Here is a 97,504-nt window from a genome sequence, read left to right as displayed (position 1 = left end):
ATTATACAGTTACTTTCGCAACAACACCGGCACCTACAGTACGACCACCTTCACGGATTGCAAAACGTAGACCTGGATCCATTGCGATCGGGTGGATTAATTCTACTGACATCTCAACGTTGTCACCTGGCATTACCATTTCTACGCCGTCTTGTAATTGGATTGCGCCAGTTACGTCAGTTGTACGGAAGTAGAACTGTGGACGGTAACCGTTAAGGAATGGAGTATGACGACCACCTTCTTCTTTAGAAAGTACATATACTTCTGCATCGAATTTAGTGTGCGGCTTGATTGTACCTGGTTTAGCAAGTACTTGACCACGTTGTACGTCTTCACGCTTAGTACCACGAAGAAGAACACCACAGTTCTCGCCCGCACGACCTTCGTCAAGAAGTTTACGGAACATTTCTACGCCAGTTACAGTCGTTACAACTGTATCGCGGATACCAACGATTTCAACTGATTCGCCAACTTTAACGATACCAGATTCAACACGACCTGTTACTACAGTACCACGACCAGAGATAGAGAATACATCTTCGATTGGCATTAAGAATGCTTTGTCGATTGCACGTTCTGGTTCTGGAATATAAGTATCAAGCGCTTCAACAAGTGCAAGAACTGATGCTTCACCGTAAGGACCGTCATTACCGTTTAATGCTTGAAGCGCTGAACCACGGATGATTGGAGTGTCATCACCAGGGAAGTCATAAGTAGAAAGAAGTTCACGAACTTCCATTTCTACTAATTCAAGTAATTCTTCATCATCAACAAGGTCACACTTGTTAAGGAATACAAGAATAAATGGTACACCAACCTGACGTGAAAGAAGGATGTGTTCACGAGTTTGTGGCATTGGACCATCAGTCGCAGCACATACAAGGATCGCGCCATCCATCTGAGCAGCACCAGTAATCATGTTTTTAACATAATCGGCGTGACCAGGACAGTCTACGTGAGCGTAGTGACGGATTGGAGAATCGTATTCTACGTGTGAAGTATTAATTGTAATACCACGTGCTTTTTCTTCAGGAGCTGAGTCGATTTGTGAGTAATCTTTCGCTTCACCGCCGTAAGTTTTTGCACAAATAGTTGCAATCGCAGCAGTTAAAGTTGTTTTACCATGGTCAACGTGACCAATTGTACCCACGTTTACGTGTGGTTTATTACGTTCAAACTTAGCCTTAGCCATTTGATTTTCCTCATTTACGTCGACACCAGTTTAGAGAAAAACAACCCTGAAAAACTTTCTTTATCGACATTCGCCTAAAAAAACTAAACACCCAATACTTGAAAAGCAGACTATAATAGCCTGCTTCTTTAAAAATTTTGTAGAAATTCTACCAAGTTTTATATCTGGAGCTCTTATCGAGACTTGAACTCGAGACCTCTCCCTTACCAAGGGAGTGCTCTACCACTGAGCTATAAGAGCGACATCTTCGATTTGGAGCGGGAGACGAGGGTCGAACTCGCGACATGCAGCTTGGAAGGCTGCCACTCTACCAACTGAGTTACTCCCGCATATTGGTATTTACCACTTCAATCGAAGTTAGATGGTGGTGAGAGAAGGATTCGAACCTTCGAAACTTTCGTAGCAGAGTTACAGTCTGCCCCCTTTGGCCGCTCGGGAATCTCACCATATCACACTTACACAGTGCTGTTCTTTACTTCACTTATTACCACACTTAAGATGGTGCCGACACACGGATTCGAACTGTGGACCTACTGATTACAAGTCAGTTGCTCTACCAACTGAGCTATGCCGGCGTTTCTTAGTGTTTCGTACGTTTCGTATCGGAACGGTGTGCAGTTTAGCAAAACTCTGAATTGATGCAAGTGCTTTTTTCAAAAAAACTGTTAAAAACTCATAAAATCAATCCGTTTGATGATAATTCAACCGCTTTGATCACTGCGCGAGCTTTTATTTGGGTTTCATTCCACTCAGATTCAGGATTTGAGTCCGCAACTAGCCCTGCTCCAGCCTGAACATAAACCTTTTTATCGCGAATCACGCAAGTACGAATCGCTATCGACATATCCATTTCGCCATGCCAGCCTAAATATCCAACCGCACCACCAAAAACTCCGCGTTTTACGGGTTCAACCTCATCAATAATTTCCATCGCACGAATTTTTGGCGCACCTGAAAGCGTTCCTGCTGGAAATGTCGCTTTAAAAACATCTAATGCATCCACATCATCACGCACCTCACCCTGCACATTCGACACAATATGCATAACATGTGAATAGCGCTCGATCACCATACGATCTGTAACTTGTACTTTGCCAATTTTAGAAACTCGCCCAACATCATTACGCCCTAGATCAATCAGCATTAAATGTTCAGCAATTTCCTTTTCATCTGACAACAGGTCTTGCTCTAAAGCTAAATCTTCTTCTTTGGTTTTTCCACGTGGTCGTGTACCCGCCAAAGGACGCACAGTTGCAATACCATTTTCCAAACGCGATAAAATCTCTGGTGAAGAGCCAACGATATGAAAGGGTTTCTGATCTGTCAGTGTTTGCCCTTGCACCAAAAATAAGTAAGGTGATGGATTTAAATGGCGTAGAGCACGGTAGACTTGCAAAGCCTCACCATCAAAATCAGACACCATACGCTGACCTGGCACAACCTGCATCACGTCACCCGCACGAATGTACTCTTTCACTTTCTCGACGGTCTCAAGAAACTTTTCTTTTCCTGTAATCGACTCAAAATGTGGTGCAGTATGTGGCTTTGCCTGCAAACTGACTGATACCGCTAGCAACTGTTCAAGCTGATCAAGCTTACGCTGTGCTATGTTATAAGCATCAGACTGACTCGTATCTGCATGATGGATCAAAAAGAGCGTGTCTTTTAAATTATCAAATACAATGACGGTTTGTGACAGCATCAACCAAAGATCAGGTAGGCTCACAGGATCGGCTGTTGGAACGTTTTTGAGTTTTGGTTCAATATAACGAACTGCGTCATAACCCAAATAACCTACCAATCCGCCTGTAAAATTTGGTAAATCAGGCAATTCCGCTTGTGTTGGAACTTTAAATTGGCTTTGGAATTCTCTAATGTATTGGAATGGGTCAGCACAATCTTGCTGTGTCAGCATTCCATCTGCCTGCTGAATGGTCAGTACACCAGCATTACATGAAAAAACGATCGACTCACCCAACCCAATCATAGAGTAGCGTGCCCAATTCTCTCCACCCTCAACGGATTCAAAGAGATAAGCTTGTTTTTGTTCTTTAAAACGTGCAAAAACAGATAACGGCGTTTCAGTATCCGCTAAACGTTGGCGGTACACAGGAATCGTGTTATAGCCTGCTGATTTCAACTGTTCAAATTGTACTAAGGTCGTCATGAATCTTCTCTATGGTTTTTAATTTCTGTGCGTTTTTTCTTTAGTGCTGTCTCAAGCTCGCCATCGAAAAACCATAACCATCTTCATGCTTGTCTCCTTACCAAATCATCTTCTATCAATTCTTCTAGACTATCCACCACTTGTTGCGGCTGACAGTCATAGATACTTTCTCCATGATTATAGCCATAGCTGACCACAATACAATCAATACCTGCACGTCTTGCGGCTTCCACATCATTACTTGAATCACCAATCATCAAGGTTTGTGATGCTGTAGTATTTTGCTGTTGCACACAATGTAGTAAAGGTAATGGATGCGGCTTGCGTTCCGCCAAGCTATCACCACCAATCACCATTTTAAAATATGGACTCAGTTGTAAAATATCGAGAATGCCTTGTGCTAAATGCTCAGGCTTATTGGTGACACAGGCCATTGTAATATGATGGGTTTGGCAATAGTCCAAAAAGGATAAAACCCCCTCATAAACTTGGGTATTTACACAGAGTTCCTGAGCGTAGACTTCAACAAATGTATTGAGGAGTTGCTCTTGCTGCTGAGCATTCACCTGCCCAAACAAATGTTCCAATACCGTTTCACATAGTTTTGCTGCAGCCTTACCCACCCAAGCCCTAATTTGAACTTCAGTTACCAATGGCAGTGCTAGTTTTTCCAAACTTAGATTCATCGCTCGATATAAATCAGCCGCTGAGTCCACAAGTGTTCCATCTAGATCAAATAAAATCAGGTTACGATTTTGCAAATGTGCAACAGACATATCTTTACTCAAAAAATAAAAAAAGCACGCCCAAGCAAAACCTAAACACTGCTTTCATTACAGTGAGAAGTAAAGCTCAAGGCATGCCTCGATTGTAAAAGCTTAAAGCGATTATTTAAAGAATAACCAAGCAATCACAGCTAAAATGATCAGCACAACAATTGAAATCAATCCAACCGAAGCATTTTTCTGTTGTTCAATTTCTTGCTGTACACGCGAAACAGGTTCTTCAATTGCGGTCGGCTGTTGTTGTTCAGCCTGAACATCCACACCTTCAGGAATGGGTGCTGGTTTAGGAATACCGACTTGCTGTGGCATCCCATCTCGATTAATCGGAGTTTCCATTGATCGATCAGCAAGACTAGGCATACCGATGTCATGGGTATTTGAGCTTACAGGCTCGAGCTCAATTTCTGGTAATTCTTTTTCAATTGGAGCGGCAAGTACCGAAAACATAAAACTTGCAAATTGCAAGATATCACCATCATGCAATGCTGTTTCTTGCTCAACTCGCATATCATTGATAAATGTACCATTTGACGAGTTTAAATCCTGCACCCATAGCTGCTGCTCTTTCAGCAACAGAGCTGCATGACGACGTGAAATATCCGCAGATTGTAATAAAATATCTGCATCTTGATGCCGCCCCACCAACATATCATGCGCAATACTAATCTCTTGCCCCGTAAATTCACCTGTAATGGCTTGCAATTTCCAAGTCATAGATGCCTATCCTTATCATAATTTCTTTCAATCATAGCATTGTGACATAAGCGTTTCTGTGCATCTACTGTGAAGACGCAGGACGTATCGTTGTTGTTGTCACCGTGCTCTTACTGCGTTCGGTTGCTTTTGCTGGAAGCTGTACCGTTTTTCTCTGCACTTGCGGCTCAATCACAGCAACAGGTGTTGTCACAACAATGGCTTCATTCTGCGTTGTCGTTGGAACTTTCTGATATGGTGAGGTGCTTAGCACAGGTTGTTGATTGTAAATATCTGCAACATTTTCTGGCAGCCTTGCGAAATTACCATTTTTATCCATCGATAATTGCAAGCTATACAATTGGTTATAGCGTTGCTGAGATAGACGCTGTACATCCTCAGCATCACCAACAATGGTTGGATGAATAAATACAAGTAAGTTGCGTTTTTCATTACCACGACTATCTGAACGGAATAAACGCCCTAGATAAGGGATATCTCCCAGAATAGGTAAACTTTGACGACTAACATCCGTTTGATCAGTAACCAAACCACCTAATACGACTGTTTGACCGTGATCAGCTAAGACCGAGGTTTTAATGGCACGTTTACTCGTGACTAAGTCTGCTGCCTGACCTTTGCTATTTTCAACATTCGAGACTTCCTGTTCCACTTCTAAACGAACAGAACCGCCTTCGCCAATATGCGGAATGACCTTCAGGGTAACACCCACATCTTTACGCTCAACCGTGGTGTAAGGGTTCACCGTACTATTTCCGGTGGTTGCAACTGAACCTGTTACGAATGGAACATTTTGACCCACCACAATATAAGCTTCTTCATTGTCCATCGTCACAATAGACGGCGTAGACAATAGATTGGATTTTTTATTTTCTTTTAATGCTTGAATCAATGCGCCATAGAGTTTACGAGAGCCATTTGCCCCTTCTTTATACTCACCCAGAATAATAGATGAACCTGTTCCAAGTGCAGAACCCACACCAGCAGCCCCACCAGTTAAATAACCTGCTGCGAGCTTAGATATACTCGAACCAACATTCGAAAAGTTAATTAAACCAACCCCACTATTTAGATCACCTAATGCCCATTGCACACCAAGTTGATCAGCATCACTGCCCACAATCTCAATAATTGCCGCTTCAATCAAGACTTGCTGACGACGCGTATCTAATTGTTTAATTGCTGCTTCAATTTCACGCATTAATTGAGGTTCAGCTTTAACCACTAAAGCATTCTGAGTGCTGTCCGCAATAATGCTGACACCCGCGCTGTTGAAGCTCGTCACACCACTATTTTGGCTATTACTGCTGTTATTATTGAGATTAATTGACGATGTAGAAATTGAGGATGACCCTGTCGATGAACCTGAATTTTGGTTATTCGAAACCAGATTATTGACTGAATTTGATTTACTAGCACTATTATTATTTGATGATGAGGAAACTGATTGCCCTGTCACCAAGCCTTGTAAAATTTCAGCTAAATTCTTTGCACTCGCATATTTCAAACGAAATACTTTTAACCCTCCCAAACGGTCTGCTGACGGAACATCCAGCATCTCAATCATCTGACGCAGGCGTTTACGTGAATCAGGATCACCCTTAATCAAAATACGATTGGTACGATTATCTGCAATAATTCGAACTCGCGAACCAATAAAATCTTTGGATGCGCCTGTCGCACTCATGGTCTCAAGCAAGCCAATCACTTCCTCAGCTTGGCTCGATTGCAGACTAACCGCTTCAATATCATTTTGTCCCGTACCATCCAAATTACGAATAATACTTTCAAGCTGATAAATATTGGTCGCACGATCTGAGACAATTAAAGCATTGGTTCCAGCGACTGCCGCCAAATGTGCAAATTGCGGCATCAATGGACGTAATGCGGGAATCAAGTCATTTGGATTGGTATTTTGCAACCAAATCACACGGGTCACAATTTGATCCCCACCCGCACGACTACGTGCATCGTAAGGAATCCCTGCATTTTTCGCATTGCTATCAGGAACTAACTTGACCGTATTACCTGATGGAAGTGCAACCACACCATTCACATTCAACACGCCTAAAAATAGGTCATAAACCTCATCTTTATTTAATGGCTTATTGGAAATAACCGTAACATTACCACGTACACGAGGATCAACCGCAAAGTTCTTCCCCGTAATATCAGCAACTTCATTAATAAATGCCGTTAAATCCGCATCACGTAGATTAATCTTCCATGTTTGTGCTTGCACATTGGTACTGATGCTCGCAACTAAAGGTGCGGCAGCAAGTAGTGCCCAAAGTGGACGTTGATGATTCAAAAAAGCCATAACCTGCACTTATTCCTAACTAATGTGATGACGTGTTATCACTAAAAACTTTGTTGTATGGTCATCACTTGATCACCACGTTTTATTTCTATTTTGGCATGTCCTTCACGTCGTACTTGCTCTAATAATTGCACTTCGCTCAGTCCTTGCCCAACTGTCTGACCGTTGATCGATAGGATACGATCACCAGACCGCAAACCCAAGGTATTTTTTAGATTCGTTGGCGTTCGATCTGAGATCTCATAACCATCTGAACCACCACCACTCACACCCATATTTTTTAAATACTGTTCACGGTTATCCTGCATTTGCTGGATCGCTTGCCCTAACGCAGATTGTGATGAATTCTGAGCCGGTGCCGCGGCTGGAGGGGGGGTATTATTACTATTCAGTACAGGTGCAATCGGTTGATACAAACCATTATCCAAGCCCTTAAATTTGACTTCTTTGGTCGCACCATTGCCCTGCTTCAAGATCACATGATCCCAATATACTTCAGCCAATTGGTAAGAAGTTGAACCGACTGTTTCACCAACACGATAGCGTTCTGCCGTATCATTCAGTTTAATCACAGCAGAAGATAAATAACTTGGATAACCTAACAGCACACCTTGTAACTCTAAGTTGATGTTATCTTGTGCTGTTGTTGCAGCAGGCTCATTGAACAATGCAAAAGCACTAATATTAGGAACTTGTGCTTGCTGTGAGCCCAACTCAACACGATCAAATTGCATCGGTTGTGGTGGTGCAATTACCCACCAAAATAATGAAGCCAGTTTCCAACATAACCATAAAATCAATAATGCGAGAATGAGCGCACTCGACTTATCTAATTGCTGCCAACGAAACTGTTGTACTTTTTGCGCAATTGTTTTCATTAAAAACCACCTTGCAACAACGGTTGACGTGAACTAATTACATACGTATCTAGCCCCGCTTTCCCTTGATAAGATGGAACATTGAGTAACATTCGTTGTGTCAATTGAACATCAAGCATTAGATTTGCATCTAAACTGAGATTTGCCATTTTTTGGCTACGTTGATCACGAACATCTATTTGTAATTGCCCATTCTCATCTTTCATTTCTGCAATTAAAGAAGGCATATTCATACGATCTTGACGTTGACCAAAAGTATAATTCAACTCGCCTCCACCCCAATGCAATTGCCCTTCTGCGGCAGTAAATCCTTTTTCTTTTTGATAGTTGAATTGCACATTTTTGAGTTGAATAGCATTTTCAGGCCACTGCCAATTGGCAAAATATTTTAAGGTCTCAGGAGAAATTTCACCTTGTAGATCTTTGATCAGAATTTTTTGCCCTAAACCATAGCCCATTACACCACTAAATTGTGTATTACCACTATGAATCTCAAGGTTTGCACCCAGTCTCAACAAGAGCAAATCTAAAGGACGAGTTTTCCAATGCACGGAACCACGTAATTGACCCTTTTGCCAATCCGCTTGCCCTTGCCAAATGTTGCCGCTGACATTATGTAATATTTGATTATCTTTTGAAAATTTCGCAATTAACCATGTTGCTGGAATTTGTAAAATAATAAAAATTAAAAATGCAAAAATGGCGAAAACCCACCATTTCCATTGCTTGGTTTTTTTCTTCATCCCACCCTTACCAACATGCAAAATATCATCCTTTTCGAGACACTCGCCCCTCAATGACATTATGCATACTTTTTCAACATCGCCAATTCTCTCATATAAAAAAACCAAGCTTTTTAAGCTTGGCTTTTGATTAAGCATAAAATCATCGTATGACAAAACGATGACTGCTAAAACTTGTTTAGATTAAGAAATCTTCAAGTTTTGCGCCTTTCTCTAATTCAGCAACTAACCAACGTGGTTGCTTACCACGACCAGTCCAAGTTTCTTCAGTGTTGTTTTTATTACGATAGCGTGGCTCGACTGCTTTGCGTGTAGTTTTCTTACGCTTTTGTTCGCCCAACTCTAATAATTCTTCAACGCTAAAACCAACGGCTTCAGCAATCGCAATAATTTGATTATAAGCATCTTCAATTGCTTGATCTTTTTTACTTAAAATTAAAGCTTCTGCTTCTACCTGTAAACGTTTTAAATCTTCTACAGATAAATCACTAATATCTGGTTTCATGAGAACCACTCCAACTCAAAAAGAAATATATCACTCAAAATAAAAAATGAATTCAAAAATTCAATTCCATATTAATTTATATACAATTAAATAATCAATATTAAATTAGTCAACTTAATCACAATATAACCATAAATCATCTTATATTTACAATAAAACAAAAAACATCAGCATTATTTGACCAATCAAGCTCTATTTAATTTCAATTCGATTATAAAAAACAGTTCTTACCAAATCTTATCAATATTAATTTTTTCTTAATTTTTGATGGTTTTATGACAATAAGTTTCATATAAAAAGCTTATCTTATTTTGGAATTAATCCTTAAATAAGAAAGCCAATTATATAAAACCAAGCCTTTAATGAATTAAAATAGACATAATAGTCTTTATAATAAATTATTATTTAAATATTGGATTATGCCCAACACTTTGTTCAAGTTGAATAATATTCAGTCGAACTAATTCTGGAATCATCTGCTTTTTTGATGTCACTTTATCAACACAAACCATCACCGCCTCACCTACAGCAACCATCTGGTTTTGTGCCTCACTCCATAAAACATAATGCATACGAAAAGCGCTATTTCGCAACTCTTCAATCCGCGCACCAACATGCAACACATCAGGATAGAATACGGGACTTAAATATTTACATTGGCTAGAAGCAACTACAGTCAGTATATCTTGATCAAATATATTTAACGCCATTAAATAAGCAATTCGTGCGCTTTCAATATATCGATAATACTGCACATTATTTACATGCCCAAAAGCATCCATATCTCCCCAAGCAACAGTTTGCTGATGAATAACAGGATAGACAGACAGTTCTTTCATATTTCACTCATATCTTAAAGTTAAGAAAATTAACATCATTTTCAAATATTAAATTCAACTGTCTGATTAAATCAGGATTATCTCCAAGCGTCGATTTAATCCGCAAATAACTCATCAAAATATTATCTGGATATAGAGTTAATAGCTGCCTAGCCTCATCTGAACGTAAAGTAGCTACATAAACATGCCACTTCGCAAAAGTCAGCATCGGAACACTGGTATAGCGTTGCTCAAGTTGCATAATTCGCTGTTCAACATAGGCATAATCTGGAATTTGCTTTAACAATTGCTGCTGAAACCACAAATAAAACACTTCTGGATCAAAATGTTCTTGAAGCAAATGTAGTGCTAAATCTTCGTGTTGCAGACTCATTTCAGGCATACGGGCCAATAGTTTCAGCCACAGTACCTTACTACTATAAGGGCGTGTTTGTATTTCACTTTGCAATGCGATATAGCGTTGCTGTAGAGCAGCCAAATCATCGACCGAAGCTTGGTCAAAATGTATTAATAACTGCTGTAACCAGAGATCCCGATGCTCTGCACTCAGCAAACCATGCTGAATGGATTGTAGAAATAACCACGGTTTCTGTAGCGCAAGCTTTCCCCACAGAACCGTAATACGCTGTTGATAGGCGGTTTCAATCTCGCTCAACCAAGGGGAAAGCTGGTGTTGTGCCAAGAATTCTAGATGTGTTAAGGCTTTTTCTGCCTCATGTTGTTCCAAAAAGATATTAATGCGTTGTAGCTCTGCAAGTTCAAATGCCATTGGAGCTGATTTTTCGAGTGTCTGCAAGGCAACATCATAATCACCATTTTTATAGTCAAATTGCGCAGCAACAATATGACTTAATAAACCCGATTGAGTAAAAACTCGCTCAATAAATACTTGTTGTTCTTTTGCAGCATCAAGCAACCAAACAATACCGAGTTGCTCATAAGGATGTAGGTCTTGGAATTGAAAAACCGTTTCTTTTTTACGTTGCTCACGCGCAAAATAGCGTCGACTAGAGAACCATAACAGTTGTGCAAATAAACTAATCACAATAAAGAGTGCGATTAACCCCCACAAACTACTTTGAAACTGCCAGTCTCTCCAATAGATGTAAACATAACCATTGCCATAGCCATAGCTCAACATGGCAAACAATGCGAAAAATAATAAACTGAGTAACAAATAAACCAATACGAGTTGTTTCATAACTTCATTATCCCAACAGACCCAGTGTGGTTAATTTCGGTGTTGGTACAACAGGAAGATTTAAAATCTTTTCTAGACGCTGCTTGATCGCCTGACTATTTTGATCAGGTAACTGTGTCAATAACTGCATCACCTCTTGAATCGATTTTCGATATTCCGAAACCTGACCTTGATGCAGTGCTTGTGAGGCAAGGAGCAATCGTAATTGCGCTTCTTTTAAAATAAGGTGACGATTGATTAAATCTGGCTGCATCGGCTGAATTTTTTCCAGTCTAAACCAATGCCACCATGCATTACTTTCTGCTTTTTGAGTTTTAAGATTTGGGGTTTTAATTTCCTGTATAAGCTTCTGATCAAGCTGCTGCAATAAAGTATCGAGTTGTTGCTGTTGCTGTGTTTGCACAAGCACATAATGCTGAATCGCATGCTTATCTTGTTCAATTGCTTTCATCAAACTACGCTCTAGCGCAGGCGATACTGTATATTGAGCAAGCTGCTGCTGTACTTGATTCAAATGATCAAGTGCATAAATAAATTGCTGTTGATCCAATGAAAACTGAACCAGCTGTAATTGCTGTTTAATTAAAATAACAGGTGCTATACCTGTAACAATTGTTGGTGGACTTGTTTTCGATTCTGAAGCATCAGCAATAGTGCCATCCTTTAATTGGCGCTGTACTGCGACAAATTGATCATTCAATAAGGTATAACGTTGCTCTGTTTTGGCAAGCTGTTGCTGAAGTTGAGGAACGATTTGAGAATATTGTGCAACATCATAACTGAGTTTGGCTAACCACAATAAACTCAGCAATAAGATCAAATAAACAATTTTTCTCATACCTTTCCTTGCCAAGCATCCACACGTTGAATAATCTCTGATACAGATAAATTATCAAGCTGAATAATGTTAATTACTTTACTTGTTTGCATCTGTGCATTTTTTAATATTTGCGCCAACCGCCCACCCAAAACGAGATATACACATTCAGAATCCACCTCACTTTGAGCACAAAGTTGCTGCCAATGATTCCAGCTCGCTTCACTACTGATCAACACTGCGGCTGGATGGTTTAAGCTTATTTTTTTTAATATTTCAGGAAATATGATCGCACTCTGTTTTGGGCACTGGCGAGAATAGAGCACAAAATTCAAGATTTCGACACCCTGATGCTGCAATTGCTGCATCATGAATTGTCGCCCCCCAAAACCACGCCAAAATGCGATTTTCTTTAAGTGTTGCTGCTGTTTTAAAATCGGAAGATCCAACATCCCTTCCGAACTTTCAACTTCAGGCACATGGCTTACAACATTCAACTTTGCTAAGGCTTGAGCGGTTGCCTGCCCCACAGCAATCCATTGAACATGTTTAAGCTGATCCAATGAAATACCCGCTTGTTGTAGATAATTCATACCCACCTCAACAGCAGTCGGACTGACAACAACGATGACTTGAACCTGCTCAAGCTGTTGATATAACTGCTGTAAAGATTCCAAAAAAGGTTCAGCGACCAATTCCAACAATGGCAAAGTCTCAACCTGATAACCCACTTCTTGTAACGCTTGCGTTAAGGTAGAAGCACGATCTTCAGGGCGGGTATTAATAAAAAGCATCAATGCAACGCTTTTAAAAGTTCACCAGCGCCTTGCGCCAATAAACGTTGCGCAAGTTGTTCACCCAATTGCTCAGCATGTGCGATCTCACCGACAAGCTGTTCTTTAAGCAACGTCTGACCATCTACACTCCCTACTCGCCCTTCAATCTGTAGTTGATCATCATTCAGCAACGTTGCATATCCAGCAATAGGAACTTGGCAGCCACCTTCCAAATAGGCATTAAATGCGCGTTCAGCACGAACACAAATTGATGTTTCTTCATGTTGAAGTGGGGCAATTAACTTTAATAGTTCAGCATCATCTGAACGACACTCCAACCCTAACGCCCCTTGCCCTACCGCAGGCAAACTCATGATTGGTGCTAAACAATGACGAATACGATCCGCTAGACCTAAACGTTTTAAACCTGCACTTGCCAAAATAATGGCATCATATAAACCATCATCCAATTTAGATAAGCGCGTTCCAACATTACCGCGTAAATCTACAATTTCTAAATCTGGACGTAATTGTAAAATCTGACATTTACGACGCAAACTTGATGTCCCCACTTTTGCACCGAGAGGTAGCTCATCAAAATGCAGGTAATGATTCGAAACAAATGCATCTAAAGGATCTTCACGCTCACAAATCACCGCGAGTGTTAAACCTTCAGGTAAGTGCATAGGTACATCTTTCATAGAATGCACCGCCAGATCAGCACGACCATCTAACAAGGCTGCTTCTAATTCTTTTACAAATAAGCCTTTGCCACCAATTTTTGCTAATGGCGTATCGAGAATTTTGTCACCTTGGGTCACAAACTTCACCAATTCAACCGTTAAATCTGGATAAAGCGCGTTTAAGCGAGCGCGAATATGCTCCGCTTGCCAAAGGGCCAAAGGGCTTTGTCGAGTCGCAATTTTTAAGGTTTTCATAAATTCAAGTTAAGTATTGATCAAAGCAATTGTTCCAAACTTAACTTGATCGCCTAAAATTGCAAGTAAAAAATCATAAAGTGAGCATTCATCTCACTAAAATACGGCATTTATAATTGATGCATACATTCTCTTAAACTTGGCAAATGACGGCGACTCACAGATAAACGTTCATCAAGTTCACGTAATCGCACTTGATACTGTCCCGCCGCAATTAATTCTAGCCCTTCCAAATAATCAAGAGAAACTAATGCATTACGATGGATTCGAATAAAGCGATCCGAGAATTCAAACTCCAAATCTTTCAATGTTTCATCAATCAGAACACTGCCATTTTTGTGTCGAACAGTGACATATTTCTGATCTGCTAGAAAATAATAAATGTTCTCTATAGGAATCAGTTCGACCCCGCGATAAGTCTTCGCAGCAATCTGATGGCGTTGAGTCTTCGTATCGTACATATCGTCTTGTTGTTGTAAACCAGTCATTTGTGCTTGTGTAAGTTGCGTTAGACTATTGAACACCTGTTGTAAATCTTGTTGTGCAATAGGCTTAAGCAAATATCCCTGTGCTTGAAATTTAAATGCTTCCAGTGCATGTTGATCATATGCCGTACAAAAAATAATTGCAGGACGCGGATTAAAATGGCTGATCTGCTCAGCACATTCCAAACCATTCATCCCTGGCATTTGAATATCTAATAAAACGACATCGGGCGAATCGTTTTCAATATGGTTTAACACATCTTGCCCATGATGTGCCGTAGCGATCACCTCATGTCCCATTTGGGTCACTAAACGTGACAAACGCTCTACTGCGAGAGGTTCATCATCAGCAATCAGAACTTTCATCCTCTCCTCCTTGTCACCGTTAACTGCATCCATCATTTTTATGGTTAACTTAACTTATTATTTTACTCGATAGTGATAACTTACCACGGTCGTATATAAAGCCCCTCCCCCATAAACCTGAAACTTCACCGTACGCCCATAATAAGCTCTTAAACGCTGTTCCACATTTTCTATCGCAATTCCATTTCCCTTTTTCGATTTTATTGTATCGTGAGAATAAGGGTTAGTAATGACTATACTGACTTGATTTTGCAATATTTCAACCAATACACTAATAGTTGAAGGTTGCAAAACTTTTTCTACCCCATGAAAAATACTATTCTCTAACAAAGGTTGCAATGTTAATAATGGGATTGTGACCCGTTTTAATTCTATAGGCGTTGCTTGTATATTCCATTCTACCTGTAAACGCTCACCTAAGCGCATCTTTTCTATACTTAAATATTGCTGACATAAATCAATTTCTTCAGCCAAAGTTACCAACTTCAGCTCTTGGAAACTAGCTCGAAATAAACGTGACAAACTAATCAACATATTTTCAGCTTTATCAGGATCAATCGCAATCAAACTCACCACACTATTTAAGCTATTAAATAGAAAATGCGGATGAATCCGTGCCTGCATGGCTTGGATACGTGCATTCAGCTCACTGTATTGCTGATTCATCCATTGCTCACGCATATATAAATAACGCAAACAGAATGCACCCAACAATATGCCATAACTCAAATGCAAACTCACACCTTGAAATAAGATATCGTGAGAAAAATCGTTTGACCGTGTCGCCCAATATTGAATTATATTGACGATACAAGTCGTAAGTAAAACAATAAGTTGAAGTAAAACAAAACCTAAAATTAATGCCATTTTCTGACTAAATTTGGCAAAAAACTCTTGAAAATAGTCAACAAAAGCGGAAAAAGATAAAATTACCCAGTTGATAAAGAACATATATTGTAAAACATGAAGACTATCTAATGCTTGCCATGAGTGAGCTTCTGCTAGTGCCAACACCATTGCCAACACATTGCTTGCAACAATTAATTCCAATAAATGTTGCCATTGCCCGATTTTCGTAAAAAAATAGGACCCTGATGAATTCATTTGACGAGTTTGCGATAACTTCTTGCGTCGAATTTCAGCAACTGCGTTTGGATTTGCTATACTCTTTTTTATTTTACTGAGCTGCCATGACCACATCTTCTCAATCCTCTTCTTCAGCAAGCCCTAACCAAACCTCTGGTATGTGGGGCGGTCGCTTCGCGGAAGCAACAGATGCATTTGTTGCAGAATTTACCGCATCTGTGCAATTTGACCAACGTTTTTATAAACAAGATATTGCAGGTTCGATTGCACATGCAACTATGCTTGCTAAAGTTGGCGTTCTCACTGAAGCTGAACGTGATGACATTATCCAAGGTCTAAGCACGATTCAAGCTGAAATTGAAGCAGGCAACTTTGAATGGCGTATTGACCTAGAAGATGTACACATGAATATTGAGTCAAGATTGACTCAACGGATTGGCATCACAGGTAAAAAATTACATACAGGCCGTAGCCGTAATGACCAAGTTGCGACTGATATCCGCCTATATCTACGTGACGAAATTGATGACATCTTGGGTTTGTTATTACGCCTGCAAAAAGGCTTATTGGGTCTAGCAAGTAAAAATACCCACACCATTATGCCTGGCTTTACCCATTTACAAACAGCTCAACCTGTGACTTTTGGTCATCACTTGTTAGCATGGTTTGAAATGTTAGTACGTGACACTGAACGCTTACAAGATTGCCGCAAACGTGTAAACCGCATGCCATTAGGCTCAGCAGCATTGGCAGGAACAACCTATCCAATTGATCGTGCTTATACCGCAGAATTATTGGGTTTCGAAGCTGTTTCAGAAAACTCTCTTGATGCTGTTTCAGATCGTGATTTTGCCATTGAGTTTAATGCAGCAGCATCTCTGATCATGATGCATTTATCACGTATGTCAGAAGAGCTCATCTTATGGACGTCAGCACAATTCAAATTTGTGAACATCCCTGATCGCTTCTGTACTGGCTCTTCAATCATGCCACAGAAGAAAAATCCAGATGTTCCTGAACTTGTTCGTGGTAAATCAGGTCGTGTTTTTGGTGATTTAATCAGCTTATTGACCCTCATGAAAGGTCAACCACTAGCATATAACAAAGACAACCAAGAAGACAAAGAGCCGCTATTTGATGCGATTGATACAGTGCGTGGTTCACTCATGGCATTCGCTGACATGGTGCCTGCCCTTGTTCCAAATATTGAAATTATGCGTGAAGCTGCATTACGTGGTTTTTCAACTGCAACTGACCTTGCAGATTATCTTGTGAAAAAAGGTGTGGCTTTCCGTGATGCACATGAAATTGTGGGTAAAGCGGTTGCGTTAGGTGTCGCAGAAGAAAAAGATCTATCTGAACTAACACTCGAACAGCTACAACAGTTCTCTGATTTGATCACAGCAGATGTATTTGACAAAGCCCTCACCTTAGAAGCTTCTGTTAACGCGCGTGATCACATCGGTGGAACGTCACCAAAACAAGTTGAAGCAGCAATTGTACGTGCGCACACGCGCCTAGAACAGCTATATTAATCTCCTTCAATCCCTCTTGATAAAAGAGGGACTTTTACTGGATGTCGTGATGACTAGACAAGTACTTTGCCGTAAATACAAACAAGAACTTGAGGGCTTAGACTTTGCTCCATTTCCAGGGGCAAAAGGTCAAGAGTTCTTTGAAACTGTTTCAAAACAAGCATGGCAAGAATGGTTAAAACACCAAACCACATTGATTAATGAAAAACGTCTCAATGTGTTCGAACCCGATGCGAAGAAGTTTCTTGAAGAACAACGTGAGAAATTCTTCAACAATGACGAAAGTGTTGAAAAAGCAGAAGGTTGGACGGAACAAAAATAAATCATTTCAGCTAACACCACTGAATCAAAGAGAGCTAAATATAGCTCTCTTTTTACGTGATATTTACATAAGTAATAAAGCATTACAGAGTATACACAGTTGTCTACATGACAAAGCTCTATCACAAAGCTATATTGAATAACAGAAACACAAAGAGATCATTTGATATCTCAAGCAGTGCATGATATTTCTCTCCCAGACTTTCCCCCGAAGTCTGGGATTTTTTTATTCTTCAACAGTAAAATCAAAAACAGGTTGAAATTCACTAGGTATGATTGTCTTCTCAAAGACGCCGCCTACAAGGCAATGGAATAATTGATTCATCACAGTGAGCAATAGTATTGACATCATAAACAACCATGTTATTTGCATTATTCATATACTCATCGGATTCCAAACCTGAATGCTGATCAGTTAAGCGTACTTTCGTTATTACTGATTGATCAATCTCCCCTAACCCCTCTTTGAAAAGAGGGGAACATCATTGAATTCAACACCATATTGAATTTCGAAACACTCCCTCCTTTAAAAAAGGTGAGAAGCATCGCTTCGCAAGGAGAGGATTAAAAATGCCTAACTGACTGGCATTAACACGATCCACATCATTATCAGGGTATTCACAATACATAAATTTAATCGGATTACCCTCAACTGTGATTTTATCCGTAGTAAAACAAGCACCTTATCCTTCTGCCAAACAATTTAATTTGTTCTAGCTTTAACTGAGAGTGCTGATTCATTTATTCTCCCCCATTTAATCCATCAATAAAAAAACCGCTCATATTCGAGCGGTTTAAAATTATTTTATTTTTACTATTATTTTTGGTTCACTTTTTGTTCAATTTCTTCAATACTGGTATGACGAACATCCATACCTTTTGCCATATAAATCACTTGTTCTGAAATATTACGGGCATGATCACCAATTCGCTCTAACGAACGTAGCACCCACATCACATTAATCACACGTGAAATATGGCGTGGATCTTCAATCATATAGGTCATTAAAGTGCGCGTTGCCGACTGATATTCACGATCAATGTCTACATCCGCCATCACCACTTTTAAAGCTTGATCGACATCTAAACGCGCGAAAGCATCCAAAGCATCATGGATCATCACTCGTACTTGGTTCCCAATATGGCGTGTTTCCATATAACCACGTGGTGACTGACCTTCTTCGCATAAATTCTGAGCAATGCGAGCAATTTTTGCTGCCTCATCACCGATACGCTCTAAATCGGTATTGGCTTTACTCATGGCGATTACCATACGTAAATCAATTGCAGCTGGATGACGACGAGCTAAAATTAAAGTTAAGCCTTCATCAATATCACGTTCATATTGATTAACAACGTTATCTTTAAATTGCACATCAATAGCCAAATTTTCATCTGTGTCTAATAAAGCATGAATTGCATTCGCAACCTGTTGCTCTACCAATCCACCCATGGTCATAAATTTAGTATGTACACCTTGTAGGTCCTCATTAAATTGTGAAGAAATATGGTGACTTAAGACAGGATTGCTTGGACTCACAGTATGCCTCCACTAGACACATGGGAAAATGATTGGTGATTAAAACACAGCTATGATGAAGCTTTTATGACAATAGCATGTATTTACCTATTGTCGAATGGTATTAATAGATACAAAAAAAAATTCAAAATCTGTTAGTCTAAACACCTAGCTTGACGGAGCGCAGTTAACCAACTGCTGAGATTATCTTAATCAAAAAGATTTAAAGATAAGTACCGTTGAACCTGATCAGGTTAACACCTGCGTAGGAATCAAGCCCAGCAAAAACCTAGCTTCTATTTATCATAGAGATAAATTCGCCATCGTTTTTGATCGTGCTTGATTCGTTAATGCTTTATATTAGGATCATGCCATGAACCAATTAACGAATCTTCCCTCTACAGATATTTCTGCTCAACATGAGCAAGATGCCAAAGATTTAACGCGTATTTTGCCCGCATCAAAAAAAGTCTATGTAGAAGGTTCTCGTCCAGATATCCAAGTTCCATTTCGTGAAATTAGTTTAACGGAAACGCCGACAGGCTTAGGTGGTGAATATAATCCCCCTGTCATGGTTTATGACACATCTGGTGTATATACCGATCCGAATGTACAAATTGATTTAAATAAAGGTTTACCTTTAGTTCGCCAAACTTGGATTGAAGCACGTAATGACACTGACGTATTATCAAGTTTAAGCTCAGATTTCGGTCAAGCCCGTTTAAAAGATATTCGCACAGCTGAAATTCGATTTGCGCACATTCAAAACCCACGTCGTGCCAAAGCAGGCAAGAATGTCACGCAAATGCATTATGCTAAACAAGGCATTATTACGCCTGAAATGGAATATATTGCGATTCGTGAGAATCAACGCCAAGGTGAAGGTGTTGATATGCGTCAACATGCAGGACAAAACTTCGGTGCGCAAAATCTAAGAGAAATTACGCCTGAATTTGTGCGTCAAGAAATTGCCGCTGGGCGTGCCATTATCCCAGCCAATATTAACCACCCTGAAATCGAACCAATGATTATTGGTCGTAATTTCTTGGTTAAAATTAATGCCAATATTGGTAACTCTGCACTTGGTTCTTCAATTAATGAAGAAGTCGCTAAGATGACATGGGCAACCCGTTGGGGCGCTGATACCATCATGGACTTATCAACAGGTAAAAATATCCATGAAACCCGTGAATGGATTATCCGTAACTCGCCTGTTCCAATCGGTACTGTGCCTATTTACCAAGCCTTAGAAAAGGTGGATGGCGTTGCCGAAGATTTAACTTGGGAAATCTTCAAAGACACACTGATTGAACAAGCCGAACAAGGTGTTGACTATTTCACCATTCATGCAGGTGTATTACTACGCTATGTCCCAATGACCGCAAACCGCTTAACAGGAATCGTATCTCGTGGCGGTTCAATCATGGCGCAGTGGTGTCTAGCCCATCATGAAGAAAATTTCTTGTATACACACTTTGATGAAATCTGTGAAATCATGAAAGCCTATGACGTATCATTTAGTTTAGGCGATGGTTTACGTCCAGGTTGTATTCAAGATGCCAATGATGAAGCACAATTTAGTGAACTCAAAACTTTAGGCGAGCTCACTCACCGTGCGTGGGAACATGATGTCCAAGTGATGATTGAAGGCCCAGGGCATGTGCCAATGCATATGATCAAAGAAAATATGGATCTACAGCTTGAAGTCTGTAAAGAAGCGCCTTTCTATACCCTTGGGCCATTAACCACCGACATCGCACCAGGTTATGACCATATTACTTCTGCGATTGGCGCTGCAATGATCGGCTGGTATGGCACAGCAATGCTCTGCTATGTCACACCAAAAGAACACTTAGGTCTACCAAACAAAAAAGATGTAAAAGACGGCATCATCACTTATAAAATTGCAGCCCATGCAGCTGACTTAGCCAAAGGTCATCCTGGAGCACAAGTTCGGGATAATGCCTTATCGAAAGCACGTTTTGAATTCCGCTGGGAAGATCAATTTAATCTTAGTTTAGATCCAGATACTGCACGTAGTATGCATGATGAAACGCTTCCAAAAGATGCACACAAATCTGCACACTTTTGTTCAATGTGTGGACCAAAATTCTGTTCAATGAAAATCACCCAGAATGTGCGAGATTATGCCCAAAACCAACACAATGCCAAGCAATCAAATGATGCTGAAACAGATGTTGAAGCAGGTCTCAATGCGATGAAAACCGCTTATCAGGAACATGGTCAAAAATTGTACCACAAACTGTAAATCGACTAAAAAAAGATTTGACCATCCATCATTCTCGGTTAGGATGAGATATGTACAATCTCATCCTGATTGAAGATGAATATTCTTGACCACGCCAGCTATTCAGCATCCGACGTTACGATAGAATCTCGAGAATTTTTATTCCGAGGATTCATTCAAGTTGAGAAAGTGAGCCTCTCACATCGATTATTTAATCGATCTGATTACTCACCACGCATTCAGCGAGAATTGATACATCGTCCAGAAGCTGCTGGCGTTTTACTTTATAACAATCAACAACAACGTTTTGCACTGATTGAACAGTTTCGTGTAGGTGCATTGAATGATCCAGAGTCAGCATGGCAACTTGAAGTGATTGCAGGTGTGCTTGATGGAGATGAGTCTCCTGAAACCTGTATTCGCCGAGAAAGTTTAGAAGAATCTGGCTGTCAGGTGGAGACATTACAACACTTGTTCAGTTTCTATCCTTCAGCAGGTGCATGCGCTGAATTCTTTCATTTATATGCAGCTGAGGTTGAATTACCCATGCAAGGCGGCATCTTTGGTGTACCCGATGAAGGTGAAAATATTCAACTTCACCTATTTGATTATTCTGAACTTGCGATGTTATTTCAAAATGGGCGTTTGAGAAATGCCCCTGTAATTATGGCATTACAATGGCTTACTCAACACATACAACGACGATAATAAATCTGGAGGGGTAAGACGGTGGCTTTTCAAGTCTCAACATTATCACAAAAAGATTTTGTGATCATACAAATTACAGATACGCACTTATTAGAGTATCCACATTTAGAATTTGTCGGGATGCAACCTGAGCAAAGCTTTCGTGCAGTAATTGACTTGATGCGCCAACAACATCCACAGATTGATATGATCGTACACACGGGTGACTTGGCACAAAGCCCAACACCTGTGACATACCATCGCTATCTTGAGCATATGCAAAGCCTAGGTATTCCATTTTTTCAAACACCTGGCAATCACGATGACATCGCACACTTTCCATTTCATGAATCAGATCCAAATCAACCCACTGTCGTTGAAATAGGTAACTGGTGTATTATTTTGCTCAATAGCGCGCAACCAAAACGAATTGATGGAAAGATTGCTGCTATTGGTCTTGAGCAATTAACTGAATTATTAAAACAATATCATGATCGCCATATCATCATTGCTTGTCATCACCATCCATTTGCGATGCAATCGACATGGATTGATCAGCACAAACTAAAAAACTCGTCTGATTTATTAGAAACAATTCAACCATTCTCAAACATCAAAGCGATTCTCTGTGGTCATGTTCATCAAGATTCTGTGAATACTTGGCAAAACGTTGTGTTCTTATCAACACCATCAACATGTATTCAGTTTAAGCCTCAGAGTGAAAAATTTGCGCTTGACGAAGAACACCCTGGTTATCGCTATATTTGTTTAAAAGCAAATGGAGAATTGGAAACACAAGTTTATCGGCTTTCCACTTCTCAAAGATTGAAGAGCTCTGAAGTCCTTGGATATGACTAAACCTTTGTTTACAAATTACATTGTCAATTTCTCAAGGAATCTAGACCAGAATGACTACCATCTTGCCCAAAAACTCTATATGATGGCGACCCCTGATGGAAGAAACCATCTCGGGTTTCTATAAAAACACTTGCATATCACCATATTTTTTGCGTATAGATAGTACGTGTATGATGAGGAATGCCCTATATGGCGAATGACAACCAAAATCAAGTCTTGGACGAACAAACAGAAGTGATCGACGATCAGAAAGCGGCTGTGAAACGTGTACGTAAAACCAAACCAAAGGCTTCAGAAAGTGGTACGACTGCAAGCTTGTTTGGAATTGCGCCTTATCAGCCGAAGAAAAATGAAGAATATATGTCTGAAGGACAACTCGTACATTTCCGCCAGATTTTAAATGCTTGGAAAGCAGAGTTAATGTCTGAAGTTGATCGCACATTGAATACGATGCAAGATGAATCAACCGCTCTTCCCGATGTCAATGACCGAGCAACTCAGGAAGAAGAATTTGCAATTGAATTACGTACTCGTGACCGTGAACGTAAGCTCATTCGTAAAATCGAACAATCACTTGAAACAATTCAAAACGAAGATTACGGTTTCTGTGAAACCTGTGGTATCGAAATTGGCTTACGCCGTTTAGAAGCACGTCCAACAGCGACTTTATGTATCGATTGCAAGACTTTGGCTGAAATCAAAGAAAAGCAAAATAACGGTTAATAATCCCTCCCAACCTCCCTTTGAAAAGGGAGGAATACTACGAATTGAAAGATTTATGATATTCGAGTATTTCCCCTCCTTTATAGGAGGGGCTGGAGAAGGATTGAAATACACAACAATAAAATCTTTATGCCTTACATCGGACGATTTGCTCCCTCTCCAACTGGCCCATTGCATTTTGGCTCCCTACTCACCGCAGTCGCAAGTTACTGTGATGCCAAAGCCAACCACGGCAAATGGCTAGTTCGAATTGAAGATACCGATATTCCTCGTATCTATCCCAATAGTGAAAACCATATCCGATCTTGTATTGATGCCTTTCAATTTGAACCCGATGCAGAAATTATTTGCCAAAAAGATCGTTTAGAGATTTATGCACAAGTCCTTGAGCAGTTAAAACACTTAGATGCGATCTATGCCTGTCAATGTACCCGTAAAATGCTCGGTTCAAATCATATCTATGTTGGTACTTGCCGCGATTTACATCTGGATTTCAATGATCAAGCTATTCGCTTGAAAGTTGCTGATCAATTGATTTGTTTTGAGGATCGCTTACAAGGTCAGCAATCTTCCAACTTAAAACATGATCTAGGTGATTTCGTACTCAAGCGCCGTGATGGCATTATGAGCTATCAATTGGCTGTGGTCGTAGATGACGATCTACAGGGCATTACTCATGTGGTACGTGGCGCAGATCTATTGGATAACACCGCTCGACAAATCTGGTTGGGTTCTTTACTCAATTATCCTAGTCTCAGCTATATGCATTTACCGCTTGCAATGAATGATCAAGGGCAAAAACTGTCTAAACAAAATCTGGCACAAGCACTAGATATCAGCAAAGCATCAAACCTATTACAGCAAGCCATTTTAGCTTTAGGGCAACCGTTGGTTGAACTTGACCAGCCACGTATCATGCTGCAACAAGCTGTCCAACAATGGGATATCAATTTAATTCCTAGAGGCATCCATCTCACAGGTACTTTCTTATAAGCCATAAAAAAGCCCTACTTAAAGTAGAGCTTTTTATTTTCGATACGATTAGAAATTTGATTCTTCTTTAACTGGATTGAGTTCTTGCGTTGATGCATCAATTTTCAGGATTAGACTAATCATTGCAGCACACATCATTAAAGATGTTCCCCCATAACTAATGAATGGCAAAGTCAAACCTTTGGTTGGCATTAAGCCCATATTCATCCCCGCATTTACCAAAATCTGCATGAGAAAAATAATACTGATACCGTATGCCAAATAGCCTGCACGCAAGTAATTATGTTGCAAAGCACGATGTCCTATTCGAATACAGCATGCCAGCATAGTAAAGGACAGAACCATCACCAAGGTCACACCAACAAAACCAAACTCTTCACCAAGGACAGCCAACATAAAGTCCGTATGTGCTTCAGGAAGATAGGAAAGTTTTTGCACACTATGACCTAAGCCTGTTCCAGTCCACTCTCCACGCCCAAATGCCATCAACGCATTCGATAACTGATAACCGACCCCTAATGGATCTGCCCAAGGGTTTGTAAAAGAAATTAATCGTTGAAAACGGAAAGGCTCAAATAAAATAAGTGCTGTAATCCCGGCGAGGATTGCTCCTAACATAATTAGAAATTGTGTTGCGGGTGCGCCTGCCAAGAAAAACACACCAACCATCATGAGGACAATTACAACCGTTGCCCCTAAGTCTGGTTCTGCGACAATAAACCCAACAGTTAATGCCATTACTCCACTCAAACGCAATAAACCTTTCCAATGCGTTCGAACTTCTTTAGCACGACGAACCACATAATCTGCGGTAAAAATTGCCATCACAATTTTAGCAATCTCTGTTGGCTGTAATGTAAAACCACCAACCTTAATCCAACGGTGAGCACCATTCACTTCTGAGCCAACAACCAGTACGGCCAACAACAAGACCATCGTCACTAGCCATAAAGGAAAAGCATTCTTGAACCATAAATTCAAAGAAATTCGGTAGGTTAAGATTGCGACCACTGACGCAACCAAAATTGAGATCCCATGACGAACAACGAAATAAAATGGGTTCTCATGAATATATTCGGCATATGGCATCGATGCGGATGCCACCATGACCGAACCGAAACACAGCAAAGAAATGACGCAAAAAATGAGAATATTACGTGCTGTCATTTCCGCAGGAAGCTTGGGCAACCGACTCAATAATTGCGAAATCTTTTGTACCGTATTTGGGGCTAAATCAGCCATAAATCTGTTCCTAATTTTTATTTTCATTCAGGGCATGTACACATGCCACAAATTGCTGTCCACGATCATTATAGCTTTTAAACATATCAAAGCTCGCACAGGCAGGTGATAATAAAACCACATCTTCAGCTTGTGTGCCATTCTGAGCGAGTGCAACTGCTTCTTTTAAACTTGCTGCATGTTGGATCAAGGTTGTACCTTGAATTGCTTGTTCAATTACAGCAGCATCTTCGCCAATTAAAATCACTGATTTAACATATTTTTGAATTGCACCACGTAAGGCTTTGAAATCTTGTCCTTTGCCTTGCCCACCCAAAATCAATGCCAGTTTGCCTTTTTTCACCTCAATTGCAGCACCGAGACCATCAATTGCAGCGAGAGTCGCACCGACATTGGTTCCTTTAGAATCATTGTAATAGCGTACCCCTGCAACTGTTTTGACGTATTCGCAACGATGTTCCAAACCTTTAAAGTGTTTAAGTGTTTCTAACATAGATGCCGTTGCTAAACCAATCGCCTCACCTAGTGCCAAACATGCAAGCGCATTGGCAACGTTATGCATGCCTTGAATGTACATTTCAGAGGTTTGAATCAAACGCTCTCTGCCACGCGCTAACCACATCGTGCCATCTGCATCACGTAGCACACCATATTGATTTAAATCAGGTGCATTTAAACCAAAACTTTGCACTGGCGTGACATCTGGGACAAGTGGGCGACTTAAATTGTCATCACGATTATAAACAACCTTTTTTACACCTTGGAAAATTCGATGTTTGGCTTTGTGATAGCCAAACATATCACCGTGACGATCCAAATGATCTTCACTCATATTCAATAAAACAGCCACTTCTGCATTTAAATGTGAGGTTGTTTCTAACTGAAAGCTCGATAGCTCTAAAACAATCAACTCTGGCTGATCTTTGAGTAAATCCAATGCAGGACGTCCAAGATTGCCTCCAACTGCCACTTTTTTACCTGCATCTTGTGCCATCAGCCCAATGAGAGTGGTGACGGTGCTTTTTGCATTTGAGCCTGTAATCGCGACAATCGGTACTTCTGTAGCACGGCGTAGCAGTTGAATATCACCAACAACTGGAATACCTTTTTCTATCGCCTGTTGAATTTCAGGCAACTGAGGTGCAAGCCCTGGGCTAAGAATAATTTCTTCTGCTTGTAATAAAAGTTCTGTATCTAATTTCCCAAAACTGGTACGTACACCTGTAGGGATTTGATCATGCCCTGGCGGCGTTTCACGAGAATCGGTCACTGCAACTTGGTAGCCTTGTTCATGTAGGAAGTTGACTGCTGAAACACCCGAAATTCCCAAACCAGCCACAACTTTTAATCCACCACGTTGTATTAACATTTTTGCCCCATTTTTTGCAGATTACAGAATGGCAAAAATGTTAGCACTTTACTGTTTTAAATGCTTTTTCAGTTTTCGTTTTATTCAGGCTTTTTTGTGTCAGTGCGTAAAATCAAACGCATGTATTGCAATATTCATCAGCAATAAAATAAGACGTCAGCCACATAATTATTGTAAAAATACATCAGAATCACTTTATATTTAAGACTTAAAGATTCTCTTTGAATTTAATTCATTTTCATTAAAAAATTGCCCGTACCCTAGAATATGAGCACTCATTATCTTTTAACGCCATTTGACCGCTTGAATGGTTTCTTGTTTCTTGGGTTCATTATTATCATCGACAGCACAGCCGCAACCTCCGCCACAACCCACCACGAGTTTAGGCTTTAACCATGTTGCCAAACGATGCCAACCCAAACGCTGACAGAGATTCGATAAGGCAAGAAAGCTTGAACTTGCGGTTTTAGGGAACACTTTTTTAAAGACAACAAGCGCGCTCCACAGCACCAATACAGCAATAATCAAGTACTCAAACATAAACCACTCTCCAATGATTAGCTTCCTTTTTAAGGGGATGAGTTGCCGTTCTGACAACTCACTATGAGATTGCTTGCTTAACCCCAAATGCGTGATGCAATTTGGTAAGTAAAGAAAGACATTAAATACGCTAAACCAAATAAATAAGTCGTCATCACTGCCACATGTTTCCATGAACCCGTCTCACGGCGTACCGTTGCTAAGGTTGCCAAACAATGTGGCGCATAAATAAACCAAACTAACAAAGATAAACCCGTTGCCAGCGACCAACCTGTACCATCCATACTGATTAAATGTGATAAGCCTTGTGCCACTGCATCATCATCAGCGCCAGATAAAGCATAGACCGTACCCAATGCGGCAACGACTACTTCACGTGCTGCCATCGCTGGAATCAATGCAATACAAATCTGCCAATTAAAACCAATTGGGGCAAAAATTGGTTGTATCAAGTGACCTAACATCCCCGCAAAACTATAATCAATTGCAGGTTGTGTCGCCCCCTCTGGGGCTTGTGGGAACGTACATAAGAACCAAAGTAAAATCGAAAGAGCAAAAATAATCCCACCCACACGTTTTAAAAAGATTTTGGCACGATCAAGCAAGCCAATCCCAACGCTCTTTAAATCTGGAATACGATAACTTGGTAACTCAAGTAATAGCGCATGTTGTGATTTATCTTTTTGTAGAAATTTCATCACAATCGAAACACACAAGGCACTCACGATCCCTGACATATATAAGCCAAAGAGTACCAAACCTTGTAGATTAAAAATCCCCCATACCATTTGACTTGGAATAAACGCAGCAATCAATAAAGCATAGACGGGTAATCGTGCTGAACAAGTCATTAATGGTGCAACCATAATCGTGGTAAAACGATCACGCGGATCACTAATACTCCGTGTTGCCATAATGCCCGGCACTGCACACGCAAAGCTTGAAAGTAACGGAATAAACGCACGACCACTGAGGCCTGCTTTAAACATTAATTTGTCGAGCAAAAAAGCTGCGCGTGGTAAATACCCAGACTCTTCCAACACTAAAATAAAGAAGAACAGAATCAAAATCTGGGGCAAGAACACAACAACACCACCTGCACCCGCAATAATCCCGTCAACAACTAAACTATGGAGTAAAGGCTGTGAAATATGGGCACCAAGAGTCGTACCTAACCATCCAAAAAAGCTTTCTATCCCATCCATAAATGGGGCAGCCCAAGCAAATACGGCTTGGAACACAATAAACATCATCAGCGCAAGGCTTAATAAGCCTAAAACAGGATGTAAGAAGATTTTGTCGAGAAAGTCAGTCCGCTTATCTTCCTGATCAACAAAGTGAACGACATCTTTAAAAATAACTTGGATTTTCTGATGATGCTCACCTGTTAATCCACTCAGCTCAGTGTGCGGTACTGCATATTTTTCTTGATCCAAGGCATGTAGGAGATTTTCAATACCCGAATTACGGACTGCAACCGTTTCAACAACGGGAACACCTAATCGCTCTGATAATTTTTGAGTATTGATCTGAATACCACGACGACGCGCCTCGTCCATCATATTCAATACCACAAGGATTGGACGACCTAGCTCAATGATTTCCAATACTAAGCCAAGATGAAGCTTTAAATTGGTGGCATCAATGACACATAAAAATGCATCTTGCTGCCCTTCCTCAGCAATCTTACCTTGACACACATCACGGGTAATTTCTTCGTCAGGACTTGTTGCCTGTAAACTATAAGTGCCTGGCAAATCCAGCACACGTACAGCTTTTCCAGAAGGAAGTTGAAAATGCCCAATCTTACGCTCAACCGTAACGCCTGCATAATTGGCAACTTTCTGACGTGTTCCTGTCAGATGATTAAATAAAGAGGTCTTACCACAGTTTGGATTTCCCACAAGGGCAACACGTAACGCATCACTCATGCAGGTGCTCCTTCACGTTGAATTTCAATTTTATCGGCTTCAGCTTTACGCAATGCAAAACGAGTAAAACCAATCTGGATTAGAATCGGGTCGCCACCAAAAATACCTTTGGTAATCACCTGTACTTGTGTACCAGGCACAAAGCCTAAACTCTCTAAACGAATAGCCACAAGATCTGGCTGTTCGGCATCATCTACTAAGCGATTCACTTTAGTAATCATCGCCGTTTGTTTGACTTTTAATGCTGACAATCGCACCGCTTCTAACCCTTTACTCTTTTACGCTAGTATACAAGCAAATGAGAATAATTACCAAAAACAATCTCAATGGCATTCGCTTCTGTGACAGATCGACAACAATTCATTTTTCTTTTACAGTGCAGTTGAATGAAGGACTTTTCTGATTATGTTAAATAAAAAACCTCGTATTCCAACTGCAGTCACAATTCCTGAACAGCTCAGTTTTTTACACGGTTTCCGTGATTATTTAGTGGCGCAAACCGTCAGTCCACATACACGTAATGCCTATTTGTCCGACCTGATTCAATGTAGCGACCTACATAAAATAGCATCACTGCCACTTTGGTCGAGTGATGATATTGCTGATGTCTTGATTGCGCTCACCAAGTCAGGTAAAAGCCCTCGTTCAATTGCTCGTTGTTTATCGGCTTTACGCCAATTTTATAAGTTTCTGAGAGAACAGAAACTCAGAGATGATAATCCTGTCGCAACCCACCGCTCTCCTAAAATTGGACGAGCCTTACCTAAAGACTTATCGGAACAAGATGTTGAGACTTTGATCAATGCACCTGACATCAATACTGCGCTAGGTCTACGCGATCGTGCGATGTTCGAAGTGTTATATGCCTGTGGCTTACGTGTATCAGAATTACTGAATTTACGTTTAGAACTGATTAATCTAAAACAAGGTTTTTTACGGGTTACGGGTAAAGGCAATAAAGAACGGCTTGTCCCACTTGGACAACATGCTTGCGACTGGATCGAAAAATATTTAACTGAATCACGTCCACAACTCTATAAAAGTAGTACTGATTATTTATTTTTAACACAACATGGCGGCATCATGAGTCGACAGAATTTTTGGTATGCGATCAAACGCTATGCACTACAAGCCAATATTCTTGCAGAGTTATCACCCCATACCTTACGCCATGCTTTTGCAACCCATTTACTCAATCATGGCGCGGATTTACGTGTTGTGCAAATGTTACTTGGGCATAGCGATTTATCAACCACTCAAATTTACACGCATGTTGCCCAACATCGGATGCAAGAGCTACATAGCAAATACCATCCAAGAGGATAAAACCACCTTTTATCTATCAACTTGATTTCATTCACAGAGCCTCAGCAAGATTTAACGAAGTCAATTTAATTTTTTGGTATGCTTGGGCAAGCTTATAAATACATATGAAAAGGTTGTTTATGTTGTTTACTCGGTCTCAGTTGGTGATTGCTTGTGCATTAGCCTCAACATTATTCATCAGCGCTTGCTCAAAAGAAAATTCAGCACAAAAACCCGATGCACTCACCGCCAGTGCCCCTGCAACAGGCGAAGCATCAACTTTAAATGAACGAAATGCTCAACAACGCTTAGTCTCAACACTCGAAAAAAACTTTAAAACTGCCAATATCAAAGCCAAAATTCTTGCAATTAAAAAAACTGAAGTGCCTAATTTATTTTGGGTCAGCCTAGAAGGAATGGGCTCAGTTTATGCAACCAGTGATGGTCAATATATTATTCAGGGCGATGTCATTCATCTTGGAGAAAAACAATTACGTAATGTGAGTGAAAGCTTACAAGCGGGTGAAAATAAAAAGCACTTAGCCACCCTTAAAACTGAGGACCTCATTGTTTATCCAGCACAAGGTGGTAAAGCCAAGCATGTGATTTATGTCTTCACCGATTCAAGCTGTCCTTATTGCCATAAACTGCATGAGCATCTTGCTGAAATTAATGCAAAAGGCATTGAAGTCCGTTATATCGCATGGCCTCGTGGCGAACAATTTATGCCAACCATGCAAGCGATTTGGTGTAGTCAAGATCGTAAAGCTGCATTTGATCAAGCTGCACAAGGTCTACCAGTCGCATCAGCAGAATGTAAAAACCCTGTCCGTGATCAATATCAATTAGGTTTAAATATGGGCGTGAATGGCACACCTGCAATTTATAATGTTGAAGGCGTCTATTTAGGCGGTTATATGACCCCTGATGAAATCGTTAAACGTTTAGAAAAATAAACCATTCTCCACACTCTATCAGAACGACTCGGGCGACAGATTAAAGATGATCTTAGCCCTAGTGTCTGCGCAGTTTTTTAGCTATGATCAAGCTTCATTAAAATGATTGAATAAAATGGAGTGTGACGTGAAACCAGTTCGTCTGGCGATACTCGGTCTTGGTACTGTTGGTGGTGGAGCCCTTAAATTACTACAAGAAAATGCTGCTGAAATTAAACGCCGTACCGGTCGCGAAATTCAAATTACACACGTAGGCACACGCCGTCCACGTCCAGATTTACAACTCGAAGGTATTCAACAAAGTGATGACTTCATGGAGATCGTACGTCAACCTGATGTTGATGTTGTGGTCGAAGTGATGGGCGGTATTCATCCTGCCTATGAAATCATCATGGAAGCGATTAAGCATGGCAAGCAAGTTGTCACCGCGAATAAAGCTTTACTTGCTGAACATGGTAATGAGCTGTTCAAAGCAGCAGAAGATAATGCTGTGCAAATCGCCTATGAAGCAGCGGTTGCTGGTGGTATTCCAATTATTAAAGTAATCCGTGAAGGTCTAGCTGCGAACCATATTCAATGGCTTGCAGGCATCATCAATGGTACAGGCAACTTCATTCTGACTGAAATGCGCGAAAAAGGTCGTGCCTTTGATGACGTACTCAAAGAAGCACAAGAACTCGGTTATGCTGAAGCTGATCCAACCTTTGATGTTGAAGGAATTGATGCTGCACATAAGCTGACCATTTTAGCCTCTTGCGCTTTTGGTATTCCATTACAATTTGATAAGGTATACACAGAAGGCATCAGTAAAATTACTGCACAAGATGTGAAATATGCTGAGGAACTCGGTTTCCGTATCAAGCATTTAGGCATTGCACGCCGTGCAAGCAATGGTATTGAGCTACGTGTCCACCCAACACTCATTCCTGCCGAAGAACTGATTGCTAATGTGAATGGTGTTAAAAATGCTGTATTAGTACAAGCACATGCAGTAGGTCCAACCCTTTACTACGGTGCAGGTGCAGGTGCAGGACCAACCGCTTCCGCAGTTGTTGCTGACGTGATTGATATCGTACGTGATATTTCTTATACCGAAGATGGTGCTGGTACGATTCCACAACTGGCATTTGAAGCACTGACCAATGTGCCAATCCTCAGCCGTGAAGAAATGACGACTGGTTACTACATCCGTTTAAATGCTGAAGATCAAACAGGCGTATTAGCTGATGTCACCACAATTCTCAGCCGCGCTGGTATCAGTATTGATGCCATCATGCAGCAATCACGTTTAAAAGATTTGATACCAATCGTGATTTTGACAGATCCAATTGTTGAGTCAAAAATGGATGAAGCACTTGCACAAATCCAAGCATTACCTACAATTCATGGCGAAATCGTAAGAATTCGTTTAGAATCGCTCGATAGTTAATCAGTTTAAATCTCCCCCCACCCCTCTTCTATGAATAAAGAGAGGAAGCCCTTCCTTTTTAAAGGGAGGTTGGGAGGGATTTTTTCTCTACCTCATATTGGAACACCATCATGTCGAATGCCAATCGTTATACCGGTCTCGTAGATCGTTATCGTGACCGTTTACCTGTGTCTGCAACTACACGCGCAATTTCTTTAGGTGAAGGTAATACTCCACTGATTAAGTTAGAGAATATTCCACGTATTATTGGCAAAAATGTTGAAATCTATGTGAAGTACGAAGGTCTGAATCCAACCGGTTCATTTAAAGACCGTGGTATGACGATGGCAGTCACAAAAGCTGTTGAAGAAGGCTCTAAAGCGATCATCTGTGCTTCTACAGGAAATACATCAGCAGCAGCAGCAGCATATGCAGCACGTGCAGGTATCAAAGCGTTCGTATTAATCCCAGAAGGCAAAATTGCAATGGGTAAAATGGCGCAAGCGATGATGTATGGTGCGATTACCATGCAAATTCGTGGTAACTTCGATGATGGTATGCGTTTAGTAAAAGAAGTCGCTGATCAAGCACCTGTAACGATTGTAAACTCAATCAACCCTTACCGTTTGCAAGGTCAAAAAACCATTGCCTATGAAATCGTAGAAGCACTCGGTCGTGCACCTGACTATCACTGCTTACCAGTCGGTAATGCAGGAAATATCACTGCGCACTGGATGGGTTATACCGAAGCAGTTGCAAATCAACCTGCTGATCAGTTTGAACAAGTGATTTATGATGCTGCAACAGATCAATTCACTGGTCCTAAACCAGAAGGCTTGCCAATCATGGTTGGTTACCAAGCCGATGGCGCTGCACCATTCTTACGTGGTGCGCCAGTTGAAAACCCGGAAACGGTTGCAACAGCCATTCGTATTGGTAATCCGCAAAGCTGGAACCATGCAAAAGCAGTCGTACGTGATTCTAAAGGTTGGTTTGATGAACTGGCTGATGCTGAAATCTTAGAAGCTCAACGCTTACTTTCAATGTATGAAGGTGTGTTCGTAGAACCTGCTTCAGCAGCGTCTATTGGCGGTGCAATTCGCGATATTAAAGCGGGTAAAATTGCTGAAGGTTCTGTAATTGTATGCACAGTAACAGGTAATGGCTTAAAAGATCCAGATACTGCAATCAAGCAATGCGCTGATGCCGTGATGCTGTCAATTGATGCAACAATGGATCAAGTGAAAGATTCAATTCTTTCGAATATGTAATATTAAAAAGTCAATCCACTCCTAGTAGAGTGGATTGATTCCCTATATAGTATTTTATCATTAGCAAAAACATATTCTACTTTAATAATAATTAAATATAATATTTACTAATAAATTCAGATTATGAGAAAGTAATGTTAAAAATATTAACCATATTATCATTAACAAGTATGCTATTGGGTTGTACAGGTCCTTTAAAAAAATATCCTAGCTTTACTACACAAAATACTATTTCTATATCCTCAGAAGAAGTTAATAAGGTTCGTTATGGAAGAGTAATTGATAAATCCATTCCAAATGCACAAATTCTTATTGGACAATCTCCACTTCAAACAAATTCAGGAGTGGTAATCGGAGGTCCTTTAGATGGACTTATTATTGCAGAATTTTTTTCCAATATAAGTCGAACAAATAATAAAACCAATAATCAACTTGATTTTCTAAAGACACTAAAATTTTCATCAACAGTTGAAGAAAAAATTAGGCAACAGTTTTCTGAAAAAGATATTCCATTAAAGGTTATAGACTCTCAAAATGCTGATATGAAAATAATACCATTTGTATTTATATCTTCTTCAACTAACGACTTTTTTTTAGATTTCACACTAACAACAGAGATTAAAAATAAAGTGAAATTTTATAGATATAGAGATCGTTCTTTCACAGAAATGAAAAATATAAATAAAGAAAAATTCCTTAAAATTTCAGATAATGCTTTTAACCAGTTAATAGATATATTCATATTAGATTTAAACAATCATCTCGACATCAAAAAATTAGACACTGCATTACAAAGTAAATGTGAAAAAATTTCAGGAAAATCTTGGGGGAAAGTTGGTACTTTTAATAAAGTCAGCTTTCATTTTATTCATAATGACCAAGATCGTTGTATAGCAACATTAAAAGATTCCGTTGGTATAGAATATCCGCAGGTTTATATATTTAATGAAGGTAAATTATAAATTATTTACCACAAATAGAACCAGTTGCTTGCAACTGGTTTTTTATTCAGAATTATAAAAATAAATGTTATTCGTAATCATCGTAACTATATTGTGCAGCTAACTCTTTCTCAATTCTTTGGATTTCTTCAAGCTCAATCTCTTTAATCTCAAATAAGGGCTGCTTTAATAAAGGATTAACCGCATATAAACCCTCTTCTTCCCAGCCTTGCATAATAATTAAAGTTTGGCTTTTCTGATCGTATTTCAAACTTGATTGAGCAGTAATCATAGCTTGTAAAAGTATCGGCTGATCAGACAACTCTTCAAGTGAGCCCTTAAGCTGAATATCACCATAGTCATAATCTGCAAAAATGGTTCCGACATTCGTTTTTAATTGTTCAGGTTGATCTGCATAAGCTAAACTGGCAAAAAATTCATCATGCTCTTCCACCCACTTCTGCTGTTTAACTGACCAAAGCGCATAAAATTTCGCTTCATTTTCAAATTTAACTAATTGAAATTTGTGCATATCAGCAAGTTGAATAAACTGGAAAGTATCTTCATCACTTAAACTTTCAGGTAGCATTTCACGAGAGACCTCCCCCTCTTGGTAAATATGTTCACCACAGCGTGAAAAGACAAAATCATCTAATTGCTTTAATAGTGCTTCATCTGCATCAAATAGTGATTCAACTTCATAAAGTGCAAAATTACGTGCTCCATTGATTTCAAGTTGCTTATAGGTCGATTCAGCTTGCTCTTTATGATCAAAAATACTGGCGATTCGATTGCCTGAAGCATAAAAAACTTCATCATTATAACCAAAATATTTTTCACGAATTACATAAGTTGTCATATTAGACTCCCCATTTTAAATAATTAATTTCAAAATAATTATTGAATACACAAGATTATAATTTAACAAAATTTGCTCAAAATAGAATATCTAAACGTTAATTTCACGTCTTAAAATGTCGTTCTGTCATATAAAAAAGCTCCTCATGGAGAGGAGCTTCTAAAAAATCTAATTGATTAAACTCTTTTAGGTAAAGAACTAAGCCAAGTCAATAAGTTGGTTGCATCATTGGTACGTGCTTGAGACGTTGAAGCGCCCAACAATACAACGACAGCAGGGCGTGAATTAACAGTGGTATGCATTACTACACAACGACCAGCTTCATTAATATAACCTGTTTTTGATAAGTTGATATTCCAACCACCATTACGAACTAAAGCATTAGTATTATTCGATTTCAGCACACGATAGCCTAAATTAAAGTCATAGGTGGGTGTGGTTGAAAATTGGCGAATTAAGCCATACTGTGATGCACTAGTGACCAAAATTCCTAAATCACGCGCTGAAGAAACATTATGTGGATCCAAACCTGTTGATTCGGCATAACGAGTTGAAGTCATACCCAACTGTTTTGCTTTCGCATTCATCGCAGCAATAAATGCCGATCGACCACCAGGATAAGTTCGTGCTAACGCTGCAGCAGCAGGATTTTCTGATTTCATCAAAGCAAATAGTAATGCCTCTGCACGATTCATTGAATCACCGACACGCAAAGTCGAGCTTGAATTCTTTCCACCTGCACCTGCAAAATCAATCGATTCAAGAGTGATTTCATCTGACATATTGAGATGTGCATCTGCTGTCACTACAGCCGTCATTAATTTAGTAATCGATGCTATCGGTACCGGCATATTACTATTTTTACTATAAAGCACTTCACCCGTTTGAGCATCCATCACTAAAGCCGCACGTGCATTAACAGATGGCTGACTACTATAATTAGAGGTATCACGAATTTGGACATTTTTCTGTGGAGTCGCAGATGAACTAATTGTTGCAGAACCACCACTACGCAAAGTCGTTGTAACAGAAGTTGAACCTTGTGGGCTAATCTCTAGTGAGTCATCATCCTCCATGAGTTGGCTCGCATCATTTGCGGACCAATTCAATGAAGCAGACGCAGTATTCGCACTCGAAGCGGCTGGATTGTTATTTACAACCAACTCAGCAAAGCTTGTTGAACTAAAAGCCAACAAAATAGACATGCTTAAAGCATGCATGACAGATTTTTTAGAATTTTTCACGACACAATACTCAACTCAACACGCTGCACATTTGCGCTTACCACCATTATGCCTTACATTTAAACAAATCGGGTAAAGCTTTTATAGACACAATTGTGTACAACTATTCTCTAAAGACAAAGAATAGGATTGCTAATTTTGTCATTTCATTGCAAGCTCATTTTGCTTTATGTAACAAAAAACCAGTTTTTTGAAAAAAAAGGAGGTCTTCTTGATCACTGTTCTCATTGTTGATGATCATGAACTCGTACGTACAGGTATTTGTCGTATGTTGGAAGACCACCCAGATGTAGAGGTCGTTGGACAAGCTGAATCTGGAGAAGAAGCAATTGCTTTAGTTCGCCAAAAACATCCTCAAGTTGTACTACTCGATGTCAACATGCCTGGGATTGGTGGCGTAGAAACAACACGCCGCCTATTACAAACTGCGCCAGAAACCAAAGTAATCGCGGTCAGTGGTTTAGCTGAAGAGCCTTATCCATCGCTGTTATTAAAGGCAGGTGCAAAAGGTTATATTACCAAAGGCGCACCGATTTTAGAGATGGTGCGTGCAATTAATAAAGTGATGCAAGGTGGTAAATATTTCAGTGCCGATATTGCAGAACAACTTGCTAGTTCATATCTTTCAGATACGCAACAATCTCCTTTTGATGCACTTTCAGAACGTGAAATGCAAGTAGCGATGATGGTCGTGAACTGTATAAGTGCTCAGGAAATCGCAGATAAATTGTTTGTGAGTGTTAAAACTGTGAATACCTATCGCTATCGGATTTTTGAAAAACTAGCGATTGATAGTGATGTTAAACTGACCCATCTCGCCATTCGTTATGGGCTCATTAAACCTTAACAATATTAGTATTAGTGATCGTCTATGTTGGGAAAAATTGCTTCCTCAGTATCTCAAACCGTTTATCGGTTAGGAATTTGGTATAGTGGATATCGACTGATTATTTCAATCAGTCTTGTTCTTATTTACTTACTTACTGCGGAGCAACTTGCTACTAATTACGACTATCCCTTTCTATATTTTTATACATTGATTTGTTACATCAGTATCAATATTTTCCAACTTTTTTTACTAAAACTCGTTCCGCTACAAGTTACAAAACAACTTATTTTTATTTTTATTGTAGATGTAATTTGCTTAAGTATTATTACATTTTCAGCTGGGGGACCAAATCTACAACTCAGTTTGCTGTATGTGATTATTATTTTCTCATCTGCAATTCTGCTCAATGCTCATCTTTCTCTCATCGTGACACTGTTTGCAGTCATCATGGTGGTTTACCAACGCTTTCTTGGTAATTTTTTTGATTACAACAACCTCAACCATCTCGGCAATAGTGCATTTCTTGCCTTTTTGTTTTTTGTAGTTCACGCGATTGGTCGTATCGCAGTTCAAAGATTTAAGATTTTAGAAACATTAACCTTTCACCAATCAATTGAAATTCATCAATTGCAAAATATTAATCGTTATATTTTGGAACAAATTGAAGATGGCTATTTGGTATTAGACGATAGTAATCATATTGTACTCACTAATCCCGCAGCCAATACATTATTAGGTATTCATATTCCTATTTCTCCTGAAAAAACACCCTTACTGAAATGGCAACCCGATTTATTTGAATTGATCAAGTTTAGTGATTTAGAAGATGGTGAGGAATTCAGCTTTGAATCACAACAAAGTCCATATACCATTAATGTCCGCGTTAAACATTTAATCGTACCTGAACAAGCATTAGTTCTCTTAATCTTAAAAGATGCGCAAAAACTCAATCAACAAGTACAACAACTCAAATTAGCCGCGCTTGGGCAACTCTCTGCAAGTATTGCACATGAAATTCGCAATCCATTAGCCGCAATTGTACAAGCCAATGAATTACTCAAGGACAGTGATCCGCATCAACAAGAAATGCTGTCACGTATGATCAGTAAACAAGCTAAGCGTATTGATAATATTGTTCAAGATACCTTAGGCATGGCACGGAATAAGCCAACAGATCCTCAAGTGATTCAGCTCGCTGATTTTTTTGAAAGTTTGTTGAATGAGGATTTAATCGATGCTAAGCACATGATTAAGCTTAATCTGACTGAACGTATTAATATTTTGTTTGACCAAAAACAATTAAGCCAAGTCTTGATTAATCTCATTCGGAATGCCTTGCGACATAATGCAGTAGATGCACAATATATTGAGATTAATGTCGATCTAAAGGATGGTCGAACGTGTATTGATGTGATCGATTTTGGTACTGGAGTTGCAAAACGAGATATTTCTCAACTATTCAAACCATTTTTTAGTACCGAAATTAAAGGAACTGGTTTAGGATTGTATCTGTCTCATACATTTTGTGAGGCAAATCATGCAAAGCTCACATATGTAGAGCGACAACAAGGAGCATGTTTCAGGATTGAATGCTCAAAAATTCATTGATTAGATTAGGTTTCTCGGGGAAATGGCAATTAAACAACCACTCGTCTTACTCGTAGACGATGAAGAAGACTTATGTCTTTTAATGCAAATGACGCTTGCACGAATGGGCATTAAAACTCATCTTGCCTATCGTGTAGAGCAAGCAAAAAAATTCTTTACCGAGTTTCAGTACGATGCTTGTTTAACAGATTTAAATCTTCCAGATGGCAATGGATTAGACTTAGTCAAACATGTCACACAAAACTATCCAAATACACCAATCGCGGTACTAACAGCCTATGGCAATATGGATATTGCAATTGCTGCGTTAAAAGCAGGCGCATTTGATTTTGTCAGTAAACCTGTTAATCAAACACATTTGGATCAATTGATTCAAAAAGCATTGAATCGCCCACAACCAGAACAAGAAGCAGCTGAAACTGCTTTAGAAAATAAACTTTTGATTGGTCGCTCTACACCAATTCAGCAATTGCGAATCGCTCTAAAGAAAATTGCGCGCTCTCAAGCACCTGTATTTATTACAGGTGAATCAGGGACAGGGAAAGAAGTGGTTGCGAATTTAGTCCATCGCCTGAGTAATCGCAGCGAAGGTCCTTTTATCGCAATTAACTGCGGTGCCATTCCAACTGAATTGATGGAAAGTGAACTTTTTGGTCATAAAAAAGGGAGCTTCACTGGTGCAACGCAAGACAAACAAGGTTTAATTCTTTCCGCACATGGTGGTAGCTTATTCTTAGATGAAATTGCTGAGCTTCCCTTAAGTATGCAAGTTAAATTACTTCGTGCAGTACAAGAGAAGAAGATCCGTCCTGTGGGTTCAGATCAAGAAATTGATGTCGATTTCCGTGTGATTAGTGCAAGCCATCAAGATCTTGAGTTACTGGTACAACAAGGTCGCTTCAGACAAGATTTATTCTTCCGTATCCACGTCATGGATATTGTGCTTCCACCTTTACGGGAGCGTGGACAAGATATTTTATTGCTCGCAAATCACTTTATTCAAAGGATCAGCCAAGAATGGGAAGTATCGGTTAAAACCCTCTCTTCTCGTGCAGAACAGTTCTTATTACAGCAGTATTTCCCAGGTAATGTCCGTGAGCTTCGCAACATTATTGAACGTGCAATTACGCTCAGTGATGATGAAACCATTGATCTAGCCCATCTTCAAACTGCTCCACTACGTAGCCCTATTGCAACACCAATGGTTTCATTTTCAACACAAGATGAAAATGATCATACAGTAGCAAGCGTTAGCCCTATGGGTTCTAAAAAGCTACCACCTGAAGGACTGGAGCTCTATTTAGAAAATATTGAAAAAGAAATTCTTCTCAATGCACTGAATTTAACCCATTGGAATCGAACTTTAGCAGCTAAAAAATTAGGAATGACCTTCCGTTCTCTACGCTATCGTTTGAAGAAGTTTGGTTTAGATACCGAAGATGATGAATAAGCTTTAAAAATAAAACCCCTGAAATAAGGGGTTTTATTTTGACTAAATTTTACTTTTTAAGACTAGATCAGTGACATGTTCTAAGTAGCTATCTTCTTTCATTTCAGGAAGCAATGGATAACTCTGATTAGGTTGAATTCCTTGCCCTTCAATCATATTACCATTCGGTGTGTAGTAATGTGACACCGTCATTTGCAGCGCTGCTCCACTCGGCAATGGAAATAATTTCTGTACCACACCTTTACCATAACTATTTTCACCTACCACCCATGCACGCTTATGTTCTTTTAATGCAGCAGTAAAAACCTCGGCAGCCGAAGCAGAGCGATGGTTAATTAAGATTCCCAGCCTAATATTTTGAAATTCATTTGAGGGTAAAGCCTGAAATTGTTGATCTCCTTCTGAACGACTCTTTGTCGTCACAATCAATCCTTGATTTAGGAATAAGTCTGTTGATTCAACAGCCGCAGACAACAAACCACCTGGGTTATTGCGTAGATCAATGACTACTGCTTTTAGCTTGGTTGAACTATATTCTTCAATTAGACGTTTAATCTCATTGGCTGTATCTTGTTGAAAAACCTTAATTTTCAGCACAAGCACCTGATTATGTAATAAAACAGGTTCAATATCCGTTTCCACTTTTTTATTTCGAACCAAAATCACTGTACTATTATTATTTTCTGGCTGTATTTGTACCGTACTCCCAATCGAACCATAAAGCAGTCCTTGCACTTGGTCTTGATTTAAACTTTTGAGCTCCTGATTATCCACTTTCAGTATAGCTTGCCCATTTGCTAAACCGAGTTTGCTCGAATCAGATCCTGCTTTTAAATCCTGAATCTGCCATAAACGTTCGTGATTATCATAACTTAAATTGAAATCAACAGAGGCAAGATCACCTTCCGTGTATTGAATCAATTGGCGATATTCTTCAGCAGATAAATAACGGGAATAACGATCTAAACCACTCACCAAACCCTTTATCGCTTGTTGAAATAGCGCATCATCCGTCTTTGGATCTACATAGTTATCTTTAACAATGCCATAGATTTGTACAAATTGTTGAATAGATTCAAGTGGCACTTCGGCAGTACGACTGGCTGTGTCTTCACTCCACCCAGATGAATGTGGTGTCGGTGCTGCCAAAGCATGGCTCCCCCAACACATCAACAAACTTGCAAATATCGCTTGATATATGTTGTTGTGTTGGGTCATTTTTCCACCTTATTTTAAAGTAATTAAGTTCTTGCCTTGCATGTCTGAAGGTACAGGAATATGCATCAAATGAAGTAAAGTTGGTGCAACATCAGCTAAGACACCGCCTTCAGCAATGGTTGCTTGTGTTGGGCCAACATAGATAAATGGCACCAATTCAGTGGTATGTTGCGTATGAACTTGCCCACTGTCGTAGTCTTGCATTTGCTCTACATTACCATGATCGGCGGTAATTAACATATGACCTTTGTTTGCCATCACTGCCTCATAGACACGCCCCAAACACGTATCAACGGTTTCCACGGCTTTCACCGCAGCATCAAATACGCCTGTATGTCCAACCATATCACCATTGGCAAAGTTCACCACCAACAGATCGAACTCACCTGAATTAATTGCATTCACCAACTCATCTGTGACTTCATAAGCACTCATTTCAGGCTTCAAATCATAAGTTGCGACATTCGGAGATGGGATCAAAATACGTTTTTCACCTTCATACTCATCTTCACGTCCACCGCTAAAGAAGAAGGTCACATGTGCATATTTCTCAGTTTCAGCAATTCGTAATTGGGTTTTACCTAGACTAGATAAATATTCACCAATTGAATTTTTTAACGCTTGAGGCATATAAGCCACAGGTGCATCAATACTTGCTTGATAACGCGTTAACATCACGAATTTAGACAAACTTGGAACGACTTTACGCGTAAACCCAGTAAAATCTTTCTCAACAAATGCACGGGTAATCTCACGAGCGCGATCCGCACGGAAATTCATAAATACAATGCTGTCACCATCTTGTACTTTAACAATTTCACCAATACGTGTTGCTTTAACGAACTCATCATTCTCGTTCTCAGCATAGGCTTGCGCCAAGCCCTCAACCGCTGAGTTTACAACACGTGCTGCCTCACCTTCTGTCATTAAACGATAGGCTTGCTCAACACGATCCCAACGATTATCACGATCCATTGCAAAATAACGCCCAATCATCGACACAATACGACCTTGATTTGGATATTGTGCAAATAAAGCATCCAATTTTTCTAACGAAGGTTTGGCACTGCGTGGTGGCGTATCACGACCATCGAGGAAAGCATGTAAATATACGGTTGCACCACGTTTTAATGCCAATTCACACATTGCCACAATATGATCTTCATGCGAGTGAACACCACCTTCTGAAAGTAGCCCCATCACATGCACAGCACCATGCGCTGCTTTGGCTTTTTCTACGGCATCAATTAATACTTCATGCTCAAAAAAATCGCCAGTACGAATATCTTTGGTAATACGAGTAAAATCTTGATACAACACGCGACCTGCACCAAGGTTCATGTGTCCAACTTCAGAGTTGCCCATTTGACCATCTGGTAAGCCCACATCTTCGCCCGAACCAGAAATCAAACTATTTGGATGCTTCGCTTTCATCGTGCTGAGATTTGGTGTTTTTGCTGCTAAATAAGCATTATCTTCAACGGCTTCACGATGTCCTACACCATCCATAATTACAAGAACGTGAGGAATTTTGCCAGCATTTGCATCCGTCATAATGGATTCTCTATTTGTCTATCATTTGATCGGCGTATTTTACCGAAATTTGCAGTAATTCTCTATGGCGTTAATGATGGCTTTCACCAATTAAAACCATCGAAAATGAATGCTTATATTGAGTTTTTAATTGTATTTTGATCTAGGACTTGATTCAGCATAGTGGTAATAACCTGCTGTGTATAATGATGCGCCTGTGGTAAGTTTGAACCTTTAGGTCCAGCAATATTTAAAATGAGTATGTTATTTTTCTCATAAAATGAATATATCCTTTTAGCTGCACGCTCAATAGAAAACTCATTTCCATCAATAAGCAAATATGGTTTTCTTTGTTTGATACATTCTAATAAAGTAAGCTCAGTCCCTCCATTTGGAAAAATATAGTCAAAATAAATAATCACTGTAGCATCACTATCCTGAACATTCTGCTTGGTTCTTTTTCTATAACCACTACTTTCCAAGACAGTTAATGGGTAATAGTCTGGGATGATGCCATCATCAGCCATTCGACCTTCTGGACACCAACCACCACATGGAACCCCAACAGATAGAGCTGCATCCAATGCACCTCGATCAACACCAGTTTGCCCACCAGAAACAATTTTGATCTGCATAAAAATCCAATTTTCTACCTTGCTCGATACAACAAGTAACTACCGACCATAAACATCAACACAACGGGTAACAGTACAAACCAAGCAGGTGATGGTGCATAGACTAAACTTGCATAACCCAAGAAGTCTTGTAAATAGAAGAATCCTAACCCCGTAAAAAGTGCAATCACGAGCCTAAAGCCCATCGATTGTTGACGCAGTGGGCCGAAAATAAACGAACAAGCGATCAGAACCAAAGTAATTAAAGCAAATGGTGCTGTGACCTTTTGCCAAAAAGCCAATTCATAGGTTTTTGGAACTTGACTATATTCCGCTAAGTACTGCATAAAACTGATCAGTTGGCTTGGAGACAAATCATCTGGATCTAAAGTCACCATATGTACATATTTAGGCTGTAGAGCCAAACCTAGCACCTGTTGCTCATGATCCGTTTTAATCGCATTACCTTGCGCGAGTAGATCAACTTGATGAGCTTGTTCTAAACTCCATTGCCCTTCTTTTACAAACTGACCTTTTTCCGCTGTTACAAATGATTGCAAACGATAGTTTTGATCAAAATCAATTGCTTGAACATTACGAAGTTGACCTTGTGAATTCGCATAATCAATATAAATAAACCGTTGCCCTTCACGCGACCAATAGCCTTTTACTTCACCTAAAGCAACAACACTACGCTGTTTTTTAATACTTTGTGCTTTTTCATTGGTATATGGGATCACCCATTCACTCAGTACAAAAGATAGAACAATCAGCAACAATGCTGAACGCATCACCCACCCAACTATACGCCATAAACTGATTCCCACTGAGCGCATCACAATGAGTTCACTATTAGACGCGAGTGCACCTAAACCTAAAACAGAACCAATGAGTGCTGCCACAGGTAAAATCTCATATAAATAACGAGGTGCACCCCACATCACATAGAGAAATGCTTGCCACGCAGTATAAGTTGGCTTGAGTGAGCCCAATTCACCCAAATAAGTGAATAATACTTGTAAAAAAGACAACACAAGTGTTGTACCTAGCATCGCGAGGACAGTGGTTTTTGTCACATGTTTGGCGACTATTCGACGTGCTAACATTACAACCCCACTCGCTGAATACTTTTCTTAAGTTTTGGTGCTAATTTTTGTTTACGGGCAAAAAGAGCTGCTGCAATGGCATAAACCAGTAATGCCACGGGATAAACCCAAATATCTAATTCACCTTTACTAATTCGCGTTTTAATCGCGATCATCAACACAATTAAACTCGCGAAAATAAAGATTGCAGGAAGCAAACGGTAATATCGACCTTGACGAGGATTGACCTCTGATAAAGCCACCGCGAGCATTAATGCAATGATAATTACAAATGGACCAAAAATACGCCAACCAAGTTCACTTCGAATCACAGCATCATCGCGCTTCTGCCATAGCTTAGACATGGGTAAAGCTTCCACATCATCACTTTCAAATTTTACATCTTTATCATTTTCCAAACGTAAACGATAAGATTGAAATTCTGCTTGAGTATATCGTGGTTGATTTGGGTAAATTTCGTAGCGGCGACCTTGAACCAAATCAACAACATTGGCGGTATCGTTTGCCATTTCAACACGTGTCGCTTCTTTGGCTAAAATCATCACATCAGGTTTATCTTCACGATCTGCTTTTTGATAATAAAAAATATCTTTTAAATTTTTACGGTCTTCAGACAAGGAACCTGCATAAATAGTATAGGGACCTGAGGAAATAAACTCTTTGGGTCTAACCAAATCAAAACCTGCTCGTACCGCCTGTGTCTGCATTAAACTTTCGTAAGCACGTATCCCCGATGATGAACCCCAAAACATCAATATCGCCTGAACAATCAAGAACACAAAGGTCATTGGCAATAAAAGTTTGGCTAATTGATTACGGCTAACACCACTACCATTTAGAACCGCCATCTCATGGTCAACGTATAGACGACCGAAAACCAACATGAGTCCAATAAAGAAGCCTAATGGCAAAATTAAGGTCAGAAATTCTGGCAAACGATAAGCAATAATACTCAGCAACACATTAGCATCTAAACGCCCTTGTGCAGCTCGTCCAAATATCTTGATTAACTGTCCACCCATAATAATTAAAGTGAGCAAGGCCGTCACAACCAAAGAGGTAGATACCACTTGTTTGACGAGATAACGCCGAATAATCAAAGTAATGCTTCCAAAAATAGACCAATCGAGGGGTAGTGCTAGTTTACCCGAATGTTAAAAATATAAAACCTATCGCTTGTTGCGGATTGCAACCTCATATCCGAAAGTGTTTAATGGACTTATCTTTCTTTTTTGCTGCTTAGGTTCTATACAAACAATGAAATTTACCCTTCATACCGCATTCCCAACACAGTCGTCTAGTGAATCTTTGTGGATTTTGGTTGATTCAGAACAATTACAACAGAACTTAAAGACTTATCAAATCAATCATCTAGAAGATGTTCTGAGTGCCACACAGTTCAAAGCTGGTTTTAATGAAAATATTGCACTGATTACCAATATTGCTGTGCAAGCCAATGCACATTTGCTCGGTTTAGGCAAAAGTGAAGAAGTAAAGGCAATAAAATTAGCAAAACTCGCACAAACGATTATCAAATCATCACAAAATAAATTTAGACAAATCACTGTAGATCTCAGCGCATTACCAACGGATCTACATTATTTATTTGCCTTAAGTTTAACCCAAGCTGCCTATGCTTATGATGAGTTTAAATCAAAAAAAAATGAGTTCATCTTAGAAACTATCAATCTGGTTTCAGATAAAACTGCACTTGATGATGCGCAATTAAATTTAATTCACGCTGTACAATCTGGACAGAACTATGCACGTGATTTAGGTAACCGTCCCGGCAATATCTGTTTTCCTGAATATCTTGCAGACCAAGCCATTGCGCTTGCAGCACAATATCCTGATTTATTAAAAGTCACCATCCTCAATGAACAGCAAATGGCTGATTTGGGAATGAATGCTTTTCTTGCTGTCAGCAAAGGTTCTGATCGTCCTGGTCGAATTATTACCATTGAATACAATACCCAAATTGATCAAGCACCTGTCGTATTGGTCGGTAAAGGTGTGACCTTTGATACAGGGGGTATTTCATTAAAACCTGGCTTAGGCATGGATGAAATGAAATTCGACATGTGTGGTGCTGCTTCAGTGTTAGGTACGATGCAAGCACTTTGTGAAGCTCGCCTGCCAATCCGTGTGGTTGGCGCTATTGCTGCAGCAGAAAATATGCCTTCCAGTCATGCAACCCGTCCAGGGGACATCGTCACTACCATGAGTGGGCAAACGGTTGAAATTTTAAATACTGATGCGGAAGGGCGTCTTGTTCTTTGTGATACATTAACGTATATCAAACGCTTTAATCCTGCACTCGTCATTGATATTGCGACACTGACAGGTGCTTGTGTCGTTGCGCTCGGCAAAGTCGTGAGTGGACTATTCTCACCAGATGATGAACTGGTGCAAGAGCTACAACAAGCAGGTGAACAATCTCTTGACCGTGTATGGCGTATGCCTGTGATGGAAGAATATCAGGAATTACTTGATTCACCTTTTGCCGATATTGCCAATATTGGTGGTCCTTACGGCGGTGCAATTACCGCAGCATGTTTCCTTGAGCGTTTCACTCGTGATTATCGTTGGGCACATCTTGATGTGGCTGGTACAGCATGGTTATCTGGTGCAGCCAAAGGTGCAACAGGTCGCCCAGTACCGTTACTCATGCAATTTTTAGCTAATCGCACAGAATCGAATCACTAACACATGACACAAGTTAGTTTTTATCTGTTTGAAAATAGCATAGAACGGCAAGTCGAAAGTGCTTGCCGTTTATGTCGAAAAATTTTGAATCAGCACCCACAGATTTGGTGGTATTGTGTTGATTCAAATTTACAAAATGAGTTGGATGACAAGCTATGGAGTTTTGATTCCAGTAGCTTTATTCCTCATGGGATTGATCAGTTGAATAGTCCCGTGTGTATTTCAGCTGAATTACCGCCATCCAAGGATTGGATTGTGTTTAATTTTAACAATCATGCACTTGAACAAACTCAAGATTTTCGCCACATTATCGAAATTATTGAAAATAATGAAACTGCAAAACAGATCGGGCGAGAGAAATTTAAGATGTATCGTCGTTTAGGCATTGAGCCACGCACATTTAAATTATAAGTCTGTAAACAATAGCATCATGTAAGGAGTGTCGTGTGGCATTAAATGTAGGACAGGATTTTAAAAAGCGTTGGTTAAATACACCTGAAACGGTACGTCAGACCTATCAGGAAGATTTAGCTCGTATCTGTGATCTACTATTACCACAAACACAAATTCAGACATGGGTACATCACGAAGAAAAAGCTCAACAACACTCTCAACAACGCATTGATCAAGCCTATGCCAATCTAAAAGCTGAGTTGATTGAACAAGCACGCGTTCGTAAACAATTGGCTTTGGAAAAAGCCCTAGAAGAAAAACGTACTGCCGAAGCTGCTTATGCTGCTCAACTGCAAGCAGATGAATTAAATCAATTTGAGCAACAAACTGAAAACCTCGTTGCACTACGTCATCATATTGATCAAGAAATTGCACAACAAACTGAGCGTTATCAAGCGAATCCTGAACAGCCAAGCATTGATTATGCTCAAGGGCAACGTGTTCAGATTGACGACCAGCAAATCCTATCTGAGCTTGAAAGTGTACGTGTTCGTTTGGAGCTAGAAGCGGAAAGCTTAATAGAACAGGCTGTGACGGTATTCCGTGCCAAATTACATGCACTTGCACAAGATGAAATTGATTATATTTTAAAGAACAGCAAATTTTCAGATGAGAAATAATAAAAAAGCCCAGTTTCAACTGGGCTTTTTTATGTTTCATTTTTTATTTTAAGAAACCATTCTCTGCCAAAAATGCCATACTGATATTCGATTCAGTTTTTTGCTCAGCGGCTTTATCACCTAACAATAAACGTTCGATATAGCGTGCGAGCACATCGACTTCTAAATTAACTTTCGTACCGACTTGCCATGTACCAATATTAGTACGCTCAGCCGTATGTGGAATTAAATTCAAGCTTAGAATATTGCCACGCAAATGGTTAATGGTCAGACTAATTCCATCGACAGTTACAGAGCCTTTTTCTGCTAGATATTTTGCCAACTCAACAGGTGCTGTCACTTCAAAATACAACGAACGTGCATCTTGGCGAACGACGGTAATTTCCCCTAACCCATCAACATGCCCACTGACAATATGCCCACCAAAACGAGTCGTTGGTAGCATTGCTTTTTCGACATTGACGGATTGACCCACTTTCCATTGACCTAAAGTGGTTCGATTTAAACTCTCACGAGACACATCCGCAGCATACCAATTGCCCCCCCACTCGATCACTGTGAGACAGATGCCATTGGTGGCAATCGAATCACCCAAATGTACATCAGACATATCCAAATCAGTTTGAATACGTAGACGAACATCACCGCCTACACTTTGTAAGCTCTCAACCTTACCTAAACTTTCAATAATGCCTGTAAACATGGGAGTTCTAACCTATTTTTTTGCAGTATGTACCATAGCGAATCAGATACCTTAAAGCAAAGCCCTAGAGATAACAAGGCATCCCGAATTCAAATGCTTGCAATAAAAAAAGTGACCACCTGATCACTTTCTTATCATCTTCAATCTCAAATTACTGCATTTCAGACACATGCTTCTTGGTGGTTTGTTTAACTGCAACAGTCTTGCCCAACAAGAAATGGCTAAAGAATAATTTATAACCTAATACACCTAAGCAAGCGCCAACAATCGGTGCAAAGATAGGCACAATAAAGTAAGGAATATCTCGACCACCTGTCAAAGCAATCGAGCCCCAACCTGAGAAATAAGCCACAATTTTTGGACCAAAATCACGTGCAGGATTCATTGCAAAACCTGTTAATGGACCAAAAGAAGCTCCAATCACTGCGACTAACAACCCAACCAAGATCGGTGCTAAAGCGCCACGTGGCAAGCCATTGCTGTCATCACCAATCGCCATAATGAGCCAGAGCAATAACATGGTGATGAACATCTCCACCATAAATGCCTGCCCAATAGACAGCAAAGGATGTGGGTAAGTTGAAAAAATCCCTGCCAATTCTAGACTTTCAACACTACCACGTAGCATATGATGGCTCTGCTCATAATCCATAAATAGATTGCTATACAAGCTATAGACCAACAATGCACCTAAAGCAGCACCAAAAACTTGTGAAATAATATAGAAAGGAACTTTACGCTTATCAAAATCAGCGAATAACGCCAATGCAATCGTGACCGCAGGATTGAGATGTGCTCCAGAAATTCCCGCAGATAAATAGATCGCTAATGCAACAGCTAAACCCCAAACAAGACTGATTTCCCACAGTCCTAAATTTGCCCCTGCAAGTTTGAGCGCAGCCACCACGCCAATACCAAAGGATAAAAAAACTGCGGTAGCAAAAAACTCAGCTATACATTGCCCCAACAAACTGGGTTCTGAGCGACTCATCTCAACCTCTCTTGATCAGTGCTGTGCATAGACATGACCTAAAATAAAGCTCGGCAAAATATATTTATTTTTGAAAAGGATCAATATTATTAAGGTATTTTTCAACCAAACAGTAAAATATTTTTCAAGTGAAAAGAACCAAATCAACCCTAAATTTTATTGATTTTCTGTTTTTACTTATATTTTTAAAATAAAATAGCGAAAAGAAAGAGACGCCTAAATTTACAGGCGATAAAAATCCTGCTCAAAAGACTAGATCATTCACAAGAAATAGTCATTGATTTGATGGATTGATTTGTATTTGCTAAAAAAGAAAATTGGATTGAGACACCACCTTATTCAGCAAAGTAGTGTCTGTTTGATCTTACCAAAGTGCGAGCTGTGTGCTGTTGCCTGTGGTATCCACGCCGCCCAATTCAGCGAAGTGATATAGCTGCCCCAAAAGCTGCCGCAACGGTGGCCCAGACTTCGCATGAGTATCGGTAATTACAATAAATTCAAGCACTCTTGCGCGTTCAGACTGACGTTGTTTACTTACTCGATAACGTGGCACATCTTGTGTTAACAACGTGACTTTACCGCGCTTTAAATTGGCAGTAAGCAAATCTTTAGGTTCAATATTTCCATCAGTTGAATAACTGGTCAAAATATAACGAGCATTAATGGTTTCCAACAACTTCTCATACGCATCTTTAGCATGCTTGGATGAATTATATGGGCTTGGACGCTCTTTACGCCATGCGCGATCAATTCCACTCTTAAAGCCTTTGGTATCAGGTGTCGGTAAATCAGCTTGATCCCATAACGTTAAAGCATTGAGGACATGATAATTACTACTGTAGGCATGCTGATTATAAGGTGGATCAAGATAAGCCACATCGACTTCAAAACCACTCATTTGATTGGCTAAATGCTGTGCATCGACACACCACATTTCCGCCGCAGGTCGTTTAGCATCACCAATCTCACAGAAACGGCTTGGTGTAAGCCACAATAATGACTCGATTCGCTCTAAAGCAGTTTGTGTTCGCCCGCCCCAACCTTGATGGAAACTCTTAAAAACACCACTGGTATTACTCACAAAACTTGCCGAATACAGTAATGGTGCCAATAAAGCACTCATTTCCACATCATTGATTGCACCCTGTGCTTGCCACGTTGCAATTTGCTGACGAATCGCATCAATACGCATCCCATTACGGCGTTTGAAGAACAAACGATCGCGTGCAGGGTCATACACATCATCATTACGCGGACATAAATTATGTGTCACCCAGCCTTTGACTTCAGGTAAACGGTTCAAGTAATCAATTGCTTTCTGATAACCACCCAACTCTTTAAAAGCAGGCGCATCCACACAAGCTAAAATGGCATTATTCAGTGCATGGCTATACGGTTCCCAATCATTGGCAATCACACGATAGCCATTCTGACGTGCTAAACGTGAGACAACACCACTCCCCGCAAAGAAATCAGCAAAAATCGGTGGATTCTTTTTCTTACTATTCAGTGTGCCTGTAATCTCAAGTGCTTCTAAAATGAGATGCAGTAATCGCCGCTTATTCCCTAAGTAGGGTACTAACTGATGAAAAAGATATTCGTCAGTTGTACGGGCAGCATGACGACGTTTGTGATAAACCGATGCTTCTGGATTCATATCATCTCTTGGGTAGGGAGCAATCTTAGGCGAATATCTTGCCCAAGTTGGGTGACATCGACCAACTCAAAACGCAGTTGCTCTGCCATTTCGCTAAATTCAGCATTGAACATCGCTCGCGCAGATTGACCAAGTAAAGTGGGTGCAACATAACTGATCATTTCATCAACCAAACCTTGTTGTAAAAAGGCAGTTGATAAGGTTGCACCTGCCTCAACCAATACATCATAAATTTGATATTGTTGAGTTAAGGTTTGCAATAATTGACTTAAGGGTTGCGGCGCTAATTGTATCACGCCTAAATCAGCAAGTTCTTGACGAAATGGTGTCATCACCATCACTGTTTCAGGATTTTTCAAAATCTTTGCTGAAAGTGGTAACTGTCCTTGGCGATCTAAAACAATTCGTTTGGATTGAACAACAGTAGCAAGATCAATTCCATTCAATGCACGTACATTCAGTTCACAATCATCGGCTAAAACGGTTTGAATCCCTGTAATCACAGCACCAGAAATTGCACGCCAATGCTGTACATCTTGTCTAGCGACAGTTCCAGTAATCCACTTTGATTCACCCGATGCCATTGCAGTACGTCCATCTAAACTTGATGCAATTTTCAAACGCACATATGGTGAACCCGTAGACATCGCTTTTAAAAAGCCCAAATTGAGCGTTTTCGCAGTTTCTACACAAATTCCCGTTTCAACTTCAATACCCGCTGCTTGTAAAATTTGAACGCCTTTTCCCGCTACTAATGGATTTGGGTCTGAACAAGCTATCACAACTTTCTTCACCTGAGCTTTAACCAATGCTTCTGCACAAGGCGGCGTTCTACCATAATGTGCGCATGGTTCCAAAGTCACGTAAGCTGTCGCGCCTTTAGCATGTTCGCCCGCTTGGCGAAGTGCAAAAACCTCTGCGTGAGGTTGACCCGCTTTAGGGTGATAACCTTCCCCGATCAACTGCCCCTGTTTGACAATCACACAACCAACATTGGGATTGGGTTTAGTTGAATATTGTCCAAGACGAGCCAATTCAATTGCTCGTTGCATCCAATACTGATCTTGAGTGAATTCAGACATTATTTCTCTAACTTAGGCTTCATTTTCACGTTGTTGCATCTGCTCAATTTGACGGCGGAATGCTTCTACATCTTGGAAATCTTGATACACCGAGGCAAATCGGACATAAGCCACATGATCCAGCGCAAATAATGCCTGCATCACCACCTCACCAATTGTTCTAGACTTGACATCACGTTCACCCAAACGACGAATTTGGGATTGTATATCACTGAGTACCGTTTCAATTTGCTCTTGAGTCACAGGGCGTTTTTGTAAGGCATGCATCAATGAACGACGTAATTTTGCTTCGTCAAATGGCTCACTCTTTGTATCAGATTTGATGACCCTTGGCATCACCATTTCATAACTTTCAAAGGTGGTAAAACGCTCACCACAAATCGTACATTCTCGACGACGACGGATTTGGCAACCCTCAGCAGCTAGGCGAGAGTCGATGACTTTACTATCAGCAGCGTTACAAAATGGACAATGCATAGTTGTGCGATTATTTACTCACTTGCTTTAAGTGTAGCAAAGTTTCTGCAATTGCTGAACTAACATAAAAAAGGCATAAAAAAACAGCCTGATTAGGCTGTTTTTTCAACGAGAGATTACAATCAATTATTCAATACGTTCGCCATGTTGGCTCAGGTCAAGACCCATACGCTCATCATCAGCACTTACGCGGATACCAATCACAAGATCAATCACTTTCAAGATAATGAAGGTCACAATTGCGCTATATGCGATCGTTGCGAGTACACCTTCAAGTTGTACTTTTAGTTGTTCGATCATTGTTGGAGCAATCGCAACGTTAGCAGCTTTAATGATTTCATCACTGTAGAACACACCAGTAAGAATCGCACCAACGATACCACCAACTGCGTGTAGACCGAAAGCATCCAATGCATCATCTGCTTTAAGCAGGCGCTTAAGTGCTGTAATACCCCAGAAACACACTACACCACCGATTAAGCCCATGATTAATGCACCACCTACACCAACATAACCAGCAGCAGGTGTAATCACAACTAGCCCAGCAACTGCACCTGATGCACCACCAAGAACAGACGCTTTACCACGAACGAGACGTTCAACAATCAACCACGAGAATGCAGCAGCAGCAGCAGCAACTTGAGTTACAAGAATTGCCATACTTGCACGAGCGCCAGCACCTAAAGCACTACCACCGTTAAAGCCAAACCAACCTACCCAAATTAAGCTTGCGCCAATCACAGTAAGAGTAAGGTTGTGTGGTGCCATTGATTCGCGACCTAGACCAGCACGTTTACCCAACATGTACGCAGCCACTAAACCAGCTACACCTGCGTTGATATGTACAACTGTACCGCCTGCAAAATCTAAAGCACCAGCTTTCAATAACCAACCATCAGCGGCCCAAACCCAGTGAGTAATTGGTGCATAAACCAAGATTACCCAAACTGCAATAAACGCCATGAATGCTGAATATTTCATACGATCCGCAATCGAACCGCTAATAATTGCAACAGTGATAATCGCAAAAGTCATTTGGAAAATAACAAAAAGGTTTTCTGGAATAGTCGTATTTGGAACTATGGCATCAAACGGTATGCCATTTAACATGACCTTCGCAAAATCACCTACATAGGCACCTGAACCAGAGAATGCAAGCGAATAACCAACGATAACCCAAATTAAGCTGACTAGAATTGCTGCTGAAAGGCTAAACATCATGGTGCTAAGTACGTTTTTCTTACGAACCATACCACCATAGAACAAAGCGAGACCAGGAATGGTCATCAACAAAACCAGTGCTGTTGAAACGAGAATCCAAGCTGTGTCACCTGTATCTACTTTCGCTTCTGTTGCAGGAGCTGGTGCAGCTTCCGCAGGTGCTGGCGTTTCTGCTACAACGGCTACTGTTGATGCAACCACAGTATCAGATACGGCTACAGCTTGTTCAGCAACAGGCGTTGAAACAGCGTCTTCCGCCCAAACAACAGCTGAACCACCTAAGAGTGCGCCAGATAGACTGAGCGCCATAAGCATTTTTTTCATTCGTGTCCCCCAACCTTATTTTGTGAGCTATTTCTCTTAATTCTAACTCAGCAAACTTTGTGCCAATTTAGACAGCATCTGGTCCAGTTTCACCAGTACGAATACGGATGACTTGCTCTAAATTCGTAACAAAGATTTTCCCGTCACCAATTTTCCCTGTGCTAGCTACACGAGTAATAGATTCAATGACCGCATCGACCATTTCATCACTAATCGCAATTTCAATTTTTACTTTTGGTAAGAAATCAACCACATACTCTGCTCCACGATACAGTTCGGTATGACCCTTTTGACGCCCGAAACCTTTGACTTCAGTTACGGTAATCCCTTGAACACCAATATCAGACAATGCTTCACGCACGTCATCAAGTTTGAATGGTTTTACAATTGCAGTTACAAGCTTCATGTGTGTTTTCCTTCGGCTTCTTTTTCACCAGTAAGGTTTTATGTTCAATTTTCATGCCAATATTCAAAGGTTGGGGGTTTTTGAATATGCAAAATGAGCTTTCTTTATAACCTATTTGGGCTTGAAGATGTAGATAGTCAATCGAAAATAAGTTTCATTTGCTAAGGTTTAGCTCAATTTAAACATTGAGATTGCCGTTGTTTTGAACAGGGCTATGGGATTGCTAAAAGCAATGATACACTGAGCAACAAATACATATAACCTATTGAGCGCTTTATGATTGAAACTCTTTTACAAGCTATTTTGGAACAAGTTGACCAACCTAAAAAAGATTTAGAAAAAAACTTACGTGCGTTACTCAATGAAAGTATCGAAAAATTAGATTTAGTTTCCAAACAAGAGTTGGAACGCCAAAAAACTGCACTCAACTTAGCCAACCAACGCCTCACTGCGTTACAACAACAAATGAGCACCCTAGAAAAAATGGTGCAAGATCAGAAATAAGCACCAGTTTAGCGCAATAACCAACAAAAATGATTAAAAATAAAGCACCATGATGGAACAATAATAAAATGTCTTTCGCAAAAGTTTATACAAGGGGCTTATTGGGGCTTCATGCTCCCCAAATCGAAGTTGAAGTTCACATCAGCTCAGGTCTCCCCTCCTTAACCATTGTAGGTCTAGCAGAGGCTGCCGTCAGGGAAAGTAAAGATCGTGTTCGATCTGCAATTATTAATAGTGGTTTCTTGTTTCCAACCAAACGTTTAACGATAAATTTAGCACCCGCAGATCTTCCCAAAGATGGCTCTAGATTAGACTTGCCAATTGCACTTGGGATTTTGATTGCATCAGGTCAATTACCTGAAAACTGCACTGAAGGGTTTGAATTAATTGGTGAACTTGCACTTGATGGACATTTACGCCCTGTTTCAGGCATATTACCAATTGCGATGGCTTGTCAACATGCCCAACATCGCTTATTAGTTCCTACAGCTAATCTAGAGGAAGCAAATCAACTTCCAAATTTTGAGGTTTATGGCGCACAACATTTGCAAGAAGTATGCGCACACTTTTTGGGCAGTTCTCAAATCAAAGCTTCACCAAAACGAGAAAATACAGCATCTTCTTATTATCAATTCGATCTCGCTGATGTCAAAGGTCAATTGCGCCCTCGTCGTGCATTAGAAATTGCGGCGGCTGGTGGGCATTCTTTACTTTTTAAAGGCCCACCGGGTACAGGTAAAACCTTACTTGCGTCTCGACTCCCTTCGATTTTACCGCCATTAAATGCGCAAGAAAATTTAGAAGTTGCTAGTATCTATTCGGTTGCGAATGCTCAACACACCTTTGGACAACGCCCCTTCCGTGCTCCACACCATACAGCATCAGCAATTGCCTTGGTTGGAGGTGGTTCACAACCAAAACCGGGGGAAATTACGCTTGCACATTTAGGCGTCTTATTTTTAGATGAGCTCCCTGAGTTTGATCGCAAAGTACTTGAGGTTCTCAGACAACCACTTGAGTCAAAAGAAATTGTTATTTCTCGCGCTGCCAGACAAATGACGTTTCCTGCAAATTTTCAATTTATTGCTGCAATGAACCCATGCCCTTGTGGTTATGCATTTAATCGTGATAGTCGCTGCCAATGTTCACCTGAAAGTATTCAACGTTATCAAAATCGTATCTCTGGGCCGCTACTGGATCGTATTGATTTACATATTGATGTACCTCCCTTACAAGCCAAAGAATTACAAGACCACACAGTTACTGAAAACTCTGAAATTGTACGACAACGTGTCATTAGCGCTTACGAGAAGCAAATCCAACGACAGCAGTGTTTAAATCAAGCTCTTTCTCCAAAGTTGTTGGAAAAGCATGCACTTTTAGATCAAGATTCAGTCAAAATTATTGAAATGGCACAACAACGCTTAAATCTTTCTGCGCGTGCCTACCATCGGGTCTTACGCGTTGCACGGACAATCGCCGATCTAGCCGAAAGTGATCCAATTTTGAGCAGTCATTTAACCGAAGCATTATCCTATCGAGGATAAATTAACGGACTAAAAATAGAAAAAATAAGATGAATCAGCAATTACCCTTATTAAAGCTAAAGCCAAGTGACTTTCAACATGGGCTTAAAGTTGTCAATCGGACTCAACGTTTTATTATTTTTGTCCCTGCACTCTTACATGGCGGCGAAGCACTTATCTTTCCGAAACAAAGTCGACATGCAGGTCAACAAATTAAACGAGGTAGAGGCATCGTTTTTTATAATGGTGTTGACTCAGCATGACAAGCTGCGCTTGGAAATGGCGAGGACTGTATTATCATTAATGACATTACCCAATCTCAGGCTTCGTTACTGCTTGAAAAATATAATGCTTTATTGGGGCAGAATAAAACCTTAAACTTGCAAAGCATCAAAGCACTCTTGGTTTATGCCAAGAATGAACTAAATCTCATTGATTTTTATAATAAACGTGCATCAAGCGTATTACGAGATTCGAAGCCGATTGATCAAAATAATCCGTTCTTTATGGAAGTTCATAAGGAGGAAGTACATAAAGCACTTTATATTCCGTATGGATTTATGTTTGATGGTCCTGTGCAACAGATGTATCCAAATGGTGCAATCATGGTCAGTACTGATAAACGATGCTGGGGTGTAGGCACAGATGTTTTTCTAAGAGGTTATCGTGCAATTAAAAATGGTAAAGAATACAGTTTGATAAATATTGAAGATGATTTTGGTGATAAATTCATTTTCACTCAAGAAGAAGTATAAAAGGCTGAGCTATTGCTCAGCCATACAGAAAATATTTTAAACTTAAAAAGCGTAACCTAAACCTAGAACCACTTTATTTTTTTGCTTTGCTTCATCACGGGTATACCCCCCAAAAATGTAATCTAGACTCCAAGTTGCACCTGTTGCACCTAAAGGATGAGATAAACCTAATGTTGCATGTCTAAATGCAAAATCTGTTTTGGTTACATCACCAGCTTTTGCTTGGTAGGCTAAATACTCATCATCATCACCATAATAATATGCTGCAACTTGCACTTTACCTGTAAAACCACCTGCTAATTTAGGTGCATAAGTTGCTAAAAAATAGGTATCACCTTTATTACCAAAGGTCACATTATTTAATAGTGTCTGAGCTGTAATACTGACATCTTTATAATTCAAACCCAAAATTGTTTCATAGCCTGTCGACTCCCAACCCGGATAATAGTAATAAACTGTACCACCAATCTGATAACCCAAATCATCCGTAATTTTGCCTTTATATCCAGCATAGAAATCATTTTCGAATGATTTTTTATCTTCCTTAATATTTGTTGGTGACGTATTAAAATCTGCATAAGCAGCAGTCAAGGTTGAAAACCAATACCCTAAATAGAATCCACTATCATGCGTATAATCAAGTCCACCTTGAACTGCAGGTGTATCACTTTCAGGCGAATTTGTCATACCACGTAGATTATAACTAGATACTACGTTTACATTGCCTGTAATCGTTCCTGGAAATGGCAGCGTATTATCTTCTGCCATTATAAATGTTGATGTGACAGCAAGCGCCCCTAAAACAATCATTTTACATACAGATTTCACCATATTGAGCTTCCCCTATATTTTAGATATTCAAACGGTTTATGTTTTAAATTACAGCATTGTATAATTAGCAAATGGCATGCCAATAATAAAAAAACAAAAAATTTAAAATAAAACATTGGATAACAATCACATAGGAAACTTTAAATATGAATTTATTTTTCATATTTATATTTATGAAAATAAATTTATCTTAATAGTGCAACCAAATTAAGTAAAAGAAAAATATTGGGGCATAAAAACAGTTTTCCTAAAATTTATTTTTTGATATCTCAAAATACTATTAACCATCCTTTATTTTAATAGAAAAACAAAAAGCCAGCATGTCTGCTGGCTTTTTTCTATTCCGCTTGGGAATTAAAATGTTTTCGTTAAACTAAATAACACACCTGTGTCATACGGTTTCTTCGCATTATCACTCATACCTGAAGTACTTACATTTGTACCAACCACATCAACTTCAGCAAGAATACCAAGTAAGTTATAGTTCACGCCAACTTTATAATCGACATAATTATCATCTTTACCAGGACCGCCAGCAACAACACTTAAAGAGTCTTTATTTTTAAGCTTATTGTATCCTACAGATGCTAAACCTGTTAAACCTGTGCTAGCAATAGGTGCCGAGTAACCTAGGTTAAAATACCAAAAATCATCCGTTCTGCCCCAATAATCAGGTGAATAATTTACACCTACGCTTAGAGCATCACCAGCTAATAATGTTTCAGGGAAAGTAAGTTTACCAAACACTTCTGTAAATGCTAAACCCTTTTTACCATTATATGTATTAACAGCATTAGATTTAGAACCAATATAGCCATAATGAATTACACCAACATCATAAGTCGGTTTAACTTTATCGGTTAAATCAAAGCTATTTGTAAATCCGAGTGTCGCATCCGTTTCAGTTGAAACGCCTGGAACACCAAAGTCAACACTTGAACCCCAAAGTGCTAAATATGCACCTGAAGTATGTGAAAAAGTAAAACCACCTTGAATCGCAGGGTTGTTTGAAGACTGGGTCACACCACGAAAACGGTAATCCGTTACTGCTGATACGTTGCCCGATGCAGTAACGCCATAGAATGAAGGTTTATCTTCTGCCATAGCAAAAGTCGAAGTCACAGCAAAAATACTTAACGCGATCGCTTTACACGCAAATTTCATCATATTGATCTCCCCCATGATGGATATTCGACTGATTTATGTTTTAAGTTGCATCACAATGTAACAAGCAAATGCTATGCCAACTTAACTGAAGCACCATAAAACCTAGTGCTCATGTCATAAAATCGTCATAGTTATAATAAAAATAATTACAAAATGCTTTTTATTGCATCTTTCTCTCTATTTATGATCCATTTTTAAGCACAAAGCTAGATAAATTATTTTTTCGCACAAGAATAATGCAAATAGAATGATCAACAATCATACGACAGAGATTATTTTAAGTTACAATCAAAAGAACGAAGAAGTTCCGCCCAACAAAAGTGCATAACCCAATTTAGGTACTGATTTGAATGTTTTCCACACAAAAATAACGACCATTTATCGGGATGTTAGTTTTTGCAAACTCAAATTAATCACTTTTTAACCAGTTAGTAAATAACTATTTAAATTAAAAAATAATTATTCAATATCGTCACATATTTTACATAAAAATAATCAAAAAATAATCGATATTAATTACAATAATAAGATATTAATTATTTATTAAATATCATTGATTTAATTTTAATTTATCTATTTTTTATACAGGAATAAAAACAAAAAATCTTATCCTAATTTTGTGTAAATTTAATTAAAATATTTTAATAAAAATCTATCTTTTTTATGCATAACTTATACAATTGGTCAAAATTTTGATTCTGACCGAAATTGATTTTATTTATTATGAGGCTACCTATGCCAAAGGCAAAGAAAATAACATTAGCGGTTTTGATTAATGCCGCATTGATCTCCTCAACATATGCAAGCGAACAAAGCGAAGCTAAAGGTTTTATTGAGGATGCAAATGGTTCAGTATTGTTCCGCACAGGCTTTTTAAATCGTGATAAAAAAGACGGTTTAACAAATGATACAAGCTCAACAGCGCAAACTGCCATTTTTGATCTTCAATCAGGCTTTACAAAGGGTCTTGTTGGCTTTGGTGTTGGCGTAGTAGGTGATGCATCTTTCAAACTTGGTGCGAATAATAATACGGGTAATCAAATGATTCCTGTAGATGATCGTGGATTTGCTTATGATCATTGGGCTCGTGGTGGTGCCAATGTGAAAGCACGTATTTCCAACACAACCGTGACTTATGGTACACAGGTATCAACACTTCCTGTCATGGCAAGTAATCAAGCCCGTTTAGTACCTGAGTATTACACAGGTGTTTTCGTTGAAAGTAATGAAATTCCAAATCTAAATGTGGTTGCAGGTAAGTTCACAAAAAACCAAATGTCAAACCAAATTAGTACCGATAAAGATGTGACAGGTCAAGGGCTTGATCGTGCAGTAGTTTGGGGTGCTAAATATAAATTTAATGATCAACTCAATTCATCGTATTATGGCTTAGACGTTCAAGATAAATTAGAACGTCATTATGCCAATGTAAACTTTACCCGAAGCTTAAAAGACAAGAGCACCTTAACACTTGATGCCATGGGTTATCATACAAAATGGGATAAAGATGCGCTCACTGATTCACATACCACAGATGATCTAGCAAACCGTAAAAACTCGATTTGGGCTGTTTCAGTGGGCTATGGCAAAGATGTACATAACGTCATGCTTTCTTATCAAGATAACACAGGTAATACTGGGTATGACTATGGCTATAATGCTGATGGTTTACAAAGTATCTATGTCCCTAATTCCTATTTAGGTGACTTTAATGGTAATGATGAAAAATCTGTCGGGCTACAATATAACTATAACTTTAAAAATCACGGTTTACCTGGTCTAAACTGGACAACTGCATTTGTTTATGGCTGGGATATTGATATCGCTAAAATAACAGATCGCTCAAAAATCATTGACCAAGCCGAAGAACATGAGTTGTTTAACCAAGTCAAATATACTGTTCAAACAGGTGCATTGAAAGATGCAAGCCTACGTGTTCGCTATTCTTACTTACGTTCAAGTGATACCTATAATAATGTTTCTGGTCAATATGTCAGCAATGTTATTGGCTCAACCAATGAATGGCGTTTGTTCCTTGATATTCCTGTGAAACTGTTCTAATTCAATTTAGATCAACTCATAAAAAAACCGCCATTCAATTGAATGGCGGTTTTTTTATCAACCAGACTTTAAATCATAAAATCTAGCTGAATCTACTCAGAAAATTACTTCTTAGCAGCTTCGATTGCTTTTAATACTTCTGCTTTCGCAACATCAGCACCTTCCCAACCACTCAATTTCACCCATTTTCCAGGCTCTAAATCTTTGTAGTGTAAGAAGAAATGTTCAACTTGGCTGATCAACAATTTTGGAAGATCAGTATATTCTTGAATGTCATTGTAAAGTGGAGACAATTTCTCATGTGGAACTGCGATTAATTTCGCATCGATACCACCATCATCTTCCATATTTAGTTTGCCTACAGGACGGCAACGAATGACCGAACCCGCAGCCACTGGATGTGGAGTTACAACAAGTACGTCTAATGGATCACCATCTTCAGATAATGTATTTGGCACATAACCGTAGTTTGCTGGGTAGAACATTGCTGTACCCATGAAACGGTCTACAAATAACGCATCTGAATCTTTATCGATTTCGTATTTGATTGGCGCTGCATTTGCAGGAATTTCGATGATGACATAAATGTCGTTTGGTGCGTCTTTGCCCGCAGGAATATTGCTATAACTCATATCAACACTCGTTTATATTGTGAAGTCAGATGTAAATCGGCTAGATTATAACGTGAATACTGTAAAAATGATGCTAGATATGCTGAGCGTTGATGAATTTTATATTCACTCTGTCTTTAGGTCATTTTTATCGTAATCACAAAAAGTAAAATGGGACAGAAGATAGAGAAAAACCAAATAATTGAACGCAAAGTGGCGAGATTTGCCAAATAGCATATTCCATAAATGACACGAAATACGACATACGCCCAACCTAAGCTCAAAATAAACTTTTCAGGCACAACCATATATTCCGCCATCAAAAGTGCAGCGATAAATAAAGGTAAGCTCTCAAAACTGTTCTGCTGTACTGCATTTGCTCTTGCAGCTAAGCCTGTAGTTTTAGCTAAAAACTCACGTGGATTTTGATTATCCTTTGGTTTGAAACCACCTTTTGCTTTTGCAATCAAAGTAAAAACATAGGGCAATAAACATGCAACGATAATAATCAATATAATGCCGCTAATACCTTGCATGCTGATATCCATCATTTGAAGTTCTTGTGATCATGCTATCATAACTTAAAATTTATTGAACTTTCATTTGTGCTTGTTCAACAAGCGTTTCTTTTACACATTCTGCTTGTGTAAATATTGTTTTTGTTCATTCTCTTTCTAAGGTCACGTTATGCAATCTCAAGATCAAAACAAGATGTTTGATGTTCTTGCTCAACAACGACAACATCAACTTTTGGTGGATCGTGTACTGAAAGTGGTGTTGCCTATTATGGCATTTCTACTCAGTGTGATTTGTGCAAACCTCAACTGGCAATCAACTTTAGGGACTTTCGCGATTCTCACACTTGCATTTTATGCAGTTGGAATTAAAAGGCTCACACTTTGGCATTGGCTCACGATTGTTGTTCTCTACGTTTTTGCGGACAATTACTTCAGCTTTAATGGAATTGATCCAATTCGGTTACGTTTTCAACTTGCGACCATGCTTGTATTTGTCGGCATTGTTGGAATTGGTCGACCTTATATTGATCATTGGTTAATGAAATCTAAAAATAAATAAAAAACGCCGCAATTTGAATTGCGGCGTTTTTTATTACCTCACTTTTACAAAGTGAGGCTAGCGTTTAAGCTGGTTTACGTAAATCTTTACGTAAGATTTTACCTACGTTTGATTTTGGTAAATCATCCATAAACTCAACATAACGAGGGCATTTATAGCCTGTTAAGTTTTGTTTTGCATAAGCAATAACTTCTTCAGTTGTTAATGAAGGGTCTTTTTTCACGATGAATAATTTAGGTACTTCGCCTGATTTTTCATCTGGAACACCAATCGCAGCAACTTCCAATACTTTTGGATGCTTCGCAATCACTTCTTCGATTTCACTTGGGTAAACGTTAAAGCCTGATACCAAGATCATATCTTTCTTACGGTCTACAATTTTGAAATAACCACGAGTGTCCATCACACCCACGTCACCTGTACGGAAGAAGCCATCTTTGGTCATGACTTTTTCAGTTTCATCAGGACGGTTCCAATAGCCTTTCATGACTTGCGGACCACGAATCGAAATTTCGCCCTGCTCGCCAAGACCAACTTCATTACCATCATCATCAAGCAATACAACTTCTGTTAATGGCAATGGAATACCGATTGTGCCACTAAATTCTGTTGTCATTGGAGGATTCGCTGTTGCAACAGGTGAAGTTTCAGATAAACCATAACCTTCAATGATGATTGTACCTGTTACTTTGTGCCAAGCTGCTGCCGTAGATGGCAACACAGCCATACCACCGCCCATCGCCATCTTCAAATTGCTATGATCGAGTTGTTTAAATTCTTCGTTATTCACTAAAGCATTAAACAATGTATTCACTGCTGGGAAGAATGATGGTTTGTATTTACGCAACTCACCCACAACTGCTGGTAAATCACGTGGGTTAGGAATCAAGATATTTGCTTGACCTTTGTACATACCGTAAAGCGCACATACCATGAATGCAAAGATATGATAAAGCGGTAATGCGCAAACGATACGATCATCTTTAGCACTATCAGTCGCACCAAATTTACTTGAGAAAATTGCTTCACACTGCAAAAGGTTAGAAACCAAATTACGATGTGTCAATTCAGCACCTTTAGATACGCCTGTTGTACCACCTGTATATTGAAGTACTGCTGTATCACTGAGTGTTAAACTAGGGCGTTTATAATTACTTGGATTTACTTTTCCTAAAGCCGTATTAAATTTAACATGACCAGGAATGCTCCACGCTGGAATTTGCTTGCGTACTTTGCGTAAAACAAAGTTTACCAGTGTGCCTTTTAGTGTACCCAACATGTCACCAACAGAAGCAACAATAACGTGCTTCACAGGTGTTTTACCAATAATACTTTGATAAACGCTGGCAAAGTTTTCAATGATCACTAATGCTTCTGCACCAGAGTCATTTAATTGATGCTCAAGTTCACGTGAGGTATAAAGTGGATTTACATTGACTAACACTAAACCAGCACGGAATACACCAAGTGCAACGACTGGATATTGGAATACGTTCGGCATCATGACCGCAACACGTGTTCCTTTTGCTAAGCCTAAACTTTGTAAATAAGTTGCAAATTTACGGCTAGCGACTTCTAATTCATTAAACGTTAAAACTTTATCCATGAAGATAAAGGCATCACGTGTACCAAATTTTTGGAAATTGCGTTCAAAAATATCAACAAGTGAGGTGTTTTCAGCAGGCAGTGCAACTGTTTCTGGAATTCCTGTCTTTTGGTATTCTGCAAACCAAATCTTTTCCATAATGCCATTATCTCCGAGTAGTAATCCTTAAAAATGTAACGACGTTACTTTCCATGACAAAACTTTTTTTTAACTTTTTGAATTGCCCTGTCAATCTATTCAAATAATATGAATACCTTGTCATATATAACGTATTTTTATCACAGAATACTAGCCTTATCTCTGAATGAGGAGTCTATTTGCTTTTTGATATCCCCGTGGTAAAAGTTGCCCCTTTGTTGCTCTTTTTCCTATATATTTTTGGAGATCATCCCCTTTCAGTTTTAGGTGTTGTTGTCCTGCGGCGACTTGGATTATTTCATCTAAACCAAGTGTTGTCATGGATAAAATTTGCTCTTTTTCATCAAGTTGTATCAACTTGTTACCTTTTCCTTTATTCAGTACAGGTAGCTCGGTCAAGTCAATAATCAATAACCGCCCTGATGAACTCAGGATTGCAACATGTGTGGCTTGCTGAATTGGAAGTAATGGTAAAGCGGTTGCTTGATCTGCGACTGTCAAAAAGGCTTTACCTGCTTTGGCGTTGGTATCTAACTGTGCTGCTTGCGTTTTAAATCCATATCCATTTGAACTGACCGCAAGCAATTCATTATTGTCATCATCGACAAAGACTTGAATGAACGATACACCACTCGCTGGTGCGAGCTTGGAACTCAGAGGCTCGCCTAAACCACGTGCAGACGGTAGACTACTAATCGGCAGCGCATAACTCCGCCCCGTCTCATCTAAGAAGTAAACCCGTTGATTGGTTTTCCCGACTGCATGGCTCAGATACTGATCACCCGCACGGAAATTTAGATTTGCAGCATCAACATCAGCACCTTTGGCAGCTCTCACCCAACCTGCTTCTGATAAAACCACAGTCACAGTTTCAGCAGGCATTAAATCTTGTTCTTTGATTTGTACTGCATCTGCACGTGCAACAATTGGTGAACGGCGATCATCACCAAACTTTTTCGCGTCTTCTTTTAACTCACCAATAATTAAATTCTTCAATGATTCAGGATTTGCCAGTTGCTCGCGAATAATGGCAGCTTTCGCTTCCAGTTCTTCTTGTTCACGGCGAATTTCCATCTCTTCAAGTTTAGCCAAATGACGAAGCTTGAGCTCCAAAATCGCTTCAGCCTGAATATCATCAATCGCAAAGTGCTGCATCAAAACAGGTTTTGGCTGATCTTCTTCACGAATAATCCGAATCACCGTATCAATATCTAAATAGGCAATTAAAAGACCTGCCAATATATGCAAACGCTTTTCAATTTTAGTTAAATGGTATTGCAAACGACGCGTTACGGTTTGCTTACGAATTTCAATCCATTCCAACAAAATACGGCGAATCGATTTGACTTGTGGACGACCATCTGCACCAATCATATTTAGATTGACACGATAGCTAGATTCTAAATCGGTGGTTGCAAATAAATGGCTCATCACCGTTTCGGCATCGACACGATTAGAACGTAATACAATGACTAAACGTGTTGGATTTTTATGATCTGATTCATCACGAATATCTGCGACCAAAGGTAATTTCTTGGCAATCATCTGATCCGCAATTTGCGTAACAACTTTTGAGCCTGAAACTTGATAAGGCAGTTCAGTAATCACAATTTCATTTTTTTCTACCGTATAGACCGCACGCGCACGATAACTACCACGCCCTGTAGTTTGGATTTTAAGTAGATCTTCAGGTGAAGTAATGATTTCCGCTTTGGTCGGTAAATCGGGGGCTGGAATATATTCTGCTAATTTTTCATCAGTGGTTTCAGGATTACGAATCAGCGCAATCGTACCTTTGACCACTTCACGTAAGTTATGCGGAGGAATATCGGTTGCCATTCCCACCGCAATACCCGTAGTACCATTCAGCAGAATATTGGGAATACGGGCAGGCAAAGTAATCGGTTCTTTCATCGAACCATCAAAGTTATCTTGCCATTCACTCGTCCCTTGTCCAAGTTCATTCAGCAATAGTTCACTATAAGCAGACAGTTTGGCTTCGGTATAACGCATTGCCGCAAATGACTTCGGATCATCAGGTGAACCCCAGTTGCCTTGACCCTCTATTAATGGATAACGGTAGCTAAATGGTTGTGCCATCAACACCATTGCTTCATAACAGGCTGAGTCACCATGCGGATGATATTTACCGAGTACGTCACCAACGGTACGGGCTGACTTTTTCGGCTTGCCAGTCGATTTCAGACCCAATTCGCTCATTGCAAACACAATACGGCGTTGTACAGGTTTTAAACCATCGCTGATATGCGGTAATGCACGATCCATAATCACGTACATGGCATAGTTTAAATAAGCTTGTTCTGTGAATTCAGCTACGGAGCGGTTTTCGGTTGCATGATGTGCAAGGCTGGTCATTTCAGCAAGTCATCCAAAATCATTGTTATCGTCAATGTTTTGTATGCTATGTGGATGAAAGCGTTGTGACAAGTGCTTGTTGTTGTTTAAACGTCAAATGGTGTCTTAATGATTAAATGTATCATTCTAATAATATGAATAAAGCCCCTAGTATTTAAATATTAGCTCTTGTTAAGTCTGTCCTCTAAAATTTCCAAACCAACTTCTGCCCATTCTGCTACCTCATCATCTTCTAAATAGTTAGCATAAACTTGCCTTATCTTCTCACTTCCAGAGGAATTTCCCAAAGTTACAGCAATAGATATTCTTACCTCGGTACAGTCATCATTAGAATATCCTAAAATTAAAGCCTCTAAATCGCTATCTAACCCCTCCCTATATAAATGCCCACAAGCAGCAACCGCAGCTACCCGAACCTCACTGTTTTCATCATTTATTAGATCTATCAGAATGGTCTTTGATTCTGTTTGAAATGGGTACTTACATTCAGATAAGCAACCTAATTGCCCCAAGAGGAAAGCCGCAATCTCTCTTTGATAACATACTATAGAAGTCGACCAGTCTTTAGCTAAATCAAATACTTCTCTTGTACCTTTACAATGCAACTTTCTTGCAATTAATGTCCTTACCTCAGGATTTATATCATCAAGCCAATCTATGAGTTCTTGGGTACTTAACGTGTCTAAATACCGACTAGCAAAAATTGCTAATGTAGTCTGATTATCTACAATCATTTTTCTTATCCTTTCCTTATTATTAATTAACTCATCTTCTTAAGATGAAAATCTCAAGCTTTTAAGTAATTCTTATTCAAATCACGAAACTTTAATAAATTCTAAAGATAACTTCCAATAAATCCAAATTCTTTATAATTAGATATCTAACAATAGACGTCTTGCAAAAGTCAAAAAACAATCAGATGTAAGTATTGATTTTATTAAGTTTGTTCAATTCTAAAATCATTGAAAATTGCACTTACGCAAGAGGTCTAATATATTGAAAAAAATAAACAATCTCAATGCTCATCTATTGAAGAAGCAGACTCAGCATCATCCTCTTTATAAATAAATTTCGGCATTTCCAAACCAAAATAAATTGCAATTACACGTAAAGTAAAACCAAATACCAAGGTTAAAATCACGGTAAGATCGTGCTGCAATCCAATCTCTAAACAGACCCAATAGCAGATCACTGCAACAAAAGAAATACTAGCGTACAACTCACGGCGGAACACTAAAGGCACATCGTTACACAAAATATCACGCAAAATACCGCCCGATACCCCTGTTAACACGCCTGCCACCGCAGAAACTACAAAACCATGACCCATCGACAATGCAATTTGACAGCCGATGATGGTAAAACCAATTAAGCCCATAGCATCGAGCAATAAGAATACACTGCGTAAATGACGCATCCATTTTGCAATAATAATCGTGACAAATGCAGCGCAGCAAGTCAGAACCAAATATTCAGGATGCTTGACCCAAGTTAAAGGATAGTGTCCTAACAATACATCGCGTACTGAACCACCACCTAAAGCGGTCACACAGGCAATTAACGTTACCCCAAACCAATCCATACTACGTCGTCCTGCAGATAACGCTCCTGTCATTGCTTCCGCAGTAATGGCAATAATATAAATCACAGTCAGTAACATCTGCCGACATCCCTAAATCAGGCATCAAAGTGTGCGCTATTTTAAGGCAAACTTAGATGAATTGTGCACAACATTGTTTAAATTTTTTCCCTGAACCGCAAATACAAGGTTGTTTCATGGTGATTTGCAGATCCAAGGTTGGATCAAGAAAGTACCAGTGTTGCTGATGCAAAACAAAATGTGAAATTTCATGATGAATATGCGCCTGTTTGTCACCCTGATTTTGATCACAGTAATGCGCTTTGAACTCGACCAAGGCATGCGTTTTATCAAGTTTTGGTTGATGTTGCACGACTTCTAATTTTAGCCACTGATTGGATTGACTCCAATCAGCAATCGCGACTCGATCCAAAGCAGCCTGTTGCCCTAAAGCGGTGGTTTCTAAAATATAATCAATCTGCTGTAACGCAAAAGCACTATAACGCGAACGCATCAATTGCTCAGCATTCTGAGCAAACTGTTGTTTCAAATGTAAGGGCTGACAGCATGCTGCATATTGCCCATGCCCACACGGACAATGTTGTGATGATGTCATCTCAATACTCACATAAAAAAAATAGCCCTGAGCAAAAACCATCGTTGAACAATGGTCAAACTCAAAGGCTATTCGGGTATAACTAAATTATTTCTCTACAGATTTATCTTTGGCAATAATGCGCACTTTCTCAATTTTGTGCCCATCCATTGTGACGACTTCAAAACGATAGCCATCCGCTTCAACCATGTCACCATTTTCAGGTAAACGACCTAAGTGGAATAAGATATAACCCGATAAGGTTGAATATTCTTCACTCTCATCGACTAAATCTTTACCCAATAATATCGAAACATGGCGAATATCCGTTGAACCTTCGAGTAGCATAGATCCATCATCCAAACTGGCAGCGACGGCTTCCAATTCATCTTCATCAGGGAATTCACCTGCGATGGCTTCTAACACATCAATCGGTGTGGCAATCCCTTCAATTGAACCATACTCATTTAGGACAATCGCCATTTGTAGCGGTGCCTGACGTAACTGTTCCATGACCATCAACACTTGCGCATTTTCATGCACAATCACAGGTTCGCGTAAGTGCTTGGTAAAATCAATTGCACCTGTTTCAATATATTCATTCAACACTTTATGGGTTAAAACAATCCCTTCGATATTGTCTAACTCACCACGCGCGATAATCAAACGTGAATGGGTCATTGCCATTAGACGTTGTTTCAATTCTGCTGGCTCAGCATCCAAATCTAACCACTCTAATTCAGGACGTGGCGTCATCACTGATTTGACAGGACGTTCCGATAAACCTAAAACCCCTTGAACTAAAACGCTGTGATATACCCCATTGTCTTCATCAAAGACTTCTTTGGCGTAGGCTTGTGTTGCCAATACATCTTCTGCTTCTTTATTTTGACCTTCATTACCATTGCCATTACTGCCTAGCATACGTAAAACGGCTGATGCTGTACGGTAACGCAAATCGGTTGTTGTCACCAATTTTTCTTGGTTACGGCGCATGGTTTGATTCACCATTTCGACCAATACCGAGAAACCAATGGCTGCATATAAATAACCTTTTGGAATATGGTAGCCAAAACCTTCGACGATCAAAGAAAAACCAATCATCATCAAGAAGCCAAGACACAGAATGACGACTGTCGGATGTTTATTAACAAAATCCATTAATGGTTTTGATGCCCAAAGCATAATACCAACAGCGATAATCATTGCCAGCATCATGACACTTTGGTGCTTCACCATACCAACCGCAGTAATCACACTATCTAAAGAGAAGACTGCATCGAGTACGACAATTTGAGTTACAACAACCCAAAATGCAGCATGGACAAGGTTTTCTTCTTTATGCAGTTGCTTACCTTCAATGCGTTCATGCAATTCCATTGTGCCTTTAAACAATAAGAACACACCACCAAACAGTAAAATCAGATCTCGCCCAGAGAAAGCATGCTCCAAAATATGGAACAATGGCTCAGTTAATGTGACTACCCAGGCGATAGCTGCCAGTAATCCTAAACGCATGAGCAATGCGAGAACTAAACCAATTCTACGAGCAGCATTCCGTTGTTCTGGTGGTAGTTTCTCTGCCAAAATTGCAATAAAAACAAGGTTATCAATCCCAAGTACGATTTCAAGTACCACCAATGTCGCTAAACCCACCCATGCAGCGGGGTCAGACATCCATTCAAGAATCATTGATGTGACTCCTCTGCAAAATCAGCAAGATCATTATGAAGTTGAAATTCTAAAAGGTCGGCACAAACAGCCAAAACATTTTTTTTAGATAATAAAAACAAAGCGGAGCGACAACAACCACTACTCATAGAGGGACATAAATTAATAAAAGGATTTTTAGTATAGGCAAGATTGCAGTGAAATTCATCTTTTTTATGTGGATGATTTTTTCAAATTCTTTCTAAAGTTTACAAAATCGTATTGTATGTAAAATGTGCATAAAACTGTCATAAAATTCATTTAGCCTAGACAAGCACAATGAAAATGATAAGGTGAAAATAAACCAAATGAATAGTTTATTAAGAATGTCTGAGAAAAAATCTATTACTCCCATAAAAACTACTCAATCTCTGATTGCTTTATATTGCGGTTCTCGGACAGGCAACAAACCAATTTATAGAAACAAAGCCATTGAACTTGCTCAGCATATTGCCAATCAAGGTTTTGGTATTGTATATGGAGGAGCGAGCATCGGTTTGATGGGGCAAGTTGCAGATAGCGTACTTGAACATAGCGGTGAAGTCGTCGGTGTTATTCCTGAATTTATGTTGGACTATGAAATTGCACATCAGAAGCTAACAGAATTGCACATTGTCGAGACCATGCATGAACGTAAAGCTTTAATGGCTGAGCGTGCTAGTGCATTTATTGCATTACCTGGTGGACTCGGCACTTTTGAAGAAATTCTGGAAATTGCGACATGGGGACAACTCAATCAGCACCAGAAACCAATGATTATTTATAATGTGAATCGTTTTTATGATGCCTTAATTGCTCAACTCGATCATGCAGTTGAAGAGGGTTTCCTACCACCACAACATCGTGCCAAAGTGATTATTTGTGAGACGCTTGAGCACATTACTAATGTCATTAAAAATTTGAATGCCCCAATGCATATCGAAGTTTAAAATACTAAGACCAAGCGGATCAAATTGATCCGCTTTTTTTATGGCTAGAATTTATTGCACATTGATTTGATAAACAGCCGTTGAACCACTGACTTCATTACCCACTACCAGTAATGGCTTGCCATTTGGTGAGTCTTTCGCAGAGATGAAGATCAAACCTTCAGGCCCTAAATCACCCTGCTTTGCAGTATCAGTTTCAACAAAGTTACGTGTCGTAAAATATTCAATAAATTTTGGTTTATTCGGCGTACTGATATCATAAACCATGATGCCACTCATGCGTTCTAAACCAATAAAGGCAAAGGTTTTTTTACCAATTGTACCTATGGTAATACCTTCTGGCTCAGGTCCCTTATTGTCACTACGATCATCAAAAGCAACAGCTTCATGATTACTATTAAAGTATTTCGGAAATAATTCAGCTATTTTCTTTTCAAATTCGCTACCTGAATCCCAGAGTAGTTGACCTTGCGTATTCCAAATACTGAATGAACGTGCGCCATAGGTATAAAGCTTGTCATAGGTTAACAATCCATTGGTATCCAATTTCGGTGAACCATCGACGTTGGTTTGGTAACCCATATTCCAAGCAATATTTAAACGTCCTAACTGAGCATCATCACGGCAAGTTCCAACAGTAGTTGCTGTCGCTCCACAATATGCAAATATAACTGGGTTCAATTTTGCACCTTTCACACCTACTGCCAGTTTTTGTAGATGTGCAGGATAATCTCCATTTAAATTAAAGCCTTTACTATTAAATAAATGCTTCATACGAATACTTTCTACAAAGCCTTTGCTCGTATCACCAGCATAATACAAATTAGCGTCTTTTAACCACTCACGGGTATCACCTTCATTGGCTGTGACTAAATAAGTTTGACCATTCACCTGATAATTGGCAATAGAATCAGGTTGATACATCCCGACTAAACCTGCCCATGGTTTGATATTGATAATTCCCTTATCTTTATCTTTCGTATCAATAACACCATCACCATTACAATCGGTTTTTGGATCACAATCACGATCACTCACATCTAAAGCATTCTCAACCAAACTATGGTCTTTGTAACCTAATGGATAAATATCGGTGACTTTCTGTTGCGCGATATCTATTCTCGCAATCGCATTATTTTCTTGCAACGTGACCCAAGCAGTTTTGCTGTCTGCTGAAATTGTAATATATTCAGGTTCTAGATCCTGAGCCACTGTAGCATTAGGTCCAAAAATACGGATTCCTTTTGCAATTAAATCTGCTTTTTGAGTATTCCATGCTTTAAAGTCGACCACACTCAGTTTAGGCTGTTGGATATTATTGATATCAATGATACTGACAGAACCCTCAGGATCAACTGAATAATCATCATTTGGCTCAGCTTCATTTGCAACTAAAACCGTCTTTCCATCTGGGCTAAAAGTCAGCATATCAGGTAAAGCACCCACACTGATTTTACTGATAAAGCTTAAGTCTCTAGCATTAAAAAATACCACAATACCTGTATCGGTCTTATTACCTGCTTGTACAGCAATCGCAACGATACCATTTTTTACAGCAACGCTGTTTACATCAGAATTTGCTAAATAAGTTCGTGCAGAGAGCTCTGCAATATGTACTGGTTTTTCTGGTTTAGATGCATCCAAAACATCCACCAAACCTTTCTGTGCGTTCACTACAAATAAGCGTTTGCTTGCTGCATCATAAGCAGGAATTTCAGCGGCACTTTGGGCAAAAACGTTAGTTTCATAACGTCCCAACAAACTTAACTTAATGGTTTCAGGTGTTACTTCTACAACTTCTATTGAACTTGTACCGTTATCATTTTCATTACATGCAACTAATCCCACAGACAGCAAAGCTGTCAATAAAACTGAAATCTTAAATTTCATGATCAAATTCCATACATTTCTTGTGTATGGCTAATCTATTGGTTTGAGATTCAAATTCGATGACACTTTAATGTCAGTTCGATGACCACTCTTTGACAATTTTTGTCTTTATTTCAAATACAGTTACTTTAAACTAAAACGGACTTCTCATTTGCCACGGCTATGACAACGACCACTCATCAAACGGTACAACCTGAATTTCGCCTATTGGTACTCCTCGTTTCGATTGGCTTTTTCATGCAAGCCCTAGACACCACCATCGTCAACACTGCAATTCCAGCGATGGCTATTCAGCTTCATGAAAATCCTTTACAAATGCATAGCGTCATTGTCGCTTATGTATTATCTGTAGCCGCTTGTATCCCATTAAGTGGTTGGCTGGCAGATCATTTTGGGATTCGTAATATTTATCTCAGTTCTATGGTGATTTTCAGCTTGGCATCATTAGGATGCGGCTTGTCTCAAAATCTAGAACAACTCCTGTTTTTCCGTGTCATTCAAGGAATTGGCGGTGCATTGCTCATGCCTGTGGGCCGCTTGGCATTATTAAAATTAATTCCACGCTCACAATTTCTTTCTGCTATGAGTCTCATGAGTCTTGCGGGTCTCATTGGCCCACTGATGGGCCCTACTTTAGGAGGCTGGTTGGTTGAGGTGGCCACATGGCATTGGATTTTTTTGATTAATCTCCCAATGGGCATTCTCGGTATGATCATGACCTTGAAAATCATGCCGAATCAGAAAGAGCCAACGGTCAAAGCATTCGATTTAAGCGGTTTTATTTTACTCATGATAGCAATGGTGGGGCTGTCTTTAGGGATTGAAAATATTGCTGCATCACAATATTCAAATCTTGTCAGTATCAGCTTATTGTTGGTTGGCGTGATTGCCACAGTTAGCTATGCCTATCATGCTCATACCCATCAAAATGCATTATTTCATGGGCGTTTATTCCGTTACAAAATCTTCTCGATCGGTGTATTAGGTAATTTCTTTGCGCGTTTAGGCAGCAATGCAATTCCGTTTATTTTACCCCTCATGCTGCAAGTTGCTTTTGGCTTAGAACCGTTCGTTACAGGATTGATGATGATTCCGATGGTACTCGGTTCATTATTTTCCAAGCCCATTATTCGCCCCTTGATTCAACGTGTGGGGTATCGTCGTTTTCTACTCACCAATACCGTTTTAGTCGGACTGTGTATCGCCAGTTTCTCGTTAATGACCGCAATAACGCCACTTTGGCTGAAAGTCTTGCATCTGTTTCTCTTTGGTACGTTGAACTCACTACAATTTGTGGGCATGAATACCCTGACTCTGAAAGATTTGCCACAACACGATGCAAGTAGTGGCAACAGTTTTCTATCAATGATTATGATGCTGTCCATGAGTATTGGTGTCGCAATGGCAGGCACATTAATTAATCTATTCAGTCAGCATTTTCCAACAACATCAATCACGACCGCTTTCCATGCCACCTTGATGACACTTGGCTGTATGAACATCATTACGGCGTTGATCTTTTGGCAAATTCCGAAAGAGACCACCGACGAGTCTCCATAAGAGAATGTCTAGGATTACTCTCAATACATCATGTAAATTTGTGGAACAATTGAGCCATCAGATGATCAATCTAAAAGCTAAACCGAGTACAATCAATGTATGATCCATACTGCAAATCTAGTTATCACTGAGACATCGCATAATACTGAACGATATGATCAAGAAACTGACAAAATTTCCGCTGTCTAAACATTATCCGACGCTAAGCAGTGTCGGTTTAGCCATAATGCTCGGTGTCGTCAGTTATTTTGGGCTGTTCTATCAACAAAAAGCCGTAGCCCAAGACTATTCAATCCGTGGATTTGATGTTTCACATCATCAAGGTGAGATTAACTGGAAAAAAATCTCTCCGATGCAATATCAATTCGTGTATCTCAAAGCCACTGAAGGCGGTGATTTTAAGGATCGTAACTTTCAGCAGAATTGGCTCAAAGCACGTGAAAGAGGTTTACATGTTGGTGCGTATCATTTCTACCGTCTCTGCCGTGATGGCACTGTTCAGGCTGAAAATTTTATCGCTACTGTGCCAAAGAAAGCAGATGCCTTACCGCCTGTGATTGATCTTGAATATGACAGTAGTTGTATTAATACCTATACCAAAGAGCAGTTACTCAAAGAAATTCAGATCATGAATGATCAACTCCATAAACATTATGGCAAACAACCTATTTTTTATATTTCCAAGACTTTTTATCACATTGTACTCATGGGTAGTTTTAGCAATACCCCATTATGGGTGAGAGATTATGAGGGTAAACCTGAACTCAAAGATGGACGACAATGGTTATTTTGGCAACATAGCCAAAGTGGAAAGATAGAGGGTATTCCAAAACCTGTTGATCTGAATGTCTATGCAGAATCACCAAAACAGTGGCGAATCTTTTTAAAACAACAAGGCATCGTAGATGCCAAATGAGCTGCGCAAAATCATCCATATTGATATGGATGCCTTTTATGCATCGGTTGAACTCAGAGAACGCCCTGATCTCAACGGCTTACCTGTGGTGATTTCTTCACATCACCCTCGTGCCGTAATCGCAGCAGCATCGTACCCCGCTCGTGTCTTTGGTCTGCGCTCGGCCATGTCGATGGGGCAAGCTAAAAAACTCTGCCCTCAGGTTGTGGTGATTGAGCCTAATTTTGAAAAATATCGTGAAGTCTCAGCTCAAATTCATCAGATTTTCCAACAATACACTCCTCTGATTGAACCCTTATCTTTAGATGAAGCTTATTTGGATGTCACTGAAAACCTAAAAAATATTCCCAGTGCGACTGAAGTCGCAGCACAAATTCGTGCTGATATTTTTGCAATAACAGGACTTACGGCTTCCGCAGGGGTCGCCCCAAATAAATTTTTGGCAAAAATTGCCTCAGACTGGAACAAACCCAACGGTTTATTTGTGATTAAACCGCATCAAGTATTGAATTTTATTCAGGATTTAGCCCTCAATAAAATCCCAGGAGTCGGTAAAGTCACACACGAAAAATTGCATCAATTGAATTTGCATACGCTCGGAGATCTACAAAAGGTCGAAGAAAATGTCCTGATTCATCATTTTGGAAAATACGGCAAACAACTATATTTATATGCTCAAGGGATTGATCATCGTCCCGTCAAAGCAGAGCGAGAACGCCAACAAATTTCAAAAGAGATTACCTTTGACGATGATTACACGCTTGAGCAATGTCGTCACACATGGCAGCCACTAGCTGAACAAGTATGGCGAAGTTTGAATAAGAAACAACTCACGGCTCGCGGTGTGAGCGTCAAACTAAAATTAAAAAATTTTCAGGTCTTACAGCACAGTAAAAGCTTCAAGCAGGCATTACAATCTCAACAAGACTTAGCACAAGTGGTTTTGCAATTGCTCAATGAAATGCATATTGAACCTACTTTTCAATTCCGTTTAGTCGGCGTAGGCGTCTATCAATTACAACCCTTGCAGCAAGAATCACAGCTTTCTTTATGGTAGTGTCGTTTTTTTACACAAAAGCACGATTCAGACTAAAATTTATGTTTGCTTTTTATTCGGTTTTCAGTACTCTAAGCGGCGCAGTAACATTATCCTTGTTGCTTGCCCTTGCTAAAGAAATCCTCGCTTTTAGCATTTGCTCCTGTGGTTGGCGTGACGATCAAATCCGAATATTACAGGGCACTTCAGGTGTCCTTTTCTTATTTGTCTTTTATAAAAATTCTGAATACGGCTTTCCTCTTTCCTGACTTCAGTTAAACTGACATCATAAAATTAGAAAATATTGATTACTGATCATTATGAATCAAAAACAAATTCTCTGTATTGAAGATGAAGCTGCGATTCTGCTACCCCTTCGTTATGCGCTTGAACGTGAAGGTTGGAGTGTCAGTTGGGCAAATACAGGAATGCAAGCACTCGAATTACTTGCGCAACAATCCTTTGATTTTATTATTTTAGATGTGGGTTTACCTGATCTCAATGGTTTCGAAGTCTGCAAACAACTACGTCAAAAATATCAAACACCTTTATTATTTTTAACCGCTCGCGATGATGAAATTGATCGTGTGGTCGGTTTAGAAATCGGGGCTGATGATTATTGCACCAAGCCTTTTAGCGCACGAGAAATTGTGGCAAGAATTAAAGCAATATGGCGCAGAATGGAAGTACAAACGCAAAATATTCCACCACAACCACCAATCATTCAAACAGAAATTACGCTACACTCTGCCACTTGGATGTGTAATCCACAATCTCTACAAATTCAATATCATGGGCAAATGCTGCAGCTGACGCGTTATGAATATCGTTTGTTATTTTTACTAATTCAACATCCAGAACAAGTGTTTAGCCGTCAGCAACTCATGGACCATATTTGGGAACATCCTGAGCATAGTTTAGAACGGACGGTAGATACCCATATCAAAAGTTTAAGGCAAAAGCTTAAACAGATTACCCCTGATGATCCTATTCGAACGCATCGAGGGTTTGGATATAGTTTGGTAGGATTTTAATATTTAACTTTAAATCATATAGTTAAAATCACTAAACAGCACTTTTATTTTCTATTCGCAAGTAATTTCATATGCAATGAATGATTATTTAACACAACAGAAATTCGTTCGATAGCTGCTTTCATATGGATATCAGGATCAGAAAGTTGAATACCTTTAAATACGTCATTATTAAAAACAAAAGTGTTGAAGAAATTTAATTTTTCCAATTTTTCAAAAACTTCAAGAAAAGTTAGCTCGAAAAAATTACTGATAAATCCCCATAACTCATCAGTAGAGAAGCCATCCAAGTTAACATCCTCCAAGTACCCATCATAAAATACAAGATATAACTCGTCGATAAACTCATCAACAAGGTGTAAGAGGATAAAGTTTTACCAGATAAATCAGATTTCAGAAATTCAAGATGTTGATGACAAGCTCTTAATAATCTTTTTTTAAGCTCTAATTGTAATTCGATAACTTTCACTTAGAACTCAACCCTACATTTCATATTTATTTAATCTCTATTCAATTAACTTACTTAAGAATTCCGTAAGATTATCATTTCCTAATTGAAAACAACCAAAATCTAAATCAAAGTAGAATATTTTTCCTTTATTTTTTTGATCAAATCCAATACAAATTACTGCTTCTCCTAAAGTCCCTAGAAAAGGACATATATTACGCCCCTCTAAATAAGGCTTAAAATTACTAAAAATATGCTCTAATTCATCTTTAGGAAAAATCTCTTGTATCAAAATCATATTATCAGGAATTTTAGACTTAAGCTCTGGATACTCATTCACATCAATTTTCATAAAAATGATCTTTTCAAAAATGGGGGACACCCAAATTCCATTCAATAATTTTGCAATAATTTCAATGCTTTGCATACACAAGCTTTATTTAAAATAACTTTTAGCTATTATATCCATAAATAATGACAAGTAAAATTCAGCCATGTCCATCTTTATCCGCATTTGGTTTTTCTTTAGCTTGGTGGTGGTACTGAGTCTCAGCTTTATTGCCTATACCCTGACCCAACAAGTCAAACCCAATGTACGACAAGTGGTTGAAGATACACTGGCTGAAAATGCCAATATTATTGCGCAGTTGATTGCCGAAGATGTCGCTCAGCATCAAGTCGATACCCCTGAGTTTGATCAGAAGATTCAAGCTGCTTTATCACGTCAGCTCGATGCCACGATTTGGCAACATAAAAAAGATCAAATTAACCAACAACTATATATTACTAATCAACAGGGTATTGTCATCTACGATTCCGAAGGACAAGCCGTTGGGCAAGATTATTCTAAATGGAATGATGTTTACCTAACGCTACGTGGCAAATACGGCGCACGCTCTACTGCAACCGATCCTAATGATCGAAGTAGCAGCGTCATGCACATTGCTGCACCCATTATCTATAAACAACAATTGCTCGGTGTGGTGAGTATCGGGAAACCAAATCAATCGGTACAGCCCTATATTGAACGTGCTGAACAACAACTCATTCATCAAGCCTTGTGGATTGTGGCTCTTAGTTTATTACTTGCCAGTATGGTGGCTTATTGGCTTAAACATAGTATCGATCGGGTGCGGCGCTATGCCCAAGCACTCGCGCCTGTGAATCAAGCACCGTTTTTCTATTCAGCCAAAGAACTGAATCAAGTGACTCAAGCCCTCAGTGACATGCGAGAAAAACTGGAAGATCGTGCCTATGTTGAAAACTATGTCAATACACTCACTCATGAGCTGAAAAGCCCACTGACTGCCATTCAAGCCAGTGCAGAATTGTTACAGGATGATCTACCCTTAGAAGATCAACAGCAATTTGCAACACATATTGTTCAACAAGGTCAGCGTCTACAATCCTTAATCGAACGTATGCTATTACTGACACGACTCGAAAAAAATCAGCATGTTTTAGAATTTCAAATGCTTGATCTAAGCACACTGATTCAACAATGTTTTCAGCAACAACAAAGCGCATTACAGCGTAAACAGATACAGATACGGCTTGATCTTCCTGAACATTGCTCAATCTATGCTGACCCATTTTGGCTAAAACAAGCCCTCAATAATCTATTGGATAATGCGAGAGATTTCTGCCCTGAACAAGGCTTAATTGCAGTTCAAGTGAAAGAGCATAGCATTATGAACAGTATTGAAATTTTATTATTTAACCAAGCTGAAGCGATTCCTGACTATGCACTCGCTCGGGTCTTTGAGACTTATTTTTCACTACCACGTCCGCACAACCAACAACGAAGTACAGGAATTGGTCTTAGCATCGTGCAGCAAATTATCCAGCAACATCAGGGCAAAATTAGCATTCAAAATATCTCAGAAAATACTCTCGATTTCTTAGGAAATCATAGTTCTGGCGTACTAGTCACACTGACACTTCATACAAACTTCACATAAGCTTCAAGCGGAACTCATCCGAAGCGCATCTCGATTCAGGATACTTGTCATATCACAATGACAATGGATTCCACCATGCACCGTAATTTTATTAATCTCAAAATAGGAGCAATTCTGTTTCTTATTTTGGTCTTTTATATTGGTCTTTTCTTTATTTCAAATTTGGTGACTGAACGCCAAAGCTATCAACAACAAGTGATTCGGGATATTGCCAATGAACAAATTCGACCACAGCAAGTCATTGCACCTTATTTAAAACTTCCTTATCAAATGCAAACCACATGTACCAATGAAGAAAAGAAGACCTATGATTGTACTCAAACCGTTTTTGTTACTTTAGGAGCAGAAACAGCAGACTGGACAGCACAATTTGACGTATCAGACAGCACTTACAAACGTAATATTTATAAAGCCATCAGCTATCAAAATACGATGTCAGGTAAAGGGGTATTTAAAGCGGTCAGCAATGAATCTCAACGTAACTATCTCTGGGATCAGGCTGAGATTATCTTCCCGATTCAGGATGCACGTGGGTTAAATGCCAAACCCATGTTTAATATTGATGGTAAAGCCTATAAATTCGACTTTGCTGAACAAAGCCAAGGTCAGCAAGGTTTTGACCTCATGCATATCACCGCAAAACAATATCCTGAGTTAATCCAGAAATTTCAACAAGGTTTTAAATTCAATCTGCAATTCAAGCTAGAAGGACTGAGTGAATTTAGCTTTATTCCAACCAGTTATGAAATGACCTACCAAGCCGTAGGTAACTGGGGCGATGTCAAATATGATGGTCAAAGCTTACCGTTTAAAAAATCCAGTAAAAAACAACAGTTCTCAGCTGATTGGAAGAATATCGCTCTAGGTAAGCGTAATTTAGATAGTGTTTCGAAGTGTGAAAACAGTCAGTGCTTTTATCAACTTTTAAATAATCAAACCTATTCAGTTAGCGCGGTAGATGCAGCCTATGCCGCTAAAGACACATCTACAACCAATATTTCAGGGATTTCTGCTCAATTTTTAGAACCTGTAAATATCTATACCCAAACTGATCGCGCGATTAAATACGGCATCATGATCATTATTATTACCTTTGGTTGCTTCTTCTTATTCGAGGTTTTAAAAAGTCTCAAAATTCACCCTGTCCAATATGCGTTAGTTGCTATGGCACAAGGCGTATTCTTTGTATTGTTACTTTCAATCAGCGAATACTATGCTTTTGCATGGGCTTATCTCGTTGCTGCAATTGCCTGTATCAGTTTAATTACATGGTATTTGTACTTCGTCGTTCAAGGCTTTAAAGCTGCCCTGCTATTTGGTCTTATGCTGAGCACGCTATACGGCATGATGTATTTACTACTTCAATCCAGCGGCAAGACCTTCTTATTCGGTTCTATTCTTTCTTTCATCCTGATCGCCTGCGTCATGTTTATTACTCGTCATGTCAATTGGTATCAATCCGAACAACAAACCATATAAATCGAGTTAGGCGAAATTCTCATTTCACCCAAGCACTGAATCATATTAATAGGAAGAAAATGATGTACCCAACCACTTATTCAGCATTAAGCCAAATAAAACAGCTTTGCCCTGAGCATAGCTCTATCGCCACTTGCCTAAATCAACTACGCCAAGCCAAAATCCAGTTTCTCAATTTAGGTAATATGATTATTTGCCCACAACAACACTGTATTTTATTTTTTCAACAGCGTAATTTAATGGAAATAGAGACTTTTTCAGCCTGATTTAAACAAAATTACACAGCGACAAAAGGTCATCAAGTACAATTCTAGCAATTAACTTTGATGAGGTAATTTTTTATGACTGTGCAAAGACTTCATGTCACTTCACGTTATTGCGAAGTCGCAATTTCAGGAAACTTAGTTCATTTAGCGGGTCAACTGGCCGATGATACCAGTGTTGATGTGACTGCACAGACACAACAAACTTTAGATAACATTGATCGTCTACTTGCAGAAGCCGGCACAGATAAAACGCATATTTTATCTGTGCTGATCTTCTTAAAAGATATTGAAAATGATTATGCCGCGATGAATGCGGTTTGGGATCAATGGATTGCTGAAGGACACCCTCCTGCACGCACTTGTGTAGAATCTAAACTCTATACACCTGATGTGTTAGTCGAAATGACCGTCACAGCAGTACGTCCCTAATTAAGATGATTTTGCTGTAAGCACATTATATTTCATCACGCGCTCGGCTGGCGGTATTGCAGTTGGAGTCATCGCGTAGGGGCTAAGGGGTTCAAATAGATCAGGGACTAGGTTTTCACGCAACTCCTGCTCCGTTGGAATACTGCTATAACGCAATACTCTGTAACCCGCCAACTCTAATAAACTGTCTTGATAATGCTTCTGATGCAAACGATTGACATAAGACTCATCAGCAATTTCAATAATTGCAAGCACTTGATGTTGCTGATCGAGAACCACAAAATCAGCAACTAAACCCTGATACTTACGGCGCGTATGCGCATATTTTGTTGTCAGTAAAGCATCAAAAGATACGTGTGCCAGAATAGTATGCCGAGGCAAAACAGCCTGTAAACGCATCAGGGTAATTTGCTCAGAAATATTGAGAATACCACGACGCTTTAATGGACTATCCTGACGTCGATTTTCATGCAAACGTCGAAGTAAAAGTGCTGTAATTAACAGCAATCCAACTATTGTTATGAAATAGTACATCTAATGAATCCCTTTAGATTTTTTATAATCATTTTGGCTTTAAGCCATTTTTTTAATCAAAACTTCTAATCAATAGCGAGCGATAGTAAAGTCATTTTAGCAGTATTAACTTAAATTTTTTAATCGTATTATCCTAGTCGACCAAAGTCGTAAAAGCTTTCTGCCCTTTATTTATAATCATCACAAGCTAAATATTCAAGTTGATATTGTCAGTATATGTTTCTATAAATTGTAGTTTTATGAGTAGATTGTGACTATCTCACCATTTTTGTATAAAAAAGAAGGCATGATGACTCATACCTTCTTAAAATTCAGTTTAACGCGGTGCTTTAGACTTCGACTTTGGCTTCCCTGAAAATGGTCTTTTCTCACCCGTTTCACGCGGTGGCAACCCTGTATGTTGCGTGAGTATTTGACCTTTTTGTGGTCTTTTTTGACCCGACTGCGGACGTGATTGTCCTTGTTCAGAACGTTTTGCCGAATCACCAGCAACGGTCGAGTTTTTCTTACGTGCAGACTTATATTCACCCTCAGCCGTACCTTGTGGCTGATAGGTCGGAATCAAATGTTGTTTTGAATTTCCGATTAAATCTACCCGCCCCATTTCTTTTAAAGCTTCACGCAATAAAGGCCAGTTATTTGGATCATGGTAACGTAAAAATGCTTTATGTAAACGACGGCGTTTTTCACCTTTCACAATATCGACATTTTCAGTATAACGCGCCACTTTAGAGAGTGGATTCTTACCTGTGTAGTACATCGTCGTTGCGGTTGCCATAGGTGATGGATAGAAGGTTTGTACCTGATCGGCACGGAAACCATTCTTTTTCAACCAAATCGCCAAGTTCATCATGTCATAGTCGGTCGTACCTGGATGCGCCGCAATAAAGTAAGGAATTAAATATTGTTCCTTCCCTGCTTCCTTACTGAAACGCTCAAACATTTGTTTAAAACGATCATACGTCCCAATTCCCGGTTTCATCATCTTCGACAATGGACCTTGCTCGGTATGTTCAGGCGCAATTTTTAAATAACCACCCACATGGTGCTGTACCAGTTCTTTGACATACTCAGGGTTGAGTACAGCCAAGTCATAACGCAAACCTGAACCAATCAGAATCTTCTTCACACCTTTGATTTCACGTGCTTTACGATAAAGCTGAACCAATGGTGCATGATCGGTATGTAAGTTTTGGCAAACACCTGGATAAACACAAGACGGTTTACGGCAGTTCTTTTCAATCTCAGGATCATTACAGTGCAAACGATACATGTTTGCAGTTGGGCCACCTAAGTCCGAAATAATGCCTGTAAATTGAGGTGCAGTATCACGAATTTTTTCGATTTCACGCAAAATCGAATCTTCAGAACGGTTTTGAATAATACGACCTTCATGCTCGGTAATCGAACAGAAGGTACATCCACCAAAACAACCACGCATGATATTGACCGAGAACTTGATCATATCAAATGCAGGGAAACGGGCATCGCCATACGCTGGATGCGGTAAACGTGCATAAGGTAAATCAAACACATAGTCCATTTCCTCGGTCATGAGAGGAATAGGAGGTGGGTTAATCCAAACATCACGTTCACCATGACGCTGTACCAATGCACGGGCATTACCGGGGTTGGTTTCTAAATGCAGAATACGGTTGGCATGTGCATAAAGTACTTGATCATTCGCCACTTCTTCAAATGAAGGTAAACGAATGACTGCAAATTCACGTGGTGGCAATTTATGCTTAATTGCTTTTGAGGGCGCAGGTCTTAACTGCACAATTTGCGTATCTGGATCTAACTTATCGCCTTCACGCACAATTGGATTGGCAACGATCTCTTTTTGGAAGTTCTGATACTGTGCTAGTGAGTTGCCTTTTTCTTTTTCAACTTCACAACCATCAATATCTTCCGTCATCACATACGGGTTAATAATCTGATCAACACGCCCGATGGTATCGACATCATTACTCGCAATTTCAACGAATTTGGCTTTAGACTTTTTATTATGTTTATTCACAATAAATGCCGTGCCACGAACGTCAGTAATATCTTGGACTTTTTCACCCTTCGCCAAACGATGCATCACTTCGATAATCGAACGTTCACCATTGCCATACATTAATAGATCCGCTTTTGAATCCATTAAAACCGAACGGCGTACTTTATCAGACCAATAATCGTAATGAGCAATACGGCGTAAACTCGCCTCAATCCCACCGAGTAGGACAGGCACATCAGGAAAAGCTTCACGACAACGTTGGCAATAAACCGTTGCTGCACGGTCAGGGCGTTTATTCGCTTCATTATTTGGCGAATAAGCATCATCCGAACGAATTTTACGATCTGCCGTATAACGGTTAATCATCGAATCCATATTGCCTGCGGTAACTCCCCATGCAATTGTTGGTTTGCCCAAGACACGGAAACTTTCAGCATTGGTCCAATCTGGTTGTGCAATAATTCCAACACGGAAACCTTGTGCTTCGAGTACGCGACCGATCACGCCCGATACAAACGATGGATGGTCGATATAGGCATCACCACAAACCAAAATAAAGTCACACGCATCCCAACCGAGTTGATCCATCTCTTCTCGTGACATCGGCAAAAATGGTGCGGGTTCAAAACACGACGCCCAATATTTGTCGTAATCAAACAACGCTTTGGGCGCGGTCTGCATGGTATAGGCAGTAGACATGGCTTGCGAATCTCGGCTAGCTGAAATGCTGGGATAGCATCAAAGATGAAAGCCGATCATTTTAACATGAATTCCACTCATTTTTATAGGTTAAAAAACAAACAGTGTCATTTCCCCAAAAGGTATTTGTAACCATCTGAGGAAATAAAAGCATAAGGTGTTGATCATTATTCTTCTTCGTTTAAGAAACCTTCTTTAATCTCTGAAGGTAAATCTTGATGCCACCATGCATAAATAGAGGCTTTAATTTCTTCATCTTCATCAGGATCGTTCAATGGCTCATCATCTTCACGGATCAGTTCATCGCCCTCAAATTTGAACCAAAACTCCCATGGATCATCATCACCACAGCCCCAAGCTTGAGCATGAATATCAGGTAATAATCCTTTTAAAAATAATAAAATATTTTCAATGTTTTCATCACCATTTGAGCCATGTGTAAAATCGAGTACAGCAAACCCACCAACATAGTGCAGAGTCTCTGGTGTAAGATCATGTTCAATCGAATCAATCAAATCAACTAGTTCTTGAGTAATCTCATCCGCTTGCGGATTAATGAGTAGAGCTGTCTGAATGAACTTTTCTTCATCTCCATGATGTGTCGTAAATAAGACCTCTAATTGCCCCATGATTGTTGAGTCAGGATGTTTATAATAAACACGGCTATGTAATTCCATCTTATTTTCCCCAATTTTAATATTATCTCTACACCCAAATAGGTGCTTATTTAAATTACTAAATTTTCAGGACTTTTATCAAGTTTATGCGACTTTATTTGTCGTTTTATTTTCCTTTTTCATTAAGTGTATCGCGAGCACCAAACCGATCACTAAGACCATACCGACACTCAAGTTAATCCCCACCCAACCAAAGTTTTCCCAAATCAAACCACCACTACTGCCAAGCAAACTTGAGCCGATGTAATAGCAAAATAAATACAGCGAAGAAGCAACTGCCCGATATTGCACAGCTTGCACTGAGACCCAACTACTTGCAGTTGAATGTGCAGCAAAAAATGAAAACGTGAAAATCGTCAATCCCAGTAAAATTGCCCACAGCGACGGAATAAGCGTAATGAACAAGCCAACCATCATGCTAAATAGTAAAAAAGGCAGCACTTTTGCTCGACCATATTGATACCCCCATTGCGCAGCTTTCGGTGAACTATAAATTCCAGCAAGATAAGCAATCGAGATCAAACCAATCCATGTTTGTGATAAGTGAAAGGGAGCTTCCAACAAGTGATAACTAATGTAGTTAAACACGGTGACCAAGCACCCCATCAAAATAAAACCTTGGGCAAATAAAATCCTTAATTTGGGATCTTTTAAATTCTGTTCAAATGCCGCTTTAAAACGGGAAAATCGGAATGGATATGGTTTGAAATGTTGTGACTTTGGCAATAACAGATAAAATAAACAGGCAATAATAAAATTCAGCAAGCCAATAATATACGTTGCCGATTGCCAAGAAATAAAATCAACCAACACCCCTGCGATCAAACGTCCACCCATGCCGCCAATCGCTGTACCAGAGATATATAGCCCCATCGCAAAACCAATATCTTTCTGGGCAATTTCTTCCCCGATATAAGTCATTGCAACAGCAGCCACACCACTCACGGCTAAACCAATAAAGATACGGGTGCTAAGAAAAATTTCCCAAATTGGAAATGAGGCACTCATTAACAATAAAATCGAAACGAGGAATAAGGCACAAACCATAATTGATTTACGCCCAAAGCGATCAGAAATAAAGCCTGTAAACAGCAGTCCTATCGCCAAAGCAACGGTTGAAAAAGATAATGGAAAACTACTATGCGTCGGCGTGACCTGAAAGAATTTTGCAAAAATTGGCATCATCGGCTGTACACAATACAACGATGAAAATGACGCAAAACCAGCAAAGAACAAAGACCATAAAATCGCAGTAAATGATTTCGAACCATATTCAATATGGGTTGGGCGTAGCACTGACTCAGACATTCGGACTCCTTATGCCTGATCAGTATACGCTTTCAGCCAAAATGCGGAATGATCATTTCGGCTATTTTTACCCTCAACTTAAAATAACGCTTTCGGCAAACGAATCTGAATGATTTCATTATCATCAGCTTGCTTCGCATTACGTCCTGATGATCCTGGGAAATTGTTGTCATTCAGTACCGTCAGGGTCGTTGCATTTTCAATGACAACATCTTCAATGGTTTCAAATGGGAAAGCAAATACAGAACCAGTGCCAGTATCACCTTCTCGCACAGCACCAAATAAAGCATTCGGATTGGCAATTTTGATTAAATCGACTAGATCTTCACGCGCTACCACCTGCTTCGGCTCATTCAATTTAATCCGAATCAATTTCTTATAACCGCCTAGATTATTTTGGCTGGCATCACGTTCAATAATGATGCCTTCTTTGTCATTAAAAAGTTGGAAATCTCCAATGTTGGTCGCCTTACTATCAAGCACAAACCAATAGTACAGTCCCGTATAGGCTTTTTTCTGGAGATCGAACTGGGAAATCAACAATTTTCCCGTCGAATCATTCAACAATGGTTTTTCCAGTAAAGGATACAAATATTTGCCATCAGGTGAAAGCGCCATTCCTTCAAAACCACTACTCCGCCCAACCAAAGGCTCGACATAATTGATCTTGGCTTTATTGAACTGGTTTTGTGGTGAACGCAATTCTTGCGCTGGATTCAATGGACTTGGGAGCGGAATAGGTGCATCTAACAATATTCCCTCTGCTGAGAAATGTAACAGATAAGGACCAAACTCATCCCCAATCCAATAACTGCCATCTGCTACGCGTTGCATCGACTCAGGATCGAAATCTGCACCCGTCAATAAACGTTCCAAGGTATTGCCATTGATAATCTCAAAAGGAATTAACTTATTTGGATCGCGTAACTGAATAAAGCTTTGTACAGTGACCTGTCCTGTACCTTTCGCTTTGGTTTTAAAGTCAGGTTTTAATTTATAAATCCGAAGCAAGAAATCAGCTGAGTTATCTTGTGTACCAAAACCATTATCCGCCATCGCCATATAGCTGCCATCTTCATTTTTTAAAGCAGCAGAGAAACCTTGTACAGGTTGTCCTTTAAAAGGTGGATAGATGCCATTCGCACCACTCACTGCTTTACCAGAATCAGGACCTGCCGCATAAGTTGCCACAGGAAGTTTTGCAAAAGAAATAAGTGTTGGTTCTGTCACTTTGTCCGTCGATGTATTCCGATCTTGATTATTGTCATCATTATTACAGGCAGTTAAACCCAAAGTGCTACAGCAGAATAAGGCTAATAAAGTTGTCTTGTTCATAATTTTATATGTTTGGTAAAAATTAAAATAAATTTAAACAAGCTTTGATGACGTTTTTACTGCAATAAAATGAAGTCTTTATGGCGAAAAGATGACAATCTAAGCTAGGATTAGACCTCATCCAAGAAATATCACTAAAGTTTAGTTGGCTGATATTCGCCTGCAATCGCAGCAGTTAGGAAACTTTGAAAGGTTGGGCATTGCATATGATTTTCAGCGGGGCAAACCGCAGCGTGTCTGAGCCCCTCGCTAATAAAATGGAGTCGTCGTGCCATCTGCTCAAGTTGCTCTGCTTTATCATTCAACATTTTTCGATCTAGCTTAGGTTGACCATCTTGTCCAAACATCGTGACAATCTCATCCAAAGAAAATCCTGCCGCTCGCCCTAATGCAATCAATGCCAATTGATCTAGTACCTGTTTTGCATATTGACGACGTAAGCCCTGTCGCCCAATAGATTTGATTAATCCTTTTTCTTCATAAAATCGCAAGGTCGATGGCGCAACCTTTGCTTTTTTTGCAACTTCACCAATATCCATAAATACCTCTTGACTTCAAGTTGACTTGAACTTGCACAATCAATCTATCAGGTTTTGTTTGGAAAAGGTCAGGGTGATGAAATGAATATTTCTAAACTACTACTTTACATTTTGAGTCTAGGCATCGGTGCAACACTCATCATGGATATTGGGTTATTCATATTAAAAAAACTGAATATTCCAACCTTAAATTTTGCATTCCTTGGTCGGTGGGTAGGATCGATTTTCCAAGGCAAAATCATCCACGCATCAATTGCACGAACTCCTGAGATTCAACATGAATATGTATTGGGCTGGATTGCTCATTACAGTGTTGGGATCTTATTCGGATTGGGTTTCATCTTCATCACAGGGGAAGCTTGGTTACTGCAACCTCAATTTTATTCAGCCTTATTATTTGGGGGCATTAGCGTGCTCATCCCTTTCTTCATCATGCAACCTGCTATGGGTTCAGGCTTTGCAGCATCCAAAACACCACAACCATGGATCAATCGTATCAAAAGCTTGATCAATCACAGTCTCTTCGGGTGTGGTTTATTCCTCACCGCTAAATTATTAAATCTATTTAACTGAGGACTAAGCCATGAAATCAATTGCCATTATCTATCATAGCCGTCAAGGACATACCCAATTTATTGCTCAACAAATTCAAATTGGAGCAGCCAAAGTTGAGAATATGGATATTGATTTATTCACCGCAGAACAACTGATGTCTCACCCTGAATTACTCACCCAATATGATGGTTTAATTTGGGGGACACCCACTTACCTCGGTGGTGTCTCTGGAACATTAAAACAACTTATGGATGCTACAGGTCCCTTATGGAAGAAACAGAGCTTTAAAGGAAAGTTAGCTGCAGGATTTACCGTTTCTTCACTGCCCGCAGGCGATAAGCAATCTACACTGATTTCACTTTTCACCTTTTCGATGCAACACGGTATGATATGGGTTGGTAATCCTATTTTACCTGAGCAACATCAAGGTGTTCCGTATATGCAAGCGGCCAATCGTCTCGGGTCATGGTCTGGTCTTATGGCACAAGCTGAACATGCCAGTGCGGCAAATGCTTTTGATTTTGGCGATATCAAAACCGCTCAGTTGTTTGGACAAAATTTTGCATTGAGCTTAAGTGCATATCAAGGAGTGATGAACACGTGAAAGCAGCAAGTCTTTTATTTCCATTGATTTTATCCTGCATGATGTCTTTTTTAATCTCGGGCATCACCACATTAAAGGCAGTGGGGTTTATTGATAATTTCTTTGCGATGTGGATGTCTGCATGGATCGTGGCGTGGATGTTTGCCTTTCCTAGCGTATTGGTCTGCGCGCCAATTGCACAAAGATTGGTCGGTTGGATTCTGAAGAAACGTTAATCTTATCCCATCTACGACCTACACCTTGTAAGTAAAAGCCTACAGTGACTGTGGTGATTGGCGAATATCCCTGATGAGATTAATTCGCTAATATATCAAGCATAGAGAGACAGGATGTCTCATTCAGAACAACAAGAAACACAGGATGTGGTCGTTGACAGGAGTTGGCGGCAAGAAACCAAATATGAGAAAGCCTCGACAGGATGTCGGGGCTTTTTTATTCAGCTTAATATCTAAAACTAAACGATTTACCTCTATAGATTGCATTGACTGTCATCGACTTGCTCCCTACCATCCGCATGTTTTATAAATGACGGTCAAATTTTTCTACGATGATAATTTACAAAAACTTTTCTTTTTCTCGCTTTCACATTACTTTTGCTAAATTGAGTCTCATTTTTTTAAGTACGTACTTCACTGTCGCGTGTACGACAACCAAAGCACCTACAGTAAATCACTCCCAAAAACTGTCTTCTGGTATTCAAAACGCTTTTTCAGTATCACCAACAACCGCAAATCGAGTTGCTCCAATCATCCTGCAAACAGCTGAGCGTCATAATATTTCACCACATTTATTGGCTGCGCTAATTCGTCAAGAATCTAGCTATAGAACTCGTGCACGGTCTTCAGCAGATGCCGTAGGTTTAACCCAAGTACGCCCAAAATTCTGGCAACAGTTCTGCCCTGGTGATTTATATGATGAACACGTCAACATCAATTGTGGTGCCTATATTCTGGCAAACTACTATCAATCGACAGGTGATTGGTCAAAAGCTCTCGGCTACTACAATGTTGGCCCTACAGGTTACAGAAGAAGTCCCTATATGCGCCAGCAAGCTGAACGCTATGCCAGCTCGGTCAAACGCCATGAACAAAGCTTAAAAGAAGCGCTATAAAGTCCTATTGTAAGCAAAAGCCTACAATAACTGCAGTGATTGCCGAATATACTGAATAACAGAATTGACTTAATCTATTCATTACAGAGAGACAGGATGTCTCATTCAGAATAACAAGAAACACAGGATGTGGTCGTTGACAGGAGTTGGCGGCAAGAAACCAAATATGAGAAAGCCTCGACAGGATGTCGGGGCTTTTTTATGACTCACTCAAGTCCAATCATTACCGCAAAATAACTACTATTGACTCGCCTAAACTGAGTGCATACCATCCTTATACTTCTGTTTGGTATCGGGTTCTGGTTTTGCACATCACATCAACTTCTTCTGATCAACATATGGCTTTTAAACCGTTTGCTGCAATCATTTTAAAGATCAGCCTTGTTGTGCTTGCAATCAGTCTATCCGCCTGTAGCAGTTTAAGCGGATCCTTTGCCAATCGCTCGAATCAGCTTTCCTCAGGTTTGCAAAATGCGTATTCGGTTTCTCCGACTACGGCCAATCGCTTATCGCCAATGATCATTCAAAGTGCTGAGCGTTATGATATATCCCCGACTTTACTTGCGGCCCTGATCCGCCAAGAGTCTAATTACAACAGTTCAGCCCGTTCGCCAACGGGTGCAATCGGTTTAACCCAGATTATTTCCAGCCATTGGCGTCAGTCTTGTCCGGGCAATCTCTATGATGAGAATGTCAATATTAACTGTGGTGCACATGTGCTCTCGACCTACTATCGATCTGCTGGCAGTTGGTCTAAAGCAGTGGCTTATTACAATGTTGGACCAACAGGCTACGAACGCAGTTTCTGGACACGGCATAAAGCCAAGAAATATGCTCGCTCGGTCAAACGCCACGAAAAAACTTTAAAGAAAGCGCTTTAAAATCAATAAAAAATCATGCTTCAAGCATGGTTTTTTATGGGCTGAATAACGAAATTACGCTTCGTCAAACAAACCTTCAAATAAGACTGAAGATAAATAACGCTCACCGCTATCCGGTAAGATCACCACAATGGTTTTGCCTGCATTTTCAGGACGTTCAGCAATTTGCGCTGCTGCCGCTAATGCTGCACCACTTGAAATACCGACTAAAATGCCTTCTTGGGTTGCACACTTTCTTGCCCACTCAATTGCATCAGTGCTATTCACGGGTAAAACTTCATCAACCAAATCTAGGTCTAAGTTTTTAGGAATAAAATTCGCACCAATCCCCTGAATTTTATGTGGCGCTGGTGTGATGCTTTCCCCACGTTTGGTTTGCGTGATGATTGGAGATTCCGCAGGTTCAACTGCAACTGAATACAATGGTTTATTTTGAACTTGCTCAAAATAACGTGAAATACCCGTAATAGTACCACCTGTACCTACACCAGCAACCAAGATATCCACTTGACCATTGGTTGCCTGCCAAATTTCAGGGCCAGTGGTGTCGGTATGAATTTGTGGATTGGCTGGATTCTCAAACTGTTGTGGCAAGAAATATAGTTCTGGATTTTCAGTGGCTAAACGAACAGCCTCATCTACCGCACCTTTCATACCTTTGGCTGGGTCAGTCAGAACCAGATTTGCGCCTAAAGCTTTCAGTACTTTTCTACGCTCTAAGCTCATACTTGCAGGCATGGTTAAAGTAATTGGATAACCTTTTGCTGCTGCCACGAATGCCAAAGCAATCCCTGTATTGCCACTGGTTGGCTCAACAATATGCATACCTGTTTTAAGTACACCACGTTTTTCCGCATCTGCAATCAACGCTGCGCCAATACGACATTTCACCGAAAATGCAGGGTTACGGCTTTCTACTTTTGCCAATACTGTAGCATCTGATTTAATCAAGCGATTGATACGAACTAAGGGTGTATTACCTATCGCTTCTGCATTATTCGAGTAAACTGCTATACCTAAGTTGGCAGGCGTTGGAAATTGCTGATCGGTCGACATGTTATTTCCTTATTAGATTTGGAATGATTCTTAATCATTATAGGCCTGTCAGCCAAAGAGGAAAGTAGAAAACGTAAGATTTATGAAAAGTTATATTTTTTAATAATTTAGAGTTTAATGATTAGATGACGAAGCTTCTTTGTATTTGTTATTTTATATCCTAACTGAGACTGCTCTAAATCATACCCTATTATTTATTCATCATTACAACCTAACCACATGCCAATTGTATTCTTATCAATGACACATAAAAAATAATCCTGACTATGATTCGTCACAGGTTTCCATCCATTACCTATAAAATTACTATAATACCTAGGGTTAGAAAACCCCTTAAGAAACACATCAAGAATATGTTGTAGTTCCACTTTTTCTAATTTTTTATCAGAACCATAGCTAATAGCTTCATTTGCCATTTTCATAAAGAGTTCATTAAACTCCTTAATACATACCTCATGCAATCCCATTTCTGGTAAGGTTATATTTTCAGTATGACCTAGCCAAGGGTAAAAATCATATTCTCTTACCTCATGAATAACTAATTCAATAGCCTGATAATCAACTTTATTGGAAATATTAGGGGTATGTACATATCCCAAATAACAGTCTTCCCATATCTCTCTATGTTGCTCAAAAATTTCTTTAATTTCTTTTCTTCCTTCTTATAAAAATCACTCATTCTCCCAATAAAAAACACCCCCTAACCGCTAGGTTAGGGGGTGTTAGAGTTTAAAAGCTGGCGATGACTTACTCTCACATGGCAAACGCCACACTACCATCAGCGCTAAGAGGTTTCACTTCTGAGTTCGGGAAGGGATCAGGTGGTTCACTCTTGCTATTGTCGCCAGCAAACTGTTGTGGTGCTTTGGGGTCTTATTCACATTACTTAATAATGTATGCCTTACTTACGAACCAAAGAGTTATTAACGGATTAGATAATTGGTCTGTATTGTAACTAG

General features: G+C 39.6%; 95 protein-coding genes, 4 tRNA genes, 1 rRNA gene and 1 riboswitch. Of the genes, 38 read left to right on the top strand and 62 right to left on the bottom strand.

What is annotated here, in order from left to right:
* Position 1 precedes the first annotated feature (1 nt).
* The 19 genes from tuf to C502_RS0112490 form a co-directional block, all read right to left on the bottom strand.
* Complete coding sequence (tuf, locus tag C502_RS0112580; RefSeq protein WP_018679175.1) at positions 2-1,192, bottom strand: elongation factor Tu; 1,191 nt, start codon at positions 1,190-1,192, stop codon at positions 2-4.
* 165 nt (positions 1,193-1,357) lie between these two features.
* Positions 1,358-1,432: transfer RNA gene (locus C502_RS0112575), tRNA-Thr, on the bottom strand.
* A gap of 13 nt (positions 1,433-1,445) precedes the next feature.
* Positions 1,446-1,521: transfer RNA gene (locus C502_RS0112570), tRNA-Gly, on the bottom strand.
* Between the two features lie 33 nt (positions 1,522-1,554).
* Positions 1,555-1,638 (bottom strand) — tRNA-Tyr (locus C502_RS0112565).
* A gap of 53 nt (positions 1,639-1,691) precedes the next feature.
* Positions 1,692-1,767: transfer RNA gene (locus C502_RS0112560), tRNA-Thr, on the bottom strand.
* Between the two features lie 98 nt (positions 1,768-1,865).
* On the bottom strand, positions 1,866-3,359 hold the full coding sequence (gene trpE, locus C502_RS0112555; protein ID WP_018679174.1) for an anthranilate synthase component I: 1,494 nt from the start codon (positions 3,357-3,359) through the stop codon (positions 1,866-1,868).
* An 83-nt stretch (positions 3,360-3,442) separates the two neighbouring features.
* Positions 3,443-4,135 carry a phosphoglycolate phosphatase gene (locus tag C502_RS0112550; protein WP_018679173.1) on the bottom strand — a complete coding sequence of 231 codons (693 nt, stop codon included), beginning with the start codon at positions 4,133-4,135 and terminating at the stop codon, positions 3,443-3,445.
* A 111-nt stretch (positions 4,136-4,246) separates the two neighbouring features.
* Positions 4,247-4,858: an FHA domain-containing protein gene (locus C502_RS0112545; RefSeq protein WP_018679172.1), complete on the bottom strand. Its 612-nt coding sequence runs from the start codon at positions 4,856-4,858 to the stop codon at positions 4,247-4,249.
* A gap of 64 nt (positions 4,859-4,922) precedes the next feature.
* Positions 4,923-7,178, bottom strand: a complete 2,256-nt coding sequence (gspD, locus tag C502_RS0112540) for a type II secretion system secretin GspD (RefSeq protein WP_018679171.1) — start codon at positions 7,176-7,178, stop codon at positions 4,923-4,925.
* 41 nt (positions 7,179-7,219) lie between these two features.
* Positions 7,220-8,056: a type II secretion system protein N gene (locus tag C502_RS0112535; RefSeq protein WP_018679170.1), complete on the bottom strand. Its 837-nt coding sequence runs from the start codon at positions 8,054-8,056 to the stop codon at positions 7,220-7,222.
* Complete coding sequence (gene gspN, locus C502_RS0112530) at positions 8,056-8,799, bottom strand: type II secretion system protein N (RefSeq protein WP_026315798.1); 744 nt, start codon at positions 8,797-8,799, stop codon at positions 8,056-8,058. The genes C502_RS0112535 and gspN overlap by 1 nt, the downstream gene beginning before the upstream one ends.
* Positions 8,800-8,977: 178 nt before the next feature.
* Positions 8,978-9,304: an H-NS histone family protein gene (locus tag C502_RS0112525; RefSeq protein WP_018679168.1), complete on the bottom strand. Its 327-nt coding sequence runs from the start codon at positions 9,302-9,304 to the stop codon at positions 8,978-8,980.
* Between the two features lie 401 nt (positions 9,305-9,705).
* Positions 9,706-10,143, bottom strand: a complete 438-nt coding sequence (locus tag C502_RS0112520; protein WP_018679167.1) for an acyl-CoA thioesterase — start codon at positions 10,141-10,143, stop codon at positions 9,706-9,708.
* A 7-nt stretch (positions 10,144-10,150) separates the two neighbouring features.
* A complete protein-coding gene (locus C502_RS0112515) occupies positions 10,151-11,344 on the bottom strand; it encodes a heme biosynthesis protein HemY (protein WP_018679166.1) in 1,194 nt (397 codons plus the stop codon).
* Between the two features lie 7 nt (positions 11,345-11,351).
* A complete protein-coding gene (locus tag C502_RS0112510) occupies positions 11,352-12,182 on the bottom strand; it encodes a hypothetical protein (protein WP_018679165.1) in 831 nt (276 codons plus the stop codon).
* Positions 12,179-12,955, bottom strand: a complete 777-nt coding sequence (locus tag C502_RS0112505; RefSeq protein WP_018679164.1) for a uroporphyrinogen-III synthase — start codon at positions 12,953-12,955, stop codon at positions 12,179-12,181. The genes C502_RS0112510 and C502_RS0112505 overlap by 4 nt, the downstream gene beginning before the upstream one ends.
* Positions 12,955-13,875 (bottom strand): hydroxymethylbilane synthase, encoded by a 921-nt coding sequence (gene hemC, locus C502_RS0112500; RefSeq protein WP_018679163.1) that lies wholly within the window; start codon positions 13,873-13,875, stop codon positions 12,955-12,957. Before hemC ends, C502_RS0112505 begins: the two co-directional genes overlap by 1 nt.
* A gap of 110 nt (positions 13,876-13,985) precedes the next feature.
* A complete protein-coding gene (locus C502_RS0112495) occupies positions 13,986-14,726 on the bottom strand; it encodes a LytR/AlgR family response regulator transcription factor (protein ID WP_018679162.1) in 741 nt (246 codons plus the stop codon).
* Between the two features lie 57 nt (positions 14,727-14,783).
* Positions 14,784-15,926, bottom strand: coding sequence for a sensor histidine kinase (locus C502_RS0112490; protein ID WP_018679161.1), 1,143 nt, complete (start codon positions 15,924-15,926; stop codon positions 14,784-14,786).
* Here C502_RS0112490 and argH point away from each other — a divergent pair.
* Both argH and C502_RS0112480 read left to right on the top strand, forming a co-directional pair.
* Entirely contained in the window at positions 15,917-17,347 is a 1,431-nt protein-coding gene (gene argH / locus C502_RS0112485; protein ID WP_018679160.1) for an argininosuccinate lyase, read from the top strand. The two genes, C502_RS0112490 and argH, sit on opposite strands and share 10 nt — an antisense overlap.
* 49 nt (positions 17,348-17,396) lie before the next feature.
* Positions 17,397-17,669, top strand: coding sequence for an oxidative damage protection protein (locus C502_RS0112480; protein ID WP_005154766.1), 273 nt, complete (start codon positions 17,397-17,399; stop codon positions 17,667-17,669).
* 283 nt (positions 17,670-17,952) lie between these two features.
* On the opposite strand, the gene C502_RS19760 is transcribed toward C502_RS0112480, so the two are convergent.
* Together C502_RS19760 and phoU are read right to left on the bottom strand one after the other, a co-directional pair.
* Positions 17,953-18,066 carry an immunity protein Imm33 domain-containing protein gene (locus C502_RS19760; protein ID WP_369346762.1) on the bottom strand — a complete coding sequence of 38 codons (114 nt, stop codon included), beginning with the start codon at positions 18,064-18,066 and terminating at the stop codon, positions 17,953-17,955.
* Positions 18,067-18,485: 419 nt separating this feature from the next.
* Complete coding sequence (gene phoU, locus C502_RS0112470) at positions 18,486-19,208, bottom strand: phosphate signaling complex protein PhoU (protein WP_018679158.1); 723 nt, start codon at positions 19,206-19,208, stop codon at positions 18,486-18,488.
* 146 nt (positions 19,209-19,354) lie between these two features.
* Positions 19,355-19,476, top strand: a riboswitch (TPP riboswitch).
* An 84-nt stretch (positions 19,477-19,560) separates the two neighbouring features.
* Between phoU and thiC the strand changes: the two genes are divergently transcribed.
* The 5 genes from thiC (at position 19,561) to gluQRS (ending at position 24,696) form a co-directional block, all read left to right on the top strand.
* Positions 19,561-21,456 carry a phosphomethylpyrimidine synthase ThiC gene (gene thiC, locus C502_RS0112465; RefSeq protein ID WP_018679157.1) on the top strand — a complete coding sequence of 632 codons (1,896 nt, stop codon included), beginning with the start codon at positions 19,561-19,563 and terminating at the stop codon, positions 21,454-21,456.
* A gap of 75 nt (positions 21,457-21,531) precedes the next feature.
* Complete coding sequence (locus C502_RS0112460) at positions 21,532-22,143, top strand: NUDIX domain-containing protein (protein WP_018679156.1); 612 nt, start codon at positions 21,532-21,534, stop codon at positions 22,141-22,143.
* Between the two features lie 21 nt (positions 22,144-22,164).
* Complete coding sequence (cpdA, locus tag C502_RS0112455) at positions 22,165-22,980, top strand: 3',5'-cyclic-AMP phosphodiesterase (protein WP_018679155.1); 816 nt, start codon at positions 22,165-22,167, stop codon at positions 22,978-22,980.
* Between the two features lie 189 nt (positions 22,981-23,169).
* A complete protein-coding gene (gene dksA, locus C502_RS0112450; protein WP_018679154.1) occupies positions 23,170-23,703 on the top strand; it encodes an RNA polymerase-binding protein DksA in 534 nt (177 codons plus the stop codon).
* A gap of 129 nt (positions 23,704-23,832) precedes the next feature.
* A complete protein-coding gene (gene gluQRS, locus C502_RS0112445; protein ID WP_018679153.1) occupies positions 23,833-24,696 on the top strand; it encodes a tRNA glutamyl-Q(34) synthetase GluQRS in 864 nt (287 codons plus the stop codon).
* A 48-nt stretch (positions 24,697-24,744) separates the two neighbouring features.
* Here gluQRS and ftsW read toward each other — a convergent pair whose 3' ends face one another.
* From ftsW to C502_RS0112420, 5 genes are all read right to left on the bottom strand, one after another.
* Positions 24,745-25,938, bottom strand: a complete 1,194-nt coding sequence (gene ftsW, locus C502_RS0112440) for a putative lipid II flippase FtsW (RefSeq protein WP_018679152.1) — start codon at positions 25,936-25,938, stop codon at positions 24,745-24,747.
* Between the two features lie 10 nt (positions 25,939-25,948).
* Entirely contained in the window at positions 25,949-27,307 is a 1,359-nt protein-coding gene (gene murD, locus C502_RS0112435; RefSeq protein ID WP_018679151.1) for a UDP-N-acetylmuramoyl-L-alanine--D-glutamate ligase, read from the bottom strand.
* Positions 27,308-27,592: 285 nt separating this feature from the next.
* Entirely contained in the window at positions 27,593-27,847 is a 255-nt protein-coding gene (locus C502_RS0112430; protein ID WP_018679150.1) for a DUF6587 family protein, read from the bottom strand.
* Between the two features lie 77 nt (positions 27,848-27,924).
* Complete coding sequence (gene feoB / locus C502_RS0112425; RefSeq protein WP_018679149.1) at positions 27,925-29,778, bottom strand: ferrous iron transporter B; 1,854 nt, start codon at positions 29,776-29,778, stop codon at positions 27,925-27,927.
* Entirely contained in the window at positions 29,775-30,035 is a 261-nt protein-coding gene (locus C502_RS0112420; RefSeq protein ID WP_018679148.1) for a FeoA family protein, read from the bottom strand. The genes feoB and C502_RS0112420 overlap by 4 nt, the downstream gene beginning before the upstream one ends.
* A 148-nt stretch (positions 30,036-30,183) precedes the next feature.
* Between C502_RS0112420 and xerD the strand changes: the two genes are divergently transcribed.
* From xerD to C502_RS0112395, 5 genes are all read left to right on the top strand, one after another.
* Complete coding sequence (gene xerD / locus C502_RS0112415) at positions 30,184-31,104, top strand: site-specific tyrosine recombinase XerD (protein WP_018679147.1); 921 nt, start codon at positions 30,184-30,186, stop codon at positions 31,102-31,104.
* Between the two features lie 119 nt (positions 31,105-31,223).
* Positions 31,224-32,039 carry a DsbC family protein gene (locus C502_RS0112410; RefSeq protein WP_018679146.1) on the top strand — a complete coding sequence of 272 codons (816 nt, stop codon included), beginning with the start codon at positions 31,224-31,226 and terminating at the stop codon, positions 32,037-32,039.
* 127 nt (positions 32,040-32,166) lie between these two features.
* The gene (locus C502_RS0112405) at positions 32,167-33,468 is read left to right on the top strand and encodes a homoserine dehydrogenase (RefSeq protein WP_018679145.1); all 1,302 of its coding nucleotides are present in this window, start codon (positions 32,167-32,169) and stop codon (positions 33,466-33,468) included.
* Between the two features lie 110 nt (positions 33,469-33,578).
* Complete coding sequence (thrC, locus tag C502_RS0112400) at positions 33,579-34,718, top strand: threonine synthase (protein ID WP_018679144.1); 1,140 nt, start codon at positions 33,579-33,581, stop codon at positions 34,716-34,718.
* A 134-nt stretch (positions 34,719-34,852) separates the two neighbouring features.
* Positions 34,853-35,680: a hypothetical protein gene (locus C502_RS0112395; RefSeq protein ID WP_018679143.1), complete on the top strand. Its 828-nt coding sequence runs from the start codon at positions 34,853-34,855 to the stop codon at positions 35,678-35,680.
* A gap of 67 nt (positions 35,681-35,747) precedes the next feature.
* Here C502_RS0112395 and C502_RS0112390 read toward each other — a convergent pair whose 3' ends face one another.
* On the bottom strand, positions 35,748-36,518 hold the full coding sequence (locus C502_RS0112390) for a hypothetical protein (protein ID WP_018679142.1): 771 nt from the start codon (positions 36,516-36,518) through the stop codon (positions 35,748-35,750).
* 176 nt (positions 36,519-36,694) lie between these two features.
* Positions 36,695-37,762: a D-alanyl-D-alanine endopeptidase PBP7/8 gene (gene pbpG, locus C502_RS0112385; protein WP_154650423.1), complete on the bottom strand. Its 1,068-nt coding sequence runs from the start codon at positions 37,760-37,762 to the stop codon at positions 36,695-36,697.
* A 211-nt stretch (positions 37,763-37,973) separates the two neighbouring features.
* Here pbpG and gacA point away from each other — a divergent pair, with 211 nt between their 5' ends.
* The 3 genes from gacA to C502_RS0112370 are packed head-to-tail and all read left to right on the top strand — an operon-like array spanning position 37,974 to position 41,649.
* Positions 37,974-38,609: a response regulator transcription factor GacA gene (gene gacA / locus C502_RS0112380; protein WP_018679140.1), complete on the top strand. Its 636-nt coding sequence runs from the start codon at positions 37,974-37,976 to the stop codon at positions 38,607-38,609.
* Between the two features lie 24 nt (positions 38,610-38,633).
* Positions 38,634-40,199 (top strand): sensor histidine kinase, encoded by a 1,566-nt coding sequence (locus C502_RS0112375; protein ID WP_018679139.1) that lies wholly within the window; start codon positions 38,634-38,636, stop codon positions 40,197-40,199.
* A gap of 22 nt (positions 40,200-40,221) precedes the next feature.
* Positions 40,222-41,649 carry a sigma-54-dependent transcriptional regulator gene (locus C502_RS0112370; protein ID WP_018679138.1) on the top strand — a complete coding sequence of 476 codons (1,428 nt, stop codon included), beginning with the start codon at positions 40,222-40,224 and terminating at the stop codon, positions 41,647-41,649.
* Between the two features lie 42 nt (positions 41,650-41,691).
* On the opposite strand, the gene C502_RS0112365 is transcribed toward C502_RS0112370, so the two are convergent.
* The 5 genes from C502_RS0112365 to lptF all read right to left on the bottom strand — a co-directional run bounded on the left by C502_RS0112365 (position 41,692) and on the right by lptF (position 47,220).
* The gene (locus C502_RS0112365; RefSeq protein ID WP_018679137.1) at positions 41,692-42,867 is read right to left on the bottom strand and encodes a S41 family peptidase; all 1,176 of its coding nucleotides are present in this window, start codon (positions 42,865-42,867) and stop codon (positions 41,692-41,694) included.
* Positions 42,868-42,876: 9 nt separating this feature from the next.
* Positions 42,877-44,421 (bottom strand): 2,3-bisphosphoglycerate-independent phosphoglycerate mutase, encoded by a 1,545-nt coding sequence (gene gpmI, locus C502_RS0112360; RefSeq protein ID WP_018679136.1) that lies wholly within the window; start codon positions 44,419-44,421, stop codon positions 42,877-42,879.
* Between the two features lie 113 nt (positions 44,422-44,534).
* Positions 44,535-45,035 (bottom strand): putative molybdenum carrier protein, encoded by a 501-nt coding sequence (locus C502_RS0112355; protein WP_018679135.1) that lies wholly within the window; start codon positions 45,033-45,035, stop codon positions 44,535-44,537.
* A gap of 14 nt (positions 45,036-45,049) precedes the next feature.
* Positions 45,050-46,120: an LPS export ABC transporter permease LptG gene (gene lptG / locus C502_RS0112350; protein WP_018679134.1), complete on the bottom strand. Its 1,071-nt coding sequence runs from the start codon at positions 46,118-46,120 to the stop codon at positions 45,050-45,052.
* Positions 46,120-47,220, bottom strand: a complete 1,101-nt coding sequence (gene lptF, locus C502_RS0112345; protein ID WP_018679133.1) for an LPS export ABC transporter permease LptF — start codon at positions 47,218-47,220, stop codon at positions 46,120-46,122. Before lptF ends, lptG begins: the two co-directional genes overlap by 1 nt.
* Positions 47,221-47,377: 157 nt before the next feature.
* On the opposite strand from lptF, the gene C502_RS0112340 reads away from it, so the two are divergent.
* From C502_RS0112340 to blhA, 3 genes are read left to right on the top strand one after another with little or no spacing between them, the layout of a single operon-like run.
* Entirely contained in the window at positions 47,378-48,826 is a 1,449-nt protein-coding gene (locus C502_RS0112340; RefSeq protein ID WP_018679132.1) for a leucyl aminopeptidase, read from the top strand.
* Between the two features lie 3 nt (positions 48,827-48,829).
* The gene (locus tag C502_RS0112335) at positions 48,830-49,237 is read left to right on the top strand and encodes a DNA polymerase III subunit chi (RefSeq protein ID WP_018679131.1); all 408 of its coding nucleotides are present in this window, start codon (positions 48,830-48,832) and stop codon (positions 49,235-49,237) included.
* A 35-nt stretch (positions 49,238-49,272) separates the two neighbouring features.
* A complete protein-coding gene (gene blhA, locus C502_RS0112330; protein WP_018679130.1) occupies positions 49,273-49,899 on the top strand; it encodes a cell division protein BlhA in 627 nt (208 codons plus the stop codon).
* A gap of 43 nt (positions 49,900-49,942) precedes the next feature.
* Here blhA and C502_RS0112325 read toward each other — a convergent pair whose 3' ends face one another.
* The 7 genes from C502_RS0112325 to glnK form a co-directional block, all read right to left on the bottom strand.
* Positions 49,943-50,602 carry a riboflavin synthase gene (locus C502_RS0112325; protein WP_018679129.1) on the bottom strand — a complete coding sequence of 220 codons (660 nt, stop codon included), beginning with the start codon at positions 50,600-50,602 and terminating at the stop codon, positions 49,943-49,945.
* A 151-nt stretch (positions 50,603-50,753) separates the two neighbouring features.
* Positions 50,754-51,593 carry an MIP/aquaporin family protein gene (locus C502_RS0112320; RefSeq protein WP_018679128.1) on the bottom strand — a complete coding sequence of 280 codons (840 nt, stop codon included), beginning with the start codon at positions 51,591-51,593 and terminating at the stop codon, positions 50,754-50,756.
* Between the two features lie 364 nt (positions 51,594-51,957).
* The gene (locus C502_RS0112315) at positions 51,958-53,250 is read right to left on the bottom strand and encodes a DNA adenine methylase (protein WP_018679127.1); all 1,293 of its coding nucleotides are present in this window, start codon (positions 53,248-53,250) and stop codon (positions 51,958-51,960) included.
* A complete protein-coding gene (ribD, locus tag C502_RS0112310) occupies positions 53,247-54,332 on the bottom strand; it encodes a bifunctional diaminohydroxyphosphoribosylaminopyrimidine deaminase/5-amino-6-(5-phosphoribosylamino)uracil reductase RibD (protein ID WP_018679126.1) in 1,086 nt (361 codons plus the stop codon). The genes C502_RS0112315 and ribD overlap by 4 nt, the downstream gene beginning before the upstream one ends.
* Before the next feature lie 12 nt (positions 54,333-54,344).
* Complete coding sequence (gene nrdR / locus C502_RS0112305; RefSeq protein ID WP_018679125.1) at positions 54,345-54,809, bottom strand: transcriptional regulator NrdR; 465 nt, start codon at positions 54,807-54,809, stop codon at positions 54,345-54,347.
* Positions 54,810-54,935: 126 nt separating this feature from the next.
* Positions 54,936-56,354, bottom strand: coding sequence for an ammonium transporter (locus C502_RS0112300; protein ID WP_018679124.1), 1,419 nt, complete (start codon positions 56,352-56,354; stop codon positions 54,936-54,938).
* Positions 56,355-56,421: 67 nt separating this feature from the next.
* Positions 56,422-56,760, bottom strand: coding sequence for a P-II family nitrogen regulator (glnK, locus tag C502_RS0112295; protein WP_000780326.1), 339 nt, complete (start codon positions 56,758-56,760; stop codon positions 56,422-56,424).
* Between the two features lie 276 nt (positions 56,761-57,036).
* Here glnK and C502_RS0112290 point away from each other — a divergent pair, with 276 nt between their 5' ends.
* From C502_RS0112290 to C502_RS19555, 4 genes are all read left to right on the top strand, one after another.
* Positions 57,037-57,264 carry an accessory factor UbiK family protein gene (locus C502_RS0112290; RefSeq protein ID WP_018679123.1) on the top strand — a complete coding sequence of 76 codons (228 nt, stop codon included), beginning with the start codon at positions 57,037-57,039 and terminating at the stop codon, positions 57,262-57,264.
* A 68-nt stretch (positions 57,265-57,332) separates the two neighbouring features.
* Complete coding sequence (locus C502_RS0112285; RefSeq protein WP_018679122.1) at positions 57,333-58,811, top strand: YifB family Mg chelatase-like AAA ATPase; 1,479 nt, start codon at positions 57,333-57,335, stop codon at positions 58,809-58,811.
* A 29-nt stretch (positions 58,812-58,840) separates the two neighbouring features.
* Complete coding sequence (locus C502_RS19560; RefSeq protein WP_018679121.1) at positions 58,841-59,053, top strand: hypothetical protein; 213 nt, start codon at positions 58,841-58,843, stop codon at positions 59,051-59,053.
* Positions 59,054-59,170: 117 nt separating this feature from the next.
* Positions 59,171-59,545, top strand: a complete 375-nt coding sequence (locus C502_RS19555; protein ID WP_228129339.1) for a hypothetical protein — start codon at positions 59,171-59,173, stop codon at positions 59,543-59,545.
* Positions 59,546-59,587: 42 nt separating this feature from the next.
* Here the strand turns inward: C502_RS19555 and C502_RS0112275 are convergent, their stop codons facing one another.
* Both C502_RS0112275 and C502_RS0112270 read right to left on the bottom strand, forming a co-directional pair.
* Positions 59,588-60,376, bottom strand: coding sequence for a TorF family putative porin (locus C502_RS0112275; RefSeq protein ID WP_018679119.1), 789 nt, complete (start codon positions 60,374-60,376; stop codon positions 59,588-59,590).
* Between the two features lie 354 nt (positions 60,377-60,730).
* On the bottom strand, positions 60,731-61,543 hold the full coding sequence (locus C502_RS0112270) for a TorF family putative porin (RefSeq protein ID WP_018679118.1): 813 nt from the start codon (positions 61,541-61,543) through the stop codon (positions 60,731-60,733).
* A 735-nt stretch (positions 61,544-62,278) separates the two neighbouring features.
* Here C502_RS0112270 and C502_RS0112265 point away from each other — a divergent pair.
* Positions 62,279-63,604 carry an OprD family outer membrane porin gene (locus C502_RS0112265; protein ID WP_018679117.1) on the top strand — a complete coding sequence of 442 codons (1,326 nt, stop codon included), beginning with the start codon at positions 62,279-62,281 and terminating at the stop codon, positions 63,602-63,604.
* A gap of 104 nt (positions 63,605-63,708) precedes the next feature.
* Here the strand turns inward: C502_RS0112265 and ppa are convergent, their stop codons facing one another.
* Positions 63,709-64,236 (bottom strand): inorganic diphosphatase, encoded by a 528-nt coding sequence (gene ppa / locus C502_RS0112260; RefSeq protein ID WP_018679116.1) that lies wholly within the window; start codon positions 64,234-64,236, stop codon positions 63,709-63,711.
* A 116-nt stretch (positions 64,237-64,352) separates the two neighbouring features.
* Complete coding sequence (locus C502_RS0112255; protein WP_018679115.1) at positions 64,353-64,751, bottom strand: MAPEG family protein; 399 nt, start codon at positions 64,749-64,751, stop codon at positions 64,353-64,355.
* Positions 64,752-64,902: 151 nt separating this feature from the next.
* Between C502_RS0112255 and C502_RS0112250 the strand changes: the two genes are divergently transcribed.
* On the top strand, positions 64,903-65,292 hold the full coding sequence (locus C502_RS0112250; protein ID WP_018679114.1) for a hypothetical protein: 390 nt from the start codon (positions 64,903-64,905) through the stop codon (positions 65,290-65,292).
* Positions 65,293-65,356: 64 nt separating this feature from the next.
* Here C502_RS0112250 and C502_RS0112245 read toward each other — a convergent pair whose 3' ends face one another.
* The 6 genes from C502_RS0112245 to C502_RS0112220 all read right to left on the bottom strand — a co-directional run bounded on the left by C502_RS0112245 (position 65,357) and on the right by C502_RS0112220 (position 73,278).
* Positions 65,357-67,036 carry an AMP-binding protein gene (locus C502_RS0112245; protein ID WP_018679113.1) on the bottom strand — a complete coding sequence of 560 codons (1,680 nt, stop codon included), beginning with the start codon at positions 67,034-67,036 and terminating at the stop codon, positions 65,357-65,359.
* A gap of 156 nt (positions 67,037-67,192) precedes the next feature.
* Positions 67,193-69,412 (bottom strand): DNA topoisomerase IV subunit A, encoded by a 2,220-nt coding sequence (gene parC / locus C502_RS0112240; protein WP_018679112.1) that lies wholly within the window; start codon positions 69,410-69,412, stop codon positions 67,193-67,195.
* A gap of 161 nt (positions 69,413-69,573) precedes the next feature.
* Positions 69,574-70,146: a HEAT repeat domain-containing protein gene (locus C502_RS0112235; RefSeq protein WP_018679111.1), complete on the bottom strand. Its 573-nt coding sequence runs from the start codon at positions 70,144-70,146 to the stop codon at positions 69,574-69,576.
* A gap of 281 nt (positions 70,147-70,427) precedes the next feature.
* On the bottom strand, positions 70,428-71,072 hold the full coding sequence (locus C502_RS0112230; RefSeq protein WP_018679110.1) for a trimeric intracellular cation channel family protein: 645 nt from the start codon (positions 71,070-71,072) through the stop codon (positions 70,428-70,430).
* 52 nt (positions 71,073-71,124) lie between these two features.
* Complete coding sequence (locus tag C502_RS0112225) at positions 71,125-71,607, bottom strand: YchJ family protein (RefSeq protein ID WP_026315797.1); 483 nt, start codon at positions 71,605-71,607, stop codon at positions 71,125-71,127.
* Between the two features lie 87 nt (positions 71,608-71,694).
* Complete coding sequence (locus tag C502_RS0112220; protein WP_018679108.1) at positions 71,695-73,278, bottom strand: TerC family protein; 1,584 nt, start codon at positions 73,276-73,278, stop codon at positions 71,695-71,697.
* A 326-nt stretch (positions 73,279-73,604) separates the two neighbouring features.
* Here C502_RS0112220 and C502_RS0112210 point away from each other — a divergent pair, with 326 nt between their 5' ends.
* On the top strand, positions 73,605-74,225 hold the full coding sequence (locus tag C502_RS0112210) for an LOG family protein (RefSeq protein ID WP_023274621.1): 621 nt from the start codon (positions 73,605-73,607) through the stop codon (positions 74,223-74,225).
* 51 nt (positions 74,226-74,276) lie between these two features.
* On the opposite strand, the gene C502_RS0112205 is transcribed toward C502_RS0112210, so the two are convergent.
* A complete protein-coding gene (locus tag C502_RS0112205; protein WP_018679105.1) occupies positions 74,277-76,115 on the bottom strand; it encodes a choice-of-anchor I family protein in 1,839 nt (612 codons plus the stop codon).
* Positions 76,116-76,277: 162 nt separating this feature from the next.
* Here C502_RS0112205 and mdtD point away from each other — a divergent pair, with 162 nt between their 5' ends.
* From mdtD to creB, 4 genes are all read left to right on the top strand, one after another.
* The gene (mdtD, locus tag C502_RS0112200) at positions 76,278-77,675 is read left to right on the top strand and encodes a multidrug transporter subunit MdtD (protein ID WP_018679104.1); all 1,398 of its coding nucleotides are present in this window, start codon (positions 76,278-76,280) and stop codon (positions 77,673-77,675) included.
* A gap of 154 nt (positions 77,676-77,829) precedes the next feature.
* On the top strand, positions 77,830-78,591 hold the full coding sequence (locus tag C502_RS0112195) for a glycoside hydrolase family 25 protein (RefSeq protein ID WP_023274622.1): 762 nt from the start codon (positions 77,830-77,832) through the stop codon (positions 78,589-78,591).
* Position 78,592: 1 nt separating this feature from the next.
* Positions 78,593-79,648 (top strand): DNA polymerase IV, encoded by a 1,056-nt coding sequence (gene dinB / locus C502_RS0112190; protein WP_026315796.1) that lies wholly within the window; start codon positions 78,593-78,595, stop codon positions 79,646-79,648.
* 296 nt (positions 79,649-79,944) lie between these two features.
* Entirely contained in the window at positions 79,945-80,661 is a 717-nt protein-coding gene (gene creB, locus C502_RS0112185) for a two-component system response regulator CreB (RefSeq protein WP_154650421.1), read from the top strand.
* A gap of 44 nt (positions 80,662-80,705) precedes the next feature.
* On the opposite strand, the gene C502_RS0112180 is transcribed toward creB, so the two are convergent.
* Both C502_RS0112180 and C502_RS0112175 read right to left on the bottom strand, forming a co-directional pair.
* Positions 80,706-80,951, bottom strand: a complete 246-nt coding sequence (locus tag C502_RS0112180; protein WP_018679100.1) for a hypothetical protein — start codon at positions 80,949-80,951, stop codon at positions 80,706-80,708.
* Between the two features lie 216 nt (positions 80,952-81,167).
* Complete coding sequence (locus tag C502_RS0112175) at positions 81,168-81,536, bottom strand: hypothetical protein (protein WP_018679099.1); 369 nt, start codon at positions 81,534-81,536, stop codon at positions 81,168-81,170.
* 67 nt (positions 81,537-81,603) lie between these two features.
* On the opposite strand from C502_RS0112175, the gene creC reads away from it, so the two are divergent.
* The 4 genes from creC to C502_RS0112155 all read left to right on the top strand — a co-directional run bounded on the left by creC (position 81,604) and on the right by C502_RS0112155 (position 85,244).
* A complete protein-coding gene (gene creC, locus C502_RS0112170; protein ID WP_018679098.1) occupies positions 81,604-83,070 on the top strand; it encodes a two-component system sensor histidine kinase CreC in 1,467 nt (488 codons plus the stop codon).
* Between the two features lie 75 nt (positions 83,071-83,145).
* Positions 83,146-84,549, top strand: a complete 1,404-nt coding sequence (gene creD / locus C502_RS0112165) for a cell envelope integrity protein CreD (protein WP_018679097.1) — start codon at positions 83,146-83,148, stop codon at positions 84,547-84,549.
* 62 nt (positions 84,550-84,611) lie between these two features.
* Positions 84,612-84,815, top strand: coding sequence for a hypothetical protein (locus C502_RS0112160; RefSeq protein WP_018679096.1), 204 nt, complete (start codon positions 84,612-84,614; stop codon positions 84,813-84,815).
* Positions 84,816-84,890: 75 nt separating this feature from the next.
* On the top strand, positions 84,891-85,244 hold the full coding sequence (locus C502_RS0112155) for a RidA family protein (protein ID WP_018679095.1): 354 nt from the start codon (positions 84,891-84,893) through the stop codon (positions 85,242-85,244).
* Here C502_RS0112155 and C502_RS0112150 read toward each other — a convergent pair whose 3' ends face one another.
* From C502_RS0112150 to C502_RS0112125, 6 genes are all read right to left on the bottom strand, one after another.
* Entirely contained in the window at positions 85,245-85,778 is a 534-nt protein-coding gene (locus C502_RS0112150; protein WP_018679094.1) for a DUF2726 domain-containing protein, read from the bottom strand.
* 316 nt (positions 85,779-86,094) lie between these two features.
* A complete protein-coding gene (locus C502_RS0112145) occupies positions 86,095-88,479 on the bottom strand; it encodes a YgiQ family radical SAM protein (protein WP_023274625.1) in 2,385 nt (794 codons plus the stop codon).
* Between the two features lie 167 nt (positions 88,480-88,646).
* The gene (locus tag C502_RS0112140) at positions 88,647-89,156 is read right to left on the bottom strand and encodes a hypothetical protein (RefSeq protein ID WP_018679092.1); all 510 of its coding nucleotides are present in this window, start codon (positions 89,154-89,156) and stop codon (positions 88,647-88,649) included.
* Positions 89,157-89,240: 84 nt separating this feature from the next.
* Positions 89,241-90,464, bottom strand: a complete 1,224-nt coding sequence (locus C502_RS18310) for an MFS transporter (protein ID WP_018679091.1) — start codon at positions 90,462-90,464, stop codon at positions 89,241-89,243.
* 78 nt (positions 90,465-90,542) lie between these two features.
* Positions 90,543-91,799, bottom strand: coding sequence for an esterase-like activity of phytase family protein (locus C502_RS0112130; RefSeq protein ID WP_018679090.1), 1,257 nt, complete (start codon positions 91,797-91,799; stop codon positions 90,543-90,545).
* A 134-nt stretch (positions 91,800-91,933) separates the two neighbouring features.
* Complete coding sequence (locus C502_RS0112125) at positions 91,934-92,338, bottom strand: helix-turn-helix domain-containing protein (protein WP_018679089.1); 405 nt, start codon at positions 92,336-92,338, stop codon at positions 91,934-91,936.
* An 81-nt stretch (positions 92,339-92,419) separates the two neighbouring features.
* On the opposite strand from C502_RS0112125, the gene C502_RS0112120 reads away from it, so the two are divergent.
* The 5 genes from C502_RS0112120 (at position 92,420) to C502_RS0112100 (ending at position 95,489) form a co-directional block, all read left to right on the top strand.
* A complete protein-coding gene (locus C502_RS0112120) occupies positions 92,420-92,911 on the top strand; it encodes a DUF2938 domain-containing protein (protein ID WP_018679088.1) in 492 nt (163 codons plus the stop codon).
* Between the two features lie 10 nt (positions 92,912-92,921).
* Complete coding sequence (locus C502_RS0112115; RefSeq protein WP_018679087.1) at positions 92,922-93,497, top strand: flavodoxin family protein; 576 nt, start codon at positions 92,922-92,924, stop codon at positions 93,495-93,497.
* Entirely contained in the window at positions 93,494-93,712 is a 219-nt protein-coding gene (locus C502_RS0112110; protein ID WP_018679086.1) for a DUF2798 domain-containing protein, read from the top strand. The genes C502_RS0112115 and C502_RS0112110 overlap by 4 nt, the downstream gene beginning before the upstream one ends.
* A gap of 332 nt (positions 93,713-94,044) precedes the next feature.
* Positions 94,045-94,608: a lytic transglycosylase domain-containing protein gene (locus tag C502_RS0112105; protein WP_018679085.1), complete on the top strand. Its 564-nt coding sequence runs from the start codon at positions 94,045-94,047 to the stop codon at positions 94,606-94,608.
* Positions 94,609-94,946: 338 nt separating this feature from the next.
* Positions 94,947-95,489 carry a lytic transglycosylase domain-containing protein gene (locus C502_RS0112100; RefSeq protein ID WP_018679084.1) on the top strand — a complete coding sequence of 181 codons (543 nt, stop codon included), beginning with the start codon at positions 94,947-94,949 and terminating at the stop codon, positions 95,487-95,489.
* Positions 95,490-95,543: 54 nt separating this feature from the next.
* Here C502_RS0112100 and cysK read toward each other — a convergent pair whose 3' ends face one another.
* From cysK to rrf, 3 genes are all read right to left on the bottom strand, one after another.
* Entirely contained in the window at positions 95,544-96,545 is a 1,002-nt protein-coding gene (cysK, locus tag C502_RS0112095; RefSeq protein WP_018679083.1) for a cysteine synthase A, read from the bottom strand.
* A gap of 194 nt (positions 96,546-96,739) precedes the next feature.
* A complete protein-coding gene (locus C502_RS0112090; protein ID WP_018679082.1) occupies positions 96,740-97,144 on the bottom strand; it encodes a hypothetical protein in 405 nt (134 codons plus the stop codon).
* A gap of 135 nt (positions 97,145-97,279) precedes the next feature.
* Positions 97,280-97,394, bottom strand: a 5S ribosomal RNA gene (rrf, locus tag C502_RS0112085).
* Positions 97,395-97,504: the final 110 nt, after the last annotated feature.

The organism is Acinetobacter tjernbergiae DSM 14971 = CIP 107465 (genome assembly GCF_000374425.1).
In the GTDB taxonomy this organism is placed as follows: Bacteria; Pseudomonadota; Gammaproteobacteria; order Pseudomonadales; family Moraxellaceae; genus Acinetobacter; species Acinetobacter tjernbergiae.
This window is presented reverse-complemented; position numbering and strand designations above follow the sequence as displayed.

Excerpts from the sequence above, each read along its gene's own strand:
- tuf (WP_018679175.1), bottom strand. The coding sequence starts at position 1,192 with ATGGCTAAGGCTAAGTTTGAACGTAATAAACCACACGTAAACGTGGGT.
- trpE (WP_018679174.1), bottom strand. The coding sequence starts at position 3,359 with ATGACGACCTTAGTACAATTTGAACAGTTGAAATCAGCAGGCTATAAC.
- C502_RS0112550 (WP_018679173.1), bottom strand. The coding sequence starts at position 4,135 with ATGTCTGTTGCACATTTGCAAAATCGTAACCTGATTTTATTTGATCTA.
- C502_RS0112545 (WP_018679172.1), bottom strand. The coding sequence starts at position 4,858 with ATGACTTGGAAATTGCAAGCCATTACAGGTGAATTTACGGGGCAAGAG.
- gspD (WP_018679171.1), bottom strand. The coding sequence starts at position 7,178 with ATGGCTTTTTTGAATCATCAACGTCCACTTTGGGCACTACTTGCTGCC.
- C502_RS0112535 (WP_018679170.1), bottom strand. The coding sequence starts at position 8,056 with ATGAAAACAATTGCGCAAAAAGTACAACAGTTTCGTTGGCAGCAATTA.
- gspN (WP_026315798.1), bottom strand. The coding sequence starts at position 8,799 with ATGAAGAAAAAAACCAAGCAATGGAAATGGTGGGTTTTCGCCATTTTT.
- C502_RS0112525 (WP_018679168.1), bottom strand. The coding sequence starts at position 9,304 with ATGAAACCAGATATTAGTGATTTATCTGTAGAAGATTTAAAACGTTTA.
- C502_RS0112520 (WP_018679167.1), bottom strand. The coding sequence starts at position 10,143 with ATGAAAGAACTGTCTGTCTATCCTGTTATTCATCAGCAAACTGTTGCT.
- C502_RS0112515 (WP_018679166.1), bottom strand. The coding sequence starts at position 11,344 with ATGAAACAACTCGTATTGGTTTATTTGTTACTCAGTTTATTATTTTTC.
- C502_RS0112510 (WP_018679165.1), bottom strand. The coding sequence starts at position 12,182 with ATGAGAAAAATTGTTTATTTGATCTTATTGCTGAGTTTATTGTGGTTA.
- C502_RS0112505 (WP_018679164.1), bottom strand. The coding sequence starts at position 12,955 with ATGCTTTTTATTAATACCCGCCCTGAAGATCGTGCTTCTACCTTAACG.
- hemC (WP_018679163.1), bottom strand. The coding sequence starts at position 13,875 with ATGAAAACCTTAAAAATTGCGACTCGACAAAGCCCTTTGGCCCTTTGG.
- C502_RS0112495 (WP_018679162.1), bottom strand. The coding sequence starts at position 14,726 with ATGAAAGTTCTGATTGCTGATGATGAACCTCTCGCAGTAGAGCGTTTG.
- argH (WP_018679160.1), top strand. The coding sequence starts at position 15,917 with ATGACCACATCTTCTCAATCCTCTTCTTCAGCAAGCCCTAACCAAACC.
- C502_RS0112490 (WP_018679161.1), bottom strand. The coding sequence starts at position 15,926 with ATGTGGTCATGGCAGCTCAGTAAAATAAAAAAGAGTATAGCAAATCCA.
- C502_RS0112480 (WP_005154766.1), top strand. The coding sequence starts at position 17,397 with ATGACTAGACAAGTACTTTGCCGTAAATACAAACAAGAACTTGAGGGC.
- thiC (WP_018679157.1), top strand. The coding sequence starts at position 19,561 with ATGAACCAATTAACGAATCTTCCCTCTACAGATATTTCTGCTCAACAT.
- C502_RS0112460 (WP_018679156.1), top strand. The coding sequence starts at position 21,532 with ATGAATATTCTTGACCACGCCAGCTATTCAGCATCCGACGTTACGATA.
- dksA (WP_018679154.1), top strand. The coding sequence starts at position 23,170 with ATGGCGAATGACAACCAAAATCAAGTCTTGGACGAACAAACAGAAGTG.
- gluQRS (WP_018679153.1), top strand. The coding sequence starts at position 23,833 with ATGCCTTACATCGGACGATTTGCTCCCTCTCCAACTGGCCCATTGCAT.
- ftsW (WP_018679152.1), bottom strand. The coding sequence starts at position 25,938 with ATGGCTGATTTAGCCCCAAATACGGTACAAAAGATTTCGCAATTATTG.
- murD (WP_018679151.1), bottom strand. The coding sequence starts at position 27,307 with ATGTTAATACAACGTGGTGGATTAAAAGTTGTGGCTGGTTTGGGAATT.
- C502_RS0112430 (WP_018679150.1), bottom strand. The coding sequence starts at position 27,847 with ATGTTTGAGTACTTGATTATTGCTGTATTGGTGCTGTGGAGCGCGCTT.
- feoB (WP_018679149.1), bottom strand. The coding sequence starts at position 29,778 with ATGAGTGATGCGTTACGTGTTGCCCTTGTGGGAAATCCAAACTGTGGT.
- xerD (WP_018679147.1), top strand. The coding sequence starts at position 30,184 with ATGTTAAATAAAAAACCTCGTATTCCAACTGCAGTCACAATTCCTGAA.
- C502_RS0112410 (WP_018679146.1), top strand. The coding sequence starts at position 31,224 with ATGTTGTTTACTCGGTCTCAGTTGGTGATTGCTTGTGCATTAGCCTCA.
- thrC (WP_018679144.1), top strand. The coding sequence starts at position 33,579 with ATGTCGAATGCCAATCGTTATACCGGTCTCGTAGATCGTTATCGTGAC.
- C502_RS0112395 (WP_018679143.1), top strand. The coding sequence starts at position 34,853 with ATGTTAAAAATATTAACCATATTATCATTAACAAGTATGCTATTGGGT.
- C502_RS0112390 (WP_018679142.1), bottom strand. The coding sequence starts at position 36,518 with ATGACAACTTATGTAATTCGTGAAAAATATTTTGGTTATAATGATGAA.
- C502_RS0112375 (WP_018679139.1), top strand. The coding sequence starts at position 38,634 with ATGTTGGGAAAAATTGCTTCCTCAGTATCTCAAACCGTTTATCGGTTA.
- C502_RS0112370 (WP_018679138.1), top strand. The coding sequence starts at position 40,222 with ATGGCAATTAAACAACCACTCGTCTTACTCGTAGACGATGAAGAAGAC.
- C502_RS0112365 (WP_018679137.1), bottom strand. The coding sequence starts at position 42,867 with ATGACCCAACACAACAACATATATCAAGCGATATTTGCAAGTTTGTTG.
- gpmI (WP_018679136.1), bottom strand. The coding sequence starts at position 44,421 with ATGACGGATGCAAATGCTGGCAAAATTCCTCACGTTCTTGTAATTATG.
- C502_RS0112355 (WP_018679135.1), bottom strand. The coding sequence starts at position 45,035 with ATGCAGATCAAAATTGTTTCTGGTGGGCAAACTGGTGTTGATCGAGGT.
- lptG (WP_018679134.1), bottom strand. The coding sequence starts at position 46,120 with ATGTTAGCACGTCGAATAGTCGCCAAACATGTGACAAAAACCACTGTC.
- C502_RS0112340 (WP_018679132.1), top strand. The coding sequence starts at position 47,378 with ATGAAATTTACCCTTCATACCGCATTCCCAACACAGTCGTCTAGTGAA.
- C502_RS0112335 (WP_018679131.1), top strand. The coding sequence starts at position 48,830 with ATGACACAAGTTAGTTTTTATCTGTTTGAAAATAGCATAGAACGGCAA.
- C502_RS0112325 (WP_018679129.1), bottom strand. The coding sequence starts at position 50,602 with ATGTTTACAGGCATTATTGAAAGTTTAGGTAAGGTTGAGAGCTTACAA.
- C502_RS0112320 (WP_018679128.1), bottom strand. The coding sequence starts at position 51,593 with ATGAGTCGCTCAGAACCCAGTTTGTTGGGGCAATGTATAGCTGAGTTT.
- C502_RS0112315 (WP_018679127.1), bottom strand. The coding sequence starts at position 53,250 with ATGAATCCAGAAGCATCGGTTTATCACAAACGTCGTCATGCTGCCCGT.
- ribD (WP_018679126.1), bottom strand. The coding sequence starts at position 54,332 with ATGTCTGAATTCACTCAAGATCAGTATTGGATGCAACGAGCAATTGAA.
- nrdR (WP_018679125.1), bottom strand. The coding sequence starts at position 54,809 with ATGCATTGTCCATTTTGTAACGCTGCTGATAGTAAAGTCATCGACTCT.
- C502_RS0112300 (WP_018679124.1), bottom strand. The coding sequence starts at position 56,354 with ATGAAAAAAATGCTTATGGCGCTCAGTCTATCTGGCGCACTCTTAGGT.
- glnK (WP_000780326.1), bottom strand. The coding sequence starts at position 56,760 with ATGAAGCTTGTAACTGCAATTGTAAAACCATTCAAACTTGATGACGTG.
- C502_RS0112290 (WP_018679123.1), top strand. The coding sequence starts at position 57,037 with ATGATTGAAACTCTTTTACAAGCTATTTTGGAACAAGTTGACCAACCT.
- C502_RS0112285 (WP_018679122.1), top strand. The coding sequence starts at position 57,333 with ATGTCTTTCGCAAAAGTTTATACAAGGGGCTTATTGGGGCTTCATGCT.
- C502_RS19560 (WP_018679121.1), top strand. The coding sequence starts at position 58,841 with ATGAATCAGCAATTACCCTTATTAAAGCTAAAGCCAAGTGACTTTCAA.
- C502_RS0112275 (WP_018679119.1), bottom strand. The coding sequence starts at position 60,376 with ATGGTGAAATCTGTATGTAAAATGATTGTTTTAGGGGCGCTTGCTGTC.
- C502_RS0112270 (WP_018679118.1), bottom strand. The coding sequence starts at position 61,543 with ATGATGAAATTTGCGTGTAAAGCGATCGCGTTAAGTATTTTTGCTGTG.
- C502_RS0112265 (WP_018679117.1), top strand. The coding sequence starts at position 62,279 with ATGCCAAAGGCAAAGAAAATAACATTAGCGGTTTTGATTAATGCCGCA.
- ppa (WP_018679116.1), bottom strand. The coding sequence starts at position 64,236 with ATGAGTTATAGCAATATTCCTGCGGGCAAAGACGCACCAAACGACATT.
- C502_RS0112255 (WP_018679115.1), bottom strand. The coding sequence starts at position 64,751 with ATGCAAGGTATTAGCGGCATTATATTGATTATTATCGTTGCATGTTTA.
- C502_RS0112250 (WP_018679114.1), top strand. The coding sequence starts at position 64,903 with ATGCAATCTCAAGATCAAAACAAGATGTTTGATGTTCTTGCTCAACAA.
- C502_RS0112245 (WP_018679113.1), bottom strand. The coding sequence starts at position 67,036 with ATGGAAAAGATTTGGTTTGCAGAATACCAAAAGACAGGAATTCCAGAA.
- parC (WP_018679112.1), bottom strand. The coding sequence starts at position 69,412 with ATGACCAGCCTTGCACATCATGCAACCGAAAACCGCTCCGTAGCTGAA.
- C502_RS0112235 (WP_018679111.1), bottom strand. The coding sequence starts at position 70,146 with ATGATTGTAGATAATCAGACTACATTAGCAATTTTTGCTAGTCGGTAT.
- C502_RS0112230 (WP_018679110.1), bottom strand. The coding sequence starts at position 71,072 with ATGTTACTGACTGTGATTTATATTATTGCCATTACTGCGGAAGCAATG.
- C502_RS0112225 (WP_026315797.1), bottom strand. The coding sequence starts at position 71,607 with ATGACATCATCACAACATTGTCCGTGTGGGCATGGGCAATATGCAGCA.
- C502_RS0112220 (WP_018679108.1), bottom strand. The coding sequence starts at position 73,278 with ATGATTCTTGAATGGATGTCTGACCCCGCTGCATGGGTGGGTTTAGCG.
- C502_RS0112210 (WP_023274621.1), top strand. The coding sequence starts at position 73,605 with ATGAATAGTTTATTAAGAATGTCTGAGAAAAAATCTATTACTCCCATA.
- C502_RS0112205 (WP_018679105.1), bottom strand. The coding sequence starts at position 76,115 with ATGAAATTTAAGATTTCAGTTTTATTGACAGCTTTGCTGTCTGTGGGA.
- mdtD (WP_018679104.1), top strand. The coding sequence starts at position 76,278 with ATGACAACGACCACTCATCAAACGGTACAACCTGAATTTCGCCTATTG.
- C502_RS0112195 (WP_023274622.1), top strand. The coding sequence starts at position 77,830 with ATGATCAAGAAACTGACAAAATTTCCGCTGTCTAAACATTATCCGACG.
- C502_RS0112175 (WP_018679099.1), bottom strand. The coding sequence starts at position 81,536 with ATGCAAAGCATTGAAATTATTGCAAAATTATTGAATGGAATTTGGGTG.
- creC (WP_018679098.1), top strand. The coding sequence starts at position 81,604 with ATGTCCATCTTTATCCGCATTTGGTTTTTCTTTAGCTTGGTGGTGGTA.
- creD (WP_018679097.1), top strand. The coding sequence starts at position 83,146 with ATGCACCGTAATTTTATTAATCTCAAAATAGGAGCAATTCTGTTTCTT.
- C502_RS0112160 (WP_018679096.1), top strand. The coding sequence starts at position 84,612 with ATGTACCCAACCACTTATTCAGCATTAAGCCAAATAAAACAGCTTTGC.
- C502_RS0112155 (WP_018679095.1), top strand. The coding sequence starts at position 84,891 with ATGACTGTGCAAAGACTTCATGTCACTTCACGTTATTGCGAAGTCGCA.
- C502_RS0112150 (WP_018679094.1), bottom strand. The coding sequence starts at position 85,778 with ATGTACTATTTCATAACAATAGTTGGATTGCTGTTAATTACAGCACTT.
- C502_RS0112145 (WP_023274625.1), bottom strand. The coding sequence starts at position 88,479 with ATGTCTACTGCCTATACCATGCAGACCGCGCCCAAAGCGTTGTTTGAT.
- C502_RS0112140 (WP_018679092.1), bottom strand. The coding sequence starts at position 89,156 with ATGGAATTACATAGCCGTGTTTATTATAAACATCCTGACTCAACAATC.
- C502_RS18310 (WP_018679091.1), bottom strand. The coding sequence starts at position 90,464 with ATGTCTGAGTCAGTGCTACGCCCAACCCATATTGAATATGGTTCGAAA.
- C502_RS0112130 (WP_018679090.1), bottom strand. The coding sequence starts at position 91,799 with ATGAACAAGACAACTTTATTAGCCTTATTCTGCTGTAGCACTTTGGGT.
- C502_RS0112125 (WP_018679089.1), bottom strand. The coding sequence starts at position 92,338 with ATGGATATTGGTGAAGTTGCAAAAAAAGCAAAGGTTGCGCCATCGACC.
- C502_RS0112120 (WP_018679088.1), top strand. The coding sequence starts at position 92,420 with ATGAATATTTCTAAACTACTACTTTACATTTTGAGTCTAGGCATCGGT.
- C502_RS0112115 (WP_018679087.1), top strand. The coding sequence starts at position 92,922 with ATGAAATCAATTGCCATTATCTATCATAGCCGTCAAGGACATACCCAA.
- C502_RS0112105 (WP_018679085.1), top strand. The coding sequence starts at position 94,045 with ATGATAATTTACAAAAACTTTTCTTTTTCTCGCTTTCACATTACTTTT.
- C502_RS0112100 (WP_018679084.1), top strand. The coding sequence starts at position 94,947 with ATGGCTTTTAAACCGTTTGCTGCAATCATTTTAAAGATCAGCCTTGTT.
- cysK (WP_018679083.1), bottom strand. The coding sequence starts at position 96,545 with ATGTCGACCGATCAGCAATTTCCAACGCCTGCCAACTTAGGTATAGCA.